Here is a 115,343-nt window from a genome sequence, read left to right as displayed (position 1 = left end):
AGATCATAGATTCCAAAGGTAAAAAAGTTGCTCTACAAACGATAATAGACGGTAAAAAAGTCGTCAAAGCTTTCTACGGTCCTAACATTACTAGAAGTCTACCGCCGATCGGACAAGCGTTAACGCTTGTTGTCCAAGATAAAAGCTTCCTTGGAATCGAAGGTACGGTAACATCCGTAAGCGATAAGGGAATTCTCGTGACGGGCAAGGATCTGTATTCCGACAATGAAAGTTCTGTTTTGCTGCATTTCGCGGAGAAGGCTTCGATCATCGATCAGGAAGGTAAAGCAATCAAAGCAAGCGAGATCCAGCCGGGCATGGGCATTAAAGCCTTCTATGGCCCTGCAGCTACGATGAGCATTCCTCCGCAATCGTCTACGAATTATGTCGTGGTGAATACTGCGGTTAAAGAAACGGAAGAGGCTGCCGGAACGGAAGGAATCATTACCAACGTAACCGACAAGACGATTACCGTGATTGGAGATCCGATGAAACAAGGCGGGACCAATTATGTCATTCTCACCGTTGACGAGGATACGGAAATTGTCGACGAGAACGGGAATCCGCTAACGAAAGATGCTATTAAAGTGGATATCCGCGTCGCTGCTTCGTATGGTCCGGTAATGACCATGATCTATCCGGCTCAAACGCATGCCGATAAAATCGTGATTAAAGCGATTTCGAACGCGGTTAAAGTAGAAGGAACGATCGTTGCATCGGACCGTACGACCAAGGGACAAGTTTACGTGAATGTAGGTTCTGATGCATCTACGGCAAACGACGTGATCCTGAATATTTCAGACTCGACTAAAGTGATCCCCCTTCTAGCAGGTGGCACGGAGTTAAGAGCAGGCACGAAAATCGTAGCTTATCATTCTCCTGAAATGACGGATTCGTTACCCGGTATAACGAACGCCGAGATCGTTCTTGTCATTTCTGAAGAAAATGCGGTTACGCCTAGATAACAACCGTATACTAGCGACTTAAGCGAAAAGCCCATTGTCCCTGTTATTTAAAGCGGGCAGTGGGCTTTTCCGCGCTGATTAGTAACTGGATATTCACCTATTCGACTGAACGGTCATAATTTATCCATGAAGCGGCAACGAAGAAGGAGTGGATAGATTGTACAAATTGACCTTGGATACGGCTAAGAAATTGATGGCCGTTGCGGAACAAAAAGCCCGGCAGATGGGACTTAACAGCGATATCGCTATTGTAGACGAGGGAGGGAATCTGGTCGCTTTCCACCGGATGGATAATGCGCGGATAGCCGGAATCGACATTTCACAAAGCAAAGCTTGGACTAGCGTGGCGATGCAGATGCCTACGGCCAACCTTGCTCAATCCGCGCAACCAGGCGGGCCAACGTTCGGCATTAATACAACGAACCATGGTAAACTCGTTATTCTAGGCGGTGGTATTCCTCTAATGCACGAAGGTAAAATTGTCGGAGGGATCGGCGTGAGCGGAGGGACGAGCGCTCAAGATATCGAAGTTGCGACGGCAGCCGTTCAAGCTTTCGAGAACACGCGAGGTCACGCTTCGTATGCAACTGGGCGTATAGGCTCCATTCCATTATAATATCCCCAAAATAACGCTTAAAAGGAATGCCACAAGTGCATTCCTTTTTTACGCTCCACCCGTATTAATTAATAGTTGGTTCTATCAAGAATGCTGTCAAGATTGTCCGAATTAATAGTTAGAAATCCGAATCCAGTACCATATGGCTTATGTTCCACATAGTCGTAAAAATTTCGCTGATGAGAGAAATAAATTGATTCAATACCTGTAAAATGCGACGGCCTGACGAAAAAGACAGTTACACCAAAATTAGATATTTTTTCATTGATATAAAACTCAGCGATTTTCTTTATTCGTTGTTTCTCCTCTTCTTTATCTGGCTCATTTTCGGTCTCCATGACGATATCCACTCTACAATGGCCAATATTATTTTTGGGATCGATATTAAGCTGATCTCCATCATCGTACAAGCCAATAACACAATTGGAGAAATTTATAATGTTCCCCTCAAAGAATTGGGCATTGTTGTTATCCGACAGCTCTTGAAGCTGTTCGCTCATAATGGTAACTCCGTAATCGTCATGCATCCTGCCATAATCCTTGTCAATTTGTACCTGAAACTTATACTTCGGACGTGATTTAGAGTGTGCCATCACCTTATATCCCGGCACTTCGGATAAAGAATTGTATGAAGATTCGCGGCGATTCATCACGCTATCTACAATAAATTCTTCCTTATATTTATCTTTTAATTGAGCCTCAACTTCCTTTTTAACTGCTCTGCCTGCCAATGTACAACCACCTAACATCAAAGAAGCTATTGCTAGTGTTACTAAAAGAGTTTTAGTTCTCATATGGAATTCTCCTAGAATAGTTGTATACTAGAGACTTTTTATTCCTAATGATATCATAAAATGGTACTAAATGATTGATGTAATAACCGAATTTAATTGCATGAAATATGAATTTCACGCAATTTGCATTGTAAGCCGATTATTCGGTATGATTAATAGTCTGATAGGCACGAAGTCATCTGGGGGAACGCTTGAAAATGAACAAACATGAGGTTGCGGAAAAGTATGAAACGGAATTGCGCATGTTTCTCATCTGGATGAAAAATCGGGGCATGACGCAAGCAACGCAGCGAGCATACATGAATGATACGCGCAATTATCTTCATTCCATCTATCCGATGGAATTGAATCAAGCGGGCAAACTCGAGGTGATGGGTTTTCTATCCACTTCCCGCGAACGGGGAGCAGGAGATGAAGCGAGGAATCGTAAACTATCCTCGTTAAGGGCATTGTACCGGGCATTAATAGAATTAGAGTTGTTAAAGAGTAATCCGGCTGCTGCCGTTGCCAAGTCTAAGCAAGAGAAGAATAGAATTCCCGTCTATCTAGAAGAGGAACAGCTGGAAACGATGTTCGGTGCGATCGAAGGGAAGTACCGGGTTCGCAACGTGACGATCCTGTTTCTCATGGCATACGCCGGGCTAAGGGTTGGAGAGGTGCACCGGCTGAACACGATGGACTTAACGGAAGACGGGCTGATCCATATTCTGGGGAAAGGGCGTAAGTGGCGCGTAATTCCGTTGCCTGAAGCCATTCATGCGTTCATGCGTCTGTCGTTGGAGAAAAGAATCGTTCCGAGGCAAAGCAAGGAAAAGGCGTTCTTCGTCTCCCAATTCGGTCGCAGGTTGTCTATTCGTATGATCCAGACGCTCGCGGACGAGACGCTTGCTAGACTGGCTGCAAGAATGCCCGCCTTAAGGGATAAAAAACTTTCAAGCCACAAGCTTAGGCATTCTTTTGCCACGATGCAAATTCGCAGAGGTACGGATATTCGTACGCTTCAAGAGCTTCTCGGCCATTCTAGCATCGAGACGACGCAAATCTATACGCACGTCGATAACCGCCAATTAAAGCAGGCGATGAGCAATATCGCGGATCGGATTCCCAATTTGCGATTCCAATGACGTCAAAGGGACTGGCACATTGAACCCGTTTCTAATATCATGTACACTTAACTTTAGAAATGAGGTGGGTAGCTATGAAAAGCGAGATCACTCCGGAAACGAGAAGATTAATCGAAACTTTCGAGAGGTTTGCCAAAGCCGATTGGCGCAGGCAATCCATTCAACGTATAAAACCTAGCGAGCTCCGGGTGCTGATGCGGATTAGGGAAATTTCACGCGAGAACGACCAAGGGGTCATGGTTTCCGAAATCAGTAGAAGACTCGCCATTACTTCGCCTACCGTCACGCAGATTATCAAGAGCTTGCATACGAACGGATACATCGAGAAGGCAGTCGATGCAAGGGATCGACGGGTATCCGATATTAGATTGTCGGAAGCCGGCGAGCAAATCGTGGATAAGATGGGCAAGCGAATCGAACAAGCTTTTACAGGACTTATCGAGAAATTAGGGAAAGAACAAAGCGAAACGCTTATCGTTTTGTTGGATCAAGTTTTTGAATACTTCGATAAAGAAGCCAAACATTTGTTTGATTGATCTTATCGATTCGGATAATAGTTCAGTCTGCTACGCTGCCCTAACTAAGGCGGCATGGTAGGCCGGGCTGTTCTTTTTTTCGTTGATAATATCATTTTCGACAATTAAATAGGTTGTAAACCTAATTAAATTATGTTTTAATAAAGCTGTGGAGAAACGGTATAGATACAAGAGAGGGCGGAACGTTAGTGAACCATTTAACGCAGAAACAAAAAGTAACGGTAATGATCGCTTTGATGGCGGCGATGTTCTTTGCAGCCATTAACCAAACGCTCGTCAGCACGGCGATGCCGCGGATCGTGGCCATGCTTGGGGGCATGGAATATTATTCTTGGGTCATCACGGTTTTCATGCTGATGTCAACGATATCGACCGTACTAGTTGGCAAACTGTCCGACATCTATGGGCGTAAACCGTTCTTGCTCGGCGGAATCGTGATCTTCATGATAGGTTCCTTCTTAACCGGATTGTCGGCGGACATTTATCAAATGATCATTTATCGCGCGATTCAAGGCGTTGGAGCCGGAGTTTTGATGTCCACGACGGTCACGGCGGTAGGGGATTTGTTCGCTCCGCGCGAGAGGGCCAAATGGACCGGAATCATGATGGCCATCTTCGGGTTTTCCAGTATCCTTGGTCCAACACTTGGCGGAGTCATGATCGATCATATGGACTGGAAATGGTTGTTCTGGAGCTTTCTCCCTCTAGGAATCGTGGCTTTCGTCATGATCTGGCGAATGTTCCCTAAGACGCCTCGCGTTACTACGGAATCGATCGATTACTGGGGATCGCTTGTGTTGTCGGCATCTATCGTTAGCCTTCTGTTAGGTTTCTCATGGGGAGGCAATAAATACGCTTGGGGCTCTGCCCAAATCGTGGGTCTGATGTCAGCCGCGGTCATCGGTATTATCATCTTAATCTTCATTGAACGGAAAGCCAAAAGCCCTGTTTTGCCGCTTTCTCTATTTAAGAACAGTATCGTTACGATCTCGTTCGTCGTTGGGTTCTTAATGAATGCAGGCATGATGGGGGCAATGATCTATTTGCCGTTCTTCGTGCAAGGCGTGGAAGGCTTGACTCCTACGCAATCGGGATTCGTGAATATTCCAATGTCTCTGACGATGATCATCCTCAGTACGTTAGTCGGACGTTGGATATCCAAGTCGGGGAAATACAAAAGGTTCGGATTAATCGGAATGGTCGTTATGATCGGCAGCATGATCATGCTAGCCAATATGCATAGCGTGGCGATGGCCGTTGCGAGCATGGCTGTCTTCGGTATCGGATTAGGGCTGAGCATGTCGGTATTCACGTTAACCGTACAAAATGCGTTGCCGCCGAATCAGCTTGGCGTAGCGACGGCAACCTCGACTCTGTTCCGTAACTTAGGAGGCACGATTGGGATCGCGATATTCGGCTCCGTCATGAACTCCGTTATGACGCGCAACTTGGATAAGGCCATGGGTTCGGGTTCGGGCGTTGACTTATCCCAAGCGGATCCCGAGACTGCGGCGCAGCTAACGCAGCTTATGGATCCTCGGACGTTGATGAATCAGCCGCTGCTTGAGCAACTGCACGCGAAGCTTCCTGAACAGGTTCAACCTTTATTCACTCAAATGATTGACATGCTGCATTCGGTACTAAACGATTCCTTATCCACGGTATTTTTACTAGGCGCTACACTGGTAGCCGTAGGATTAGTGCTTACTTTCTTCTTGAAGGAAATCCCGTTACGTACATCAAACGATAAGCAACCAAGCTCATCGGAGGATGCGCTCGACAATAAACAAAAACTTCAAAGCGTAGATGTGCATTAATACTGTGAATAAAGGACGCAGCGGATGATAAATCCGTTGCGTCCTTTATTGTAAGGAGAAGACTAATCCAAGAGCTCTTTATTTACTTTATCCAGGTAATCATAAACTTGGTTCAATAAATCTATAAGATGATTGCTCCGGTCTTGTCCTAATTTGGCAATAAGACCTGTAAACAATGCCGCGAATTGCTCGCCGACTCTTTTAGTAATCAATAATCCTTTTTCCGTTAATCTAATGGAAGCAATTCTTCTATCCTGAGAATCAACGGTCTTCTCTATACAGCCCGTATCCTGCAATCGTTTAATGATTTGGGTAACGGTAGGGGAGGTTACTGCCAGCCTGTTGCTGATTTCCGAGACTGTGACTCCGTTGTTTTCTTTTGCGGATAATAGCTGTTTAATCGTAAGCAAAACTTTAATCTCGCTAGGTTTAAGACCAAACATCGTATGTTTGTGCCAATCCAATCTGGCGAATTTCTCGAAGGAATGCATGAGTAACTTTATTTCATCCTGATGTTCATTGCCCATCGTAATCTCCTCATTTCGTCAGAGAAATATTCAACATCATCATCTACTTATAGCACAAATAAAATAGGTTGACAACCTAACTATATGATGATTAAAATGAGATTATTCAGGATGGGAAGAGACGTAGAAAGGACACCTTAGAAATGGGAGAAAGGGTGAACACGGATGGAATATAATCATGATAAACGGAGACACGTTCGTTTCGCTGCATTGCTGATCGTATCTCTGCTTATCCTTAACGAAATCAAAAATTTGCTAATCTGAATCAAATAGATCATCAAATGAAATCCCGCGAATGAAGCGGGATTTTTCTTTATTTTCGAGCTTTAGTGGCATCAGGATTTCCTTAGAAGTTCAACGAATTACAACCGCTAAATACACCATTTGTCGCGCAAAGCCATACCTTATTTGATAGGTGGGCTCTCGTCTACAACGATTAATAACTTCCCGGGATAGGAGAAAGAGGGAGGGAGTGACATTATGATTACCCAATTTAATGATGAAAGGGTTAACGTATTAGCGGTTGGAGCCGGCTCGTTACTGCTTTCATTGGTTACGTGTCTATTCGATTCGGGATTGTCAGATGTCCATGTCATGCTTACCGACTCGGAACCGACAAACAGGCAATCTTTGTTTACGTTAGTTGATAATGCTAAGAAAACAGACCTCAATGCCGTAATCCGTCAAGTGGCCATGCCTTTCAGATCCACGCATGCTTGGAGGGACACGGTTCAGCCTTATGATTGGATATTGTATGCCAGTGATCAGATGTCGGCAGAAGAAATCGATCCAATCCAAGCTGCTTGTCGGGCTGAAAATAAGGCACTTCTCATCGCTACGTGCATAGGACAAACGGGTATTGCGGGGCCGTTAGTGACACCGAATTCTGAGGTTTGTTGGAGCTCTGCAAGGAGGCGTATTCATCAAGCGGTCATTCGTAAGGGTCCATTAACTCCTATAATCCGTCTTACTGCTGGGCCAATCCTTACCCATATTATCGTATCAGAAATGTTTAGATCGTTGACAGAAATAACGGAGTCGGAGTTGATTAATCCCATTTACGTGATGGATCTGTACACGTTGGAAGGAAGTTATCATTCGATCCTACCCCACCCGCTCATAACGCAAGGAATTTCGGCTGAACAGGTTCACTCTTGGGATCATTTATTTGCGCCAGCTGAAGAAGAAGATCGCAATACTGACCCTAACCCTAACGAATTCCTATCGTTTATCAACCAGATTACTTCACCGTATTCAGGGATATTACATCAATGGTCAGAGGGGGATCTAAGCCAGCTTCCGATCTCGCAATGTCTCGTTCAATCGGTTGACCCTCTGTCGGAAGGACCTGCCGAGCTTCTTCCGATTATCATTTGCTCAGGCTTGACGCATGTGGAAGCGCGCAAAGAAGCGGGATTAGCCGGGATAGAAGCTTACGTAACAAGAATGAGCCGTTCATTGGGGAAAAAACTTTATGAAGAGCAACAGGAACAAGTCGAAGTCGGGGCGGGGGAAACGGTCGAGGAAGCCTTGTATAGAGGGCTGCAGAAGTGTTTAACAAAAAAATTAATCAAGCGAACGGCTAACCAAAAGCCCAGAGTCCGTGAGGTAAAGGTTACTGATGTAGAGGATAAGCATTGTCGCTTTTATTTACAAGCATTGGCTACGTTGTACGGGGTACCGACTATTGGATGGGGCGACGACTTGTTCGGTTTTCCGGTCGTATGGCTCAAAGCGGGTGAACATTGGTACGGCTGTGTAAGTTTAAATAGGACATCGACGCTTAGGATGACACTTCAGTCGGCACTTCATAAGGCACAAAATCCTAATGAATATGGTGTTGCGCACGCTGTAGAAATTCCGATGATCGATCTGGATGAAACCCATGTGACAGACGTGGAAATCAAAGCGATTCCATATTCGGCTCAAGCGGGTTCGATACAAGATGCCTATGATGTATTGAAATCCAATTCTTTGCGATTATTGGTGTATAAATTGAAGGTAGAGCCCATCTTGAACGATAATCTGGGAGCACTTTTGGGCGTCAGACTGGGAGAGGAGGATATATTCGAGTGAATGATGTCGTTGCGATCATCGGCGAAGGGACGTTAGCGCAGCTTGTCAGCGATCAGTTATCCAAGCAATATAAAGTCGATCGACTAATTGATTTCCATGCAGGCGTCCCAGCATCGGCGAAATTAGTTATGGTGCTATCCGATGTATGGCGCCCTTCCGATTATGTGTTAGCCGAGCAAGAGCTGCAAAAAGCCGGAATACCTTGGTTAAGAGGCGTAATCTTATATGACGAAGGCATAGTTGGTCCGCTGGTTAAACCGGGTAATGCAGGCTGCACCCAATGCGCTGAGCTAAGGAGTTTTACTGCGGGACAGGACCGAGAGAATAGTTTGGAACTACAAATGACTTTATTGTTACAAGGCGAAATTGTACGTGATCCATCAACATCGCGGTTTGGCGTTTTGCAGACTGGCTACTTGATCGCCGCTGAAGCTCAGAAATTCATTCGCGGAGTACCCGTTCACACGGATAAAGCGGTGTACTTAGTCGATTTAAAGACGATGAAAAGTTCACTTCACTCCTTTTTGCCAAATCCCCTATGTCCATTTTGCGGTAATCTGCCCATCGATGTACCGGATAACGCGAGAATCTCGCTGCAACCAAGCATTAAAATAAATGCTGAAGCTTATCGATGCAAAAGGTTGGATGACCTAGGGAAAGGGTTAGCCGAACAGTATTTGGATGAACGGACGGGCTTGTTTAATAAAAAAACGGTTGATTTGTTATCGCCATTTGCCAATGTTGATGTGAATCTGCCAACTGCGACGGGGAATGAAACTTCGGCTGGTCGCTCTCATACCTATGCACAAAGTGAACAAACGGCAATACTGGAAGGCTTGGAGCGTTATTGCGGAATTACTCCCCGCAGCAATAAAACCGTTGTTCATGACTCTTATCGTAACTTGTCTAACCGGGCGCTCAACCCTGTAGAAGTAGGAATGTACTCGGCAGAGCAATATGCAGAGGTTGATTTTCCATACAAACCCTTTGATCCCGATGTCCCCCTTAATTGGGTATGGGGACATTCGTTTATGAAAGACTGTCCAATTCTCGTTCCTGAAAGCCTCGCTTATTATAGCTTAGGAAAAGACAACAGCTTGGTCATGGAAGGTTCGAACGGATGTGCATTGGGGGGGAGCTTGGAGGAAGCGATCTTTTACGGCATGTTGGAAGTAGTCGAACGGGATTCATTCCTATTGACGTGGTATGCGCGGCTTTCAGTCCCTCAAATTGATCCTCATTCATCCAAGGACCAACAACTGCAACATATGATAGATCGAATTCAGACAATAGCAGGTTATGATTTGTTTTTGTTTAACGTGACCATGGAAAGCGGCATTCCAAGCATATGGGCAATTGCGAGAAACAAGGGGGGAAGAGGCGCTCATCTGATTTGTGCTGGAGGAGCTCACTTGGATCCGATTCGGGCTGCGAAAAGCGCGATTCAAGAAGTCGCGGGACATATTGCATTTCTTGGACTCACGTTGAACGAGAACCGTGGATTGTACAATCAAATGTTGGCTGATCCTTACCTTGTTAAGCGAATGGAGGATCATGCCTTGCTGTACAGCCTTCCTGAAGCGGAAGCGCGATTGCGCTTTTTATTGGATCAGAATCGGCCTCTAAGCACATTCGAGCAAGAGTTTAAACCAAGGGTAGTTCATCCAGATTTGACTGTTGAGCTAAAGGAAATGATTCAACGATTCCAACGAATTGACCTTGACGTAATCGTGATTGACCAGACTGCACCAGAAACGATACAAAACGGATTATATTGCGTTAAAGTGTTGATTCCAGGGATGTTACCTATGTCCTTTGGACAACAATTCGTCCGCGTGACTGGATTAGAGAGAGTGTTGAAAGTCCCGATGAGGCTAGGGTATATGGACAACTTACTGACTTATCAAGAGCTAAATCCTCATCCGCACCCTTTTCTTTAAGCTTTTCTAATCGATAAAAAACCCGCGATGCTTATGTCATCGCGGGCTTATCGATCGTTTATTAGTAACCGGCTCTTAAGATGATAACCAACAGAATGAAGAGAACAAGAACAAACGCAGCAGCTTGCATACCGCCGTAACCTCCACAGCTTCCGCTCAAAGTATTCACCTCCGATTTGTTATTCGTGATAGCTCATCACCCAATCAGCATATGTAAAGATCCCTAGGTGGTACAGTACAAAGACCTAGATTACTTAAATCTCGACTAATGCCTAGTTGAGGTTTTTTTGATCGATCTGTGCGAACGTACTGGCAATATAAATAACCATACATAACCTAACAAGGTAATATAAAATCACTAAAAATCAAACTGGTGAACAGCTACTCCGTATTATTTCGTAAATAAAATGGCGAATCCTGTTTATGTATTCAACCCCGCTGGCTACACGGCTAGTCGGGGTTGCTTTCTTCGCTTCAAAGGGTCCGCGTAATTCGCGGGCTTTTTACTACCATAATTCAAGGAGGTAAAATCGCTTTTCTTGTCGAAATCTAGTCAATGGAACAATTAACCGGCAGAGGAAGAGGTCGTGCAATGAGAAAGTCGCTTCAAATCGTATTAGCCATTGGTTTATTGTTGGGTTTTGACTTGAATGGCGGGCCATTCGTCAAGAAAGCCGCTGCCGCTAATAGCGAGTCTATGATCTCGGATATCGTCGGGCAGCATACATATCTGATGGACAATGGCACGTTGTGGTCGCAAATGGATGGGTATTGGATGATTCGAACGCCGGGTAGCCTCACTTCCATTGCCGGCGATGATTATGGCGGATTAGCCTTATCGAAAGACGGTCAGCTAATGGAATGGGGCATTGGAACCGGACCCCGACCCATTGCCGGCCAGACCGATGTAAAGCAAGTAGTAGACGGATATTGGCTTAAGACGGACAGTACGGTCTGGTTGGGGTCCAAAAAGGTGAAAGGGCTCGACGGCGTCTCGATGATCGGTTATGGAGTTGACGAAAACAGATTTAAAAGCTTAGCGGTCTTGACTCGAACCGGAGATTTGATCTTAGTCGGACATTATTCTGGTAAAGACTTGAAATTAGGAACGATTACCGATGTGAATTCCGTTAAGTCTATGTCAGTGACTTATGGCCGGGTAGCCTTGTTATTCAATAGCGGACAGGTCGTCGTGTATGAAGATGCGAATTTCGACGACAACGGTACAATCATTCCTGTAACAATTGCGCAAGATGCCGATCATATCGCATATACTTCTGGTGATCCTGACTCTACGGACATACTCTTAGTCACTCGTAAAAACGGAACTCTATGGCAGACCGGCAAATATCAGGCGCGTTGGAAGCTGGATCATGAAATATCCGGTCTCGGAACAGTCGTTAAAACTGCGCCTTATACAGATTACAAACATTTCTATGTAAAGCGGAGCGATAATAGCTGGGTACTCTATGACGACGAAGAAATCAAGCCCGTAGACGTTCCGAATGTCCAACAAGTGGACGTGTCCATATCGGAGCTTAAGCCTTTCGTAGGAGAATCCCTTAAACTCAATATTCAGGAGACTTATTCCAATGGAGCCAAGATCAAAGTCGCGCCAACCGCATCTAATGTTTCCGTAGACAAACCTCATTTGCTGGAGCTACAACCGGATGGTCGCTTTAAGGTGCTTGGAGTAGGTCAAATCCAAGTTACTGTAACGACGGGCGGCTATACGAAATCGTTGACGGTATCCGCTAGTCTACAGAACAATCTGACTTTTGCTAAGCTAGTTAACGGCAATATTTTCGTGCCAGCCAAAGCCGTTATTCAAGCGTTAGGTGGGTCTGTTACTCCTTCGAACGGAAATTTCGAAGCGAGAATAGGAGACGCGACATTTTCCTTTAAAGCCGGTAATCCGAGCGCGAAGATAAACGGAGAAACCGTATCTCTTAAAGCTGCTCCACTGACGGAAAAAGGGGAACTTTACATCCCGGGAGAGCTGCTGACCGCAGCCTCAGGTGCCAAAGTACAATGGGACGGTAAATGGCAAACGGCCGAAATTTCTTTCGGCGAAGCGAAGATGACGGTCGTGTCTACCGATACCGCAGCGCTTGTCAAGAAGGCGATGCAAGGCAGTCTTGCCAAGTATATCGGGAGAAGTTATTGGATTAACCATTATGAGGATTGGGAGCGCTTCTCGAAGGTGACGGTTACCGATATCTTGCCTGAAGCTTCGGGAAATTTCGTCGTTGTATTCAAATCAGCAACCGGCAAGACCATTAAAACTTCTCCGACGATTTCATCTTTTGTAAGCGAGCAATTTACGGACGAGTATTATTTGTTCAGTTATGATCCAAAGAAAAAGTATCGCTGGTCCGAATCGACGTGGAATCAGATCAAAGCCGGTAAAGTATCTCTTGGTATGACGAAGGATCAAGTAAAATTGTCATGGGGTTATCCTGCAAGTACGAGCATCACGTCAGCGCGTGGAAATAAAATAGAGACTTGGGTTTACCGCAACTTCGATGCAGTCTCTTTCATTAACGGGAAAGTTGCGTTCATTCTAACTTAATGATTATGCGAGATATTACATTAAAGCCAGGCTATGGAAGCCTGGCTTTTTCATTAGTAATAAGAAAAAGGTTACATAACGAAAGTTATGTATCCTAGTCAGAGGAAATAGATTGCTTATGCTTTGAAAGCACCGAATAAAGGCATAATCGTTTTAACGACTCCCATTCCCATTTTTACCATTGGCATAGCCTTAGTGAAAAAGCCCATGATTCCGGCTAGACCTCCGAAGCCTCCGAATAAACCGCCGCCTCCGTCCTGCGCCGCCGCTGCACCTGCTTCGGCGACTCCCAGACCTCCGGCATTGCCCATTAGTGAACTCACTCCGGAAAATAAGCCCGATACGCGCACTTTACGATTACGCTTCGAGGCAGCCCGCCGTAATTGGCCGCGACCCTTTTTCCCCGATAGAACGAGTTGACCATTGGCGATGCCAACGATTCTCCCGACATAATAGCTCCCATTCATTAATTCAACGCAGACGGGTTGCCCGATCATCCGTTTAGCTTGCTCTCTAATCGCCTTACGATTATTAACCATGGAATGGAGGCTCCTCTCGAATTAATCCTTAGGTAATAATTTATTCCGAGGAGCGAATATGGTTTGTACGTTTGTCCATCTGCTCGTCATTTCCGCTGAAAGAAAAATCCCGGATAGGAGACTACCGACCATTTCTCCTTACGCAGCGCATCGAGCAATTCTGGTCCGACGTGTAAATTGGATTGAACGAGCTCACGCGGCGTGAGAGCCATCCATTGGTTTAACGACATGTCGACAAAGCGGTCACTCTTGAACATCTCTAGAAACCATAAAGTTTGATTGCCGGTATTCTGAATGTAATGTCCGAGAGCGAAGGGGATATACCCCACATCGCCCGCACGATAATCGAATGTGCGAGCCGTACCGTTCCCCGCGAACACCGTCATGCGTCCCTGGCCGGTGAGGTAATATTGCCACTCGTCGTTATTCGGATGCCAGTGAAGTTCCCTCATAGCACCGGGTTTAACCTCGACTAGCGCGGCAGCAATCGTTTTGGATATCGGGAAGTTCGAGGAGTCGACGATTCTCACGCTTCCTCCAGGCGTTTTAATCGGTTTTTGGGCCAACAATTGGTATTTGAAGCTTTGCGGTACCGTCCCGTAAGGAGAATCGATTTCTTGACTCTTAATCGAACCCGGAACTTCATCTTGATAAATATATACTTGCCCGGATGGGATCGATTGAAAGGCGCTTTGTGGCACGCCGAAGTTGGCGGACAGCACTTCTTTGGGAGTATGCGCAAACCAATCGGAGATGGATAACGTATTGAGATCCGAAAAGTTACCATCATCGAACACGAGCAAAAATTCACAGCCTTCCTCAAGGCCTTGTATGGAGTGCGGGATTCCCGGAGGAAAGTACCATAGATCGCCCGGTCCGACGTCGGCAATAAAGTTACGCCCATCCTGGTCGACCGAAGTAATCCTGGCGCTACCTAACAGCATATAAGACCATTCCGCTTGCTGATGCCAATGCAGTTCACGTACTCCGCCGGGCTTTAGGCTCATATTTACGCCTGCTAGCGTTGTCGCAATAGGCATTTCGCGAACGGTGATTTCGCGGGACCATCCGCCGTGATTTAATGTCATGCTCGTATCGGAGAACGAAAACTTTAAGTTGGGCAGCAAACCTGCATCTGTGACAGGAGGAACGAGCATGTCGGGATTCTCGAGATCCCGTATCACATCACGGGGACCCAGATCCACGCCGCCGGCTCCGTCGCTTCGGATAGGCTGCGGAATAGGAGGGGTGGTTCCATGTTGTTTCGGTGCGTTATTCATGAAATATTTCTCCTCTCGATAGAAAAACAAAGTGAAATCTTTTCTAGTATTAAACAGTATATGATGCAAGCTTGTTAGCTATATGTATCGATTTCGACGTGACTGAACCTGGTTAACGGTGTCTGCTGTCGGGTGACAAGAGCATTGTCCGATTGCCAACGAAACAACAGCGATTCGAAAGTCGAGCGCCAGGGGAGACGATCAGATAGACAACTGAAAGTGATTAATCCACGACAGCACCAGTTACTTTGGCAAACAAATATAAGATCAAGAACAAGAGTCCCCTTAGATCGGACAACCTAAGAGAGGGCGTCCATTTTACAAGAACTTTCACGAAGGATTACGGGAAGGTGTGGTGCTGGCGGTAAGGCTGCCGGCGTCACGTCTTTTTTTACTTGAACCATTTAATGAGATAGCTCGTGCTCGGATAGCTGCACATGTAGGCGATCGCGCCAACCGGACGCTCCAGATCGTCCATCAGTTTCTGTTTGGCATGGCATATGCGACATTGAGTGATGAAGTCCATCGGCGACATTTGGGTGGTTTTGCGGATCTGCACAAACTGGTCTCGAAGCTGATTCGATTAGCGTCTTCGGAATTTCTCCACCTTGTAGAAGGCGTCCCAGATCTGCTCCAATTCAAGCTCGGATTCGCTTCACCTTCGTTGAATAAATGGTAAATTTTAAGGGAAATCGACTGGAGTGAAAGTTAATCACACCAGCAAGTAAGTCGAAATTGTGTTGTACTAAGGTCGAATTCGTAGTGGCGACGATGAATGCTTATTATCTAAGATTGATTTGGATTATCACTTTACGATCTGTTAGCAGTATTTAATATTCATTTGTATAATGAGTCATACCGCCGGATAAACGGCAGTCTTTTCGAGAATGGAGTAGATCTCTGGTGAAGTCGCTGCTGTACCCTTGGGAAGGAATAAACTCAATACGCTTCAAACTGGCTTTAGGTGTCTTCTTAATCGCAAGCCCGCTGATCGCGCTGCTTCATTACTATAATTTCTACGCCGTCAGCGTGGTCCACAATCAGGTATCCATATCCAACCGCAATATGATATCGCTATACATGCACCAGATCGATACGGGACTGAATACTGTCGACCAGTATCTTTTGAGCTTGGCCACCTCCAACTACGATGTCCGCATCGTGGACGCTCCTCCATCGGATGACGAATACATGCTGGCCAAAGTTCGACTTAACGGTCAATTAACGACAGACTTGCTCATGTACAAAACCGTGGCGAATTCGATGTTCGTCTATTCCGTCAAACGCGACGATTTTACCGATGCGATCTCGCAAGTAAACGATACGGAGTATACGAAAGTGACCGAATATATGCGTAACGTTCTATTAGCTTATCCTCCTATAACAGAAATTGGCAACGGGTGGTTCGTCAGGGACATTGAAGGCGGCCATTACCTCTTTCGGCTCTTTCGGACGGGAGACGCATGGACCGGAGCTTGGGTAAATCTCAGCACTTTGAAAAATCCGCTTTCATATATCCATTTGGGACCAAACGGCGCGTCCTTATTCCTTGATGACCGGAATAAGCCGCTGACGGAAGAAGCGTATCTGGATGAGAACGACATCGCCTTACGGACGCCAAATCAGGAGACGGAACTGATCGGTCCCGACGAAAATTTCTTGATAGTTAGGGAGCATTCGGCAAAGGGTAACTTCAGTCTTGCCGCGATCATCCCCACCTCAACGGTCGTGCAGAATCTTCCCTATTTGAATCGAATCGTCATTTATATTTCCATCATCGGCATCTTGCTTTTTCCAGTGTTCTTCTTCTTCCTTCGGAGGGTGGTCCTTCTTCCTCTCAACAGGCTCCTGACCGCCATGAAGCGGATCGGGGACGGCTACGTTCAAACCCGCATCGATCCCATCCGGACGTCAAACGAATTCATGCTCGTGCATGCCACGTTCAACCGGATGATGGAGCAGATGGAAGAACTAAAAATTCACGTTTACGAAGAGCAATTAAATAAGCAGAAAGCGGAACTCCAACATCTCCAGCTTCAGATGAATCCGCACTTCTTTATGAATACCTTAAATCTGATCTACAGTTTAGCGCTCGATAAAGATTATGAGCTTATCAAAGAAATGACGCTTCGACTGGTCCGGTATTTCCGTTATATGTTCCGAAGTAATCTGACTTTCGTTCCTCTGAAAGACGAATTGGCGCATGTCCGTAACTATATCGGTATCCATGAACTCCGCTACCAGCGGAAGCTGGTCTGCCAGATTGACGTTCCGGATCGTATGCATCAGGTGCCGGTTCCTCCGCTTATTATCCAATTGTTCGTGGAGAACACCCTGAAACATGCCTACGCGGAGATGGAGGAGGTTCCGGTATTGGAGGTTCAAGTACGGATTGAAGAATCTGCAACCGCTTCTTATATGATTATCACGGTCCGTGACGAAGGGATCGGCTTCCGGGACGATGTGCTGCACTTGCTGAATGCGGGCGAACGCATAGTGGACGAGCAGGGCGAGCACATCGGAGTTTGGAACATCTGGCATCGGCTCCGCCTCTTATACGGGGACAAGGCCAGTATTACCTTCTCCAATACCGTTCCCCGAGGCGCGGTAGTACAGTTGAAGCTTCCGTTACACATGATTGAATAGGTGGAGGGTTATCTCATGAAACAGATTTTGATCGTTGACGACGAACCGCTCGCCATACGGAGCGTAATGAACGCGGTGGATTGGGAAGGTATCGGCATCTCCAAGGTCTTTACCGCGAATAATAGCAAGCAGGCAAGGGAAGTTTTCGCGGATCACTCCATCGATATCATGCTTTGCGACATTGAGATGCCCCATGAAAGCGGCATCGAATTATTGGTTTGGGTTCGAGAACACTCACCCGATACGGAATCCATCTTCCTGACATGCCATGCCGATTTTACTTTCGCCCAGAAAGCGGTACAACTAGGAAGTCTAGATTATCTGCTGAAACCTATTCCACCTGATGAGCTCGAGAGCGCGATCCGAAAAGCAGTCAACCAAATTAACGAGGAGCATGAAATTAAGCAGCACAGTGAGTCCTGGGTGAAGCACCACCCATTGTTTATCGAGCGGTTCTGGACGGATATCGTCAATCGGTCAATCCCGTCCAATCTTTCCGCGATTCGCGCCGCGGCGGAGGAGAGGAATATCTATATCCCGGAAGATCAACATGTCCTTCCCCTACTAATTCATGTGAAGCGTTGGCATAAGCCGTTAAGCTTGCGAGACGAAAAAATCCTGGAATACGCGTTGATAAATACGTTGAAGGAGATGATAGAGGGGCACGGGAGAAACGCTGGGGTCGTTCCGATGGAAAGAGGCCAGCTGTTGGCCGTTCTGTCAGAGTTAACGACAGACACGACTACACTCAAGAAAATGCTCGAATCCTATATTTCCTCATGCCAAAAATTCTTTTATTGCGATATGACGTGCTATATCGGTACGATTGGCGACTTACATGAACTTCCGGAAATCACGAACCGGCTCGTCCAGCTTCAGAAGGACTACGTGACATCCGAAAATCAAGTTCTCCTGCTTCAGGGTAGCAGGACGGATACAGGGACGATTCCGCGTCCGGACATGAAACTTTGGAAGATAATTCTTGAGGAAGGCGCCAAGATCCGAGCGCTTCAAGAGATTCATGAATATTTGGACAAGCTGCGTACTGCGCCGCAAGTGTCTTCAACGTCCCTCAATCAGCTCGTTCAGGATGTTCTCCAGATCGTATATTCCATCCTGCAAGAGAAGGGCATTCAAGCGCGTCAGCTGTTCCAGGACCGGTTCTCGATCGAATTGCTGGAGCGAGCGGCCATATCGGTCACGGACTTGAAGCAATGGGCTGACCATTTAATCGATAAAGCACTCAGTTATGCGGCCGAGTTGGAGGAATCCGGTTCGGTGGTCGACAAAGTCAAAGCTTACATCATCAAGCATATAGAACAAGATCTGAATCGGGAGAACATCGCCGGTTCCTTCTATCTGCATCCGGATTATATTAATCGGCTGTTCAAAAGGGAGACAGGGGCGTCCATGACTGAGTTTTTGCTCCTCGAACGGTTGCAGATGGCTATTGAGCTGCTGGAGAATACTGAGCAACCGATTACCGTAATCGCGGCAAATATCGGCTACACGAACTTGTCCCATTTTGCCAAAATCTTCCGAAAGCATACCGGCTTGAATCCGAACGAGTACCGGCATCTAAAGAGGAAAGTCTCAGATCAGTAAGTCGAAAAAGTGTTGTTCTTAGGTCGAAGTTCGAGCGGTTCCCCTCATGAAAGCGCTATATGATGGAATCAGATTCAAAGAATCCAATTCGTTTATGGGGGTATCTTATTTTATGAGTAAGTGGAAAAAAGCGGCTAGTCTGGCCTTGGTTGCAAGCATGATATGGGTATCCGCCTGCAGTAAGAGCGACAAGAACGATTCTACTGCTACTGGATCGGCGGCGCCAAGCTCGTCCGCGGCGGCGAGCACCGATTCCGGTGAAACGTATGAAGTCGTAATGGGATATCCGTTGCTAGGGCCTGTACCCAAGGATCTCGGAGAAGTGGAAGCCGCCATTAGCAAAATAACCAAAGAAAAGATCAACGTTACGGTCAAGCTGTTGGGCATTCCGTTCGGCCAATGGTTTCAGCAGCAAAACCTGATGCTGACAGGCAACGAGAAACTGGATGTTATGCTTGCGGACTTCAACACATACGGCGGAATGGTGGCTGCTAAACAGCTGGCACCTTTGGATGATCTCCTTAATGAGCAAGGGCAAGGGATTAAGGATGTATTGGGAAGCAAGCTGGACGTTGCGCGCATCGACGGCAAGATTTATGCTACGCCAGTGAATCCATTGCCGCTTGGCGGAACGGCGATAGTCATGGCAAAAGATATCTTGGATCAAGCCGACATCGACATCAGTACAATTAATTCGACGAACGATCTGGATCAAGTCTTTAAATCGGTGAAAGAGAAAAATCCGGCGATCATTCCAATTGCGGCTAATCCTCAAGGATCGATGCCTTTGACCACGTTATTCGATACACTTGGTAAATTCGATTCCTTGTTGGACGGTCTGGGCGTACTCGATTCTTCGGATTCCAGCATGAAAGTAGTAAACTTGTACGAGACTCCGGAATATACGGATGCCTTGAGAAAGCTGAGGAGCTGGTATCAAGCGGGTTATATTTCGAAAGATGCGGCTACAACGAAGGTCACCGGTTCGGATCAGATCAAAGCCGGAAAGGCACTAGCTACTGTCGCCGGTGATCAACCCGGCGTTGAGAAACAGGCAGCGGCAGGCACCGGAAAAGAAATGGTTAAGGTTACCGCTCAAAAGCCGCTTCAGACGACGCAAGGTGTCCTGGGTCTGATATGGGCGATTCCGGCCAACAATTCCAAAAATCAGTCCAAAGCGATGGAATTCTTAAACTTGACGTATACGGATAAAGACATCATCAATCTGATTAACTTCGGCATTGAGGGCAAGCATTACACCAAGAAAAGCGACAATATCATCTCCGTACTCCCGGGTGACGGCTATTCTATGCACCAGAGCTTTATGTTCGGAAACGTACAATTGACCTATTTGACCGATTTGGAAGACCCAACCATTCGCGAACAAGGGAAAGCATTCGAAGAGACGTTTGTAGACTCGAAAGCGCTAGGCTTTACGCCTAATCTAGACGCCGTTAAGACAGAAGTTGCAGCGGTCAAGAACGTAACCGCTCAATTCGTACCAGCACTGGAAACGGGCAGCGTAGATCCGGACAAAATCCTTCCGCAATTCATCGAGAAACTTAAGGCTTCAGGCATTGATAAAATTGTTGCCGAAAAGCAGAAGCAACTCGACGCATGGTTGGCTGCAAGCAACAGCAAATAAAGCACTGATCAAGCAACGATCGCTCACCAACAAATGGGGGGAGCGATCGTTTTTTGTTTTTCAAAAAGTCGAAATTGTGTTGTTGCGAAGTCGAGCGAACGGTAGTGGGGATATACCCATTCTTTTAAGATAGGAAGAGAGATTAAACAAACCGACAAGTACAAAGCTGGAAGGAGTTCCTTATGCAGAACAAGACGTTCAAGAGATACAAGACTTATTTGCCTATTATGGTAATGATGCTACCCGGCATGATCTACCTGCTAATCAACAATTATTTGCCCATGGCGGGACTGGTCATCGCTTTCAAGAGCATCGACTATTCCAAAGGAGTCTTTGGAGGCGATTGGAACGGGTTTACCAACTTCAAGTTCCTGTTCCGGACAACAGATGCTTACATCATCACTCGTAACACTCTTTTGTATAACGCCACTTTTATCGTGTTAGGTACTATTTTATCGTTCGGAGTCGCGCTCCTGCTCAACGAAGTGAAAAACCGTTTCATGTCGAGGTTTTATCAGACCGTCATCCTGTTGCCTTTTCTGATCTCAATGGTCATCGTAAGCTATCTGGTATTTGGATTCCTCGGCGAAGGACAAGGTTATGTGAACAATACATTGCTGCCGATGCTTGGACTTGACCCGATCTCATGGTATATGGAGCCGAAGTATTGGCCCTATATCCTCGTCCTAGTGAATTTGTGGAAAACAATCGGATTTAACTGCATTATCTACCTGGCTGCCATTATCGGCATCGATCAAGAGTATTACGAAGCCGCCACTCTGGATGGAGCGAGCAAATGGCAGCAAATCCGCACCATTACTCTACCGCTTATCGCACCGATTATCGTGATTATGACTTTACTCGCTGTCGGCAAAATCTTCTACTCCGACTTCGGACTGTTCTACCAAGTGCCTCTAAACTCGGGCATCCTGTACGACACGACGAACGTTATCGATACGTACGTGTTCAGGGGACTACTTCAGAGTAATAATATCGGCATGTCAGCAGCGGCAGGGTTCTACCAATCGTTGGTCGGTTTTAGTCTCGTTATTCTGACCAATTATACGGTCCGTAAATTCAGTAAAGATAATGCATTATTTTAAGTCGAGGTGAGAAACGTGAATCAAGCGAACCGAACATGGCAATGGATCTCCCACACTTTCCTAGCCGTCCTGAGCATCCTGTGCATTATTCCATTCGTTCTTCTATTCTCGGCCTCTCTGAGCTCCGAGGACTCCATTCTTCAGAACGGTTACTCCTTTCTACCGAAAGTTTTCAGCTTTGACGCTTATGAATACTTGGCGAGCAGCTTCTCCGTCATCGGTCGGGCATACGGTATCACCGTCATCGTGACAGCGGTCGGAACCACTGTCAGTCTATTGATGACCGCCATGCTCGGGTATGCGTTGTCCAAGAAAGACATGCCAGGTTACCGGGTGTATACGTTCCTCGTATTTTTCACCTTGCTGTTCAACGGGGGACTTGTGCCGACTTATTTGGTTTATACTCAGCTCTTCGATATCAAAAATACGCTCTGGGCTCTTCTCTTACCCGGACTTCTCATGAACGGATTTAATGTCCTGCTTGCCCGCTCGTTCTTCATCAACACGATTCCGGTACCGGTCTTGGAATCGGCTCGGATCGACGGAGCGGGGGAATATCGATTATTTTTCCAAATGGTACTGCCGCTGTCATTGCCCATTATGGCCACCATCGGCTTGTTTACCGGAATCATGTATTGGAATGACTGGAATAATGGACTGATTTACATTACTGACCCACAACTATATAGCGTTCAGAATCTGCTTAACCAGATTATGCAAAATATCGAAGCGCTCAAATCAGCCAACTCTGCCTACGGATCGGCTTCCGCCAACATCAAGGATTTGCCAGGAGAAACCGCGCGTATGGCCATAGCTGTGATCGGTATCCTTCCGATTATGATCGCGTATCCCTTCTTTCAACGTTACTTCGTAAAAGGTATCGCGGGGGGAGCCGTTAAAGGTTAAATCGTTTATTAAAAATCCGGAGGCGTCAAAATGAGCGACAAAAATTTCGATTTCGAACAACACATTGCTATAATTAAACCTTTTCTCGAAAACGTGCAAAAACAACGCTTAGCCACCTTCTTTGGTTTGAATCCCATCGCTAAAAAACACGGGATCGTATTTATCGGAGACTCCATTACGGAAGGATTTTCGATTCATGAAATGCTCGATTGCAAGAAAGCGATGTATAACCGGGGCGTAGGCGGATACAAAACAGAAAACGTATTAGCAAATCTAAAGCACCTTGTCTACGATCTGGAACCGGAAAGAGTATTTTTGCTAATTGGCACCAACGACTTAGGCGAAGGTAATGAACCTGAAGAAATCGTCAGCCGCATTGAAGAAATCATATCGAGCATTCAAACCACGATTCCAGACATTCACATCTTTGTACAGTCTGTTTACCCAGTAAATAATAGCGAGGAAGCGAATACTTTGCCGGTTCCTATGGTAGGGCCGCGTACGAATGAAAACATCATGAATATGAATCAGTCCTTAAGAGACAGCGCTCAAAAGTTGAATTTCAACTATATAGATCTGTATTCCAAATTGCTGGATGAAGATGGTCGGTTAAAAGTCGACTTTACTTTCGATGGTCTTCATTTGAATATTAAAGGTTATGAAATCGTAAGCCAGGAAATCGATAAATTCTTGTAATTTCAACACAGTCGAGGAATCCCCATATTACGGAGGTATTCAATTGGAACGATTAACGTCTCAACTGGAAAAGTATGTAGCGGACAAGGAAATCGCTGGCGCTTCGCTTCTGGTAAGAAAGAATGGAGAAAAGGTCTTTGAAACTTATAGCGGATACGCGAATTTGGAAACTCAGGAGCCGGTGACGGAATCTTCGATTTTCCGTCTCGCGTCGATGACAAAGCCCATAGCCGCGATCGCCGCTATGATTTTGAAGGAACGGGGCCGACTGTGTCTCGGGGATAGCATTGCCAAATACTTGCCCGATTACGAAGATAAAAGGGGAGTTACCGTTCTAGATTTGTTGAATCACAGCAGCGGACTTGGTCATGGGCCGAGTAGTCAGGAATATGTCGAGAAGTGCTTCGATCCGACCGACAAGTTAGCGGAGCGTGTTCATAAATGGGCGGGAATGCCGCGGGATTTCGAACCGGGAACGGGGACCGGCTATAGCGGGATCGTAGGCTTCGACATTTTGGGACGAATCATTGAGGTCGCTTCCGGAAGCGACTTGCAGACCTTCTTCCGAGAGAATATATTCGAACCGCTCGGCTTACGGGATACCACTTATTCGTTAACTTCGGCACAGGCGGAGAGAGTTGTTCGTCTGTATGAAGCGGATAACGGCGAACTTCGCGATGTAACCGAATCGGAATCGATGTGGCCGACGGTCAACGCGATGCTGAACGGGTATTATTCTGCTGGAGCGGGCCTTCTCGGTACATTAAGCGATTACGATAAAATCGTGCAGTTGCTGGCTGGTGAAGGAAGGTACCAAGATCTTCGCCTATTACGGGAGGAAACCGTTCATCGGATGTGCACGGAGAGTTCCAACCATAAGAAGGAGTTTTTCCCGGGTTCGGTTTGGGGATTGGGAATGGTGGTTTACCGGGCTCCCGAGTTGATGGGACTACCTTTCTCTTCGGGAGCATTCGGCTGGAGCGGTGCTTACGGTACTCATTTCTTTATCGACGTCCGGAAAAACATCCAAGCGATCCTCATGGTTAACCGATCTAATATCGGAGGTGCCGGTTCCTACGTTTCCAGACAAATCGAAAAGCTTATCTACGAGATTTACGGCTAGTCATTTTACAATAAGAGGAAGTGAAATCCATTGAAGATTATCCGAATGAAGACCAATCGCATCGTCAATCCATTGGGTTTTGAGCTGGGAAAGCCTCATCTTTCCTATGTGGCATGCGAGACGCCTGCCGCCAAACAAATCGCGGCACGAATCGAAGTATCGCTTAACGCACAATTTGAGCCCGTTTTCTTCGATACTGGCCGATCCGAAGAGATTAATAGTCTCGCTTACGAGATTCCGTTCCCGTTGGAACCGAGAACCCGGTATTATTGGCGGGTCACAGTCTGGGCGGACAACGGCGACGTTGCGACGAGCGAGGCCGCATGGTTCGAGACGGCAAAGCTCCAAGAAAGATGGGAAGCGGATTGGGTCGCGCCGAAAATGGATAACAATATTCATCCTGTAATCGGCGCGGAGTTCGTCTTGTCCAAGGAAGTGAAGAGCGCTCGGGCTTACATTTGCGGTCTGGGTTTATACGAGATGGAACTGAACGGCAAAAAGGTCGGCGAGGAGTACTTGTCCCCCCATTTCAACGCGTACGACAAATGGCTGCAGTATCAAACCTATGACATTACGGAAATGCTTCGGCCGGGAGCCAACAGCGTCGATGTTCTACTTGGTAACGGATTATACAAAGGACGTTTCGGATTTAACGGAGGAGAGAGCGATATCTATGGCGACCGGTTCGCCTTGCTGTGCGAGATCGTTATCACGCATCCGGATGGCACCGCGACTCTCATACGTTCGGATGAGACTTGGCGAGCGAAGATGAGCCGGATCGTGGAAAGCGGCCTCTATGACGGAGAGTTTTACGATGCGACGCTCGCAGATGATGCCCTCTATGGCGTAGAAAAGATTGATATCGGATATGAGCGGCTTCATGCAAGAAAAAGTCTTCCCGTTATTATTCACGAGATTCTTAATCCGATCGAGGTTATTATCACGCCTTCCGGCGAGACTGTATTGGATATGGGTCAAAATATGGTTGGATGGGTGCAGTTCCTCAACCGTGCACCTAAGGGGGCGGAAATCCTCTTGCAGTACGGTGAGCTCCTTCAGGACGGTAATTTTTATCGGGACAATCTCCGTTCGGCTAAAGCGGAATTCCGATACGTTTCAGGTGGCGAAGAAGGTTGGGTAAGGCCTCATTTCACGTTCTACGGATTCCGTTACGTGAAGGTTATTGGCTGGACCGAGGCGCTCGATCCGAAAGACTTTAACGGATGCGTGCTCTACTCCGATATGGAGCAAACCGGTAACATCGAAACAAGCGATCCTCTAGTGAACAGGCTGTTCCTGAATGCCTTATGGGGACAGAAAGGCAATTTCCTCGACGTTCCGACCGATTGTCCGCAGCGCGATGAGCGGATGGGGTGGACTGGGGATGCGCAGGTGTTCGCGGGAACCGCTTCGTTCAATATGGATACGTACGCCTTTTTTGCAAAATACGGTTACGATCTCTGGCAAGAACAAGCCGCGTGGGATGGCCGAGTGCCTTATGTAGTTCCCGATGCAACCGTACATGAGGGTGGCTCGAGCGCGTGGGGGGACGCCGCAACGGTTATTCCTTGGACGGCCTATCTTCACAGCGGGGATCCTGCGATACTTGAACAGCAATTCGAAAGCATGAAAACCTGGGTAGACTATATCAAGCGGATCGACGATGCTTCCGGAGCAAGAAGACTTTGGTCGGAAGGCTTCCATTTCGGCGATTGGCTCGCATTGGACGGCGTAGGTCCGAGTTCTCCTATTGGAGGCACCGAAACGGCATTTATATCATCCGCTTACTATTGTTATTCTTCTATGTTGGTTGCCAAAGCCGCCAAAGTACTTGGAAAGGCAGCCTTGGCCGACTTCTACGAAGAGCTTTCCAATGATGTTAAGGCAGCCATCCAAGCAGAATATTTTACTCCGAACGGTCGTTTGGCGCTAGATACACAGACAGCGTTGGTCGTCGCGCTCTTCATGGATTTGTCTCCGGAGAAGGATCGTGCCAAGATAGCAAACGCACTGAAGGTACGGTTAAAGAAAGATCATAACCACTTGAAAACCGGGTTTGTCGGTACTCCTTATCTGTGCAGAGCGCTTTCGAAATCCGGCTATCCGGACTTGGCATATACGCTACTGTTGAATAAGGATTATCCGAGTTGGCTGTACGCGGTTACGATGGGGGCAACGACCATTTGGGAGCGTTGGAATTCGGTGCTGCCGGACGGCAAAATCAGCGGAACGGATATGAACTCCCTGAACCACTATGCTTACGGTTCTATTGTGGAGTGGATGTACCGTTTCATGGCGGGGATCAATCCAGTAGAAAGCAAGCCCGGGTTCAAGCACGTGCGTCTGTCGCCGCAACCCGACTTCAGGTTGCAATACGTCAAAGCATCCCTTGAATCGGCCGCAGGACTCTATGAGAGCGGTTGGGAATTAAGCGAAGCGGGGAAATTGAGTTTCCGGTTCGTCATCCCGTTCGATGCTACGGCTACGGTCGAGCTGCCGGATGCCAAGCTAGAGAATGTTCGAGTGAACGGCATGCCGCTTCAACATATGGCGATTTCCGCCGAGCAAGACGTTAAAGGGGTCCTTGCCGAGTTGACTAGCGGAACCTGGAAGTTTGCCTATATACCGGAAGTCGAATACATCAAGTACTGCAGCTCGCAAATGACATTGATAGATTTGTTGCGGATCGGAGAAGCCAAGAAAGCGTTATTCGATGTCTTGCCCCATCTGGAACAGTTCCCGCAAGATATGATCTCGAATTTGGGCACCAATTCCCTACGCGACTTATCGACCAAGGCATTTATGAAAATTCCCGCGGAAGCACTGGACGCTTTGGATATCAAGTTGAAATCTATCAAAAATCTCGCTGATTAAATCATCTTGAATAAATAAATTAGATTTTTGAAAGAGGAGACAAAGGCTATGCAACCAAACTATAAATCCATACATCCGGGGCAGGTATGGCTAGATACGGAAGGCAAGCGAATCCAAGCACACGGAGCCTCCATCTTCTACGAAAACGATACATTCTACTGGTACGGCGAAAATAAAGAGAAAACGACTCCTGGAAGCGGAATTTGGCATTGGGGCGTAAGGTGTTATTCTTCTAACGATCTTTATAACTGGAAAGACGAAGGCATTATTATTCCTCCGGTTGAAGACGACATCTCATCTTCTCTTCATCCGACCAGCTGCATGGATCGACCGCATATTATCTTTAACAACAAAACTCAAAAATATGTTTGTTGGATAAAAATTATGGAAAAAGACCATACGCAAACGTTAACGATTATGACGGCAGATCATTTGTTGGGGCCTTATACAATTGTTAAAACAATATATCGCCCTTTGAATGTAAGCGCAGGGGATTTTGATCTGGTTGTGGCACCTGACAATAAAGCCTACTACTATTTCGAACGAGTACACAGCGAATTGATTTGCGCGGATCTCACCGAGGCTTATACGGATGTAACGGGGTATTATTCTACACACTTCCCGAAATTCCATCCTCCATTCGTGAGGGAAGCTCCGGCATATTTTGAACGCAAAGGCATTCATTATCTAGTGACTTCGGGTTCGACCGGCTATCATCCCAATCCCTCGGAAATCGCTTGTGCTCGAACCTATCACGGTCCGTTTGAGATTCTGGGAAATCCTCATGTAGGCGACATGACGAATACCTCTTTCCGTTCCCAGATTTCCTCGATATTCAAACACCCGAGGAAGAAAGATCTTTATATCGCGTTGGCAGATCGTTGGATTACCGATGAAGCCGGCTATCTTCCTTATGAAGAGATAAGGGATATATTCGATTGTATCTTTGATCACGATAAGGAAAATCCCCCCATCCCGGAGAACGGATATAAAGTTGACGAAAACACCTATAAGGCGGATTATGTATGGCTTCCCTTCCGTTTTGACGGAAAGATGGCTTATCTGGATTGGAAAGAAGAATGGCGAATTGAAGATTATGAATAATTCGAGGGGGGATCATATGGAATTCGTCTTTCCGAAACCATTTATCTGGGGCTCGGCGACAGCGGCTTACCAAGTCGAAGGGAATAACGCGAATAGCGATTTCTGGGCGGAGGAACATGCCGAAGGGTCGCCATACGCCGATAAGTCCGGCGATGCGATTGACCATTACCGGTTGTACCGGGAAGATATCGCGTTAATGGCGAGTTTGGGGCTCAAAGCTTACCGGTTTTCGATCGAGTGGGCAAGAGTGGAGCCGGCGCCGGGTCAATTCTCCATGTCGGCTATCGCGCACTACAGGGACGTGCTTCATGCCTGCCGCGAGTTCGGTCTTTTGCCGGTCGTCGCCCTGCACCACTTTTCTTCGCCGCAATGGCTGATGAGACTGGGCGGATGGGCTAGCCCGGAAGTCCCGGAATTGTTCGCCAGATATTGCGAGGTTGTCTTCCGCGAATTGGGAGAACTGATTCCGTACGTGCTGACATTCAATGAAGTCAATTTACCGACCATGCTTCGCGAAATTTTCTCGAAGATCGGCATCGTGCCGCCGGTCGGCATTGACGCTGCGGCTTGGTCGGCACCCAAATGGAGAGAGTCCGCGGCCCGGTTATGCGGAACGACGCCGGATCGGTATGTCACCTTCCATATGATTTCGGACGAGTTCACCATCGGGTTGCTTAAAGAAGCGCACCGCAAAGCCAGGGAAACGATCAAACGCCTGTCTCCCGAAACCCAAGTAGGCTTCTCTATGGCGCTATCTGACATACAATCGATTGCAGGCGGAGAAGCGCTGGCAGAGGCGAAATGGCAGTTGGTCTTCGGACAATTCGCGTCAATGGCAAAGGGAGACGATTTCTTCGGCCTTCAGAATTACACGAGAGAAGTGTATGGACCCGAAGGTCAAAGGGCGCCGGAAGAAGGTGCCGAACGGACTCAAATGAAATACGAATACTACCCGGAAGCGTTGGAACAGGTCGTTCGCAAAGTCGCCCAAACGCTGCCGATCCCGATTTTCGTAACCGAGCATGGCGTAGCGACGGACGACGATGAGCGGCGCGTTGAATTCATTCGGCGGGGATTGCTTGGATTGCAATCCTGCATCAAGGCAGGGATCAACGTAAAAGGATATTTACATTGGTCGACCTTCGACAACTTCGAATGGAACTCCGGTTATGCAATGAAATTCGGGCTGATCGCGGTAGACCGGACTACGCAGGAGCGGAAAGCGAAAGAGAGCGCACGGTATTTGGGTCGGATCGCCCAAAATGGAGGGATAGACCATACGGACCTTGTTTAGAACGCCAACGGAAACAGCGGATTCGTTTATGAAAATCGCTCATGAGACGAATCCGTTTAATGGGAAAAGGCCGGAACGTTTTATTAGGATTATGCAAACCAATACGGGGTTTGTTTCCCCATTAAATCCTTACGGTTTGGATGAGGATGGGTTAGAAAGGAAAAATCCGTTGGTTGTCGCTTTAGGCGATAGCGTTACGGCTGGACATTTTGAATTTACGATTCCGATTGAAGAATTAATGGCCGGGTTTAAGAACAATCCCTTTGATCCATCCAATCCTGTTAAGCCTGATTTGACCCATATCGAGATTGTAGATGCAAGAGAGAGTTATATTGAGTATTTCCGGCTAAAGCTGATTGAAAAATTTGAGAAGACATCATTAAGTATTATCAACAGCGGAATTGCCGGAGACACCATATTTGGCATGCGCGCAAGGTTGAAACGGGATGTGATCCGTTATCAACCGGATTTGGTTTTGATCAATGGCTCTTTGAACTGGAACAATGCATTCGGAAATAAAGGCAAGTATAAGGATGAATTAAGATCGGTTATAAAAGAAGTCAAGAACGATACACTCGCGGATATCATCTTGCTTACGCCAAATATGATGTGCGATAATCCGTTAGCTGGAGGTCAAATAACGATCCTACCGGAATTGGTCGATGCAATTAGAGAACTCGCTACGGAAGAGGATTCGTGCCTTGCGGATACGTATGCAATTTGGGAAGAGTATGTACATAAGGGTTTTCCGTTAAGCGCGGTTTTGGCTAATGGAATTAATCATCCGTCTGTTATCGGTCATGAAGTGTATGCAATTTCATTGATGAAGTTGATCTAGTAAACTATGAGATGCACTTAACTTTTCCCGCAAAAAACGATATTCGATAACGAATGAGAGAAGGGACTATCCATTGGTCATGTAAAATGACTTTTGAACTGCCCTCCGTCAAGTAGACAGTACAAATAATAAAACGTAGTTAGGCGGCCTTAGTCCTGAATTCCATCGGACTTAGGCCGTTTAGTTTTGCCTGAAATCGCTCGTAGCGTAACACGATACACTTAATATTGTAGTGTATAACGCTACATTTACGAGAGGGGTCATTAAAATTAACCAGTAGACAGGATCGACTGGCCATCCTGGTACTTATGTTCGTCAGATTAGCATTCCCTCAGGTATGACCATGAAAGAAGCCGCCAAACGACTTGGAATCGGTAGGCCGGCATTGTCAAATTTTCTGAACGGAAGGTCATCCCAGTCCCCAATAAAGATTGACTTCCCTGGGTGCGACTCTGCGTATCGCAAAGGTAGTCCGTACAAGCGAAAAATTGGCGCGGAAAGAAGTCAAAGAAGAGATAAGATCGTCACCTGGGGTCAGAAAGGTCGGGAGGAGTGACGATCATTTTTTGTGCTGCGAGTATAGCGATTTATGCTTGGTGCCTATAAAATCGTCTGTATTCGGAAGGCGTCACCACATGCCTTTCCTTAAAGTGCTTATAGAATACCGTTATGTTGGAATAACCGGTCTCGTAAGCGATATCTCCAATGGGCATATTCGAATATTTAAGGAGCATGGTCGCTTCTTTGATCTTGAGATCCTGGACCATCTTCGTAAATCCGTATCCGAGATGCGTCTTCAGCAGACCGCTGAGATAGTTGGGGTGAAAGTTGAAGTGATTCGCCAAGGAATCAAGCGTGAGCTCCTTGTAATGGTCGTTGATATACTGGATGATTTTGGTCAGCGGAGATTTCGATGCCGAGCCTTGGCGCCGGAATGCATCGGATTGTTGATATTCTCTCATGAGTTCGGTAAACAGGAGGATGATATGGCAATTGATCGCCTCTTCCGAGCCTAAAGTCCGATCGAAAAACTCGCATAGAGCTTGTTCCATATAGGAGCGGGATTTCCGGTTCGTCGACGAACGAAAAACGATATAGGTGTTGTTCTCTTGGCTTCGATAAATGGAGTTGACCAGAAACTCGGACATCAAGTCATTGCCGGACAACCGCTTGATTAAATCGATATCGAAATATCGCTTGCTCATCAAGAAGTTGATGACGATATCGTTGTCACCCGGTTTCTCGACAGAGTGGACGACGTTGGTATCCATAATGCAGAATTCGCCGGAAGCCAGAAGGACCTGTTCGCCGTTAATCGTCTGACGGCACTCGCCGGAATAAACAAAGATCATCTCCAAGAAGTCGTGCCGATGCTCCGGAACCGCTACATGACGAGGATGCTTCGAAAACGATAAGTGTTCTCCCGGGTGCAAGAATTCCAAGATCGTGCTTATTCCATTGACCTTGGGCAACGTCTCTTCGTAAGCGGAATAGATGTCCATGGGGGAAGCCAATGCGATTCGTTCGATCTCGTTCCAATTCCTCAAATAATCGTCTAGTTCGCTCGTATTCATTCTGAATGTTCCCTCCCAGTCTTCCTTATTCTAACACCTTAAAATACGATAAAGAAGATCTTAGATAGAAGAGTAAGAAATTTATTCGTTGTGAGGTAAAGTAAGTGTGAAGGCGTTTTCAAACCTACATTAAAAAAGAGATATATCCAGAGAAGAGGGATTAACCATGTTAACGACATACCATTTGAGAACGGAATATCTGGACAACCCTATCGGATTGGACGCTAAGTCTCCCCGATTGACATGGAAGATCAATTGCGATGAACGTAATGTGATCCAATCCGCTTATCAAGTTCAAGCTAGCGCTACAAAGGGCTTTGAGCAGGTTGTTTGGGACAGCGGACAGATAGCCGATGGCTCGCAACGAATCTCGTACGGCGGACCTGAACCGAAATCGATGGAGCGAATCTATTGGAGGGTGAAGGTCTGGGACAATGCCGGTAAGGAATCCGACTTCGGCGCACCCTCATTTTTTGAGATGGGATTGCTAGAGCCCTCCGATTGGAGAGCGAGATGGATCGAACCTGAGGATGAGATAGACTTGGATGCCTATAAACCCTCGCCCTTTATCCGCAAGGAATTCCTCGTGAGAAGCGGGCTCGTCTCGGCACGGGCTTATATGACCGCAAGAGGCCTGTATAAATTCTATTTGAACGGCGAGGAGGGAACGGACGACCTGTTTACTCCCGGCTTTACGTCTTATTATTCGCGATTGCAGTATCAGGCTTACGACGTGACGGATTTTCTTGCCGAGGGTTCCAATGCCTGGGGTATCCTCTTAGGCGACGGCTGGTGGAGAGGCTCTACGGGTATATTGGGGTTGAAAAACAACTTCGGCTATAAAATCGCCTTTCTGGGGCAGTTGGTTCTCACTTACGAGGATGGCAGCCAAGAGATCGTAGGGAGCGATGAATCCTTCAGAACCTCTTGCGGCCCCCTGCTTAAATCCGATATGAGAGCCGGAGAGGTTTACGATGCCAGGATCGACATCGGCGGGTGGAACCGAACCGGATTTGAAGATTCCAGCTGGACTCCGGTGCAGGTTAAGGACTATGGAACGGCTTCGCTAATCGCTAGCGGTCTCCCGACGCGGACAAGAGAGACATTCACTCCCGAGCTATTGAACGCTCCGAATGGAGAAACGGTACTTGATTTCGGACAAAACTTAGCCGGTTGGGTAGAGATGAAGGTTCGCGGAGAGGCCGGCACGGAAGTCGTCATGGTGCATGGCGAAGCTTTGGATCGAAATGGGAATTTTACGCTTGCGAATCTGTCTCACGACGGGAACATGAGCGATTTCCAAGAAATTTGCTATATTCTGGCGGGCGATTACGAAGAATCGTATCATCCTCACTTCGCGGTTTTCGGCTTCCGTTACGTCCTGCTGAAGAATTATCCCGGCGAGCCCAAGGCGGAAGATTTTACGGCCGTGGCCATCTACACCGACATGGCGGAGACGGGCGATTTCACGTGCTCGAATCCGTTGATCAATCAACTGGTCTCCAATTCGAAGTGGAGTCAGAAGAGCAACTTCATGGAGGTACCTACCGATTGCCCGACAAGGGAGAGAGCCGGTTGGACCGGAGATGCCCAGCTATTTGCCAGAGCGTCAGCCGATTTCATGAATGTATACCCCTTCTTCGAGAAGTGGATGGCCGACGTGGCCGCCGAACAGTTCCCTACTGGCGCGGTAGGGTGCACGGTTCCGAATGTGATGGGGTTTCACAGCATGGACGAATTCGAACGCATCGTTGCAAATTCCCAGAATCCGATGATGGCCGCTCTTGCCTCGGCGAAGCCGGGACAACCCGGCCATCTGGACGGCTCCACGGGGTGGGGAGACGCGGTGGTGATCATCCCGTGGACGATGTATTTATGCTATGGGGATAAACGGATCCTGGAGAGGCAATATTCCTCCGCCAAAGCGTGGGTGGATTACTTGGATGCCTGCGCCAAAGAAGAAAATGAACATTACCGAGAAGCGCCTCAGTACCATAACAGCACGGAAGGGGAATTGGATGCCGATTATATTTTGGATACCAGATTCCATTGGGGAGAGTGGCAGGAGGCCGACATCCATCTGAGTCCGGAGGAGATGGGAGCGGAGCTTGGACGGAGAATGGTCATGGGGGAACCGATAACCTCGACCGCCTATTATGGATACTCCGCGCGCTTGCTTTCCGAGATGGCTAAGGTTTTGGGCTACCAAGAGGATACTGAGCGATATGCGAACTTATACGAGAAGGTAAAGAGGATATATAACAAATACTTCATCCTAGAGAATGGTCGCATTCAAGAGGATAGACAGGCTCCCAACGTTCGTTCATTGGCCTTCGACTTGGTGCATGAGGAACAGAAGCAAGCCATCGCGGATCGTCTGGCAGAACTCGTCATGGAGAAGGACTATCATCTGAACACCGGTTTCCTATCTACTCCGTTTATTCTCCACGTCTTGGCGGATTACGGCCATGCTGATGTTGCCTTCCGATTGCTTGAGCAGCAGTCCTGCCCATCTTGGCTTTATGCCGTGACCAAAGGCGCGACGACCATATGGGAGAGCTGGGATGGCGTTACGCCCGAGGGCGATTTGTCCAACTCCCTGAATCACTATTCGTACGGGGCGGTATGCAATTTCCTATTCGCTAGAGTGGCAGGGATTCGCCCTGACTTTGAACGGCCGGGATATAAGCATTTCATGATTAAGCCGTTGGTCGGCGGAACGTTAACGCATGCTTCCGCGACGTTTGAGTCGTTATACGGAACCATTCAGTCCGGGTGGGAGAAGACAGGCAGAGGTACGAGCTATCGGTTCTCCGTACCTGCCAACACGACCGCCACCGTCCAGTTATCCGGCAGTCAAGAGGATCTGCATCGAATTTCTACACAGTTCGAGAATGTTCAATATGCGGACGGTTGGGTAAGCTTCGAAGTCGGTAGTGGTGAACACTGTCTAAAGATGGCTTGATGGAGGCTCCAACCTTCTAGAGTTCCTAAGGAAGTTAATGATGGGGAGGATCAATGTGGAAAACGTTGTGCAAACCAATTTGATAACATCTACGGCCAATAATAAAGTGAAGTTGCCTGAGAAATTCGCCTTCTTCGCGGCGAATATCGGCGACATCCCGATCATGACTATTATCGGCGGTTACTTGTTGATATATTATACGAACGTAGTCGGGTTAAACCCAGCCGCCGTAGGCATATTGTTTCTGGTAGCGAGAATATTGGATGCGGTAGCGGATCCGATTGTCGGCTATCTGATCGATCATCTTCCGCGTGTTCGAATGGGCAGATTTCGCCCATGGCTCATTCTTGGAAGTCTGCTTTGCTCCATCAATTTTCTTGCGCTATGGCTTGGTCCGGATCTTGCGAACTCAGGCAAGCTGTTGATTGCGTACATCACGTATTTACTAATTGGCCCCACGTTTGCGTGCATGGACATCTCGCTGAATTCCTTGATTCCCGCGATGACTAGTTCCACGAAGGAGCGAAATACGCTCTCTATTATCAAAGGGGTCGCTTATATCATAGGCGCAACCGTATGCAGCATGATTGTGGTTCCTTTCGTAGCGAGCTTCTCGACGGAAAGAATGGGTTATCATTGGTTGATAATTGCCGTATCCGTTTTCGTCTTTGTCATGTGTACAATCGGAAGTTTAGGAGTGAAGGAGCGGGTTCTTCCTACTCGAACAGATAATTATCCCATCAAGCTGCTATTCAAAATAGTCTTTCAAAGTAAACCTCTCATTGTGTTGTTCGTGGGCTCGCTCTTTGTCATGGTCGGGAATGCGGTACGTCAAGGCTCGCAGATCTATTACCTCACCTACAATGCAGATAATCCAGGATTAATGGTGACGGCGTCGCTCGTCGGTCTCGTTATGATGCTCATAAGCATAGGGTTTATGCCGTTTTTAATAAAGCGATTTGACAAAAAGCACGTACTTATCGCGTCCTTTATTCTAGCAGCCATTGGAGCAATCGCACTATTCCCAGTTCCTTATCATAGCGGAGCCTTAATAGTGACAACGATAGGCGTAAACAGTTTAGGGCTCGGTGCTTTGATGTCGATCAATTATTCGCTGCAAGCCGACACGATCGATTATGTGGAGTGGAAGCACGGATATCGCGCGGAGGGAATTGTGTCTTCTTTGAATTCCTTCGTGGCGAAAGTAGGTCAAGCCCTTGGCGGAGCTATTCCGGCTTTTATGCTCTCGATGACGGGCTTCAATGCTGAGGCTAATGCGCAAAACGGTTCCACTCTATTAGGAATTAACTTATCCATGAGCGTTATCCCTTTTGTTACAATCTTACTGGGGGCCTTGATATACTGTGCTTACCCTCTGACTCGTGATAGGATAGTACGGATAACGTCCGAACTCGACCTTCGAAATAAAGACAAATAACAATATTGGCAGTTTGAACGTTGAAAGTCATCCATAAATTGAAGCCGGAATCCTCGGATTTCGGCATCGCCTATTGCCTGACGGCGCTTATCCCTTGTTATTCTTCCATCTGTTTGGGCCATCTGCTGGAGATTCCAATTCCGACGAGCATGAATACGCGCCGCTGACCACCAGGTCGAACAGAACACTGCTGGATAGAGCATTCGAAGACGGTAAAGTTCTGCAAGCTGTATTGCGTGACCAGGGAAGAAACCATCGCATTCGCAAAGCTGACAACCTTAAGCTAGAAAGCGATCGTACTTTGTAGACGTCTGGTCGCTAAAGTTCCGTAGATGGCATTCCCAGTTTGGCAAAGGAAACGAATGCAACCCCAAAAATGATAGTTCCATGATAAACCAAGCGGATTGGAGGTACACTCCCAGAAACAGTTTGCCTATTCCGATAAGGGCATTGATGACATATGAAGCTCTCGTGATGCAGATTGTTCGTTCGGCCCCAATCCATAACTGATTTTAATTCGAATAGTACCGAGACTGCGTAGAAACAAAACAGCTACCGTGCAATTGCAATGTCGGTGGCTGTTTTGTTTGAAGAACTCTTCTATTACACTTTGATTTTTTTCAGTTCACTATTTCGAAGAGAGAGAAGTTTATTTGTTATTTTATTTACAAGATCTATTTTTTCACTGTTGCCTTTTTTACTAAAAGTACTGTATTGAAACAGTTCATAAATATGAACACCTAGCGCATTCGCGATTTTCTGAAGGTTTAGCAAAGAAATGTTCTTCTCAGCTCGTTCAACGCCACTTGTCAATTATCGAACAATGTTCTTGTCATCCGACAAAACTGCTTGCAGCAAATAATGGTACAATAATTGGAAATTACTGAGTTGTATGTATCATTATGAACGAGGAGGGAGTAAGAGGGATGAGAATGTTCAAGCTTGCGTTAGTAACGCTTGTATTGGTAATTATTGTTGTAGGTTGTAGAGAGCGAGAACATGAGCAGCAAGTACGAGAGGTGCAAAGGGATTGTTTCTCCGCTGCCGAAGTCGATTATATCGATTTCCTAAAATTTAATGACATCAATTATAGTAGTGATTCGATTAATGTCGAATCTATCATAATAAGCGAACTGATTGGCAAGCCATTGGGAGAAGTCAGCTTCATGATGTATGGGCAAGCTTGTCTTGGACACCAAACGGTGAACGGAGATGCCGCGTTCTTAAGGGAAGGAACGAAAATATATGCGATGAAGGGGTACAAACCGGAATTTCGCGTCATCGCGGGAGATCGAATATTCCAGAGTAACGACAACCCGAACGCAAAGACGGTAAGCGATGTGCTTGACATCGCGGGCAAAGTGGAAAAAGTGACCGAGGAGAGCACGGAAGACGGCAGCAGGATTCGGGAACTCGACCCGTTACAAGCAAAAGCGTTCATAGTACAGATATTGTCGCTCGCTTATGTTAAACAGGAAGAACTTGCTAAATTACCTTCCGGGGGCACGATGTTCTTCCGAATTCACTTAACGGACGGCACTTCGTTCCGAATTGCTTTCTCCAAGGAGTCGAAAGCATTAAGCATCGGAGCCATCGGTAATGAGGAGATACAATCGTTACTCGTCGATTAACTGTTATGATTTGCATTATGGATTAATCATGTCTATAATGGATATTAGAGATCTACAATAGACAACAAGAGAATAATCAAAGGAGACGACGCTCATGCAATTTTCCAAAAGCACGGGTTATGCGCTACATGCTTTAATTCATTTAGCTCTGTCCGAGCGCGGACACAATATCGGAATCAAGCCATTAGCAACGTCGCTCGGAGTTTCGGAAAGTTATTTGTCCAAAATCATGTCCAAGCTGCGACAAGATGGGATTGTTCGCGCTGTAACGGGAGCAAGCGGAGGGTATGAGCTAGCTCGGTCCGCCGATCAAATTACGTTCCTAGAGGTTATTCACGTTATCGAGGGCCGACAGCAATTGTTCGAATGCTTGAATGGAAACGCTCATCTTCAGAAAGAGTTCTCTGCTATCGCTGACCTTTCTGGCCGCAAGGAATGTCTCGTACAGAAAGTCATGAACGGCGCGGAGCTACAGATGCAACAATACTTGCAGGCTAATACGATTCAGTCGGTTATAGATTCCGGTTCTATTGAATGAAAGGATGGTTATTATGGATAAAATAATGGATGTGGGTATCATTGGCGGCGGACCCGCTGGAATGAATGCAGCTTTGGTGCTGGGTCGGGCAAGAAAAAGCGTGATCGTGATCGATGAAGGACGTCCGCGCAATCGGGTCACAAAGGAGACGCACGGTTTCCTTACTAGAGATGGCGTTAGTCCGGGCGAATTCCGGCGAGTAGCGAGGGAGCAAATTGATGCTTATCCTTCAGTTCGATTCGAGGAAGATACCGCAGTATCGGTCTCGGGAACCGATGGCGATTTTCTAATCGCGACTGCGCAAGGAACGACTTATCGGTGCCGAAAGTTACTCTTCGCAGTAGGCAAGAGGGATCTCCCGTTGGACATTCATGGGCTTGATGATGTTTACGGGAAAAGCGCCTTTGTCTGCCCCTATTGCGATGGTTGGGAATTAAGAGATCAGATGCTCGTCTTGATTGCAAAAGGGGCGAGAGCCGTGCACATGGCGATGATGTTATCCGGTTGGACGGACAAATATATCATCTGTACCGATGGACCGGATGATATGACCGATGAACAACGCGAGGAGCTTAAACAACACCACATTCCTCTTTACGATACGCGGATTCAGACGATCGAATCTAGCGATGGAATGGTGAAACGAGTCCTATTGGAGGACGGTACACAACTCTCTTGCGCGGGAATTTTCTTTGCTCCGAAGCTTGTCGCCGGATCGGAATTGCCGGAGGCCATCGGCTGCAAAGTGACCGAGGCAGGAAGCGTAGTCGTTGATCTATTCGGTAAAACGAACGTGCCTGGTATTTACAGCGCCGGAGATGCTGCAACAGAGTTTAATCAGGCCATTACGGCGGCTTCCATGGGCTCGCTGGCTGCCGTAGGCATTAACACCGAGTTGCTAACGGAAGCTTGGAATAACACAGCCTCCTAATCATTTCACGTTCAAGCCGCGAATAATCGCGGCTTTTTATTATGGGCTCGGGGCGCAAGCACTAGACAATGCCAACAACTTCTTCATATCTGTTCTAAGTTGAAGAAATAAACGTATTTCCTTTATAGGACAATTAAAGGGATGGTAGTACATAGAATGAATAAACGAGGATGGAGGAGTAAGCGTCGATGGGTACGAAATTCATCAAGCTGCTGGGCCTGATAGTCGGTGTCGCGGTTGTGAACGTGCTGGTGCTCTCGCCCGGATTAATCGGCGTAGCGATCGGCGAGAACGCTCTATCAACGGCTGTCGGAATTACCTTGTTGTTCGCTAGCGCGCTGATCTTGCTTTACGGGAGTTATGTCTTACTTTTTCAGCCGCCCGTTATTCTTCCTATTAAAGAAATCGTCACACATGAGGACTACGTTGTATCTTTGACGCGCTATAGAAGAGTTAAAACGCTGGAACAGGATATTTCCATTGCTTTGGCTCAGTTGGACCGGATGAATAAGAAGCAGTCGACCTTATTTAATGTCATTAATCAAAGGTTCGACCCGTCGGAGCTCAGTTACAAGAAGTTCGCTTCCGTCATTCAGGAGGTAGAGAAGCTGTTTTACCTGAATGTCAGGAGTGTATTGATCAGACTGAATGTCTATGATGGTTCGGAATACTCCAGCGTCGGGAGTTCCGGCTCGGATCGATTTTCTCAAAAACTACTTCAAGAAAAGACGAATATGCACAATGAGCTATTGTCCTTCGTGAAAAGTTCAGTAGATACGAATGAGGAGATATTGCTGAAGCTGGATAAGCTGCTGCTAGAAATATCGAGGTTAGATAGTTACGAACAAGAAGATATCGAAAATATGGCATGCATGCAGGAAATCGACTCGCTCATTAAGCAAACTAAATTTTACAAACAGTAAGAGGTGGTTGGAATGCCAGGGAGAGGCAAGTTTGTCCTGCTGTCGGGAATGATCGTCGTTGTGGTATTCGCCCTAGTATATTTCGGGGTGAACTTGACCTCTAATTTGGGGAAGTCGAAAGCTCAGGTCACTACGGAAGATGCGGCCAAGCGATTAAACAAACTTTACTCCAATATTTCCGTCACTACCGCAACTCCAGTGAAAGGTCAGATCGATCTAGATCCTGTAGACGTTGCCGACTCTTTACCGGATATCTCTAAGTTCCCGATCGCCGTAGACAACACGACGGATCAGTTCGTAGAAATCTTTTCTTCGACGGAGAAGTCGGGGACTGGGGTTGACGGCTGGTTGACCGAAGTCGCTACCGAGTTTAACAATGCCAAAGTGGAAGTAGAGGGTAAGGCGGTTTCCGTGAAAATCCGTAATATCGCTTCCGGTACCGCCGCCGACTATATTAAATCCGGTAAGTATGTGCCGGACGCTTATACGCCATCCAACGAGCTTTGGGGGGAGATGGTAAAGGCAAGCGGCGTGAAAACCCAGCTCGTATCCTCCCGGCTCGTAGGCAACGTTCCAGGCATCGTCATCGCCAAGGCTAAATACGATGCCTTAGTGGACAAATACGGCTCAGTGAACGTCAAAACCGTTACCGAAGCGATAGCCAACAACGAATTTTCGATGGGTTATACGGACCCTTTTGCCAGTTCAACGGGTTTGAATTTCCTTGTGACAGCGCTAAATACTTTCGACAGTACGAACATTCTAGGAGATAAAGCCGTTCAAGGCTTCGAGAAATTCCAAGCTAACGTGCCTTTCATTGCGTCAACAACGATACAGATGCGCGATGCGGCCAAGTCCGGCATGCTCGACGGATTCGTTCTGGAATACCAAACTTATGCCAACGCGGCGGACTTGAAAAGCGGCTACGTATTTACTCCATTCGGTGTAAGGCATGATAGTCCGTTGTATGCGTTAGGCGATCTGCCTCAGGCTAAGTTAGACATCATTAAGAAATTTGCCGATTTCGTTGGGCAAGAGAAATATCAGAAGTTAGCTCGGGAAAATGGCTTTAATCAACTCGAGGACTACAAATCGGAGCTAGCGGTCGTCGATGGCAACCTGATTTCCTCCGCGCAGAAGTTGTGGAAAGAGAAGAAGAACGGGAATAAACCGATTGCTGCCGTATTCGTAGCGGATGTATCCGGAAGCATGGACGGCGAGCCTTTGAACCGTTTGAAAGAGTCCTTGTTGAAGGGACAGAAGTATTTAGGGAAGGACAACAGCATCGGCCTTGTTTCTTATTCAAGTGATGTCACCATTAATTTGCCTATCGCTAAATACGATACGATTCAGCAATCGATGTTCGTTGGCACGGTGAAAAGCCTTCAAACCGGCGGCGGGACGGCTACGTTCGATGGGATTGTCGTCGCGTTAAAGATGCTTCAAGACGAATTAGCGATAAATCCGAATGTTAAGCCGATTATTTTCGTTCTGAGCGACGGGGAGACGAATGAGGGGTATTCGTTGAAAGACATTAAAGCGTTAATCGAGTCCTATAAGGTCCCCATATATACGATTGGATACAATGCGAATATTAAGGCGCTTGAAAGTATTTCGAGTATTAACGAGGCCGCTAGCCTCAATGCGGATACGGACGATGTCGTCTATAAGATCGGGAACTTATTTAACGTTCAGCTGTAACTTCGAACTTGAGGAGGATAACGATGTCTTTTTCGATGGAGATTGCGAAAGAAGATGAAATTAAGGCCGTGATCGAGGAAGAAGTTAAACCGGTACCCGAGGAAGTCGCCAAACTCAAAGAGATCGCGGATTCCAATGTGGCAACGATCTTGGCGATGGATATGGAATCGCTGGAAAAGCGTAAAGAAATATTGCAATCGATCGAAGCTTTCGGCCTGAACACTATGAAATCCTCATCCGACAAAAATACGTTGCTTCAAGTCTCGGTAGGAAATCTCTCGAAAACGGGAGACGAGGGGGGACAAGTGGCGAAAGGCCTTTCCGAGCTGCAAACGCAATTGAAGGATTTGGACCCGAGCCTTGTTGATTTTGCCAAGAGAGGGTTTCTAGGCAAGCTGTTCAATCCACTACGCGCGTACTTCTTGAAATATCAGAAAGCAGACGCTGTCATCGCGGATATCGTCGTCTCCTTAGACAAGGGGAGAACGACGCTGAAGAACGATAATACGACGCTAGAGATTGAGCAACAGACGCTCCGGGAGTTAACCAAGAAGCTGCAGAAGGAAATTCAACTCGGCGTCATGATGGACGAATCCATCGAATTGCAGGTCGAAGCAGCGAAGCTACGGAACGAAGATGCGGATAAAATCCGTTTTATTACCGAAGAAGTGTTGTTCCCTCTACGGCAACGAGTGATGGACTTGCAGCAGATGTTGGTCGTTAATCAACAAGGGATTATGGCTATCGAAGTCGTTATCCGCAACAACAAAGAATTGATACGAGGGGTAGACAGAGCCAAGAACGTGACGATCTCTGCATTGAAGATTTCCGTGACCGTAGCTAGCGCACTATACAATCAGAAGATCGTATTGAAGAAAATCGAGCTGTTGAACCAAACGACGAACGAACTCATTGCAGGCACGTCCAGAATGTTGAAGGAACAAGGGGCGGAAATTCATAAGCAATCCATTGAAACGAGTATCTCGGTAGATACGTTGAAGCAGGCTTTTACGGATGTGCTGGCCGCTCTTGATTCTATAAGCACTTATAAAAAGGAAGCATTGCCAAAAATGCGCGAAACGATCAATCAGTTCCGGGAATTGGCTGACAGTGGCGAGAAACAGATTCAACGTCTGGAGAAGGGAAATAAGCTGGGGCTTTAAATATCGCGTTGTTAATGAAAGGAGCAGGAGCTAGTCCCTGCTCCTTTTCGGCTTTGCTGCGGATTTGGTACAATGAGATCAAGAAGTGTTCATTAATAACATTAATTATTACGGTTTTATATTTGAAAGGGGCAGAACAACCCAGATGAGCGAGAAGATATCACTACTAGACGCCTACAATAACACTGATCATAAAATTCAAGGGAATGGCAAGAGAAACATTCAAGTCCTGAAGGATGCCTTAGATGGAATCGACGGCAATATGGACAGCGATATGTATGGCAAAGGCAATGTCATCGAACGGTTTCAGAATAAGATGGCGGCATATTTGGGTAAATCTTCCGCCGTCTTCTTCCCTAGCGGAACGATGGCGCAGCAGATCGCCTTGAGAATATGGTGCGACGAAAGAGGGATCAAGAAGGTAGCTTACCATCCGTTAAGCCATCTTGAGATTCATGAAGAAGGCGGTTTACAGGAGCTTCACCACATCGAACCCGTGTTGCTAGCCAATAAGGAAAGAACGATTCGGCTCGAGGACGTAGTGGGGATGCAAGACGAGATCGCGAGCCTGTTGCTGGAATTGCCGCAACGCGAGATTGGAGGCCAGCTACCGCCATACGAAGAGCTGGAAGCGATATCCGCACACTGCAGGGCTAAAGGAATCAAGTTACATCTAGACGGCGCCAGGCTGTTCGAGATATTACCCTATTACGATAAAACGGCCGCGGAGGTTTGCGGCCTGTTCGATAGCGTGTACGTATCCTTCTACAAGGGAATAGGAGGCATCGCGGGAGCCGTTCTCGCCGGCGAAGAGTCGTTCACTTCCTTATCGAAAGTGTGGAAGAGAAGGCACGGCGGGGATTTAATAAGCCTGTATCCGTATATCCTCAGCTCGGACTTCTATTTCGAACAAAGAATACCGAAGATGGCGCAATATTATCGGGAGTCCGTTGAACTCGCGGCCTTGTTCAACGAATGCCAAGGCATATCGACGAAACCGTTGCAGCCGGTGTCGAATATGTTCCATGTCCATGCGGACATGTCTAAGGAATCGCTCGAGTCGGTACTTATCGCGATTTACGAACAAACGGGATTAGGAATTGCTCCGTTCGTCCAAGCGACGAGCGAATCGACTTGTTATTACGAAGTGAACATCGGGGATCGGTATGAATCGATTCCAAAAGACCGCTTGAGAGAAGCTTTTCGGTTGCTGGACGAGAAGATGAAGGATTTGAAATAAAATAGGAAATTATCGATACGAACCTTTCTATTTATCTTCCTATTATCCAATCCCATAATGATGATGATGATTATGAAGTTATCGGATTCGATATGGAGGAGGTATTCGTATGGGTTACATCGAGGAACTAAGGGCATTAGTCGGACACAAGCCGATTATCCTTGTAGGGGTAGCGGTTCTTGTCATCAACGATGAGTATGAATTGCTGCTTCAGAGAAAACGAGATGGGACTTGGGCGATTCCGGGCGGTTTTATGGAATTGGGGGAATCGGCCGAGGATACGGGGAGAAGGGAAATAGCCGAAGAAACGGGTCTTCGGCTAGGAAATATGAGGCTTATTGGCGTATTTTCCGGCGAAGAACATTTCGTGAGGCTAGCCAACGGCGATGAATATTATCCGGTGACGATTGCTTTCATAACTAACGAGATAACCGGTGGATGTTTGAAAGCGGACGGGGAAGAAGGAACGGAAGTCCGGTTTTTCAAACCGACGGAATTACCCGCAGACTTTAACCCGAAGATTAAAGAGCTCATACTAAAGAACGTCGAACAAGTCCTGTTTTCGGAAATGTTCTGAAAGTTAATTTTTTGCCGTACGTTCCAGCAACCCAATGAAACCCCAGAATGCAATCGTACTGAGCGTTGCAATTATTGCCGAACCTCCTGCATGGATTACGGCAGCAAGAGCAAAAGCCGTAGCTAATGAGAAATGAATCTTCCGAATATGTTTAATTGACACTCGCCTGATTAGATAACCGTAAATGCCAACGGTCAACAGCAATAAGAATGCTGCAATTCCCGTGTAAGTATCTTTTTTTACGATGGTTTGGGTTAGAAAATAGATTCCGTGGGCGGCAATGAGGAGAAGGGCTGTATAACCAGCATATGGGTGCAGTTTGTCAAAGCCTTTGACGAGCCATTTTACGAACTGGGAGTGGGATCTTCTCTTCTTTTTCATCCGAAGCCATGCATAACTGACTGCCGCGATAAAGACGGATATGGTTCCTAAAGTTTTGAATAGTTCTTCGTTTCCTTGTTCCATTCTTGGACCAGTCCCATGCGTAACCCCAATGAATGAATATAAAATCAGGATTAGGCTTGTTGCCATTACGAATAGAGCAGGCATGAATATAGCTCGATTGAATCTCATCTTTATCACCTCATCTAATGAATACACCAATCATAGATGGCAAAGATGAAATAATTATTAATTCATATCATTCTTGATCAATCGGATTCTGAATTCGATCATTAAGCTCGTCCCAATAGATTGTTCCATCAGAGCTGATTACGGCATAATTAATGTCATTCATTAGAAGTCCTTTCTTTTTGGCTTGTGAACGTAACCAATCTTTAGATAGGTTGTTTTCTTCTAAGTTACTTTCTATTATTTTACCGTCCATGATTAATTCAATGGGAAACGCTTGCTTGGAGCTAGCGTTCAGTTTCATGTCTTTCTTGGTCACGGCCATACTCTCGGGAGTGCGCAAGACGGAAATGTTACCGTTTAATTCGAGTACGGCATATTGGACTTCTTGAATATTGAAGATATCTTTTTCTCTTAACTCCTGATTCAAGGTATCTGGCGTAATTTTGAGTTTTTTCATATTCTTTTCCAATATTTTGCCTTCTTGAATGAGCACGGTCGGTTTTCCCGAGATCCAAGTTCGAAGTTTTCTGTTTTTCATGGCCACGTACATTAGAAAATAAGCGACTGCCGTGAAGGAAATGGCAGACAAAACCAGTTTCCATATGGCTATCTTGTCATTAAAAGCAAGATTAGCGGTAATTGCGCCCAAGGTTACGGATGCTACGAAATCGTGATAGGTCATTTGCGCAACGGTTGGCTTTCCCAGAATACGTGCAATTATCATCATCAACACAAAAGACAATATGGCTCTCAGTATCGTTTCCCAAATTCCCATTGATTAGCCTCGCTCTAGTTTTATTTAAAGCTGTTGCCAAATGGGAGGTATTTCATACTTTATGACACCAGTCTGGGCAACTGCTCATACTCTGGTTGTGATAAGTTGAAAATTAGGGAGGATATTGTATGTACATGATTAACCCTTATTGGTTTAGAACAAGATTTGAGCCGATTTGGACAACATCCTTTCCACAAGCGCTAAAATTAATCGCCGAGGCAGTCCAAGGCGAAAGGAATGACGAGTTATTTTATGATGAATTGATCCGATTAGCTCCCAATTCCGAACAGGCCTCTATCATAGCTTCAATACGTGATGACGAACGTGGACATAATCAAATGTTCCGAGCTATCTACAAGGAAGTTACCGGCCAGGATATTACGGGAATTAGCAATGAACAATTCCAGCGAGTGGGATCCTTCGACGAGGGTATTCAGAAGGCCTTAATGGGGGAGTTGTCCGCAGTTGAAAAATATCGAAAAATTTGGTTTGGATTGCCTCAAGGAATATACAAAGACACTGTTTATGGAATTATCTTGGATGAATTGAAACACGCGAGTAAATACAACTATTTGATAACGGTTAATCGAACTAACCCAAAAGGGTAAGATGCCCACATCTGAATGATTCCTTCACATGGGTAGCCAGAGACGGCTACATGGTATGAATTAGCCGCCTCAAGGCTATTTAAACGATATTCAATTTTATTAATTTAGGATTAGTGGCGCCCGAAATTCTGATGATATCTATGCGCCGGACGGTTTCCGTTTGGATGCTTAACAACCACAGGTTTAGTTAAGCCCTGATCTGGTTTCGTAACGTTAGTCGACGTCGTCGCCTCGTTAGCTTGTCCATTCGATGGGAGTACTCTGCGGGCCGTTACGTAAGTCCGGTCCCAAGCACTGCCAGAGAATTTCGAAATCGTAACGCCTATTCCGACCCTATAAGTGTGCAGGAGTTGGTCGTTGCCGATGTAAATGCTCACGTGATTGATGACTCCGTCTTTATTCGTATCCGTAAATATTAAATCTCCCGGTTGCAACTGGTCTCTCGGAACGAATGTACCTACCTGCGATTGCTGCTTGGACGAGCGGGGCAGGGTAATTCCGTTCTGCTTGTATACATATTGCGTGAATGAAGAACAATCAAATGAGCTGGTAACGTTGGACTTGGCTCCGAATTGATAAGGTACGCCAATAAACTGTTTACCGGTCGTTATTATATTGTCTGCGATTGAATTAGAACTGGAGGCTGCATAAGCCGAATTCGTACTCGCGAACATCGTTCCTGCAGAGAAGACGATCGAAAGGCTTAACGTCGCACCTACAAGAAACTTGCCAAAACGGAATTTCGGATTCGTAATAGTATTCATATGATGTCCTCCTGTGTAGATAAGTTTTTGTAGTGCTGACCTGCCGAAATAACCATATCACAACTTTTTATTGCACTATTTACCAATAAGCGCACGGAACTTGTCTCCCTAATCATAAATGCCGATTATGATAAAACGATGAGAAACTCCACATGAAATTGTTATTGACGTGAAAAGAAACCGCCAAATGAAATTTGGCGGTTTCTTATTGTTCAACGCAATAAATAGGGATTCATATTAGGTTCACGTTGAAGATTTGTCATTAGTGGAGTTTGTTTGATCGTGCTGATCGCTTGACAAAATATTGCCTTTCTCGTTAAGATGTTTATTATCTTGATTATCAAGATACTTTGCAATCAAGATATTGGATAGTTGGGAAAGCGACAAAGTGGAGGGAATTATTAAAGATGGCAAAGGGAAATAATATGGGCGTAATTCTTGGAGCATTGTTATTGGCCATTCTAATGGCTTCAATGGATAACACGATCACGGCAACGGCAATCGGTACGATCGTCGGCGACCTGGGCGGCTTCGACAAACTCATGTGGGTGACTTCTGCCTATATGGTAGCTGAAATGGCCGGTATGCCGATTTTCGGTAAATTATCGGATATGTATGGCCGCAAGCGTTTCTTTATATTCGGTCTTATCGTATTCATGATCGGCTCAGCACTATGCGGTACGGCAGAAAGTATCGTACAGCTGAGTATTTATCGCGCGATTCAAGGGATTGGCGGCGGCGCACTTATGCCTATCGCGTTCACGATCATGTTCGATGTGGTACCTGCGGATAAACGGGGGAAAATGGGCGGTTTGTTTGGAGCCGTATTTGGTCTTTCCAGTATTTTCGGACCTCTACTCGGAGCCTATTTTACAGATTATGTCCACTGGTCTTGGATTTTCTATATTAACTTACCATTAGGCTTCATTGCACTCCTGATGATTATTTTCTTTTACAAAGAGTCCGTCGAACATTCCAAACAGAAGATCGATTATCTAGGCGCATTTACGCTTGTTGCTTCAATCTTGTGCTTGATGTTCGCGATCGAGCTTGGCGGTAAAGAATATGCTTGGGATTCCAGCATGATTATCGGTTTGTTCGCCGCTTTCGCGGTACTTATCCTTGGATTTATATATATCGAGCGTCGTGCTCAAGAACCAATCATCACTTTTGGTATGTTTAAGAACCGTCTTTACTCAACGAGTAATATCATGGCTATCTTTAGCGGTGCTGCATTTATTACTGCCTCGATTTACATTCCAGTGTTCATCCAAGGCGTATTAGGCGGATCGGCGACGAATTCGGGGCTCGTTCTCCTTCCCATGATGCTCGGATCGGTCGTTACTGCCGCGGGTGGCGGTGCATTTCTTGCCAAGTTTAATTATCGCTCCATCATGATCCCGATATTAACGCTGCTTGTTATCGGTATTGCGCTGCTCACCACGTTAACGACCGGTTCTTCGCGCTTCATGGTTACGATCTTCATGATTATGGTCGGTCTCGGAATCGGCTCATCGTTCTCCGTATTAAGCAATGCGGCCATTCATGGTTTCTCTGCCAGGCAGCGCGGATCTGCCAGCTCGACGCTTAATTTCAATCGGGAACTGGGAATGACGCTAGGGATTACGGTGTTCGGGATTATTCAAAGCCATGTGTTTACGAATAAATTGACCTCCATGTTCGGTAGCGGAGGACAAATGCCAGAAGGCGTAGATCTAAGCGATCCGAGTAAAATCTTGACCCCGGATACGAGGGACAACATTCCTGCTCAAGTTCTTGATAAGATTACGGAGGCACTGTCCTCGTCCATCGTTCATACCTTTGCTTGGGCGATTATTCCGGCTGCCGTTGCTCTGCTAGCGGCATTCCTCATGAGTAAAGAGAAATTTGATCCAGCGTCCGAACTTGAACAATATTCGGCTTCTTATTAACAGAATCTTATAGGAATAGTTAAACCCCGCAGCTCGTTGGCGGGGTTTTTTCATGTGAAGTCGACTACTGACTTGACAGGACGGTTCCTATTCGATATGTTTTATTTATTCTGACTGTTCGGTATAAATAAACATATCCGTAAGATATACATCGTTTAATAAGGAGGAACTCAAGAAATGCCTAAAGTAGGAATGGAGCCTAAACGCCGAGCGGATGTCATCAACGCTACTCTAACTTGCATTAGCAGGCATGGGATTGATGGCATGACGTTGGATAAAGTAGCTGAGGTTGCAGGTTGCTCCAAGGGCGTTGTTACTTATTATTTTAAGAATAAGGATAATTTGATGATTGAGTCTTTTAAGGCATTCTTAGCTTACTATGGTTCGAAGATCAATTCAGAAATTCAGAATACGATGCCTGCGGAGGAAATGATCGGGGTCACGCTGAAGAACATCCTTCCTCCTTATAGCAATGATACGCAGGGAGCAATCAATGTATCGGATCTTGAGGGGGTTGAAGAGATGCACATCCCTTATGAAGATCAAGGCAAGCTTTTTCTTCAATTTTTCTCAAAAGCCGTATTGGATCGTAACCTGCAAGAAGTCGTATCGAAGGGCTATATGCAAGACATTCACGGCATTGCGAAAATATTCGACTATGGCAACAAAATGGGGCATATGAAGGTGGAGGATTCGCAAAGCGCAGCTTACGGCCTGTTGGCGATGGTGGTTGGTCTAAGCTTCTTTAGAGTTGCGAATATCCCTCCTTTGAATAAGAAAGATAATCGATATATTTGCGAGGATTATGTCTCAAGGCTTATGAAGGGAGAGTGATCTATGTTGATTAATTATCCAATGGTTCCTATTCCGGCGGGAGAAATCGAATTAAGAGATGACAGAACGAATCGTAAATGGAAGTCCGACATCAAACCGTTCCTGCTCGCCCCACATGCCGTAACTATGGAGCTTTATTGCGCAGTTACAGAGAAATCGCAGATTTCCGTTGAAGACAATCAAAAGCCGGTCGTGAATATCTCATGGAATGAAGCCATTTATATATGTAATCTGCTTTCCCGGCAAGCTGGATTGAAGGAGTGTTATTCCTTCAGCGAGGATAGTGAAGCAGTCATTTGCGATTGGGAATCGGACGGTTATCGCCTTCCGACAGAAGCAGAGTGGCAGTATGCCTGTAAGGCAAACACGACAGGATATAGGTACGGGGATATTGCCAACATTGCTTGGTATAACCAAAATTCGAATGGGCAAGTCCATGAGGTTGGGAAAAAAGAACCGAATGGATGGGGGTTGTTTGACATGCTGGGAAATGTTTGGGAGTGGTGTTGGGATGTATATGATCCGGCAGTGTACGGCACCTATCGAATTTTTCGCGGCGGGAGCTGGGCTGAAGAGGCCAGAGGTTGCGGGGCGACATGCCGACGCCGTAGCCATCCTTCATTTTGCATAGAGGATCTTGGATTCCGCCTTGCTCGGTCTGTATTGAATGGATGATTCGATAAGTTATTAACATAATGCGGAGGAAAAGGAATGAAAAAACCAATCATCGCGGTCGACATGGACGATACGATATGCCATCTCGTCAAGCGCGCTATCTATCATAATAACAATGAATTCCCTACTCATCCGCTCCGTTATGAAGAAATGTTCGATTGGAACTCGGATCACTTGCGTCATCCGGAAAGCACGCATGATGTATTCTTCGGGCGTCCCGGACTTTATGAGGAGCTTGATTTGTTCGATGAGCACGTCATTGAAGAAATGGAAAAACTTCACGACGCCTACGACGTCATAATCGTTACGGCAGCTCAGCCGAAGACGATCTTGGAGAAGTGGAACTGGCTCCAGAAGCATATGCCTTTCATTCCGGTCGACAACTTCTTTGCCTGCAAGCGTAAAAACTTGATCGACTACGATCTCCTGATCGATGATGGCCCTCACAATCTGGTGCCCGCGTTAGAAGCGGGGAAAAAAGTGCTTTGCATTCCCCATCCGTGGAATCTGAAGGCGAGAGAGCAATACGATTTCCCGTTAATGACGGACTGGAACAACGCAAAAGCTCGAATCGATCAACTATTGCAAAATTGAATCCGATAGCCGTCCGGGCCTAATAGGCTTTGGCGGCTTTTTCTCTTTTTTTTCGTTGAGGGAACCTTTTGGAAGCAAGGGTGATCTAATTAGTGTCTACGAAATGAGGAACACATGAAAGCAGCTTCTGAAAGCGAAGATGTAGCCACCGTGAGGGAGATTAGCGAGGATGGACATTCAGGTTGTAATACGTGCTATACAGGGAGACCGAGAGGCATTCACTACGCTAATGCGGCAATTGGAATCCCCGATGTACGCGATAGCCAAGCAGATGCTGCAACGTGATGAGGATTGCGCGGATGCGATGCAGGAAACGATATTGAGCGCCTATAAATCGATTCATTCGCTTCGGGAACCTGCTTTTTTTCGAACCTGGGTGATTCGAATTCTAATAAACAAATGCAATCGTATGTTGAAACAGCGCGATCATTTAGTGTCGTTAACGAATATACCGGACAAGCATTCAGCGGCAGATGATTACGGGGGCATGGAGTTGCGCGAAGCCATCGATAACTTGGAATTGCCGATGAGACTTGTCGTGATACTCCACTATGTGCAGGATTTGCCGATTAAGGAAGTGGCCAGAATGCTGGACATTTCGGTAGGGACGGTCAAGAGCAGGCTCTATCGAGCACGCGAGAAGCTGTTACGGTGGTTAGACTTTTCCGAGGAGGTAGAAGACACATATGAATCAAGATAGATTAACTCATACGCTACATGAGCATAAGGACTCATTAACCGATCCGATACCCGATACCATAAGAGAATCGCTTGATCATACCTATGAACAGCTTGAAGCCGTCGATATTCATTCGATTCGTAGCCGGTATCGGAGCCGTCGGCGATTCAAGAGAGCCGGACTGTCAGCTGCGGCTGTTCTCGCTGCAGTTGGGCTAGTGATCGGCTCCGGCGTTGTCTCGCCCGCCATGGCAAGTACGCTTAAGAAGATCCCATGGATCAATAGCCTCTATGAACAATTCGGAGATGCAGGTCTCGCAGCTGCTTCGCGTAATGGCATGGTAACGGAGGAAACTTACAGCCTGATGAAGGCCGGACGAACCGTTACGATTTCCAATGTGATGTACGACGGGGCACGATTATCCGCCGTCGTTAAGGTTCAGGGCGAGAAGAAATTGCCGGATTACGTTATCGGTACGTTCAGCGTGAAAGCCAAAGTCAATGGAGAGCAGGGACCTTATTCCTTCAGTATGGGAGTACCGAAACGGATCGATGATAAAACGTTGTTGCGGATTATTAATATGGGGCACGCGGGTTACGATGGCAGTACGGAACAAGCTTATGAGTTCCCGGACAAGTTCGAGCTCTCGTTATCCATTGGGATCGCTAAACGCAAGGGCGTCGATAACGGCATATACGATTTCAAGATCCCGATCGAGAAAAACGCTCCGGGAGCGATCGTCCTAACTTCAAGCGAGGTAAAAAAATACGATGAGGTCACTTTGAGTATCGAGAGGCTAGAAATAACCCCCGCGACGATTCATTTGGTAACTCTGTTGGGCAATAGCTCTAAGGGAGATCTGTTTAGCGGCCGAAGGTTTTTGAGGTACGCGCTTTTCGATGAGAGCGGAAATGAATTCAATTACATTTACGGCGGCGGCGCTATTGCAGTGGGAGACAAAGACTTATCTAAAGGGACTCAAGATTACGAAGGGCCTGTAACGATGCCGAAAGCGATTATCATCAAGCCTTATATATGGAATATAGAAGGTAAGGACGGCAAGGAGTCAAGGGATTACATTAAAGAGTTGGAGATTACGATAGCCGTTCCTTAACATACGATAAAGATGAGCCGCCAATCGGGAGGATTTGGCGGCTCATTTTTTTGTTATACCCTTTGACCCTGATACATCATCGGTTGTGCTTGCTGCCCTGAAACCGGCATTTCGGTATAGGTTTTCTGGCACATCATGTTAGAAATTCTAGGGATGTAGATCATTTCGCCTGATTTCAGTTGGTTAGGATTAGAAACCTGGGGATTCGCCTCCTCCAAAATGGCATGAGGGATATTATACTTGTGGCCTACCGCAGCTAACGTGTCACCCGCTTGGGCCGAATGCTGCGCGAAAACCATGTCATCCGATTTCCCGTCCCTGAAGAAAGGGAAAAAGAAAGGGGAAAAGAAGAAGAACGGGAATAAGGAACGGTTTGGAAAAAAGGGATGAGGGAACGGGCGAAAGAAGGGTCGACCGAACCCGCCGCCAAAGCCGCCACCTGGAAAAAAACCACGATCCATACAATAACCTCCGCTTTTTAAGTAGTCATTTGTCTATATAGGTTATTGCCTTAGAAGCGATAGGTTACACATTCATTAAAATATGGGCTTTCATCATTGTGATGTTATAATCAAGGAGTGCAATTGACGAACAAAGCATGATTCAAAGACGGATGGAAACGATATACGTAATAAGCTAAAGCTAGAAAAAAATACACAAGAGCGACTGACCGAAAGGAGAGCCTATGAAAGACAATCAAGCCTTGCCGCAATCAGGTTGGAACTTCGATAATAGTTATGCCCGTCTGCCGCAATCATTGTTTACCCCGCTAATACCGATCCCCGTGAGCTCGCCGAGCTTGGCCGTTCTTAATGAGCCGTTAGCGGCGTCATTGGGGTTGAACGCTCAAGCGCTGCAAAGCCCGGATGGAGTTGCGGTATTTGCCGGGAACCGGATTCCCGAAGGGGCATATCCTCTAGCGCAAGCCTACGCAGGGCACCAATTCGGTTATTTCAACAGGTTAGGCGACGGTCGTGCTTTGCTTCTTGGCGAGCAGATGACTCTTCAAGGCGAGCGCTTTGATATCCAACTTAAGGGTTCAGGCGTAACGCCTTACTCCCGTAACGGCGACGGCAGGGCCGCTCTAGGGCCGATGCTCCGCGAATACATCATTAGCGAAGCGATGCATGGACTCGGAATCCCGACTACCCGCAGCTTAGCGGTAGTGACGACCGGACAGCCGATTCAACGCGAAACCGAACAACCAGGCGCCATACTAACGCGCGTGGCCGCGAGTCATATCCGCGTCGGCACCTTTCAATACATCGCGCAATGGGGAACAATCGAAGAACTCCGGGCATTGTCCGATTACACGATTCAGAGGCATTACGCGGAAATCGACAGTGAAGAGAAGGATAACCGATATTTGCAGCTGCTTCAGGAAGTGACTCAGCGCCAAGCGGCGCTGATCGCGAAGTGGCAGCTCGTCGGTTTTATTCATGGAGTCATGAACACGGACAATATGGCGATTAGCGGAGAAACCATTGATTATGGCCCGTGCGCCTTCATGGATACGTACGATCCGGCAACCGTATTCAGCTCCATCGACAGACAAGGACGCTACGCTTATGGGAACCAGCCGTATATCGGCGGGTGGAATCTTGCGAGATTCGCCGAAGCGTTGTTGCCGTTACTGCATGAGGACGACGCACAAGCCGTTACGCTCGCCGAGGAAGCCTTGTCCGAATATACAGGGTCGTATCAACGTTACTGGCTCGCGGGAATGAGAGCCAAACTGGGCATCTTTAACGAAGAGCAGCAGGATGAAACCCTGATCGAGAGCCTTCTCGAGATGATGAAAAAATACCGTGCGGATTACACCAATACATTCGTCGCTTTAACCTTGGATGCGACTGAATCACAGGAAAACGATATGTTCGGCACAGCGGAATTCGTATCTTGGAACGAGCTCTGGCACGCAAGATTAGTCAGACAACAGGAGTCCAAAGCCGCATCTCATCAATTGATGAGGAATAGCAATCCAGCGGTAATTCCACGCAACCACCGAGTAGAAGAGGCGCTCGACGCCGCGGTGACACAGGGAGATTACAGCGTAATGGAACGGTTGCTCGCGGTTCTTTCGAACCCTTACGAGAATACCCCCGAACAGGAAGAATACTGCGCACTGCCTGCTCAAACCTCTCTACCATACAGGACTTATTGCGGAACTTGAATAAAACTGTAAAGTGAAAAGGCCTTGGCGAACGTCGCCAGGGCCTTTCATGATCAAATAAATCGCAGCGTTTTGACGATTTTCGGGATATCGTCGTTCACCATTCGTTTAAGCAGGCGTATCGGTTTTCCGTACTTTTTGTAATCATAGTCATTGCCCGTTTTATCGAGAAAATCGCTAGGAAGCTCTTCCGGTACCGTATAAGCATAAATTCTTCCGTTGCGCTCGGCTAGGAAGATAACGGGGGAGTCCTCGTATAATTTAAGCCACTGCTTTCGGGTCATCCGGTATACAAGTACGGTTAACGCTTCTTCATACAATTTTCCTTTGTATTTGAATAGGAAGAACGCGCCGTATTCCGCATCTTGCAGTTTGGTTCTTCCGCGAATCACGGTGTAGAACTTCCACAAGCGGGGAAGCCGAAGGCTGAATCCATACTTCTGATCGCGGTATAGGTAAAAGCTCGGTCGTTTCAAGACGGCTGAAGATGAAATTTTATCGGCTATCGGAATTCTTTTTGTAATAGGAGTCACTCCTTTCACCATGAATGTTAAAGAATAATATAATCAATAATATATTCATACAACCAAGCAAGTGATTGCGCAGTTGCCTTCCTGTATGCGGATGAGTGGTCTGAAAAAAAACGAGCAGCTCCATCATTGGAGACCGCTCGTCTGTTATTGACATTAATTTATCCTGTTCCCAACAGGCACCCAATCTTGCACCCCGTTGTCTTCCACAATGCCTAATGTAACGTCCGTAATGTCAGGGTCATTCATTAAGCGGTCACGGATTCTGAACTTGATATCGTCCGCATCGGCTAACGTTAAACCAGGAGACGCCGATTAACCTGACCATGTTGTCATATCCGACATAGCCGCGACTCCTGAAGAAGTATTGCCTTTATTAAGAAGATGTAGAAATCCGTTCTGATGTCCATCTGGGTCCATTCTGCAAGTATCCTAAGTATTGTTACAAGTGCTGATGTTACCGATCTGCCCCATTGAAAAACCACATTTGACGTAAAGTCAAATGTGGTTTTTCTATGTTAATGCTCGCCTTCTTGATTATCGTCGTGCGACGGACGGGTCGCAGTAGGATGTTTTACCGGTTGTTTGCCCGGTTGCGAGTTCGGATTCGAAACTGTACTCGGCGGAGTGACTACGATAGATTGTCCATTGGATGGGAGTACTCTACGCGCTGTCACGTAAGTCCGGTCCCATGTGCTGCCGGCGAATTTCGAGATCGTTACGCCGATGCCGACTCTATACGTGTGCAGGAGCTGTCCGTTACCGATATAGATGCTTACGTGGTTGATAACTCCGTCCCGATTCGTATCCGAGAATATCAAGTCTCCCGGTTGCAATTGATCTCTAGGTACGAATGTACCTACATTGGCTTGCTGTCTGGATGAACGGGGGATGCTAATCCCGTTCTGTTTAAATACGTATTGCGTGAACGAAGAACAGTCGAACGAGCTAGTTTTATTCGATTTGGCTCCGAATTGATAAGGTACTCCTAAAAATTGTTTGCCTGTCGCAATCACGTTGTCTGCGGTAGAAGAAGATGCAGCATAGGCCGAATGCGTATTCGTGAACATTGTCCCTGCAGATAAAGCGATAGAAAGACTTAACGTGGCACCGATTAACCATTTTCCTAAACGGTTTTTAGGATTTGTAGTCATAGTGTCCTCCCTTGAATGCGTTAGTTGTGTAGGGTGTTGATCACCTGAAACAACCTTAACACAACATTTTTTGCCGGGATTTACTAGTTCAATCTGTAACGCTTGTCCCCCAATGCCCTTGCGCCGATTATGATATTAGGATGAGAAACTCATCATGGGACTCTTATTGACGTTACCCTATATTCGGTGTGAATAGAGAATGCATGATCAATGGTATTCTTATTGCGGAGGGGGGGTACAATGGAATTGATCAACTATCTGGTTCAAGGAGTTGCGAATGCACTTGAAAAGCGTTTTTGCCAAATCCTTTCTCATAAGCTTCGTTTGCGCGATCGGATTCGCGATTATCGCCATATTAATTGGCGAGTCTAATATTTCTTCGTTCGATAACAAATGGACTACTCTCATACAAGGAATGGAAAACGCTACTCTAACGACTATAATGAAGTTTTTAACCTTTATAGGACAAGGTCTTTCCATAACGGTCATTTCGATAATGATCATGATCGTGTTATATGCTGTATTACGATATCGCTGGGAATTGTTCTTCTTTATTGGGGTTGTTGTAGGTTCCTCTTTGTTAAATGTAGTATTGAAGACGGTATTTCATCGGTCACGTCCAACTTTGCATCGAATTGTGGATGCGAACGGATATAGTTTTCCGAGCGGTCACTCCATGGCAGCCTTTACCCTCTATGGCGTCTTGTGTTTTCTGTTGTGGAAGCATGCTCGAACTTCGCTTGCGAGAACTCTTCTTATCGTTAGCGGTTCGATTATGATTGCAGCTATCGGTGTAAGCCGTATTTATTTGGGAGTCCATTATCCAAGCGACGTTATAGGAGGGTATTTGGCGAGCGGTACATGGTTAGCCGTGTCTATTGGGATTTACCAACGGATGCTTGAGAAACGAAGTGCCACATCAAGCGACTAAAATTTTAATTTTCATCGAATTCTAATCTTATTCACCTAGTAATCTCAGGGCCCAGATCTACAATGGGGACTGTAATCAAACCAACACTAGGAGGAATTAACGATGAACAAAAAATTAATGGTCGGTGCTCTTGCCGTTGCGCTCGTTGGTGGAGGAATTGCGGGGGCATCGTTACTGCCTTCTACGAATGCAGCTACTCCGGTAATTGCTGACGCGACTGATTCCGTTCAGCAGGATCATGATCAACAAGATAACGACGTCGAAGTGAACGATGACGGAGCGCAAGGCGAACAAGACAATGACCAAGAAATGGACGGCGTCCAAGGCGAACAAGACAACGACCAAGAAGTGAACGATGACGGAGCGCAAGCGCCCGTAATCAGTAAGCAACAGATCATCGATATTGCCGTTAAAAAAACTCCTGGGAACGTGACTAGCGTTCAGCTTGAGACAGAGGATGGCGTAACCGCGTATGCCGTAACGATCAAAGATGCGGCTGGAATCATACATGAGCTTACAATCGACGCGACAACGGGCAAGATCATGCCAGAAAACGACTAACCATCATTTTATTATGGCCTAAGCTTAAGCTTGGGCTTTTTTTGGAATTTAAAATCCAAATATCACAACCGTTTTATTTAAGCTGCCTTAACTCATAATAACCAAGAGAAGGGGGATTTTACCGTTGTCCATCGATGTACTGATTGTAGAGGACGAGAATAAAATTGCTCGGCTGCTCGAATTGGAGCTGACCCATGAAGGGTATTCCGTGTCGCTAGCCGATAATGGGAGAGACGGGCTTGAGAAAGCGCTAAAAGAAGAGTGGGGGCTCATCATATTAGATATCATGCTTCCAGAGTTAAATGGCATTGAAGTATTAAGAAGACTGAGGAAGATCGACACCCAAACTCCGGTTATTGTATTGACGGCGAGAAATACAACTCCAGATAAGATATCGGGGCTCGATCAAGGCGCGAATGATTATATGACTAAGCCATTTGAAATCGAAGAGTTACTGGCCAGAATGAGAGCCGCCTTGCGTAACCGACCTGTTGATTCATCGATCAAGACAGCTTCAAGGGAACTACAAATTAGTAATCTCACCGTAAACAAGGTATCAAGAGAGATAATCAGGGGAGGAAAAAGGATAGTACTCACTCCCAAAGAATATGATCTATTCTTGTTCCTATTGGAGAATCAAAATCAAGTGATGAGCAGGGAACAGATTATCAACCATGTCTGGGGCTTCGATTTTGTTGGTGATACGAATGTAGTCGATGTCTATATCCGGTATATCCGGAAGAAAATCGATCATGATTTCGATGCCCATATCATTCACACGATACGAGGGGTAGGTTACTCCGTAAGGGAGATGGACAGTTGAAGCTACGAACTAAATTCACGATACTGACATCCGCGCTTGTTATTTTAATCTTATTAAGCGTGGATGTTGTCGTTTACATGCTATTTATCCATATCGCAACCCGCAATGAAATCGATTTACTACGGAATAAATCCGAGCAAATCATTGAGAAAATTGGTCCTCGATCCATTTTGTCCACAGGGCAGGAAAATCAACTGCAGAGCTATCTTCCCGAAGATTCGATAATCAGGATTTATAGTCCCGACTTGAAAGTCGTCCAGATTTACCAAGAGGAACAGGATATCGATCTTAACCAGATTCATTTTACGTCCATGAACGGTTCCGAATTGCTCGATATCGAAGGTCAGAAATTATTAGTCGTTAGAGTGCCCATACAAGCGGATGACAAAGTCATCGGCGTATTTGAAATTGTCGAGAAAATGGAATCGCTCAAAACGACAACGGACCTGCTGATCATGATTCTACTCTTCTCAACAGGTGGAGCTGTCATTCTGGTCGTCCTCGGAGCGTCATTACTATCCAGAACCTTGTTAAAACCGATATCGGACAGTATCCTAACGATGCGGGAAATTGAAAGCAGCCTTGTATTCAAAAAAATTCCATTTCGACGTCAATCGAATGATGAGCTCTTCCTTATGACGGAAACCTTTAATCGGATGATGGAACGATTAGAGGAAAGCTTTCTTAAGCAGCAGCAGTTCGTCTCGGATGCCTCTCATGAACTAAATACAACGATAACCATAATTGAAGGATATGCGAATATGCTTCGTCGATGGGGCATTACGGATAAGCAAATCCAGATAGAATCAATCGATGCGATATACGAGGAATCCAAGCAAATGAGGAAAATGACGAGGCAATTGCTCGATCTGGCATCTTCTCAGCAGAACAACAGTCTGAACATTGAGAAATTCGATTTAGTGGCATGTTGTAAGCAGGTCGCTTCGATCGTAAAGAAGCTACACACTCAGAGAATCATCATCCACTCCAAACATAGGGAAATATGGATTAACGCAGATCTAACCAAGATTAAGCAGCTTCTTCTCATACTAATAGATAATGCCTTGAAATACAGTAAGCGTGAAATTGAAATTCATTTGAAAACAGAATCGACGAATGTTGAGATCAGGGTACAAGATTACGGAATCGGTATCGAACTAGAGGAGATCTCGAATGTATTCGAGCGCTTCTATCGCGTGGACTCCTCTAGACATCGCAAGACCGGAGGAACAGGTTTAGGACTACCGATAGCTAAATCGATCGTTAATGAACATAACGGAAAAATCTGGATCGAGAGCGAAGTGGGGATAGGTACTGAAGTCATCGTACAATTAAATAACCAAATATAGCTTGTTTTATTTCTCCAAATGTAATATTCTTGGATTCATATTGATGTTGATAATCATTATCAATATTAAAAGAAGAATCCGTAAAGGATCGACAACGAGGAGAGTAAATCAGTGTTAAGAACTGGCACCCCTAAGTATTCTTTCATTTTTATCGTACTTATTTTTACAATTATTCTCGCAGGCTGCAACTCCAAGACAAACGAAAGCAGCCCGTCCGCAAGCGTATCCGCTAGCTCGAGTGCCTCTGAATCAGCAAATGCAGTAGCCGATAAAACGTTGACGCTCTCCTGGCCCAAAGATATCGGTCCGTTAAACCCGCACCAATATACCCCTAATGAATTTTTCGCCCAAGGGATGTACTATGAGCCGTTAATCGACTACGGTGAAGGCGGAAAACTCATTCCGAAATTAGCCGAGTCTTGGGACATCTCGGAAGACGGCAAAGAATACACATTCCATTTGCGTCAGAACGTGAAGTTCTCGGATGGCTCGGATTTTGATTCCGCGGTCGTGCAGAAAAATTTCGATACGATTCTTGCGAACCGCGACATGCACAGTTGGTTGGGCGTCATAGCCCAAATCGAGAAAACGGAAGCGATAGACGCCCACACTTTCAAAATTACTTTGAAGAACCGTTATTATCCCGCTCTTCAAGAGTTTGCTGTCGTTCGTCCGTTACGCTTCCTAGGTGCCGCGGGCTTCCCGGATGACGGCAACACGGCTAATGAAATCAAAAGTCCCATAACGACCGGGCCTTGGGTTCTCACGGAGTATACGAAAGATCAGCAAGCCGTATTCACTCGTAACGATAACTATTGGGGTACGAAACCGAAGATCAATAAACTTGTTGTTAAAGTCATTCCGGATGCGGAAGCCAGGGTGCTCGCTTTGGAAAAAGGCGATATCGATCTGATCTGGGGCGAAGGGGTAATTAGTCTGGATTCCTTCGTAAGTCTTAAGGATTCCGGTAAATTCGAAACCGCGATTTCCGATCCAGTTGCAAGCCGCGCTCTTATCGTGAACAGCTCCAAAGGACCTTTCGCCGATCTAAACGTTCGCCTCGCTCTGCAACATGCGGTGAACAAGCAAGCATTGGTCGAAGGCGTTACGAATAACGTCGAAAAAATGGCGGATACGATTATTTCGAGCAACTTCCCGTATGCGAATATCGGCCTGAAGCCTTATGATTATAATTTGGAAACCGCAAAATCTTTGCTGGATCAAGCTGGATGGACGCTTCCGGAAGGAAAGTCCGTTCGTGAGAAAGACGGAAAACCGCTTGAAATCGAATTGGTATACATGGGACCGGATCAGATTGAGAAGCCGATGGCAGCCGCCATTCAATCCGATTTGAAACAAATCGGAGTTTCGTTGAAAACGACCGGGGTCGAGAGAGAGCTTCGCAATAAGCGTATGGAAACCGCGGATTTCGATCTCTTGTTCTGGGGAACCTATGGCGCACCTTACGATCCGCATAATTTCGTATCGACCAACTACGAGCCAGGATACGGTATTTATGAATCGCAACAAGGCTTAGCGATGAAGGACGAACTTCATCAACAGATGAAAGATGTGTTATTAACGGTTGACGAGCAAGAGCGCCAGAAGCTGTACACGTCCATCTTTACTATCTTGCATGAGCAAGCCGTGTACCTGCCGATCTCGTATTTGACGAATATCGCGGTTTATCCGAACTATGTGAAAGAATTCAAATTCCCGGCTCACCGCGACGAAACGCCGTTCGACACGATTGACATCCAAAAATAATAAAGGTGTTTTTTCAATGAGATGGCTTGCCTATGTTTTGAATAGACTTGCGATGATGGTCCCCGTAATTGTGGGGGCCTCATTCGTTTGTTTTTTGCTTTTAAGAGCATCGCCCGTAGATCCCGCAAAAGCTTATTTGTCCGTCTCCAATATCGTGCCGACGGAGCAAGCCATTGCGGCGGTTCGAGCGGAACTGGGACTAGATAGGTCCTTTTGGTCGCAATACGGGCATTGGCTTTGGCAATTAATCCACTTTGACTTCGGAATCTCGTTTTTTAGCAAGTTACCTGTGGCGAAGGAACTCGCGGCGAGGCTACCGATTACCGCAACGTTGGCCGTTAGTAGTTTATTCATCGCGTTCGTCATCAGCATTCCCCTCGGGATTGCTTCCGCCTTGCGCAAAAACCGAATCATAGACCATATTTCACGAATTCTCGCTTTTCTCGGGGCATCGATACCTCAATTTTGGCTCGCTTACTTACTCCTATACTTTTTATCGGTTAAGCTCGATTGGTTTCCGTTGCAAGGCGCCGATACATGGATTCATTACGTGCTCCCGTCTTTCACTTTGGCATTCGCTCTCATCGCGACCTACTCTCGATTGCTAAGGGCGGGGCTTCTCGAAAGCATGGAAGAACCTTTCGTGTTGTATGCCCGGGCGAGAGGCTTAAGCACGTATAAAATAATCATCCACCATGTGCTACGTCATGCGATAAAACCAGTCATTACGGCTGCAGGCATGAATTTGGGGAAACTGTTCGCGGGTGCGGTTATCGTGGAGCAAATTTTCTCGATGCCGGGCATGGGCGGATTTTTCCTAGAATCCGTCTATCATCGGGATTATCCCGTCATTCAAAGCTATGTGTTAATTATGGCCATCGCATTCGTCGTCGGGAATTTGGCCGCGGACGTGATTCAAGCTTACTTAGATCCGCGATTAACGCAAAAGACGAATAAGGGGGAATAGCGATTGGAAGGCATAAGACGTATCGGTTGGACCGTTAGCCAGCATAAGGTATTGTCCATTTGCATGGTGTTGATCTCGATCATTGTGTTGTCCGGGCTTCTTGCTCCTTTGATTGCTCCGAATGATCCTAACTTCGTCGATCTCATGCATAAGCTGGAGGGGCCTTCAAAGCAATTTCCGCTAGGGACTGATCAATTGGGACGTTGTTTGCTGTCCCGGTTACTGTACGGAACGCGAGTTTCTTTAAGCTTGGCTTTGTTGATCGTGACTTCGTGTTTAGTTATCGGAACGATTATCGGTTGTTTCGCAGGTTACATAGGCGGAAAAGTAGATGGTCTCGTCATGAGAATATGCGATGCCATACTCGCGATTCCTTCGCTGATCCTGGCCATCAGTCTCATTGCCATCTGGGGTGCCGGATGGAAGCAGATGGCCGTTGCTTTAATTATTGTACAATCCGTGTACTACGCGCGATTTATCCGAGGCTTGGTCAAAAATATTAAACAGCAAACCTATATTACCGCAGCCAAAATTGCCGGAACGTCAACCTTACGGTTAATGACGCGACATATCATTCCCAACTTATTGCCGCCGCTGTTCATCGTAGTTACGCTTGAGATCGGCTGGGTGATCATGGACATCTCGGCTCTATCGTTTATCGGACTTGGCGTACAATCCCCAACGCCGGAGTGGGGAGCCATGATCAATGAAGGCAAATCATTTTTGCGTAGCCATCCTAGGTTGATGATCGTGCCGGGCGTTATGATTTTCTGCATGGTGGCGATTCTTAATTTACTCGGCGAAGCCTTGAGCGAAAGAAAAGGGCTTTCCAGATTGTTGCCGAAATGGGCTAAGGAAGCAAAGGGAAGTTAGGTGAATGCTAATGAACAACCCCGTAGTTCTTCAAGTCAATGAACTCAGCATCCGAGTTCAGGGTGCGGAAGAGGAAAAGACTGAAGTCGTTCAGAACGTTTCGTTTCAGATCCGATCAGGTCAAGTTCTCGGCGTCGTAGGGGAGAGCGGAAGCGGCAAATCGATGACTTGCATGTCTATCTTGGGACTACTTCCTCCAACTGCGAAGATGACGAGAGGGAACATCGTACTCAATGATAGATCGTTAACCGCTCTGACGCCCCGTCAATTAAGAGGAATCCGCGGCCGAGAAATTTCATTGGTGCTGCAAAATCCGATGACGGCTTTCAATCCCGTTGTCACGATCGGCAAGCAGTTCATAGAGACGCTGCGTGCCCATCAGCCGATGGGCATGAAAGTAGCTAAAAGACTAGCGATCGATGCTTTGGGGAAGATGACTCTTCAAGATCCGGAGAAAGTCATGCAACAATATCCGTTCGAACTCAGCGGAGGGATGTTGCAGAGGGTTATGATCGCGCTATCGCTTTCTTTGAACCCGTCTCTTCTAATCGCCGACGAGCCGACGACTGCGCTTGATCCCGTGAACAAAAACAATGTCATCGAGATGATTAGAGCAATTAAGAAACAAGGCAAAACGGCTATCTTGCTCGTTTCCCACGATTTAGACGTGATCGGTGCATTAGCGGATGTAGTGGCGGTAATGAAGGAGGGGCGGATCGTCGAAATCGCTCCAGTAGATGAATTGTTCATTCGACCTAAGCACGAATATACGAAGCTATTATTGGATGCCAGACTGTTCGCTCGCAATTGGAATTAGCAGGCAGCTGAACGAATAGGAGTCGACCTCAAATTGAATACTGCAGTGAAAGAAAATCCTTTTTCGAATAAAGCCGTATGGCTGTACGTCGTTGCCCTTATTTTCTACGGGACGAATCATATGCTCATTATTGCTCTTCCGTTCTTCTCGCAAGCTCTAGGCGCGGGTAAGTCGGAGATCGGTATTATCATGGGTTCTTATATGTTCGTATCTATGTTTCTGCGACCCTTCGCCGGGTCTGTAGTGGACCGTTTCGGACCTAGAAAAATTTTCATGGTAGCTCTGGTCTTAAACGCCATCGTTCTTGCTTCCTATACGATGGAGCATCTATGGGCATTTGCCGTCATGAGGGCCATACAGGGAGCGATTATGGCTTTTTTCTCGATGACCGTTCACTTGCTTATTATGGATCTTCTGTCCGATAAAGCGAGGGGGCAAGGAGTGTCCTTATTATCGCTGGCATCTATGCTGCCTTATACATTCGTTCCGGCATTCGTATTGTACATGAAAGACCAAGTGTCCATGACCCAACTGTTGCTTATGTTCGCGGCTCTAGGAATTTGCAACATTTTATTCGGAAGTCGATTGTACAGTAAAATCAAAGATCATGCGCCGAAAGAGAAAAAAACGCAGCATATTTCCGATCTGGACGGGATTAAGAAGCGTTCTATGAAAGCGATCCTCGTCCCATCTGTCGTGATGCTGCTTGCCTCTATCGTTTTCTGCGTGGCGCCGACTTTCTTGCCGTTGTATCTCGACAGTCTGGGGCATGATTCAGCTCCATTATATTTCCTGACGGAGACGGCCGTCCTAATTTTTATCCGTTTCTTCGGGCGTAAACATATCCCCTCGAGCGGGGCTTTCCCCAAGTGGCTGATCGTCATCCTAATCGGTTGTTTCACGATATCGCCTTTACTTCTTACCCTGTCTCTTACTACGCCGATACTACTCTTATCTGCCGTATTTAATGGGTTGGCGTTATCCCTGTTATATCCGACGTTAACGACCTATGTTTCCTTTGTCGTCCCTGAGAGCGTTAGGGGGTATTCAATAGGCTGGTTCATTGCCGCCGCGGATCTAGGTACCTCGTCGGGCGCTTTCATCATGGGATGGGTTGCGGATACTTATTCCTATTCGGACATGTTAGGCGTAGCTGGCATGATCGGCGCGATTACTTTCTTATTGACCATACTCTATCGCGGTAGAAAGACGGTGGTATCGTGAGTTTGTTAGTCGTGGATCACGTTACTAAAAAGTACGGGACTTCTAGTTGGTTCCACCGTAACAAACCTGCGAAATCGGCGTTGAGCGACGTCTCATTCACCGTTGAGCCAGGCACATGCATGGGAATACTGGGAGAAAGCGGGGCGGGGAAGAGCACATTAGGTAAAATCATTCTTGGACTGCTCCCTCCCGACAGCGGTAGCGTCCGCTTCGAAGGGGTAGACTTGTACCGATCCGACCGTCATACCCGCAAAAAAATTCGCCGTAATCTTCAGGTAGTATTCCAAGATTGTTATTCCGCGGTCAATCCTCGGATGACGGTCAGACAAATTATTGCCGAGCCGCTCAGGAACTTCGAGCGACTGTCCGCGCAACAAGAACGAAGCATTATCGTGGAATTACTCGAAACGGTGGGACTTGCGGCCGAACATTTGGACAAAAATCCGAGGCAGATGAGCGGAGGACAACTTCAACGTGTCAACATCGCCCGGGCGATCGCCCTTAACCCTAAGCTAATCGTGCTCGACGAGCCGCTCAGCAGCCTGGACATGATCGTACAGAAACAAATTCTTCAGCATTTGAATGAACTGAAGGATTCAAAAGGGTTATCCTATTTGTTTATTTCCCATGACGTAATGGCAGTGAATAATCTGTCTGATCGCGTCGCTGTTCTGGATAAAGGGATGATCGTTGAGTCAATGGAGGCGAACGCGATGTTCGAATGTTCTCATCCCTCATCGCAACGTATCATCCATGCGATTCATGAAGCCAATCGATTAGGCCCATGAAGGCAGTCTTTGATGTGAAGTAAAGGTTTATTGAGCCAATTCGATAAACCGGCGAGCCGCGCTAGTAAGCGGCATGTTCCGCATCGTCATTATTCCGACTTGAGAGGGGGGTAGCGGTACGTCTAATTGAATTTCGAATAGCGAACCCTCTTCCAATTCCTTCGATACAAATTCCCTCGTTACGTAAGAGATACCGAGGCCTCTCCGCGCAAATTCGATGAGTAAATCGACGCTGCCTACCTCTATTTCAGGTTTGAGCGTATAGCCGTAGCTTTGGAAGATTTCCGTAATCGCCATTCGCGCGCGACTATTCCGGGAAAACAGGATGACGGGGTATTCCATCAGCATATCGAGCGTTAAAACCATATTCTTAAGCTCTGTATATTGGGCACCCGCCACAAAGCAATCCTGCAGTTGGAAACTTTCTCTCACTTCAAGTTGGGAATCGACGATCGGCATGCGAACAACGCCCAAATCGATTCTGCCTTCTTTTAAGAATGCGATAACTTCAGGTGTCGTTCCGTGATTCAAATGAAGCTTGATAGAAGGATGTTTCTTATGAAAGTCTTCGAGATAAGGAAGCAAATAATGCTTAAACAGCGAATCGCTTCCGCCGATCCGCAATTCGCCGCTATCCAAATTTTTGAGCGCGGCCATTTTCTCTTCGGCCATCGTGATTAAGATTTGAGATTGCTCGATGTAGGAATACAGAATGGTGCCTTCCTGCGTCAGCTCGACGCCCTTGGAATTCCTGTAAAATAAAGTGAGGCCGAAGCTGTCTTCAAGCTGTTTGATGGCATGGCTGACGCTTGGTTGGGTGAGATAGAGCGCCTTGGCAGCTTGGGTCAAGCTTCCCGTTTTCGCTGCCCAGTAGAAAACTTTGTACAATTCGTAGTTGTTGATCATAGACGTGGTCTATAGCTCCTGTTAAATATATTAATTACTTGTATGACTGCTAATCGTATTATAGTGAAATTAAGAAAAAGAAACCAGAGCTTCTATTTCTATAAGCTCATCCGAAAGGAGAAGGAAGATGGAATCCGCTACTATTGTCTTGTTCGGAGCAACTGGGGATTTAGCTAAAAGAAAAATATACCCTGCCTTATATAATTTATTCATCGACGGCAAGCTGCCGCAAGCTTTCTCCTTGATCGGTCTGGGAAGAAGAGAATGGACCGATGAATCCTTTCAGGCTAACGTCGAACAATCTCTCCAGCAGTTTTCCAGACGCGATGCGGAAGATGCCGAGAAGGTTAAACAATTTGTCGGCGCATTCCGGTACAGCGTACTTAATATCGATCGTAAAGACGATTACCTGAAGCTTTTGGATCTAATCCGGAAGCGGGAAGATAAGCTAAACATGACGCCGAATCGGCTGTTCTACTTATCGGTCGGGCCTGAGTACTTCGAGACGATCGCAGCCAACATCCAGGATAGCGGTCTCGGATCAGCGAACGGTTGGAAACGTCTCGTCATCGAGAAACCTTTCGGCCATGATTTGCAATCGGCCCGGGATCTCAATCAGAAGCTAAGCAAAGCCTTTACGGAACAAGAAATTTTCCGTATCGATCACTACCTCGGCAAGCCGATGGTGCAGAGGCTCGAATCGCTGCAACAGGCTAATCCGGTCATTCAGGCTTTATGGACCAACCGTTATATTGCTAACGTGCAGATTACGGCGAATGAATCGGTCGGAGTCGAAGAGAGAGCGGGTTACTACGATCATGTCGGCGCCGTAAGGGACATGTTCCAAAACCATATGCTGCAATTGCTGATGATGGCGGCCATTCACCTTCCGAACGACAGCACCTCCGAGGAAGTGCGCTTCAAGAAGAAAAAGGTGATGGAAGCAGTCGAGCTCTTGCAAAAAGAAGATGTCAGCGCCAGCGTTATCCGCGGACAATACACGGAAGGAAGCATGCAGGGTAAATCTGTCATCGGCTATACTTCCGAACCGGGCATCGCGCCATCTTCGATGAACGACACATTCATTGCCGCCAAATTACTGATCGACAATAACTATTGGCGGGGAGTTCCCTTCTATATTCGGACGGGTAAACGGATGAAAGAGAAATCGACGAGAATCGTAGTCGAGTTCAAAGAACCGCTGAAGCCAGCTTCTCTGCCGAATGAGGAGGGGAGCGCTCCCAATCTTCTCGTCTTCGAGATCAATCCTAACGAGAGCATAACGCTTCAACTGAATGAGAAAGATCCAGGAAATAACGGGGCGTTCAAGCCGATCCATATCGACCTTCACGCCAATCAACAAAATTCTCCCGAAGCTTACGAGAATTTGATTCACGATGCTTTGCATGGCGATCCTACGTTCTTCGCGCATTGGGACGAGGTTGAATTGTCCTGGCAGTGGGTTCAACCGATCTTGGAAGCGTTCGAAGAAAATATAGTTCCTTTACATCCTTATGCGGCGGGGTCTTACGGGCCTGCCGAATCCGACGCGTTACTTGCAAGAGATGGCTACCATTGGTGGTTCGATGACAAGCCTGAGCAAGAAATTCAAAGCAAAGAAGGAGAACAATATGCCTACAACACAAACTAAAACAATTGATCAATTAGCAATCGACACGATCCGAACTTTATCCATTGATGCCATTAACGCTGCCAATTCCGGTCATCCGGGGCTTCCTATGGGAGCCGCACCGATGGCCTATGCCCTATGGTCCGCGCAATTAAACCATAATCCCGGCAACGCCAAATGGTTCAACCGCGATCGCTTCGTACTATCGGCGGGACACGGTTCGGCTTTGCTGTACAGCCTCTTGCATCTGTCCGGTTATCGGGTATCGATCGAGGATTTGAAACAGTTTCGCAAGCTCAATAGCTTAACGCCAGGTCACCCCGAATATGGTCACACGGATGGCGTAGACGCAACAACGGGTCCGCTTGGACAAGGGCTGGCCATGGCAGTCGGAATGGCGATGGCCGAAGCGCATTTGGCCGCGAAATTCAATCAAGACGGCTTCCCAGTCGTCGATCATCATACGTATGCGCTTGTTGGAGATGGCTGTCTGATGGAGGGGATCTCCTACGAAGCGATGTCTATGGCAGGACACATGAAGCTGGGCAAGCTAATCGTATTGTATGATTCCAACGACATCTCATTGGATGGAGCTCTAAACCTGAGCTTCGGCGAAAATATGCAAAAAAGAACGGAATCGGCGAACTGGCAATATTTACGGGTAGAAGACGGCAATGACATTACGAAAATTTCCGAAGCGATCGCGGCCGCCAAGCTGAACGATGCGCAGCCGACGCTTATCGAAATTCGTACGATCATCGGTTTCGGCAGCAAAGCAGCGGGAACGAACAAAGTGCATGGTAACCCGCTTGGTAAAGACGAAGCCAAAGCTACCAAAGAAGTATACGGTTGGCATTACGAGGAAGACTTCACCGTTCCTGAGCAAGTTAAAGCGCATTTCGAGCAACTGAAACTTAAGGGTGCGGCTAAAGAAGAAGAGTGGAACAAATTGTTCGCTTCCTATTCGTCGCAGTATCCAGAGCAAGGGAAACAGCTTGCCCAAGCGATCGACGGCTCCGTAGTTATTGATGCCAGCGAAGTCCTGACGTTCGACGCTTCCAAAACCGTGTCGACTCGCGTAGCGAGCGGCGAGGCGATTAATCATTACGTGAAGACCGTCCCGTCGATTTTCGGTGGCAGCGCCGATTTATCGCATTCGACGATGACGGACATTAAAGGCGAGCAAACGTTTGCCATTGAATCCTACTCCGGCCGTAACATCTATTTCGGCGTCCGCGAGCATGCGATGGGTGCGGCCGGTAACGGCATGGCGCTTCATGGCGGAGTTAAACCTTTCGTTAGCACTTTCTTCGTATTCTGCGATTATTTGCGCCCGTCCATCCGTTTGGCAGCGTTGCAGAAGTTGCCCGTGACTTATGTGTTTACTCATGATTCCATTGCCGTCGGAGAAGATGGCCCTACGCACGAGCCGGTTGAGCACTTGGCCGCGCTCCGCACTATCCCGGGGCTTACGGTCATTAGACCTTCCGACGCCAACGAAACGGCAAGCGCATGGGCTTATGCTTTGGAGCAACAAGAAGGTCCGGTAGCTCTCGTATTGAGCAGACAGAATCTGCCGATCTACGAAGCGACCAAAGCAAACAAGGACGAAGTTGCAAAAGGGGCTTACGTCTTGACGGAAACGAACGCGCAACCGGACGTTATTCTAATCGGTACCGGTTCAGAGGTTTCTCTAGCCGTGAATGCAAAGGCGGAGCTTGAGAAGGATAACGTATCGGTACGCGTCGTCGCAATGCCGAGCAGAGAATTGTTTAATCGCCAATCCGCAGCATATCAACAGAGCGTTCTCCCGGATTCCGTATCGAAACGAATCGCGATAGAAGCCGGAATTTCGTTAGGTTGGGAACGCTATACGGGAGCAGCCGGAAAAGTCCTGTCGATTGATACGTTCGGCGCATCGGGCTCGGGAAATGCCGTTATGGAATACTTCGGATTTTCCGTCGACAACGTCGTTCGTTTAACGAAAGAATTACTGAAGTAACTCATAAATCAACTCAAAATCAACTCATAAATTGGAGGTTTTTCACATGAAATTTTTTATCGATACAGCCAACCTGGTGGACATCAAAAAAGCGTATCAAATCGGAGTATTGTCCGGCGTAACGACGAATCCTTCTTTGGTAGCCAAAGAAGGCGTCAAATTCGAAGATCGTATCGCGGAAATATTGCGTGAAGTGCCGGACGTTGAATCGGTTTCCGCAGAAGTTACACCTGACGCGGTAACAGCGGAAGAGATGATCGCGCAAGCGAATGAACTGATCAAAATCAACAATGGCGATAAAAACATCACGATCAAGCTGCCTATGACATTGGCAGGATTGGAAGCGTGCCGCTACTTGACCAAAAAAGGCGTAAAAACGAACGTAACGTTGATCTTCACAGTGAACCAAGCGTTGTTGGCTGCTCGTGCAGGCGCAACTTATGTATCTCCGTTCCTTGGCCGCTTGGATGACATTTCCGAAGACGGCGTTCTATTGGTAGCCAAAGTGGCTGAATTGTTCCGCATTCACAATCTGGATGCCCAGATCATCGCGGCTTCCGTTCGCCATCCGGACCACGTTACTCGCGTAGCTATGGCCGGCGCGCATATCGCAACGATCCCGTTCTCCGTTATTGAACAAATTTCCAAACATCCGCTTACGGATCAAGGAATGGAGAAATTCGCAGCCGATTGGAAAAAAGCCGTACAATAATATAGAAATATATAGAAGCAAGCGGGAGAGGACAGGGAGGAACCTACTATGAGTAAACAGCAAATCGGCGTCGTCGGCTTAGCCGTTATGGGGAAGAACCTCGCCTTGAATATCGAAAGCAAAGGGTTCTCCGTAGCGGTATATAACCGTTCGCCGGAGAAGACGAACGAACTTCTGGAGGAAGCGAAAGGTAAAAATTTCGTCGGTGCCTATAGCGTCGAACAATTCGTCCAATCGCTCGAAACGCCTCGTAAAATATTGATAATGGTCAAAGCTGGACAACCGACGGATGATACGATTAATCAGTTGGTGCCTCATCTTAGCCAAGGGGATATTCTGATCGACGGCGGTAACGCCTATTTCCCGGATACGCAAAGAAGAAATAAAGATCTACAGGCTCAAGGGTTTCGCTTTATCGGTGCCGGAGTTTCCGGCGGCGAAGAGGGCGCGCTGAACGGTCCTGCGATTATGCCGGGCGGTCAGAAGGACGCGTATGAACTCGTCGAGCCGATCTTGACCGCGATTTCAGCCAAAGTGAACGGCGATGCTTGCTCAACCTACATCGGCGAAGACGGCGCCGGCCATTATGTCAAAATGGTACACAACGGCATTGAATACGGCGATATGCAGCTTATCGGCGAAGCGTATCACTTGTTGAAGGATGTCCTGGGCTTAAATACAAGCGAGCTGCATAACATTTTCACCGAATGGAACAAAGGCGAGCTGGATAGCTATTTGATCGAGATTACGGCAGACATCTTCTCGAAAACCGATCCGGAAACGGGCAAACCGATGGTGGATGTCATCTTGGATTCCGCTGGCCAGAAGGGAACCGGGAAATGGACTAGCCAAAGCGCACTAGACTTGGGAGTTCCACTGTCCATTATTACGGAATCCGTGTTCGCAAGGTTCATCTCCGCCATGAAAGAGGAGCGAGTGGCAGCCAGCAAGAAGCTGGACGGTCCCGCTACGACAAGCTTTGACGGCGACGCTACGGAATTCATCGAAGCCGTTCGCAAAGCTCTGTATGCCAGCAAAATCGCTTCGTATGCGCAAGGCTTCGCACAGATGAGAGCAGCGTCCGAAGCGTATGGTTGGAATCTCAATTATGGCGGCATTGCGATGATCTTCCGCGGGGGATGTATTATCCGCGCAAGATTCCTGCAAAATATTAAAGAGGCTTACGATCGCGATCCGGCACTGAACAACCTATTACTGGACGATTATTTCGGCGGAGTCGTTAGAAATTATCAGGAAGCGTGGAGGAAAGTCATCTCTATAGCCGTAGCCAGAGGGATCCCGGTTCCTGCATTCTCTTCGGCGTTAGCTTACTATGACAGCTATCGCACGGAGCGGCTGCCTGCTAACTTGCTTCAAGCGCAGAGGGATTATTTCGGAGCGCATACGTTCGAGCGGTTGGATCGGAAGGGAAGCTTTCACTTCCAATGGATGGACAATAACGAATAATTCGGTTCGTAAATTTGCAAAAATTATGTTTACCTCCGAATCGTTATTTGTTAAAATTATTGCAATATGAAATGCGATGAAGAGACGAGTAAATAAATGAATTCTTTCACAGAGAGCTCCTGAATGCTGAAAGGGAGTAAAGAATTGTTTATCGAACAAAGACTCTGAGCTGTGCATCGGAACTTCTTCAAGAGGGGATGGTGTGCCAGGAGCTCCTGTTATAGAGCTAGAGTATAAGCATTACCTTGTAATGCCGTACTTGAAGAGGCTAATATGGCGACGTATTAGCGAATCTGGGGTGGTACCGCGAGTATTCAAATCTCGTCCCTAAGACAAATGTCTTGGGGGTGGGATTTTTTTGTTGCCAAGGAAAACTCAGCGCACATATGTATACGGTACTTCAGCTCAAAGTGCTTGATTCGTTAGGTTACCACTCATCATGCCATTATGAAAGGATTTGAATATCAGATGTCAGAGAAATTGAAAGTCGGTATTGTTGGAGGAACGGGCATGGTTGGCCAGCGTTTCGTTCAATTGCTGGATCAGCATCCTTGGTTTGAAGTAACGACTATCGCGGCCAGTGCCGGTTCGGCAGGCAAAACTTACGAGCAATCCGTTCAAGGAAGATGGAAATTGCCTGACCCGATCCCGGAAAACGTAAAAAATATCGTCGTATTGGATGCTTCGAAAGTAGAGGAAGTCGCTTCCCAAGTCGATTTTATTTTTTGCGCGGTAGATATGAAGAAAGAGGAGATCAAAGCGTTGGAAGAGGCGTACGCCAAAACAGGCACACCCGTTGTATCCAACAACTCGGCACATCGCTGGACCCCGGATGTCCCTATGGTCATTCCGGAAATTAACCCGGGGCATCTGGATGTTATTGCCGCGCAGAGAAAACGTCTGGGCACTTCGACCGGTTTCATTGCCGTTAAGCCTAACTGCTCCATCCAAAGCTATGTGCCGATGCTTAACGCTTTGCTCGACTTTAAGCCTACAACCGTTGTCGCATCGACGTATCAAGCGATCTCTGGCGCCGGCAAAAACTTTACGGATTGGCCGGAAATGCTAGACAACGTCATCCCGTACATCGGCGGCGAGGAAGAGAAGAGCGAGCAGGAGCCGTTGCGGATCTGGGGTAGCATCGAGAATGATCAAATTGTGAAAGCAAGCGCACCGCTCATTACGACACAATGTATACGCGTTCCAGTCCTGGACGGACACTTAGCTACGGTTTTCGTATCGTTCGAGAACAAACCTTCGAAAGAAGAAATCCTAGCTCGTTGGAAGCAATTCAAAGGACGTCCGCAAGAGCTGGGCTTGCCAAGCGCGCCTAAGCAGTTCATCACTTATTTCGAAGAAGAGAACAGACCGCAGACGAGACTCGATCGAGACATCGAGCGCGGCATGGGAATTTCGGTCGGAAGATTGCGCGAAGATTCGATCTACGATTTCAAATTCGTTGGACTATCGCATAATACTTTACGCGGAGCTGCAGGCGGTGCCGTTCTGATCGCTGAGCTTTTGAAAGCGGAAGGCTACATCCAGGCCAAATAAAGTACCTACAATGAGTTGCATATACAAACAAGCCAGCCCCTCAAGGGGCTGGCTTGTTTGTCGAATCCTTTTCCGAAGCTGAAACTTTCAACGTTTGTTTTTGGGCGGTTGGGGATGATAAAGGATTGAACATGACTTAGAAGGGAAGCCGCCCTATGGAACTATTTCTAGCCGTTTTCATAATGCTTACGCTCATCGGTGCTTCCAATGTCATCGGTCGTTTCGTTCCGTTCGTTCCGGTGCCGCTCATTCAGATCGGTTTAGGTATTATCGTGGCGCTCGTGCCATCAGGGATACATCTCGAGTTGGAACCTGAGCTCTTCTTCGTCTTGTTCATCGCTCCGTTGCTGTATAACGATGGCAAGCATACCCCTCGCAAAGAGTTGTGGAAGCTGCGCGCCCCGATTATGTTACTGGCGGTCGGACTCGTTTTCATTACCGTATTCTTAGTCGGATATGCGATTCACTGGATGATTCCGTCCATATCTTTACCTGCGGCATTCGGGCTTGCAGCCATATTGTCACCGACGGACGCCGTGGCGGTAAGCGCGTTAGCGGGCAGAATACATATGCCAAAGAGGTTAATGCGATTACTCGAAGGCGAAGCGTTAATGAATGACGCTTCTGGACTCGTGGCATTCAAATTTGCAATTGCCGCCGCCGTAACAGGCGTATTCTCGCTTCCCTACGCTACGGTCAGTTTTCTTATCATCTCTATCGGCGGTCTGCTGACCGGAGCGTTCATCGCTTTTCTGATAATCGGACTTCGGGTCGTTCTTCGACGGGCGGGGATGGAAGACGTAACGATGCATATGCTGATACAAATTTTGACTCCTTTCCTGCTGTACATGATAGCGGAAGAGCTGGGGATGTCCGGAATATTGGCCGCGGTTGCGGGAGGCATCGTGCATGCGATCGAGCGCGACCGCGTGGAGACGTCGATGATGAAGCTGAATGTCGTGTCGAACAATACTTGGTCAGTCCTACTATTTCTACTGAATGGTCTCGTTTTCGTTATTTTGGGCTTGCAAATCCCTCATGTGACGAACATCATTTTCGCCGATCCTGCTTTCAATAATTACAATGTGATCGGTTATGCGGTTCTTATATTCGCAATGCTTATCGTTCTTCGTTTCGCTTGGACGTTCGCATTTACAAGAGGAAGCCGTCTGTTCGGGAGCAAAGAGGAGCAAAGCATGCCAGGGTTCAGAATGCTTGTGCTGACTTCGTTCTCCGGCGTGCGCGGCGCGGTAACGCTGGCTGGTGCATTTTCCATTCCGCTAGTGCTGGATGACGGAAGTCCGTTTCCCGAGAGGAATTTGATCATATTTCTAGCGGCGACGGTCATTTTGCTCTCGTTGATCGCAGCAAGCGCGCTGTTGCCGTTACTTTCTAAGAAGAAGGAAGCGGCCGATACCAGGGAGCAGGAAAAGCATGATCGACAAGTACAAATCAAAGTGATGACGGCAGCAATCCGAGCGGTTCATCAGGAGAGCGATGAAGAAAACGAGGCGGCAGTTACCTCCGTCATTGCTGACTATAAACAATGGATTCAGGAAATCCGGTTGCATGGATTGAGATGGAGGAACGGCCCGAGTTCTCAAGAAAAGGAAACCGAGTTGCGTCGGTTGGCGCTCTCCGAGGAACGCGAATGCATCCTCGATATGTTGGAAAGCCGGCAAATCAGCTATGAGCATGCCCGACAGTTTTTGAAGATGCTTGATCAGGTCGAACTTATATTGGCGAATCGGATTCACTTTTGGAGAATGTTGTTCAAAATGTTGTTCGGTCGATTACAGATTAGCTTTAAACACAAGAATGTCGCGTTTGCCAAGATGTCGGCTTCAGATATGGAGGTTCTGCGCAAATCTAAAATCCGTACGTGCGAAGCCGCGATCAGCGAATTGGAGAAAGTGCGTTGCAAAGAAAACGAGCAAGAGGCCATCCAAGTGATTGCCCACTATAATCTCATGCATGATCGATTGGTCCGTTCTCCGAAGGCAGAAACAATTCAAGACAAGCGATACTATGATCAGAAGAAGGAGCTACACTGGGTGGCCGTTCAAGCTGAACGGAACGAATTACAGGCGCTGTACGAGAAAGGAGAAATTTACCGCGACACCGTTGGCAGAATACGCGGGATCATCCGGGAACGGGAAGCGTCGATGTTCGAGCAAGACGAGATGAGATGAATTCCGAACTAAATTTTTCCATCAATAGACAAAAACCGCGCAGCCTTGATACGACGCGGTTTTTTTCTTTATGCATGCCCATTCTTTCATTATTCTTTTATTGGGCTACGCTAATCTTACAAGAAGACAGATACAATTCCGTCTGCGATATCGAATAAGGGGAGTGGAAGTTCGATTATGTTGATTTCAAGATTAGTAGGTTCGCCACGAGTGTTACTGAAAAGGTTTACGGTTCGATTGTTAGTGGGATTAATGTTATTTACTTTGTTCTCGTCATCGCTAACGTTAGATGTATCAGCAAGCGGGCCTGATGGTAGCGCCGAGTGGACTTATTGCGCGGACGAGAACAGTGTTTGCAGCTTTTCGGGGACGATGGAAGTCCGTTATTGGGGATATGATTCGAATACTTCAGCTACTGTGGGTTTTATAAATAAAATCGCTACTAATAATATATTTTGCGCATCGACTTATTTCGGTGGAGACCCCGCTTACGGAGTGGCGAAGAAATGCTATTACCGTAGCTTGCAACTAGACAGCGGTGCAATAGCGACTACGGTTAGCGGACTTAACAACAATGTATCGGTTACATTTAACGTATATGCCAAGCAAGCGGGCACGACTGCAGATTTGAAAAATAAAATAACGATTAAAAAGACAAGCGGCGGAAACTTCGAGGCTCTTGGAACAAACGATACCGTTATGAACAGTACATCCACGCCTTCGGCTAGTAAGCTTGAAATCAACTTAAATGAAACGTTAGTCGGCTCCGAGAACGTCATTAAGATTGATGGAGGGGCATTCGTAGATAGCGCAGGCACTCCTTATCTACAGCCGATAGTGATAAAGGATATCCGATTCACCCCGCCAACACTAACTGCGGATACTACGGAAAATTACACGGTAAAGGACATTGAACTTACATTCGCCGACGATACCTTGTGGCGTAACGCGATCACCGCAGTATCCGTCGATGGGGATCCGTTAGTCGAAGGAACGGAGTACAGAGTCGATCCGGGGATCATCACTATCTTATCGGGAGTATTAACAAAAGGAATTCATGATATCGTTGTGGAAGCATCCGGTTATTCTGAAGTTCTCGTCAGCCAAGAAATTATTAAGCTGTATACTGGAGCAGGGTCAGGGACGATAATTGACCCTTATCTGATTGCAACTGCAGCCGATCTGAACGATGTTAGAGATCATTTGGAAAGTACTTTTAGGTTGACAGCGAATATCGATCTTAGCGGTTACCCGAACTGGGAACCGATTGGGCATTATTACAATGATCCGTTTCTAGGAAAATTAGACGGTAACGGTTATAAAATAACGAATTTACGGTTGGATAGGAGATCGGGAAGTTTCAATGGGTTATTCGCTTTGATAGGTTCTAGCGGTAAGGTCGAAAATTTATGTATGGAAAACGTAAACATTATCGGCGGGGAAAATACGGGAGCACTGGCAGGATATAATTATGGAACGATTCGGAATAGCTACGCGAAAGGAACCGTGGGTGGTAGTTATAGTGTGGGTGGCTTAATGGGTAATAATAGCGGGAACACGAGTAACAATTACTTTTCAGGAGCAGTAAGCGGATTTATCTCGATAGGCGGCTTAATAGGTCAAAATACATTCGGTTCTCTTAGTAACAGTTACAGTACAGGAACCGTATCGGGTTATAATCAAGTGGCTGGCTTGGTTGGTTCTAGCCTGTACGTAACTAATAATAACAGCTACTCTAGCGGAAAAGTTAACGGTGCGGATAATTCAGGTGGCTTGGCTGGTTATTCTAATGGTTCTTCATTTGTTAGCAGTTACTATGATAGCGAAACTTCGCAACAATCGGATACAGGGAAGGGCGATGGCAAAACGACTGCGGATATGAAAAACAAAGCGACATTCGTCGGTTGGGACTTCATTTCGGAGTGGTATATGCTGCCTGGTCAATATCCTCGATTATGGACGTTTACGGGTTTGCACAAAGGAACGAACTTCGGCACAACGAAGTTGATTCACGTTGCGGACGGAATGGAGTATTCCGTTAACGACGGTTCTTATCTTCCGATTACAAGCTCGGAAGTCGATAATATTAGCGTCATTGCGGGAGATACGATTTCTGTTCGCGTAACGGCAACAGCCACGGAACCGGCATCGGATCCACGAACGTTGACGGTAAGCTCGGATAGAATAAGTTCGTTGAGTACGAATGCGAGTCTAAGTACTCTTACCTTAAGCGGCGTAACGCTCAATCCTGCTTTTAACGGAACGATTTTGGTATATACGGCTAACGTAGCCAACAATGTGACCCACACGATCGTCGCGGCAACGACGTCAGATCCGCAGGCCGTCATAACGGGATCTGATCTCGGTTCCAAACCGCTGGCGGTGGGAGATAACAAGATTACTGTCCATGTCACTGCTCAAGATGGTACGACTACGGACATTTACAATGTAACGGTAACAAGAGCAGCGGCAACGATCCAACCAATCAACACGGGAGGCGGAGGCGGTGGTGGCTCATCTTCGGCGAGCTCCACGGACGGCCGATTAACGCTCCAGTCAGGTAAAGCAGGAGACGTTAGTTTGGGGAACGAAATTAGCCTATCGATCCCCGCTAACGCTACCCTGAAAGAGTTAAAAGTAACGATCGAAAAAGTGACGGACCCGCAAAAGCTTCTTACGAAAGATGATGTGCTAATCAGCACGATCTATGAGCTGCTTAAAAACTTCACGGACAATTTTACTAAACCGGTCATGCTTACCCTCACGTTTGATCCGAGCCAATTGAAGAAGAATCAAACGGCTGTTGTTGTCTACTATGACGAAGGGAAGAAAAGCTGGGTGGAAGTGCCCGGCGGCATAATAAGCGGAAACCAAATAACTGTAATGGTTAATCACTTCACGAAGTTTGCCGTATTCGCAGTGAATCAATCGAAGGAAGTACCGACACCAGACAAGAAACCAACGGTGATCTTAAACGACATTACCGGTCATTGGGCTGAGGCTACGATCAAGCAAGCGCAAGATAGCGGAATCGTGAACGGCTACTCGGATGGATCGTTTAAGCCGAATAACGCGATGACGCGAGCGGAATTTACGGTCATGCTGATGAAGACGTTAAAGGTGCAAGTATCGGGAAAAGCACTCTCCTTCTCGGATGCGGATAAAATCGGGGCATGGGCGAGAGGCGCTGTGGCACAAGCAGTGCAAGCCGGATATATTAAAGGTTATGACGATGGGACGTTCCGCCCGGATGCGGAACTTACTCGCGCCGAGATGGCCATGATGGTTGCCAAAGCATCGGGTCTCGATTTGTTAACGAACACGTCAACCGACTTCAACGATGACAAAGACATTCCGAAATGGGCTAAAGGGGCAGTAGCTGCGATTAAGAAAATGGGCTATATCGAAGGCAAAGGATCCAATCAATTCGATCCGAAAGCCAAGACAACAAGAGCAGAAGCCTTAACCGTTCTTCTGAAAATGATCGCCCAGAAGGACAAATGAATAATTATGGCGCGCGTAATGCAAAATAATAAGGACGGTGTAAGAGAGGTGTGGTTCCATTGGGCCAATTGGTGCAAGGGCTGCAGGAGGAACTGATTTAATCACTTAGCCTAGGAAGCGAGGGGTTGTGCTGCAGAGTATCTCTGAACACAGGAATTACCCAAGTGATCCATTATTGCGAAGTGTGATGACTGAGACTCAACAATCAACCACCGTCGAAAGGGGGAGCCTATTATGGGCTCCTTCTTTTTATTCAAAATCCATTCGTAAGGAGATAAAGCATGAACTTTACCTCACATCATTTGATCAAGCAGGCATATGCTTCTCCTAGTCTTAGACAGAACATTCTAAACAAAGGCATGATTTGTTTATATTGCGATTTCTCAGGCCACGAGAAGCGTGAAGATGGCGGTATTGCTTGCTGTCTGGTGTATAACAGAACCATTCAAGTTTCCGCTGAGAAAATAGTATTCGAGCCTATCGGCGATTCCGTATATGGAGAGTTGCTAGCGATCCGTTACAGTCTCGATATTCTCAGAAGAGCTTTGCCGGAACATCGTCCCCGAATCGCCAATGTACTTACGGATTGTCGTTACATAGCTCGCCTACTCCTAAAGCAAAAATACCCGAAGCCTTATTACGAAGAAATAATAAATCAAATCGCGGCAACCCTTGACGAGCTAAAAATCAACTATCCCGAAATCGCTGTAAGCGTGAGGTATTTGAGCAAGCACAAAAAGAATAACGCTCTGCACAAGATAGCGCATATAGCGGCTAGGAGAGCGATCGGAAAGTAAAGGTAACAATAGTGCTATATAAGTAACAAATGAGATATATAAGCGATTTAATTATTATGCTATGTTGATTTTGAAAATAGTATATTAATGGAAATCAAACGATGAAAGGGGTTTAGATAGTGGAGGAGATTGCGAAAAATGATATGAAAAAACCGGTTGTCTATCATCCTCGCAAAAATAGTTTGAACTGCTACGAATATTTGTTAGCGTCGTTTATCTCCAAATATGATTTTCCCTACCAATGGTTGTTTTCCGACAATTGGGGCTTTTACTATGCTTATGGGAATGAATTTTCGGCTTGGATGGGAGATTGCCCAAGAGATGTTAATCTTACGAAGATTTATGGCGTTACGGACACCTTTGTCCCAGAGTTCAGACATCTTATACAATTCATGTCCAAAGTACAGTGGGATGAAGAGTGCTTTATAATCTCCGCTGATGCCATCGAACTTCCGTGGCATCCCAATTATACGCATACGAGTTCAATCCATATGGTCATTGTAGATGGATACTGCGCGGAGAAAGGCGAAGCCCACGTTGTAGATTGGTTTCCGGAATATTCGGGCTGGATACCGCTCAGAATCCTGGATCTCGCATGGAAAAAAGGCAATAGAATGCACAGTGTCTTTAGTAAACCGATATTTATCGGCACGAATAGCTTACTCGTGGACCAACTGAAATTGTGCAGATCGAATATGGCGGGGGAACAGTATGATCATGGTTTAACTGGGCTTCTCGGAGTAGAGAGACTAAAAATGGATATTATTTCCTATAATGAAAGCGATTTTGATTATGATAAATGGTGGGCGGGTATTTTTCAAGTGATTAGCGCAAGAGATACTTTCTTGGAGTTTATTTACTATGTTCATAACGAAATAGCGGAATCGTCGATTAAAGAGATGTATGCGAATTTCATAGTCGTAATCAATAACACGGTTCAAACGTGGATGACGTTTCGTAACGGAATCATGAGGTCAAAGCTGACAAAGGATTTTCAAATAGATAAAAACGTGGAACGGTTAGAAAAAATAATATTGTTGGAGAAAGAGTGCCTTGAATTTATAGATAACCTATTAAATGCGTATAAAGAAACGGAGCCTGTCTATGGCTAACAAAAAGGTATGCGTCGATCTATCCAAGCTATTCAATAACAAAGGAGTCAGTTGGATTGGGTTAGGTATTGCCGGAAGCTTCGATCATAGCGGAATCAGCGTTCCTGGAGAAATTTTACCGGATGGGATAACCGTTACTTGGTGCGATATTCCGTTCCAATTCCCGAAGACTTCATCGATTGAGAATGATCATATTTGCTGCGAAGAACAAACGATCGAAGTTGATCCCAATAGTTATAGGCAGATCTACGTTGCGGGATTCTCTCTGTATGGCGATTACTCGGATAGGGTTTGGATTCATTACGAGGATGGTTCGAGCGAAGACAAAGAGTTCGGTCTATCCGATTGGTATAGTCGAACGGAGGCTGGAAACGGATTGAAACATTCCGAACAAGTCGCAATGATGATTCCCTACTACTATGAAAATGGAATTAAAATACAAGCCATGCGCGGGATCTGGATTCAGCGTCTTTTAATTGACCCTAACAAAAAGCTGCATTCGATTCGTCTCCCGGATAACCCTTATATGTTTATTTTCGCGATTACAGCTGAAGAATGAGGAGGGAGATAATGAATATTGCTTTTCATAGTATTTGGCCCTATGAGAGCCAATACTTTTTCGTCGAAGAGTCGTCTGAGTTGCATTTCGGCGATAACGTATGGCTTCCCATGGTTCATTTGAAAAATCATGCTAGAGGTTATGGGGTAAAGCTGGGACGGGTCACCGAGTTTGCTATTGGCCAAATAGATGCATTTGTTTTTCATGAAATTCCGGAAGAGGATGATCCTTACTATCAATATGCGATAGAGAATAAGAAGCCAATGTTTCTGTATAATTATGAACCGGTGGTCGTCTATGCGCAATCGCATGACCTGTCCAAACACCAACGGTTTGTAAAGGTTTTTACCCAACATGATTATTATATCGGGCTTAATTCTAACTCATCCCAACGTAAATATATTAAATTTAACCCTTTCTGCTTGAACATTATGCCGCAGATTCGGGACCGACGGAAAATAAACCTATGTACCCTTATTTCAAGCAACAGAACTTCCGAATGCCATCTGGAGCTATATAGCAAACGCAAGGAGGCTATTAAATGGTTTACGGAAAATCAACCGAATGATTTTCATTATTTCGGCCATGGATGGGAATCGGACTTCAACCCTTGTTATAAGGGAGTCGCGATCGATAAAATCGAAACGCTGTCGCGTTATAAGTTCGCGATTTGTTATGAAAATTCTCGAGATATTTCCGGGTATATCACTGAAAAAATATTGGATTGTTTTCGAGCGGGCTGCGTTCCGATTTATTGGGGGGCTAGCAATATTCGAGATTATATCCCGGCAACTTGTTATATACACAGGAACGACTTTAGCAGCTACGAAGAGCTGTATCAGTACATTTCAACGATGGGAAAAAAGCAATACCAAGAAATCATTAAAGAAATAGATCGGTTCATGGCAAGTAACCAAGCTAACCATTTTTCGATAGAAAACTATGTATCAACCGTTTGGGAAGGCCTTATGGAAGGCGTAGCAGAATTCGCGAATAAATTCGGTGATCTAACTTCTTTGCAGACTTAAAAATTAAATAGACTCATCGCATGATAAAACCGCGAAGGCTACTGCTCCGCGGTTTTTGTCTATGTCAAACAAAGAACTAGCAACTTCAAGCATCACTCGCCAGTTTACGACTTTCTTATACAAAAGTCGCTGTTGACCAATTCTAGAATAACTCGTTATGATTAAAACATACATTAATTTCTATTAATGGTAGATTGAGTTGAAAATTGTCGAACGGTGGTGAAACATTGAAAGAGAGATTCATAGGATCAGATCTTCAATAAGGAGATGATGCTTTCGTGTCACCCCGAAATTTAATCGAGCGATCTTTCGAGCGTCTAGCCGATACTTACTGGTCCGGCGTCATGAGGGGGTGGGAAGGCGAACCTCCATTGCAGCCGGACATTTACGGCAAGTCTGGTGAGAAGCGGCAGGTCGAGATTCGCGTTCCGGAGCACCTTGTCGCAATGATGGATAAGATTTGCAACGGACGGGAAGATTTGCGGATGGTTTTTTATCTGGCGACTTGGGCGACGGTGCTGCTGGCTTTTACCCATTCGGCAAGCAAAATTGCAATCGCTTTACCTGCGAGCCTAGTCGGCTCGGTTACTAGCAACGAAAGGATTGATGTCCCCATCGTCTTCGAAACGCTGGATAAGCAGACAAGTTTCAAGGACATGCTTGCTTATCTACTGAAGACGATCAAGGAAAACAATAAACATATTGCCTATTGGATATCTCGAACGGAAGCTTCGGCGTTACCCGTCGGATTTGAACGATTCAGATTTCACTATTTTAACGTAGAAGGGTGGGAATTAAAGACAACGTTCGGGGAGACGAACGATACCTTAATGGAGTGCCGGATCATGGCGAACAACGAAGGGGAACGGAGCCTCGTCATCGACTATGACTCCGGACTATATAGCAGACACCTCGTCGACACGGTCGCCGACAGCTACATCGCCGTACTGGAGCAGGCTGTCGATGAACCTGATCGCAAGCTGGTCGCTTTTGAGCTGCGCTCGCACGCGGAAGTAGCTCGTCAAGCGATCCTAAACGACACCTCATCCGTATTCGCGTCGGAAGAAACGATACACGGCATGTTCGCTTTAGTCGCGACGGACCAACCGGATGCGATTGCCGTCATCTGCGGAAGCGAATCATTAAGTTATGGCGAGCTTAACGCCAGATCGGATGAATTGGCGCTGCGTTTACTTGAATGGGGAGTCCGAAACGGAGATCGCGTAGCCGTCATGTTGGAACGTTCTCCGGCTTGGATCGTCTCGTTGCTCGCCGTACTGAAATCCGGAGCCGTCTATATTCCCATCGACCCGGACTATCCGGCCAAGCGCATCGCTTACATGCTTAAGGACAGCCAAGCGTCGGCATTGATCTTACGGAAAGATAATGAAGCTAGCCATGAGTTCAGCGGCAGAAGGATTCATTACGATGAATCTTTGTTTCTGAGTGGCGATATGGAAAACGTTATCCGTAAAATTCCGCAGTCGCGTCCGGACGATCTGGCTTATCTGCTCTATACATCCGGTTCGACCGGTGTTCCTAAAGGCGTAATGGTCGAGCATCGAGGCATCCTGAATTTACGCCATTACTTTATCTCCGCGTTTCGCGTCGGAGAAGCCGACCGTGTACTGCAATTCGCCAGCGCCTCGTTCGACGCTTCCATCTGGGAAATAGCCATGGCGCTACTTACAGGCGCGCAGTTGCATATTGCTACGGCGGAGATTATCGGCAAGCCTTCGCGCTTCGAGGAATGGGCAGCGAACAGCGGGATTACGGTCGCCACGCTGCCGCCGACGTATGCGGATAAGCTGTCTCCCGAGAACTGGAACAAATTGCGTTTGCTGATTACCGCAGGTTCCGAATCGAGTCGCGACTTATTGACGTTATGGATCGAGCATGTCGACGAATACTTGAACGCCTACGGTCCGACGGAAACAACCGTATGCGCTTCGGCATGGTCCGGGAAGCCGGACGATACCGGATCGACGGCTTCCGTCCCTGTCGGCAAGCCATTGCCTAATACGCAAATCCGAGTCGTCAATGGATGTTATCAGACGCTACCTTCCGGCATCCCCGGCGAGCTGCTCGTCTCCGGAATCGGACTTGCGAGAGGGTACTGGAACAAGGAAGAGATGACCGAGCAGAAGTTCGTGTCTTTGCTGCGCGAAGGTACGCGGGCGTATCGCACGGGCGACTTGGCCAAATGGGGAGAGGACGGCAATCTCATATTCCTTGGCAGAATAGACCGCCAAGTCAAAATCCGCGGGTACCGGATCGAGACGGAGGAAGTACGGCATGTATTGCTAGGACTAGAAGGCGTGAAGGATGCCGTTGTCACGGTGAAGCCTGATCCGCAGGAAGAACCGGCGCTAGTCGCCTATTATACTTCAGACTGCATCGACGAGGACGAATCGGCGCAGCTTCGAGACCGGCTTGCGAATAGCCTTCCGGGTTACATGATACCTGCGTTTCTGATTAAGCTCTCCGTAATTCCGTTGACCTCCAACGGCAAACCTGATTTTGCGGCTTTACCGGAACCGAAGGCCTGGCTTGCGAATCAGACTTTGTTGGACGAGCATGCGTTCCGCGACGAGACCGAGAAGGAACTTGCCGACATTTGGCGGACGGTTCTTGGCTTGGAACGCGTTGGCAGGGAAGACGATTTCTTCATGCTTGGAGGCCATTCCATGAAAGCGGCCAAGCTTGCGGCGGAAATCTACGGAGCATTCGGCGCGAACATGCCGATCGAAATGATATTCCGTCATTCCAAGCTCACGGCAATGACGGAATGGATTAAGGATAACGGTCGTCTAAACCGATTGACCGCTATTCTTCGAGCACCTATGAAAGCCGGCTATCGGCTTTCGCCCGCGCAAAGCCGAGTCTTCATTGCGGAAAGCTCGAGCTCCGACAGTAAGCTCTATGTGCTGCCTTTCTTATTTCAACTGGAGCCGGCACCGGATTTATTAGAGTTGGAGGCGGCATTCCGCAAACTGATCGAACGTCACGAACCGCTGCGCACTTCGTTCGGCTGGGAAGGCAACGAACCGGCTCAGATCGTGACATCGGTGCAGGATTTCCGCATCGTGTGGGTTGCAGGGGATGGGGAAACGCCTGAGCAATTGGCCGAACGGCTAATCAAGCCGTTCGACTTGTCCAAACCCCCGCTGCTCCGGGTCGCTTGGATCGAGGAGAACGACGGTTCCACGCGGTTGTTTCTGCAGCTTCACCACATTATTGCCGACGGACTTTCCCTTGGCGTTCTTCTTCATGACCTGAACGCAATTCTATCGGAGAAGCCGCTTGAACCGCTTTCCTTGCACTATAAAGACTATTGTGAATGGCTGAAAGATAGGGAAGTCAATGAAGATAATGAGCGTTTCTGGTCAAGCCGCTTCTCCGATTACGGAGGCACGGCGGATTTGCCGACCGATTATCCCCGTCCGTCCGTTCGTCGTCCCGATGGCGACACGATAGCGATTCAATGGGATTGCGAGATGGCCGCAAACATTAGAGAACTTTCGAACGCTTGCCAAGCTACGGTGCACATGACGATGCTGACCGCCTATTATACTCTTTTGTCGAAGCTGACCGGCTCCGAGGACGGCGTTGTCGGCTCGCTTCATGCCGGAAGGAACCATCCCGACGCTATGGGGATGGTCGGAATGTTCGTTCATACGCTTGCCCACCGCAATCGCGTTGATGGGACATTGACGTTCCGCGAATTCGCCGATCAGGTGAAGAGAAGAGTGCTGGAGGATTACGAACACTCGGATTACCCGTTCGAATTGCTGGCTCGTAAGCAGAAAGCAAGGAATGCCGCGCGAAACCCGCTGTTCGACACGATGTTCGTGCTGCAAAATCTGGACTCCGTGCCGTCTGTAATCGGAACGTCGCATTGGCTCCCTGTGATTCTTAAAGAAAAACGATCGCGCTTCGATCTTGTCTTCCAAGCTTGGGAGAACGAGGGGGGCATGTTATTGTGGGTCACCTATGCCAGTTCTCTGTTCCGTCCGGAAACGGCGGCAACGATTGCCGAAGACTACCGCAAACTGCTCGCGATGCTTGCCGAACGACCCGACACGCCGCTGTCCGAAATCGGTTTGGCGGTTGATTTCCGCCCGATCACGGCGTCCGGGCTGAAGTTTGATTTTCAATTTTGAGGGAGGAGGAGACTTCATGGCCGCCAGTAGGATTCTTCCGTTAGCCGTACCGGAGATCGTCTCCTATCCGCATATTTCATACGCCATGTCCGTCTTATCGTTGGATCCCGAGGGAGTCGACTGGGTGTTCAGCAATTACGTGCAGCTTTGTATGCTGGATCATGGATCGACGGTCGAAATGCGCTATTTTGTGCCCAACGCCGATCTGTTCCATTTTCCGGGATTGTTCGGCACCCAGCACGTAAGCAGGGACTGGATTCTGCACTATTGTCCGAGCTTTAGCGACTTTGTCCGATTCAGCATCGATCGGGAATTCTACGTGTGGACTTTCGTGGACGAGTATTACATCCCGGGGACGCGGTCTTATCGGAATCAATCGTTCGAGCACGCCATCATGATCTATGGCTACGACGACGAGCACCGCGAGTTCCATATTAGCGGTTACTTGGAGAACCAGCGATATATGCAATCTACGATCGCGTACGACTCGGTCGAGCAAGCGTTCACGGAAATGCGAGTCCCGTCCTTACACTATGCCAACAACACGCATTTGCTCAAGAGAAGTCCCAATGCTTACGAATTCAAGACGCACTGGATCATGGAACAGCTCTCCGATTACGGCGGCGCCAAACCTTCCGACGTCCGATTGGAAGTTTTCGAAGAACGCAAGGATTGTCCTTACTATTGGGGCATCGGCGTGATCGACGGACTGCAAGAGAAATTGAGCCAACAGCTGAGAGGGGAGACGTTCGTCGATCACCGTCCGTTCTTCATCTTGCTCGAGCATAAGAAAACGATGAACAAGCGACTCGCCTATATGACCGACAAGGGGTATTTCCAGTTCTCGGATTCGGTACGGGCCGGATATAAGGATATCGAATCGAAGGCTCAGACGATCCTTAACCTGGAGTTGAAATATTTAATAACCCGGGATAATCGCTTCTTGAATCAGATCGTCGAACGGCTTGACGGTTTAAGGGAAGCGGAATCGAAAACCATCGAACAGATGCTGGCGCAATACGACGAATCAACCGAAGGAGGAAGGAATGATGGCCGTCCGTAGAATTTTGCCGATCGCAGTTCCCGACATCACATCCTACACCCATGTCACCTATGCGCTTTCCGTCATGCATACGGATCGCGATGCGCTACGTTGGGTGTACAGCAACTACGTTCAGCTGTTCACATGGGATTGGGGCCACGCTATCAAAGTTGATCATTATACCCAGACGGCGGAGCATCACCTTGTACCGTGCCTTGGCGGCTCGCAAAGAATTACGCGCAAGATGCTCGGGAAATATCCTGGCGGTTTCGTGAACTTTGCGCGGGAAAACATTGAAGAAGGGTATTACGTATGGGCGTGCGTGGACGAATTTTACATTCCCGGGACGTCGGCTTATCAGAATCGTTCCTACCCTCATGCCGTGTTTATCTATGGTTATGACGATGATCGAAGTACTTTTATGATAACGGGATACTTCCAGAATCAGCGTTATGGGGAAGCCGAAGTCAGCTACGCCGATATGGAGAAGGCCTACTACGGCTTTGAACCGGAAGATGAAATAAATTGGACGAACTTCGTTCGAATGCTGAAGCTGAACAGCCATTATAAAAAGTTCTACGAATTCAAGACGCACTGGGTCATGGAGCAACTGGAGGAATACTGGCTCGCTAAGCCCTCCTCAAGAAGGATGGAAGCCTTCGAGGAGACGTGGACTCACCAGACCATCTGGGGCTCGGATGTATACGACATTCTTCAATTGCAAATTGATCGGCATATCGCCAAACAGGGGATAGTCGATCATCGTCCTTTCTATGTGTTATGGGAGCATAAAAGAATGATGAACCGTCGGATCGCCTATATGGAGGAGAACGGGTTCTACGAAGTTTCGGATCGTTCGAAGGAGGAGTGGCGGAAGATTGAACAATCGGCGTTACAGGCGCGCAACTTGGAGTTGAAATACTTGATGAGCTTTAATAATCGGTTCTTGGAGCAGTTGAAGGAGCGTCTGGCGGCGTTAAAGCAAGAAGAGTCCAACGCAATCGAGCGCATGTTGGAAGATTACGCCCGCAGCGGCGGTAAGAAACACCTTCATATTCTAAAGGAGGAAGCCTAATGAGCTTGGATGCGTTGGATATCCAGAAAATATTGGCCAGCGGAAAATTGGATAAGGAAAAAGGCTTCTGGTCGGCTCTTCTGGAGGGAGACCGCGAATTAACGAGGTTTCCCGAAGACCGTAGACCCACGGATTCGGAGCGGACGCATTACCAAGAATGGCATACCAAATGCGGTGCAAGCTTGTCGAGCAAGATCAAAGCCCTTGCAGGAGGTTCGGATCTGGCGATATATCTGATCTTGCTTAGCGCCGTTCAGATTGTTGCCCAGAAGTACGCGCATACCACGGAGACTCTTGTCGTTACTCCGGTGTTAGACACCCGCGATCAGGAAGAGGGAAACATTAACCGTCTTCTCGTCGTTCCGTTCGAGACGGATTTAACCGCTACCTACCGCCAGCATCTCAATTCGCTCAAAGCGAGAATCGCCGAAATCGCCGAGCATCAGAACTATCCGTTCGCACAACTGGTTCTAGAACGAGGTTGGGGCGGCGGTACGGTCAACTCCGAAAGTTTCGTCATTCCGATCGCGATGGGATGCAGCCGAGTCCATGCGGTTGATTCGTTCAAGGAGACGAACGCCGAGTTTCTGTTCTGGTTCGATGAACGCGAAGGCGAATGGGATTTGCGCCTCCGTTGCAACGCCTCGCGTTATTCAGGTAAATTCGCCCAATCCGTTGCTTCCCACTGGCTGAGCGCGATGGACGGGTTATTGAGCCATCCGGATTCTCCGTTGTCGTCTCTGGAAATCCTCTACCCGTCCGAATGGGAGATGATCGTCCGCAGCTTTAACGCGACGGATGGGCTAATCCCGGCGGATAAGACGCTTCATCGGTTATTCGCGGAACAGGCATCCCGTTCGCCGGAGGCAATCGCCGCGATCTACAAGGACGAAACGATTACGTACCGTGAGTTGGATGAATGTTCCAACCGGCTTGCGAACGCGCTACGCAAGAGCGGGGTCGGACCGGAGGTTCGGGTCGCGCTGCTGTGCAGACGTTCGTTTGATCCGGTCATAGGCGCGATCGGTATTCTGAAGGCGGGAGGAGCCTATGTCCCGATGGATGCTTCTTGGCCGAAACGACGTATTCAGACGGTGCTGGACGAAGTGGGAGCCACCCACATGGTTACGCAGAAGGAGTTGTTCGCTCCGATCGCCGATCTGCTATGGAGATCGGATTCATTGCGTCAGGTCGTGCTGCTGGACGAGGAGGAAGTTGATCCGACCAATTCCCGGTTTGACCGAGAAGCTATGGTGAAAATGTTCGATGACTTGGCTGAAATCGCGACGGACCGAATATCTGCCGGGGGCTTCGTCAGCACCTACACGGGATTGTTCTTCACCGATGCGGAAGTGGACGAATACCGCGACAATGTCGTCGAATTGGTCCGGCAATTCGCTGGCGAAGAAAAATCGGCGCTTGAAATCGGCTGCGGCTCGGGACTTATTCTGTTCGAGCTTGCGAACGAGTTCAGCCAATATACCGGCTTGGATGCATCCCGAATCACTCAAGAGCGAAACCGGCAGCGTATGGAAGAAAACAATCTTCAAGCGAACATCCAGCTGATGACCGGATTCGCCGACGAGATTGCGAGCATGGACGATCATTCGTATGATGTCGTGCTACTGCCGAGCACGATTCAGTTTTTCCCGGACTTTCTATATTTGGACCGCGTGCTGAAAGAGGCGATACGTCTCGTTCGGCCGGGCGGTGCGTTAATCGTAGCAGATATTCCGGACGAAGCAGCAAAGGAGGAGTTCCGCGCATCGCTTGAGGAATTCAAGCGCAACCATGGCGCGTTCTACAAGACGCGTATTCATCTGGATCAACATTTGTATTGCCATGAGGATTATTTCTCCGGTCTAGAGAAACGTTACCCCGGATTAAAGGTCGAGATTCGCAAGCGCACGAAGGGCTTCAAGAACGAATTGCGCTTCCGTTACGACGTCGTCATCTCCAAAATTGTCGAAACGCAAGGGACCGATGAGTTGGCGACCAACAAGCAGATTATGACGCGAGCCCATTTGAGCGCGGAAGACGGCATACGCGAGCCGGATCTCGCGGACGATGCTTCGCGTACAGCTTACGTGCTGTTTACTTCCGGATCGACGGGAACCCCGAAAGGCGTCGTCGTCTCCCATCGCCCCGTCATCAACATCATCGATTGGGTTAACGATCGTTTCGGCGTGAACGATAAGGATCGGCTGTTCTTCATAACGTCATTCAGTTTCGATCTGTCGGTATACGACGTCTTCGGAATGCTGTCCGCGGGAGCCGCGATCGATATTATCTCGGAAGAGGACGTTCACAAGCCGGAGACTTGGCCGCAGCGCATGGCCGACAGCGGGATCACGATCTGGGATTCTGCGCCGGCCGCGCTGGCGCAGAGCATTCCGTTCTTCCAGAAGCATGCAGGTGACCAGAGCCGGGTTCGTTTGTTCTTATTGAGCGGAGATTGGATTCCCGTGTCTCTCCCTGGACAATTACGCCAGCTGTTCCCCGAATGCGCCATCGCCGCGCTCGGGGGTGCGACGGAAGCGTGCATCTGGTCGAATTGCTACGAGGTAGGCGAGACCGATCCCGATTGGCTCAGCATTCCGTACGGCAAGCCCATACGCAACGCCAGGTATTATATTCTGGACCGTGCCATGAAACCTTGCCCGGTCGGCGCCAGAGGCGAGCTGTTCATCGGAGGAGAGTGTCTGGCGAACGGCTATCACATTGAATCGCTGACCCGCGAGAAATTCATTCCCGACCCGTTCCGTTCGGAGCCGTCGGCCCGCATGTACCGGACGGGAGACTTAGCCATGTATGGACCCGACGGCAACATCGAGTTTCTCGGACGCGTCGATCATCAGGTCAAAATCCGCGGCTATCGAATCGAGCTCGGAGAAATTCAGGCGAAGCTGCTGCGTCATCGCGAGATCTCGCAATGCGTCGTTATAGACAACGCGGATGCATCGGGACAGAAATCGTTGTGCGCTTATTACGCGGCGCTGGAAGATCTCTCCGCGCGCTCGCTCAAGGATTTTCTGGCAACGGATTTGCCGGCTTACATGATTCCGTCTCATTTCGTAAGGTTGTCGGCCATCCCGGTGACCTCCAACGGCAAGTTAGACCGCGCAGCTCTTCCGGCGCCGCAATCCCAAATGCGCTCCGATGTTGCCTACGAGCCGCCCGCCAACGATATCGAAGCGGAACTCGTGGAGATCTGGAAGTTATTGCTGGAGGTCGATACCGTTGGCGTCAACGATAATTTCTTCGAGCTGGGAGGTCATTCCTTACTAGCCGTCAAGTTAGAGATCGAGATGGAGGAGCGCGGATTGGTCATCTCGCCGGAGGATTTCCAACAGGGTTACACGATTCGCGATCTTAGCCAATACACGACGCGAGCATGCAATGATGCTTCCTAAGACATTACCGATGACGACCGTTATTTCGGGCTGGCCGATAAGCTGATTAAACTCGAAATGGGGAAAATCGCATGAAACTTTTTTGCTTGCCCTACGCGGGAGCTTCCGCCGCCATATATTTTAGATGGAAGAAGTGTCTTGCGCCGATATTGGAATGCATTCCGCTCGAATTGGCCGGGCGAGGGACTCGTTCGGGAGAACGCTTCTACGAAGGCATGGAGGAAGCTCGCGAGGATGTTCTTCGTTTGCTGGAAGCGCGGATGGATGGGGCGCCTTATGCGCTATTCGGACATTCCATGGGCGGGATGATCTTATATGAAACCGCGAGATTAATACGGGATCGAAATCTACCGGCCCCGGTTAAGCTCCTTTTCTCCGGGCGTCCGGCTCCGGAGACGCCCGCCCCGGAAAGTCCGATCCACGGTTTGCCGGACGGGGAGTTTACCGAGCGAATTCTGCAGATGGGCGCGACCTCTGAGGAACTATTCGCAAGCAAGCCGCTTCGCGATGCGTTCATGCCGATCTTAAGGGCGGATTTTCGTCTTGTGGAAACGTACGAGTACGAAGAGAAGAAGCCTTTGCCTTGGGAGATCGCGGTCATAACGGGAGAGGAAGAGAAGTGGACGACCGCGGAGGTTGAGGGCTGGAAGCGCCATACGTCGGCGCATTGTCGAGTCGTGAACCTGCCCGGAGGCCATTTCTATTGGCAAGACCGCCCCGAATCGCTGCAGGCGTTGCATACGCTGCTACGAGATGAATTGTTGGGTTCGCCATTGATCGAATCGATCTAATCAGAGAAGGAGGCGCGCGATGAAGCCGTTCACCCATTTGGCGGAAATGCTGGAAAGCGCGGCGAGTAGCGGGAAAGGCATCGTGTTTATACATAAGAAATCGGAATCCCGGTTGACCTATCGACAATTGTACGATGAAGGGTTGGCTTTGGCTGCCCGAATGCTCGCTCAAGGATGGCAAGCGAGAGATGAGGTGGTCATTCGGATCGATGATCCGCGCACGTTCGTCGTGGCGTTCTGGGGTTGCTTGCTCGGGGGATGGATTCCTGTTCCCGTGACTGCGGGAGGCAGCGAAGAAAATCGGGCCAAGCTGCTGCAGGTATGGGGAACCTTGAACCAGCCAAGGCTGTTGGCGGACCCGACAGGATTGGCGGAAGCCGAAGAGACGATCGGGGCGAATTTGCCGGACCGCTCCTCCTATTGTCTTGAACTCGAACGATTGCCGCTGGAGTCCGGCGAAGATCGGCCGAACGAACCTCCTTACCGGGCAACGGCTGAAGATATAGCTTTCCTGCAATTTTCCTCTGGTTCGACCGGAGAGCCGAAAGGCGTCATGCTCACGCACGGCAATCTGCTGTCGAACATGAATGCCATCGTCTCCCGCTCGGGAACAACGTCGAATGATTCTTCCTTAAGCTGGATGCCGTTGACCCATGACATGGGTCTGATCGGTTTCCATCTTGCCCCGATCTACGCCGGGATGGAGCAATACCTTATGCAACCGGCCCAGTTCATGCTCGATCCGATGCTATGGCTGTCCAAAGCGAACGAGCATCGGATAACCTCGATCGCATCTCCCAATTTCGGTTACAAGCATTTTCTCGGCTGCTTCAAGCCCAAGGAAGCCGAGGAATGGGACCTTAGCTGCATTCGGTTGATCTTTAACGGCGCGGAGCCGATCTCCGCGGAATGGGCCGACAAATTCGTGACTGCCCTAGCCCCGAGCGGCTTGCGAGCGGAAGCGATGTTTCCGGTATACGGAATGGCGGAAGCGACGTTAGCCGTCACTTTTCCGCCCGTCGGCGAGCCGCTCGTGCCCGTCCGGGTCGATCCGCGTTCGCTTAGCGTTGGCGAGGAAGCGCGACTAGCGGAGCATGGCGATTCGAGCGCAATCGTGTTCGTCGACGTTGGTTACCCGGTCGAGGATTGCGAGATCTCCATTCGCGACGAAGCTGAAGGGGAGTTGGCCGACGGGTTAACGGGTCATATTCTCATTCGGGGTCTGAACGTCACGCACGGGTACTATAACGCACCGCAGCTGACGCTTAAAGCCGTCTCTTCAGGAGGATGGCTGCGAACGGGCGACCTCGGATTCATGCGCGAGGGCAGGCTGGTCATTACTGGAAGACATAAGGACATTATCTTCGTCCGGGGTCAGAATGTTTATCCGCACGACTTGGAGAAGCGCGTCGAGTCGATCGAAGGAATCGGTTACGGCAAAGCGGCCGCCTGCGGCGCCCATCGTCCAGATTCGGGAGAAGAGGAGATCGTCATCTTCGTCCAGCATCGAGGGAAGCTGGAGAAGTTCGCACCACTCGCTGATAAAGTCAAGCGACAGTTGGCTCGGGAAACCGGCTTCAACATCGGCGTCGTGCTGCCGATTCGGACGATTCCCCGAACGACCAGCGGCAAAATCCAACGCTACAAGCTGTCCGATCGGTTACGCTCGGGAGAGTGGGACGAAACGCTTCGCGAGTTATCAGAGATGAGTCGCGGGGACTCCGTCCATGTGGCTGCCGTTGCGCAGCCGGAAAAAGATTCCCCCGAGATGGCGAAGTTAAAACAGATATGGCGGGAAGTTCTAGGAGTTAAGGAAGTGCGATCGGAAGATCATTATCAGGAGCTGGGAGGGAATTCGTTAAAAGCAGCTAGATTGCTGGCGCACATCCAGCAGGAATGGGGGGCGGAGTTGTCGATTCGCGAGCTGTTCGATTGTGCGACGCCAAGCCTGCTACTGGATAAAGTTCTGCAGAACGCGGGAACGGCGCAAGGAGCGATTGCAGAAGCATTGCAGGAATTGTCCGAACCTGAAGGAGCAGTAGTTGGCCGATATCCGGCCTCGTTCGCCCAAATTAGGATGGTTTTCGTCGAGCAGGCCGAAGAGATCGGGTGCGCTTATCATATTCCCATTGCGTTATCGATCGAAGGCGCGTTAGACCCGAATGCTGTCCAATCCGCGATCGTGCAGCTTATTCAGAGACATGCCACGCTTCGCACCTCTTATCACTGGGAGGAGGATGAGCTCGTTCAGCAGGTGTATCCCGGCGAATCGGTTCGTTTAGAGCTGAGCGTATATCCGGTACAAACGGAGCTTCTGGCCGACGCGGCTTCGTTCGCCAATGAATATACCAAGGCGATGCTGGCTCCTTTTGACCTCGGCCGTCCGTGTCCGCTAAGAGGAGGGATGTGGACGGACGGGGCGAACCGGCATTTGTTGCTCTTAAACGTTCACCACATCGCTTCCGACGGGATCGGGATGAACGTGCTGATGCAAGAGTTCTCCGCCCTCTTGAACGGAGAGACGCTACCTTCTCCAGGTAAGCCATTTGCCGCATTCTCCGAATGGGAACGGAAAAGCAGCCACGCGAAGCCGGATAGCGAGGCATATTGGTTCAAGGAACTGGAGCTTCCGGCTCCACCGCTCGAATGGCCGGACGTAGCGGTCAGACCGGACAAGCGAAGCTTCCGTGGCGGAACGGTTAGGAAGGAGCTTCCGTCCGAATTGATGCGCAAGTGGCAGAAGCGGCTACAGCAGAACAATAGTACGGTTGCTTCCCTGTTACTGACTCTTCATTCCGCGATTGTAAGTCGGTTCAGCGGGTCTCAAGACTTCTCCGTCGGGATTTTGCTGGCAGGAAGAACACATCCCGAGACGCAGAACATGGTCGGTATGTTCAACAATTACGTTCCCGTCCGGGTGGCTGTCGACGGTACTTTGAAGTTTCATGAGCTGTGGCGCAATACAGGCGATAAACTATGGGACGCGCTTAAACATTCGGATGTTCCCTACGAGAAAATAATAGAATTGTCGGGCCGGGGCGTCGATCGTTCCCGTAACCCGTTGTTCGACACGATGCTCGTCTACCATAACCAATCTAAGGAAGCCAGCGCGCGTTTCGAAGCGGCGGGCTGCCGATTCGAACAGGTTCCGCTAGAGACGGGAACGGCGAAGCTCGACTTAAAGTTGGACGTCTACCCGGAGTCGTCTGGGGCGCTTTCCTGCATTTGGGAGTATAATGACAAGCTTTTCCGCCGCGAGACGGTGGAACGGATGGCTCGTCATTTCATGCGTTTGGCGGAACAAGTATTAAGCGGACCGGAACGTGCGCTGAACGAGATCAACCTGCTGACCGAGGAAGAGCGGCGGGAAGTAGTGGAGACGTTCAACGCGACGGAAACTCCGTTCCCAGCGGACCTAACGCTGCCGGAGTTGTGCCGGCAGCAGGCGGAGAAGACACCGGATCGCGTCGCCGCCGTATTCGGCGCGGAGCGCATCACATACCGCGAACTGGAAACGCTCTCGAATCGCGTTGCGTGTCGGCTGCTCGCCAAGGACCTTCGGTCCGGAGAGCCGGTCGGAATCATGACCGAGCGTTCCGCGTCGATGATGGCCGGGGTTCTCGGCATTCTGAAGGCAGGAGGCGCTTACGTACCGCTGCCGCCGGACTTCCCGGCTGAGCGGCTGCGCTTTATGGCCGACAATGCGGGCATTCGCCTAGTCTGCGCGCAATCGAGTTGGATGGGAGTTGCGGCGGAAGCTTGCCCGGGGGCCGAGCTTATCGATCTGGATCGCGAGCTTGAAGGAGACGGTGAAGAAGGGATCGCGGAAGCGCCCGCTATGGCCGTTTCACCTGAGCAGAACGCCTATATTTTGTACACGTCCGGCTCGACGGGCAGACCGAAAGGCGTTATGATCCGTCACCGTTCCGTCATCAACCGGATTCACTGGATGCAACAGGCATATCCGCTCGGCGAGCGGGACGTCATCTTGCAGAAAACGCCGTACAGCTTCGACGTGTCCGTATGGGAATTGTTCTGGTGGATGCTGTCCGGTTCAAGCGTGGCATTCCTCGCGCAGGGCGCGGAGAAAGATCCGGGACAACTGTTGGAAGCGATTCAAGCGAACCGCATCACGACGATGCATTTCGTACCGTCGATGTTGGCAGCGTTCTTGGAAGCGATGCAAGCCGAGAAGCCGGAGCGGCTGAGGGAGAAGTTGGGGACGCTTCGGCTGGTATTCGCCAGCGGAGAAGCACTGCATAAGGTGCACGTCGATAAGTTGTATAGGCTGCTTCGACAAGCCGGGCTGACCGACACGAAGTTGATCAACCTGTATGGTCCGACGGAAGCGACGGTAGACGTAACGGCTTACGACTGCGAGCCGGACAGCGAACTGGATTTCGTGCCGATCGGCAAGCCGATCGACAATACGGCGATCTATATCGTCGGCGAAGGTGATCAGGCACAGCCGATCGGGGTGCCCGGAGAGCTATGCATCGCGGGCGTACAGCTGGCGGTGGGATATGCGAACCAGCCGGAGTTGACGGCGGAGAAGTTCGTGGCGAACCCGTTCGAGACGGGAACGCGCATGTACCGGACGGGCGACTTGGCCCGCTGGACGGCGGACGGACAGATTCAATACTTGGGCCGAATCGATGACCAAGTGAAAATCCGGGGGTACCGGATCGAGTTGGGCGAGATCGAACGAACGCTTTTGACGAACGAAGCGGTGTCGGAGGCGGCGGTCGTAACGGCGAATGACGGAATGGGCGGCATAAGCCTAGTCGCGTACATCGTGGCTGATCGTGCCTGTACGTCGGGCGAGTTGCGCCGGCATTGCGGGGAGAGGCTGCCGGACTATATGATCCCGGAACTGTTCGTGCAGTTGGAGCGGATGCCGCTGACGGCAAGCGGGAAGGCGGACCGGAAGGCGATGCCGGCGCCGGAAAAGGAAATGGCCACGGGCGTAGCGTACGCCGCGCCGACCACGGAGATGGAGCAGCAACTAGCCGCGGTATGGGAGGAGCTCTTGCAACGGGACAAAGTCGGCATCGACGACGATTTCTTCGCCATCGGCGGTCACTCGCTGAAGGCGGCGATGTTGGTGGCGCGCTTGCATAAGAAATTTCATCTTCGTCTGGATATGAAAGATATTTTCCGTTATCCAACTCTACGAGCGATGGCGCATATGTTGGAACAATCCGTTACGGCGGGAGGCGATGACCGATACGAACGGATTCCGAAGGTTGCAGTTCAAGCGTACTATCCGTTGTCCTCGGCGCAAAACCGTTTGTTCGTGCTGCAGGCGATGGACGCGCGGAGCACGGCTTACCACTTGCCGACGGCGATCCGCATTGACGGACCGCTGGACAGGGAGAAGCTGCTCTCTGCCGTAAGAAAGCTATCGGAGCGTCACGAAACGCTTCGTACGTCAATCGAATGGGCAGATGGAACGCCGATGCAACGTATCTGGAGCGAGCCGGTCTCGCAAATCGAGTACGAAATCGAACACGATGCGGAACCGGCAGTTTGCTTGCGCGAATTCGTCAGACCGTTCGACCTGGGCGAATCGCAGCTGTTTCGAGTGAAGCTCGTACGCAGATCGTCGCATGATCACTTGTTGCTGTGGGATATGCATCATCTGATCGCAGACGGCGTGTCGACAGCCGTGCTCGCGGAGCAATTCGTTCGACTGTATGAGGGAGATCGGTTGGAAGAGCTCCCGGTTCAATATAAAGATTATGCAGCATGGCAGACCGATTGGCTCAGATCGGATAAGAGACGTGCGCAAGAGCGTTACTGGCTTGAACAACTGTCGGGAGCAGTCCCGACGCTTGATTTGCCGACGGATTACGTGCGTCCCGCCCGTATGGATTACGAAGGGGATTCGGTTACCGTTTCGCTTGGCGCGGAGTTGACTCGAGAGCTAAAGGAGTTAGGCTCGCGAACCGGTACGACGTTATATATGGCTTTGCTTGGGCTTTTCTCGATTCTGCTGCATCGGTATTCCCGTCAGACGGAAATCTGGATCGGTTCCCCGGTAGCCGGAAGGCCGCATGCCGATCTTGCCGATCTCGTCGGAATGTTCGTCAATACGGTCGTTCTGCGCAACCGTATCGAGGACTCGCGGACGTTCGTTGAAATGTTGGAGGACGTGAAGGAAACCGTCATCAACGCTTTGGACCACGATCGCTATCCGTTCGAGGAGTTGGTGGACAAGCTGGGCGTGCGCCGAGATATGAGCCGCAACCCTTTGTTCGACGCGATGTTCGTCCTTCAGAACACGGGAGCCGGCGAGGTCGGCACGAGCCGGACGCGCTTCGAACCGCTCGACAATCGCAGAACGACGGCGAAGTTCGATTTGACGCTGGAAGTCGTTGAGAGGAACGGCGAATTGCGTTGCCACTTCGAGTATCGGACATCGTTATTCCGCCGGGAGACGGTGGATCGGATGGCTCGCCATTTCATTCGTTTGGCGGAACAAGTGTTAAGCGGTCCAGAACGTGCGTTGAACGAGATCAGCATGCAAACCTTGGAAGAGCGGCGGCAAGTCGTGGAGACGTTCAACGCGACGGAAACGCCGTTCCCGGCGGACTTGACGCTGCCGGAGTTGTTCCGGCAGCAGGCGGAGAAGACGCCGGATCGCGTCGCCGCCGTATTCGGTACGGAGCACATCACGTACCGCGAACTGGAAATGCTCTCGAATCGCGTTGCCCGTCGGCTGATCGTGCAAGGCCTTCGGTCGGGAGAATCGGTTGGGCTAATGGCCGAGCGTTCTCCGTCGATGTTAGCCGGGTTGCTCGGCATTATGAAGGCGGGCGGCGCGTACGTGCCTCTGCCGCCGGATTTCCCTACGGATCGACTGCGCTATATGGCCGACAATGCGGGCATTCGCTTCATCTGCGCGCAAGCGAGCTGGATGGGCATCGCGGTGGAAGCTTGCCCCGGTGCCGTGCTTATCGATCTGGAGCGCGTGCTTGAGGGGGACGACGAAGGGATTGCGGAATCGCTTGCCGTTGCCGTTTCCCCTGAACAAAACGCCTATATTCTCTATACGTCCGGTTCGACGGGAAGGCCGAAGGGCGTCATGATTCGGCATCGCTCAGTCATGAACCGGATTCACTGGATGCAACAAGCGTATTCGCTCGGAGAGCGGGACGTCATCTTGCAGAAAACGCCGTACAGCTTCGACGTTTCGGTGTGGGAGCTGTTTTGGTGGATGCTATCGGGGTCAAGCGTGGCGTTTCTTGCGCCGGGCGCAGAGAAAAATCCGGGACAACTGCTGGATGCGATTCAAGCGAACGGAATCACGACGATGCATTTCGTGCCGTCGATGCTGGCAGCGTTCCTAGAAGCGGCGCAAGCCGAGAAGCCGGAGCGGCTGAAGATGAAGCTAGAGACGCTTCGGCACGTGTTCGCCAGCGGCGAAGCGCTGCACAAGGCGCACGTCGATAAGTTTTATAGGCTGCTTCGACAAGCCGGGCTGACCGACACGAAGTTGATCAACCTGTATGGTCCGACGGAAGCGACGGTAGACGTAACGGCTTACGACTGCGAGCCGGACAGCGAACTGGATTTCGTGCCGATCGGTAAGCCGATCGACAATACGGCGATCTATATCGTCGGCGAAGGTGATCAGGCACAGCCGATCGGTGTGCCCGGAGAGCTATGCATCGCGGGCGTACAGCTGGCGGTGGGATATGCGAACCAGCCGGAGCTGACGGCGGAGAAGTTCGTGGCGAACCCGTTCGTGTCGGGAACGCGCATGTACCGGACGGGAGACTTGGCCCGCTGGACGGCGGACGGACAGATTCAATACTTGGGCCGAATCGACGATCAAGTGAAAATCCGGGGGTGCCGGATCGAGCTGGGCGAAATCGAGCGAACGCTGTTGTCGTACGAAGAGGTGTCTGAAGCTGTAGTTGTAGCGGCGGATGACGGATTGGGCGGCAAACGACTGGTTGCGTACATCGTGGCGGACTGTGCCTGCACGTCGGGCGAGCTGCGACGGCATTGCGGGGAGCGATTACCGGACTATATGATTCCGGCGCTGTTCGCGCAACTGGAGCGGATGCCGCTGACGGCGAGCGGAAAGGCGGACCGAAAGGCACTTCCGGCGCCGGAAGCGCAAATGGCCACGGGCGTGGCGTACGCCGCGCCGGTCACGGAGATGGAGCAACGACTGGCCGAATTGTGGGGGAATCTGCTGCAACGGGAGAAAGTCGGAATCGACGACAATTTCTTCGATCTTGGCGGCAATTCGCTGTTGTTGCTCCGCATGCATAAGGAACTTGAGACCCAAAATTTCGGTTTGTTAACGGTTGCCGACTTGTTCGCCTATCCAACCGTATCTAAGCTGGCCGGCAGACTCGCTGAAGAGACAACGGCTCAGGTCCATGCACCTGTCGTTCTAATTCAGGTCCCGGCGCAAGAAAGACCGCTAGACCGATATGCGGGACAGGGAGATTTACTAAGGCTTCCGCTGACTAGCCAGACCGTTCAGCAACTGGAACGGATCAGCGAGCTTGAGGGAGTTGATATGGAGTTTGCCGCCATCGGGATCTGGATCGTCATGCTCGCGCAAGCGTTTCGGCAGCCCCGGTTCGACTTACTGCTATGCGGCTTAAGCGACGGCGCGGGAATTGCCTCGGTTGATCTGAACGCGGTGAATGGATACCCGGAGCTGCTGAGGTCCATTCGTGAAACGAAGCGGCATCCGGCGCCTCCATATCCCGCGCTTTCCAAGCCGGAAGGAGAAAGCTCGGAGACGGCGATCTTGCCGTTATTTCGCGGAAGCTTTTCACCCGCCATGCCGGATCAGTGGCTGTCCGCCGCGGATTTGACGGTAGGGTTAAGCGGACCCGGTAAGGAGAAGACGCTGCAAGCTGAATATGATGCCGGCAAGATCGGCAAGGACAAAGTGAAAGAACTGCTGCAATCGTTTCCGTTGTGGTGTCGGCGGATGGCCGTCGAAGGCCAGGCTAAGGAGCAGACCGCCGCGGCGGTCTCGAAAGAAAGGAGTGAACGGGAATGAAGAAGGTCGGTTTGCTGTTTCCCGGACAAGGCTCTCAGTACGTTGGCATGGCCAAAGCGCTGACGGAGCGGCACGTCACGGCAAGAAAGACGTTCGAGGAAGCCTCGGACTGTCTAGGCTGGGACGTTCTGCGGCTTAGCCTGAATGGCGACATGGCGGCGCTAACATCGACCGCCAACGCCCAACCGGCAATTCTGACCCACAGCGTCGCCGCTTACCGGGTTTGGATGGAGAGGGAAGAAGCGCTGCCTGTCGTCGGTGGGGGGCATAGCTTAGGAGAGTTTTCCGCGCTTGCGTGCAGCGGCGTCATTCCTTTCGCGGACGCCGTCCGTCTGGTCCGGCATAGGGGGGAATTGATGCAGGCAGCAGCCGGAACGGTCGATGGAGGTATGGTCGCGATCAGCGGAATGGATGACGAACAGCTGGAACGGCTGTTGCAGGAAATTCGGAGCGAGGGCACTGTACTCGTTGTCGCGGGCATCAATTCCGCCCATCAACGGGTTGTCTCCGGGCATCGGAAGGCGCTGGACGAATTGGCCCGGCGGATCGACGGGCTTACGGCAAAGTATTCACCGCTTAACGTCGGTGCAGCTTTTCATAGCCCATGTATGACGGACGCCGCGTCACAATTGAAGTTCATATTGGAATCCATAGACTATAAGGCTCCGAGTTGGCCGGTCCTGTCCAACGTAACCGGAAGACAGCACGCCGGCTTGGGGGATACAGCCTCCATGATCGAGCTGCTAACGCTTCAGATGACCCGTCCCGTGCAATGGGTCGCTTGCATGGAGACGATGCAAGCTTTTGGGGTAAAGCAAACCGTAGAGTTGGGTCCCGGATCGGTGTTGACCCGATTATGGAAGTCGTTTCAGCCGGAAACCGATTCGGATTATTCCGATGACCCTCGTTTGTTCGCGAAGGAGGTCGAAATCGTTCTTCCCGGAACAGCGAAAGCGCAACGCGATGGCGCGAAGATCGCCGATTTTCTTCCCCGCTGTCTCGGAATCGCCGTGTCTACCCGCAACAACCGCTTCGATTCCGAGGCTTACCGGACAGGGGTTCTTGATCCTTATCGCGCAATTGAACTTTTAGTAGCGGCAAGCCGGGAGAGTGGACAATTACCTTCGGATGACCAACTGCGCCAAGGCTGGGACATGCTCCACAGCGTGTTCGAAACGAAAGGCACGACAACTTCCGAAAGAATGATAAGATTAACGGCATTAATTAATGAAACGGGCACGGAGCACCTGTTTGCAGTGCCGAATCCAAACGATGGAGGGGTTGCGATATGAAAGCCAATTGGTTAACCTTCGCGCGTTCGATCGCGCACATCACTGTTTATTTGTTCGCATTCTGGCTTGTCACGTTATTGCATGAAACGCTGGTATTGCAAAATTTCCCGGATTACCGCGCATTCATGGAGCGTAACATTCCGATTTTCCTCTGCACCGTGTTCGGCATCGCATTCTTGTTGTTTCTGCTGATATCCAAGTTTCAGAAAGGGATATCCAAAGGGAAAATACCCGGAATTATCCGTACGGCCAAGTTCGCCCCGCTATCGATGAACGATTGGTACAAGCTATCGATGATGGCCTTTGGGGGGGCGCTGCTGTTCATCGCGGTGATGAACCTGTCCGGGGTACGCAACAATACGACGCAATTCGAGGAATATATCAACGTATTCGGTACGTCGGAGTCTTTCGTCTACGTCATTCTGGGAGTTGGTTTTCTGGCGGTGGCGTTCGAGGAATTGCTGTTTCGGGGCATCGTCTTCAACGCATTCCGCAAAGGGATGCCCGTTTGGATGGCGGTGCCGGTCACCTCATTGATATACAGCTATTTTCAGCCTTCGTTCTGGATCAGCGTCACTTCATTTTTTTTGAGTGTGCTGTATTGTCTTGTCTATATGCGTTTGGGTTCAATTTGGGGCTCAATCGGCATCGGTGCCATAGTGAACTGCTTGATAATGATCGCGGACAAGCTGGGTTGGGTGGACGCGTTAGCGAAGCTGTCGGACGTGCTGCTGCTCATGCTCGCAACTGTGGGACTGCTGATCATCGTCGGTACTCTGCTCTGGATGTGGAAGGGCGCCGCGGAGATGAAAAAGTACGGTGTCATGGCCGGAAATTTGACCGTATACGTCGGTATTTATTACGCGCTGCTGCAGGTATTGGTCATCATCTGGGAGCAGGCGGTGTTGCCGAAATATCCAAGCTTGGCTTCTCACGGCATTATCGGGTTGTATTCGAACGCGATTCTGGCGATGCCGCTCTACTATTTCGTGCTGAAGCGTTTCTATAAGAAAGATTTAATCGCCATTGCTCAATTCCGCAAAGTTAACGCCAAGGTCCATGCGCTGAATCTGCTGTTGGCCGTTTCAATGGCCGTATGGGTGATGACGCTATTCAGCATCCCCGAAGTCATCGAGATCGCGCCCGGTTTCGAAAATATCGTCGGCTTTTTCCTCGCGCATAACGCTTGGGTGTTCTTCTCCTTCTTCGTCATTAATTCGGTCTACAAGGAAATCCTCTTCCGGGCCTTGATCTTCAACGAGTTAAAAAGAGCGTTGCCGCTAACGGCGGCGATGATCGTTACGGGCATTCTGTACGGCATTCTGTTCTTCTCGGGCGATATTCCGCTGATGCTGTACGGCACGGCCGGAGCCGTCATTTTCGGTCTCATCTACGTCTGGTTCAAGTCTATCTTTCTTACGATCATCAATGAATTCGTCTTGTTCTCCGCGTATTACATCATCCGCCATAGCGGCGGAATTCCAGAAGGCGGGATTCAATATGCCTTGCTGGGCGTTAGCTCGGTCGCCATTCTCGCACTATTGTACGGCCTATGGAAGAGTAAATCTTCTCCATCCGTCGTTCGCCGCCCGCAGGAATCGGCCAGAGCGGAAGCCTTGTAAACAGGGGATAGACTGGGGACGGAAACGAATGCAAAGGAGAGAGCAGCATGGAGAATGAAAGAGCATGGTGGGAATCGGGGGAGGTAGAGGATCAGCCGTTCGAGGTGGAGGAAACCTCCAATCGCGATATCGCCATTATCGGAATGGCAGTCCGGCTTCCGGATGTCGAAGACGTCACCGCCCTCTGGGACAAAATCATCGGGCGGCATGACGCCGTAGGTCCGTTCCCCGAACAGCGCAGGAAGGACGTGGAGTCTCTGCTGTCCGGCACAAAGCTCCCGGGCGGTCAAATCTCGTATTACGACGGGGCGTATCTTAGCGAGATCGATCGGTTCGATTACCGGTTTTTCCGGTTGTCGCCGAAGGAAGCGGCGCTCATGAGCCCTAACCAGCGTCTATGGCTGGAAACCGCCTGGAATGCGGTCGAGGACGCAGGTTATGGCGGACGCAAGCTTGCGGGCAGTTCGACGGGCGTGTACCTCGGTTACAACGGAGACGCGTTCCACGACTATAAACGGTTAATCGCCGAACGGGAACCCGAGTCCCTATCCCTTGCGATTCCCGGAAACCTGTCTTCTATAGCGGCTAGCCGGATTTCGTATTTACTAGATTTTAAAGGCCCGAGCCTGACCGTCGATACGGCCTGCTCTTCCTCGCTAGTTGCGCTGCATCTAGCGGTACAGGCGCTTCGGGCGGGGGAGTGCGAGCAAGCACTCGTCGGGGGGGTCAAAACCTATTTGCTGCCCGTCGATCTCGGGATCAAAATCGGGATCGAATCGCCGGATTTCCGCGCGCGTACGTTCGATGACGGCTCCGCGGGAACCGGGGGCGGGGAAGGCGCCGCCGCCGTGCTGCTTAAGCCGCTTGGCAAGGCACTTCGCGACAAGGACGCCGTCTATGCTGTGATTAAAGGGAGCGCGATTAATCAGGACGGCGCTTCAATCGGCATTACCGCGCCGAACGGACGGGCGCAGGAAGAAGTAATCGTGAAGGCCTGGCAGGATGCCGGGGTCGATCCTACCACGATCGGATATATCGAAGCGCACGGAACCGGAACGAAGCTTGGCGATCCGATCGAGATCGGAGGAATTACGCAAGCGTTCAGACGATATACCGATCGCCGCCAGTTTTGCGCGATCGGCTCGATCAAAACGAACTATGGGCATTTGGATACGGCTGCGGGCATTATCGGTTTAATCAAGGCGGCGCTGGCTCTTCGCCATCGGCAACTGCCGCCGATGCTGCACTTCCGCGAACCGAACCGGGAAATCCCATTTGCGGATTGTCCGGTGTACGTTAGCGACGTGTTGCGTTCATGGCCGGAGGAAGCCGGAGAGCCGCGACGGGCCGGAGTCAGTTCGTTCGGCATGAGCGGCACGAACGCCCATGCCGTGCTGGAGGAAGCACCCCGGTCGGCGGCTTCCGCGAGAACAGGGAACGGCATGGCGCAGCCGCTGGCGCTGTCGGCGAAGAGCCCGACGGCGCTGCTGGCGATTGCCGCGAGTTATCACGAATACGCCGAGCGATGGGCGGACGACGAGGGGGATGCGAGCAATTTCTGTTATACGGCGAATACGGGGAGGGGACATTACGAATTCAGAGCGGCATTAACGGTTCGATCTCTACTAGAATTGCGAGTCAAGCTGCATCGGCTTAAGAGCGAACTGGCTAAGGCCGCGGGAGAGAACGGCAACGCGCGTTGGGAGAAAGTCACGGCGTTGCTGGACGGTGAAGGGCTTGAGACGGGGATATGGTTAGGTAAAGCCGATTTATCGGCAAGTACCTTTGGCGGACAGTCATCGGGGCCGGCGATTGCAGAGATTGACGCGATTTGTCTGGAATACGCGAAGGGAGGGAATCGGGATTGGGAAGCATATTATCGCGATCGGGATGTCCGGAAAATTCACATTCCCGCTTACCGGTTCGACAGGACGCGTTGCTGGGTGGAAGAGACGGGGGCATCGCATTCGATCTACGCTTATCCGTTCGGAATCGTTCCAGGCACGGATACCGGACGGGATCATACGGAAATGAAAGGCGTTGTCCTGACGGGACGGGACAACGGCATTTACACGGAGATGGAGCATACGGTCGCCGATGCTTGGGGACGCGGATTGGGCTTCTCCTCCCTAAGCGTTAACGAGCACTATTACGAACTTGGAGGCGATTCGATTCTCGCCTTAACGATCGTCGAAGATTTGGGCAGGCGAATCGGTCGCGAGATCAGCGTGGTCGATTTGCTAGGATATCCGACCGTACAGGCGTTGGCCGCGCGCTTGGAACTGAGCGGACTTCTATCGTCCGAAAGCATTACGGAGACGCGTGAGGCACTGCCGAAGGAGGCACGCGATTATCCGTTGTCGAGGGCACAATTACGTATTTTCCTTGGAGCGCAGCTTCCCGGCGCGGAGAGGCATCATCATATGCCGATGGCTTATGTTGTGGAAGGAAAGCTGGAAGCCGCTCGGCTGGAAGAAGCGTTCCGGAAGCTGGCCGAGCGTCATGAAAGCTTGCGCACGACGTTCGATTGGTCGGACAAAGGTGAGCCTCGTCAAAGGGTACATCCCGCGGCAGTGATGCGCGTTGAGGCGGAGATTTTGAGCGGAGAGGACGAATGGCCTGCATATGCCGCGTCGTTCGTTCGTCCGTTCGAGTTGTCCCGCTTGCCGCTGTTGAGAGTCGGTTTGGCGAGCGTTTCCGCCGATCGTCATTTGCTGATGTTGGATTCTCATCATCTGATTGCCGACGGCTCGTCGCTCGCCCTGCTGCTTCAGGAGATGCAGGTGTTATACGAGGGCGCGTCATTGCCGCCGAAAGCGGGAGACTATCGGAATTATGTCGCTTGGCAGCAGGAGCAGATCGGCGGCCCGAGTTGGCAAACGCAGCGCGCCTATTGGCTGGACAACGTGTTGGGGCGACCGGTAGAGCCATTGCGGCTGCCGCTTGACGAGGCACGGCCGAGAACGCGAGCCGGGGAAGGGCGGACTTATCGGTTCGCGGTACCTCGGGGGTTGACGATGGAGTTACAACGACTGGCCAAGGAACGGCAAGTGTCGCTGCACACCGTTCTATACGCGATCTATGCCGTTTTAATGCAGCGTTATACCGGACAGGAAGATTTCGTTGTCGGCTCGCTCGTGAACGGCAGAGACCGCTCCGACTTCCGGCGAACGGTCGGTGTCATGATCAATTTTCTTCCCGTACGGGTCAACGTTCGCGCCGATATGTCCCTGGCAACCTTGCTCGGTCAAGTAGAAAGGATCACTCGGGACGCCTACGCGAACGGACAGTTTCCTTTCGACGAGATGGTCGAAGCGGTCGCGTCGCGAGGAGACCGCTCCCGGAATCCGCTCTATGACACGATGCTCGTCTTTCATAACCACGCAAGCGGAAGCGATCGGCTGGAAGCCGGCAATCTCGTCTTTCGCGAGTATGAGTTGGAGAAGTTCACCTCGGCGCTGGACGTAAAGCTGGATTTGTTCCCCGGATCAACGGGCGAATTAACCGGAGTATTCGAATACGACTCCAATCTGTTTCGGGATAAGACGATTGCCCGTATGGCCGAGCATTTCGTCGAAATAGCCGAATGGACCGCGAACGGGAACGACGGTACGATCGGTGCGCTGATGCTGTTCGAACCTGCGGAAGAGCCGGAACTGAAGCGTCGGAGGGCGCTTAATGACTGTTCTCCGACTCTTGCCCTAGGGCGGCCGATTGAAGTCCGGGTCGCTTCGACATTCACTTCCGAGCCGATTGCGGGTTCTATCGTCCGCTGGCTGGAAGCCTTCGGCTTCTTGGCGAACCTCTCGTTCGCCCCCTACAATCAAATTTTTCAATACGTAATGGAAGAGCGTCAGGGATCGCCAGACAAAGCCAGCGCTACCGTGCTGTTGATTCGTCCCGAAGATTGGCTTTCCCCGGGAGTGGCGGCTGTGGAAGACCGCTTGTCCGCTTTGGAGTCGGAATTGGAAAGGCTGTTGCTTCTTCTCGAAGCGAGGGAAGGCAACGAAGCCTTTTTCATCGGATTGCTGCCTTTCTCCGCGGACGGACCGCTGCGTGGCTTGTCTGAGTTGGCGGGGCGGGGATTCCGCGAGCGCTGGTCTGCGCGGGTTGCGATCGCGGCCGTTCATATCGCGTCTATGGACTTCTTGCCGGTTGGCGAGCGGTATCGGGTCTGGGAGATCGAGGACAAAGTAGCGAACGAAGAAGGACAAATTCCATATACGTCTGAGTATTTCGCTGCTCTCGGCACGGAAACGGCACGGGCATTGGTGGGATGGCTGCAAAGCCCGTTTAAGGTAATCGTCGTCGATGCCGACTATACGCTCTGGCGCGGCATCGTCGGCGAAGACGGAGCGACGGGCGTGCAGGTTACGAAGGCATTCGCGGCTTGGCAGCGACTACTGCTTCGCAAGCGGAACGATGGCATGCTTCTGGCGATCTGCAGCAAGAACGATGAATCCGATCTGTGGGATGTATTCGAGCGGAACGGAGACATGCTTCTGCGCAAGGAGCATTTCGCCGCATGGAGAATCAATTGGCAGGCAAAGTCCGACAATCTGCGAGAGCTGGCGGAAGAGTTGAACTTGGGGATGGACAGCTTGATCTTCGTCGACGACAACGCGGCCGAATGCCTAGAAGTCATGTCTCGCTTGCCCGAAGTGCTGACGCTAAGATTGCCCAAGGAACAGGAGATGACAGCCTTCTTGCAACACGTGTGGGCTTGGGATCGGCTGCGCGTCACGGAAGAGGACCGTAAACGGGCAAGCAGCTACGATGCCGAGCGGCAGCGCAAGGAAGCGGCCGTCCTGCCGGGCGAATCGCTGGAGGACTACTTGCGCGGACTCCGCATGAAAGTCAGTTTTCGACCGTTATCTCCCGAGGAAGCGGAGAGGGCGGCTCAGCTTTCGGCCAGGACGAATCAGTTCAATCTGAACGGGATTCGAAGATCGGCCGCCGAAATCCGAAGCGGACTGACGTTGCCTTCGGAGTGGCATTGGATCGTGGAAGCCGCCGATCGCTTCGGGGATTACGGACGAATCGGTTATGTGTCCGGTATTGTCCGCGAGGAAACGCTGGAGATTCATTCGTTCCTTCTCAGTTGCCGGGTGCTTGGCCGCGGCGTCGAGCATACCGTATGCGCCGGACTGAAGCGTATAGCGTCGGTTCAGGGCTGCAAGGAACTACTAGCCAAATTTCGTCGGACGGCAAAAAATCGTCCGTTCGAACAATTTCTAAAGCAGGCCGGTTGGCTTGGCGCCGAGGAAGACCATCGGGACGAGGTCGACTGCGCACTCTCCGTGAATCAGATATCCGAGGCTCCTTCCCATGTGACCTTCTATGATGGCGAGCCTTACGAACCCGAGGAAGCGAGCGAGCTTACGGCGGCTTCCGTTGAAGCGCCGAAGGCGGAGCAGCACCCGTCGGCGTTCTTGTCGCACGTTCTAGCGGAGACAGCGGATCGCAGCGAATGGTTGCTCCCGTACGAATGCGAAGAAACGCTGCGGCATCGGTCTTACTTGCTGCCGTTGCGTTATTCGGACGCCTCCTGCATTGTTGCTATGCAAATAGAAAAGATGCCTGGGGCCGGATCGACCGACAGAAGCGTTCTACCTTACGCTCCTCCGGCCGGGGAAATCGAATCGGCTGTCGCGGGATTATGGGATAAACTGCTCGGAGGCGGACCCTATGGCCGCGAGGATCACTTCTTCGATGCCGGCGGAGATTCCCTCCAGGCCGCATCGCTAGTGTCGCTATTCGTTCGGTCGTTCGGCGTTCGCGTGACGCTTGTCGATTTATTCGATCATCCGCGGCTTAGGCAGATGGCTTCCCTCGTCGGCGAAACTGTCGGGCATACGTCGTCGTCGATTACGTCTATCGATATCCCGCTTGCGGAGTACGCCGAGCTGTATCCGGTATCTCCCGCGCAGAGAAGGATGTATTTCCTGCAGCTTTTCGAACCGGACGGTACCGCATACCAGATTCCGTCGGCGCTTCAGTTGACCGGGAAGCTTAATCGGGCGAGGCTGAAGCAAGCGCTCGCGAGCTTGACGGAGCGACACGAGGCGCTCAGAACCTCGTTCGAACTGGCGGAGGGGGAGCCATTTCAAAGGATACTCCGGGAGATAACGTGCGTCATGGAAGAACGCGAAGCTCCCCACGACGAGGCGCTCGAGAAGGAGTTGCGCGCTTTCGTTCGGCCGTTTGACCTAAGCCGCGCGCCGCTGTACCGGGTAGGCTTGTTCCGGTTGGCCGATGATCGGCATGTGCTGGCATTCGATATTCATCATATCGTTGCCGATGGCGTATCGGTAAACGTGCTTATGGACGATTTAATGGCATTGTACGAAGGCCAGGAACTTCCGGCTCAACCTATCCAGTACAAGGATTACGCTTTATGGCAGAGGACGGAGGTTGAAACCGATAGGCTTGCGAAGCAGTTGGATCAGTGGGTCGACCATATCGAGACTCCGGTTCCGAAGCTGGAGCTGCCCTCGGATTTCGCCCGTCCTGCCGTCAAGAGCACGCATGGGGCTCAGACGGTCGTACATCTGAACGCGTTGCGGACCGAAGGCTTGAAACGTCTGGCTCAAAGAACGGATTCGACGATGTTCATGGTACTGATGTCCGCTTATGCGTTATGGCTTTCCAAGCTGTCGGGACAAACGAGCCTTATCGTGGGCACGCCGGTTGCGGGAAGAAATCATCCCGATGCCGAGCGGCTGGTCGGCGTGTTCGTTAATCCGCTGCCTGTCCGCATCGCTCTCGATTCACAACGGATGTTCGAGGAACTGCTGGCAGACGTCAAGGAAGAAGTGCTGAGCACGCTGGATCGGCAGGAAGCTCCGTTCGAGGAAATCGTGGAACGGTTGCAGCCGGATCGGGATCTTGGCCGCAATCCGTTGTTCGACGCCATGTTCTCGATGTTGAACATGGCGCATGCCGACCTGACGGCGTCCGATCTGAAAGTGGAGCCGCTCATGGTCGATTTCGGGACTTCCCAATTCGATGTCGGTCTTTACGCCATGGAGGAAGACGGAGGCGTGACCTTCATCGTCCAATACGCGACGGGGCTGTTCCGCGATGAGACGATGAGGAGGTGGGTTAATGGCTTCGTCACGTTGTTGGAACGAATCGCGGAAGCGCCGCAAGCCGAGTTGTCTCGTATAAGTCTGCTTACCGAAGAAGATCGCCGGCAAGTGGTAGAAACGTTTAACGCCACGGGTACGTCGTTCCCAGCGAACTTGACGCTGCCGGAGCTGTTCCGGCGTCAGGTGGAGAAGACGCCGGATTGCGTTGCCGCCGTATTCGGCGCGGAGCGGCTCACGTATCGCGAGCTGGAAACGCGCGCGAATCGTATTGCCTATCGCTTGCTCGCGATAGGCCTTCGATCGGGAGAACCGGTCGGGTTAATGGCCGAGCGTTCTCCGTCGATGTTGACCGGGGTGCTCGGCATTGTGAAAGCGGGCGGCGCGTACGTGCCTCTGCCGCCGGATTTCCCTGCGGATCGACTACGCTATATGTCCGACAATGCGGGCATTCGGTTGGTTTGCGCGCAAACAGGTTGGTCGGGAGTTGCGGCGGAAGCTTGCCCCGGTGCCGAGCTTATCGATCTGGATCGCGAGCTTGAAGGAGACGGTGAA

General features: G+C 49.0%; 83 protein-coding genes, 1 pseudogene and 1 other annotated feature (1 of these 85 running past the window's edge). Of the genes and pseudogenes, 70 read left to right on the top strand and 14 right to left on the bottom strand.

From position 1 onward, the window contains the following. Both L3D05_RS13440 and L3D05_RS13435 read left to right on the top strand, forming a co-directional pair. Positions 1 to 965: the 3' portion of a peptidase gene (locus tag L3D05_RS13440; RefSeq protein ID WP_239616569.1), read on the top strand. The gene continues 268 nt to the left of window position 1, outside the view; only the last 965 of its 1,233 coding nucleotides appear in the window; the start codon falls outside the window, past its left edge; its stop codon occupies positions 963 to 965. A 157-nt stretch (positions 966 to 1,122) separates the two neighbouring features. Then, entirely contained in the window at positions 1,123 to 1,581 is a 459-nt protein-coding gene (locus tag L3D05_RS13435; protein WP_239616568.1) for a GlcG/HbpS family heme-binding protein, read from the top strand. Positions 1,582 to 1,649: 68 nt separating this feature from the next. Here the strand turns inward: L3D05_RS13435 and L3D05_RS13430 are convergent, their stop codons facing one another. Then, complete coding sequence (locus tag L3D05_RS13430) at positions 1,650 to 2,375, bottom strand: hypothetical protein (RefSeq protein ID WP_239616567.1); 726 nt, start codon at positions 2,373 to 2,375, stop codon at positions 1,650 to 1,652. A gap of 197 nt (positions 2,376 to 2,572) precedes the next feature. On the opposite strand from L3D05_RS13430, the gene L3D05_RS13425 reads away from it, so the two are divergent. From L3D05_RS13425 to L3D05_RS13415, 3 genes are all read left to right on the top strand, one after another. Continuing rightward, on the top strand, positions 2,573 to 3,499 hold the full coding sequence (locus L3D05_RS13425; protein ID WP_239616566.1) for a tyrosine-type recombinase/integrase: 927 nt from the start codon (positions 2,573 to 2,575) through the stop codon (positions 3,497 to 3,499). 74 nt (positions 3,500 to 3,573) lie between these two features. Further along, positions 3,574 to 4,035: a MarR family winged helix-turn-helix transcriptional regulator gene (locus L3D05_RS13420; protein ID WP_239616565.1), complete on the top strand. Its 462-nt coding sequence runs from the start codon at positions 3,574 to 3,576 to the stop codon at positions 4,033 to 4,035. A 188-nt stretch (positions 4,036 to 4,223) separates the two neighbouring features. Continuing rightward, positions 4,224 to 5,852 (top strand): MDR family MFS transporter, encoded by a 1,629-nt coding sequence (locus tag L3D05_RS13415; RefSeq protein ID WP_239616564.1) that lies wholly within the window; start codon positions 4,224 to 4,226, stop codon positions 5,850 to 5,852. Positions 5,853 to 5,914: 62 nt separating this feature from the next. Here the strand turns inward: L3D05_RS13415 and L3D05_RS13410 are convergent, their stop codons facing one another. Beyond that, positions 5,915 to 6,379 carry a MarR family winged helix-turn-helix transcriptional regulator gene (locus L3D05_RS13410; RefSeq protein ID WP_239616563.1) on the bottom strand — a complete coding sequence of 155 codons (465 nt, stop codon included), beginning with the start codon at positions 6,377 to 6,379 and terminating at the stop codon, positions 5,915 to 5,917. A 480-nt stretch (positions 6,380 to 6,859) separates the two neighbouring features. Here L3D05_RS13410 and L3D05_RS13405 point away from each other — a divergent pair, with 480 nt between their 5' ends. Both L3D05_RS13405 and L3D05_RS13400 read left to right on the top strand, forming a co-directional pair. Beyond that, positions 6,860 to 8,455 carry a bacteriocin maturation protein gene (locus L3D05_RS13405; RefSeq protein ID WP_239616562.1) on the top strand — a complete coding sequence of 532 codons (1,596 nt, stop codon included), beginning with the start codon at positions 6,860 to 6,862 and terminating at the stop codon, positions 8,453 to 8,455. After that, positions 8,452 to 10,395: a TOMM precursor leader peptide-binding protein gene (locus L3D05_RS13400; RefSeq protein WP_239616561.1), complete on the top strand. Its 1,944-nt coding sequence runs from the start codon at positions 8,452 to 8,454 to the stop codon at positions 10,393 to 10,395. Before L3D05_RS13405 ends, L3D05_RS13400 begins: the two co-directional genes overlap by 4 nt. Positions 10,396 to 10,456: 61 nt before the next feature. Here the strand turns inward: L3D05_RS13400 and yjcZ are convergent, their stop codons facing one another. Then, complete coding sequence (yjcZ, locus tag L3D05_RS13395) at positions 10,457 to 10,555, bottom strand: sporulation protein YjcZ (RefSeq protein WP_439647949.1); 99 nt, start codon at positions 10,553 to 10,555, stop codon at positions 10,457 to 10,459. A 432-nt stretch (positions 10,556 to 10,987) separates the two neighbouring features. On the opposite strand from yjcZ, the gene L3D05_RS13390 reads away from it, so the two are divergent. Continuing rightward, positions 10,988 to 12,967, top strand: a complete 1,980-nt coding sequence (locus tag L3D05_RS13390) for a stalk domain-containing protein (protein WP_239616560.1) — start codon at positions 10,988 to 10,990, stop codon at positions 12,965 to 12,967. 116 nt (positions 12,968 to 13,083) lie between these two features. Here the strand turns inward: L3D05_RS13390 and L3D05_RS13385 are convergent, their stop codons facing one another. Then, on the bottom strand, positions 13,084 to 13,506 hold the full coding sequence (locus L3D05_RS13385; protein WP_239616559.1) for a hypothetical protein: 423 nt from the start codon (positions 13,504 to 13,506) through the stop codon (positions 13,084 to 13,086). 86 nt (positions 13,507 to 13,592) lie between these two features. Then, complete coding sequence (locus L3D05_RS13380; protein ID WP_239616558.1) at positions 13,593 to 14,786, bottom strand: oxalate decarboxylase family bicupin; 1,194 nt, start codon at positions 14,784 to 14,786, stop codon at positions 13,593 to 13,595. 352 nt (positions 14,787 to 15,138) lie between these two features. On the opposite strand from L3D05_RS13380, the gene L3D05_RS26890 reads away from it, so the two are divergent. The 13 genes from L3D05_RS26890 (at position 15,139) to L3D05_RS26740 (ending at position 31,176) form a co-directional block, all read left to right on the top strand. Beyond that, positions 15,139 to 15,465 (top strand): hypothetical protein, encoded by a 327-nt coding sequence (locus tag L3D05_RS26890; RefSeq protein ID WP_239616557.1) that lies wholly within the window; start codon positions 15,139 to 15,141, stop codon positions 15,463 to 15,465. 224 nt (positions 15,466 to 15,689) lie between these two features. Further along, complete coding sequence (locus L3D05_RS13370; RefSeq protein WP_239616556.1) at positions 15,690 to 17,432, top strand: sensor histidine kinase; 1,743 nt, start codon at positions 15,690 to 15,692, stop codon at positions 17,430 to 17,432. A gap of 15 nt (positions 17,433 to 17,447) precedes the next feature. Next, entirely contained in the window at positions 17,448 to 19,037 is a 1,590-nt protein-coding gene (locus L3D05_RS13365; RefSeq protein WP_239616555.1) for a response regulator transcription factor, read from the top strand. A 112-nt stretch (positions 19,038 to 19,149) separates the two neighbouring features. After that, positions 19,150 to 20,682, top strand: a complete 1,533-nt coding sequence (locus L3D05_RS13360; protein WP_239616554.1) for an ABC transporter substrate-binding protein — start codon at positions 19,150 to 19,152, stop codon at positions 20,680 to 20,682. A 182-nt stretch (positions 20,683 to 20,864) separates the two neighbouring features. Further along, positions 20,865 to 21,785, top strand: coding sequence for an ABC transporter permease (locus L3D05_RS13355; protein ID WP_239616553.1), 921 nt, complete (start codon positions 20,865 to 20,867; stop codon positions 21,783 to 21,785). 15 nt (positions 21,786 to 21,800) lie between these two features. After that, on the top strand, positions 21,801 to 22,691 hold the full coding sequence (locus tag L3D05_RS13350; protein WP_239616552.1) for a carbohydrate ABC transporter permease: 891 nt from the start codon (positions 21,801 to 21,803) through the stop codon (positions 22,689 to 22,691). A 30-nt stretch (positions 22,692 to 22,721) separates the two neighbouring features. After that, the gene (locus L3D05_RS13345) at positions 22,722 to 23,387 is read left to right on the top strand and encodes a GDSL-type esterase/lipase family protein (RefSeq protein ID WP_239616551.1); all 666 of its coding nucleotides are present in this window, start codon (positions 22,722 to 22,724) and stop codon (positions 23,385 to 23,387) included. 43 nt (positions 23,388 to 23,430) lie between these two features. After that, positions 23,431 to 24,510 (top strand): serine hydrolase domain-containing protein, encoded by a 1,080-nt coding sequence (locus tag L3D05_RS13340; protein WP_239616550.1) that lies wholly within the window; start codon positions 23,431 to 23,433, stop codon positions 24,508 to 24,510. Between the two features lie 45 nt (positions 24,511 to 24,555). Further along, on the top strand, positions 24,556 to 27,384 hold the full coding sequence (locus L3D05_RS13335; protein ID WP_239616549.1) for an alpha-L-rhamnosidase: 2,829 nt from the start codon (positions 24,556 to 24,558) through the stop codon (positions 27,382 to 27,384). Positions 27,385 to 27,411: 27 nt separating this feature from the next. Next, positions 27,412 to 28,488, top strand: coding sequence for a family 43 glycosylhydrolase (locus L3D05_RS13330; protein ID WP_239616548.1), 1,077 nt, complete (start codon positions 27,412 to 27,414; stop codon positions 28,486 to 28,488). A gap of 16 nt (positions 28,489 to 28,504) precedes the next feature. Beyond that, complete coding sequence (locus tag L3D05_RS13325; protein WP_239616547.1) at positions 28,505 to 29,782, top strand: glycoside hydrolase family 1 protein; 1,278 nt, start codon at positions 28,505 to 28,507, stop codon at positions 29,780 to 29,782. Positions 29,783 to 29,873: 91 nt separating this feature from the next. Continuing rightward, the gene (locus L3D05_RS13320) at positions 29,874 to 30,620 is read left to right on the top strand and encodes an SGNH/GDSL hydrolase family protein (protein WP_239616546.1); all 747 of its coding nucleotides are present in this window, start codon (positions 29,874 to 29,876) and stop codon (positions 30,618 to 30,620) included. A 337-nt stretch (positions 30,621 to 30,957) separates the two neighbouring features. Next, positions 30,958 to 31,176, top strand: a complete 219-nt coding sequence (locus L3D05_RS26740; RefSeq protein ID WP_369417975.1) for a helix-turn-helix domain-containing protein — start codon at positions 30,958 to 30,960, stop codon at positions 31,174 to 31,176. Between the two features lie 31 nt (positions 31,177 to 31,207). Here the strand turns inward: L3D05_RS26740 and L3D05_RS13315 are convergent, their stop codons facing one another. After that, positions 31,208 to 32,194 carry an AraC family transcriptional regulator gene (locus tag L3D05_RS13315; protein WP_239616545.1) on the bottom strand — a complete coding sequence of 329 codons (987 nt, stop codon included), beginning with the start codon at positions 32,192 to 32,194 and terminating at the stop codon, positions 31,208 to 31,210. Between the two features lie 166 nt (positions 32,195 to 32,360). On the opposite strand from L3D05_RS13315, the gene L3D05_RS13310 reads away from it, so the two are divergent. The 11 genes from L3D05_RS13310 (at position 32,361) to L3D05_RS13260 (ending at position 45,301) form a co-directional block, all read left to right on the top strand. Next, positions 32,361 to 35,159 carry a family 78 glycoside hydrolase catalytic domain gene (locus tag L3D05_RS13310; RefSeq protein WP_239616544.1) on the top strand — a complete coding sequence of 933 codons (2,799 nt, stop codon included), beginning with the start codon at positions 32,361 to 32,363 and terminating at the stop codon, positions 35,157 to 35,159. A 55-nt stretch (positions 35,160 to 35,214) separates the two neighbouring features. After that, the gene (locus L3D05_RS13305; protein WP_239616543.1) at positions 35,215 to 36,597 is read left to right on the top strand and encodes an MFS transporter; all 1,383 of its coding nucleotides are present in this window, start codon (positions 35,215 to 35,217) and stop codon (positions 36,595 to 36,597) included. A gap of 20 nt (positions 36,598 to 36,617) precedes the next feature. Further along, complete coding sequence (locus L3D05_RS13300; RefSeq protein ID WP_239616542.1) at positions 36,618 to 36,764, top strand: hypothetical protein; 147 nt, start codon at positions 36,618 to 36,620, stop codon at positions 36,762 to 36,764. 759 nt (positions 36,765 to 37,523) lie between these two features. Beyond that, positions 37,524 to 38,228 carry a hypothetical protein gene (locus L3D05_RS13295; RefSeq protein WP_239616541.1) on the top strand — a complete coding sequence of 235 codons (705 nt, stop codon included), beginning with the start codon at positions 37,524 to 37,526 and terminating at the stop codon, positions 38,226 to 38,228. A 94-nt stretch (positions 38,229 to 38,322) separates the two neighbouring features. Continuing rightward, positions 38,323 to 38,766, top strand: coding sequence for an RrF2 family transcriptional regulator (locus tag L3D05_RS13290; protein WP_239616540.1), 444 nt, complete (start codon positions 38,323 to 38,325; stop codon positions 38,764 to 38,766). Positions 38,767 to 38,779: 13 nt separating this feature from the next. Further along, positions 38,780 to 39,697, top strand: a complete 918-nt coding sequence (locus tag L3D05_RS13285; RefSeq protein ID WP_239616539.1) for an NAD(P)/FAD-dependent oxidoreductase — start codon at positions 38,780 to 38,782, stop codon at positions 39,695 to 39,697. A gap of 188 nt (positions 39,698 to 39,885) precedes the next feature. Further along, positions 39,886 to 40,620, top strand: a complete 735-nt coding sequence (locus L3D05_RS13280; protein WP_239616538.1) for a hypothetical protein — start codon at positions 39,886 to 39,888, stop codon at positions 40,618 to 40,620. 12 nt (positions 40,621 to 40,632) lie between these two features. Then, a complete protein-coding gene (locus L3D05_RS13275) occupies positions 40,633 to 42,321 on the top strand; it encodes a vWA domain-containing protein (RefSeq protein WP_239616537.1) in 1,689 nt (562 codons plus the stop codon). Positions 42,322 to 42,344: 23 nt separating this feature from the next. After that, a complete protein-coding gene (locus tag L3D05_RS13270; RefSeq protein WP_239616536.1) occupies positions 42,345 to 43,484 on the top strand; it encodes a toxic anion resistance protein in 1,140 nt (379 codons plus the stop codon). A 145-nt stretch (positions 43,485 to 43,629) separates the two neighbouring features. Next, a complete protein-coding gene (locus L3D05_RS13265; RefSeq protein WP_239616535.1) occupies positions 43,630 to 44,724 on the top strand; it encodes a threonine aldolase family protein in 1,095 nt (364 codons plus the stop codon). Positions 44,725 to 44,833: 109 nt separating this feature from the next. Further along, positions 44,834 to 45,301: an NUDIX hydrolase gene (locus tag L3D05_RS13260; RefSeq protein WP_239616534.1), complete on the top strand. Its 468-nt coding sequence runs from the start codon at positions 44,834 to 44,836 to the stop codon at positions 45,299 to 45,301. A 3-nt stretch (positions 45,302 to 45,304) separates the two neighbouring features. Here the strand turns inward: L3D05_RS13260 and L3D05_RS13255 are convergent, their stop codons facing one another. Both L3D05_RS13255 and L3D05_RS13250 read right to left on the bottom strand, forming a co-directional pair. Continuing rightward, positions 45,305 to 45,766: a hypothetical protein gene (locus L3D05_RS13255; RefSeq protein ID WP_239616533.1), complete on the bottom strand. Its 462-nt coding sequence runs from the start codon at positions 45,764 to 45,766 to the stop codon at positions 45,305 to 45,307. A 175-nt stretch (positions 45,767 to 45,941) separates the two neighbouring features. Beyond that, positions 45,942 to 46,649 (bottom strand): DUF421 domain-containing protein, encoded by a 708-nt coding sequence (locus L3D05_RS13250; RefSeq protein WP_239616532.1) that lies wholly within the window; start codon positions 46,647 to 46,649, stop codon positions 45,942 to 45,944. A 128-nt stretch (positions 46,650 to 46,777) separates the two neighbouring features. On the opposite strand from L3D05_RS13250, the gene L3D05_RS13245 reads away from it, so the two are divergent. Then, positions 46,778 to 47,257, top strand: coding sequence for a ferritin-like domain-containing protein (locus L3D05_RS13245; RefSeq protein ID WP_239616531.1), 480 nt, complete (start codon positions 46,778 to 46,780; stop codon positions 47,255 to 47,257). Between the two features lie 110 nt (positions 47,258 to 47,367). Here L3D05_RS13245 and L3D05_RS13240 read toward each other — a convergent pair whose 3' ends face one another. Next, positions 47,368 to 48,021 (bottom strand): C40 family peptidase, encoded by a 654-nt coding sequence (locus L3D05_RS13240; protein ID WP_369417974.1) that lies wholly within the window; start codon positions 48,019 to 48,021, stop codon positions 47,368 to 47,370. Positions 48,022 to 48,428: 407 nt separating this feature from the next. On the opposite strand from L3D05_RS13240, the gene L3D05_RS13235 reads away from it, so the two are divergent. From L3D05_RS13235 to L3D05_RS13210, 6 genes are all read left to right on the top strand, one after another. Further along, positions 48,429 to 49,952, top strand: coding sequence for an MDR family MFS transporter (locus L3D05_RS13235; protein WP_239616530.1), 1,524 nt, complete (start codon positions 48,429 to 48,431; stop codon positions 49,950 to 49,952). Between the two features lie 177 nt (positions 49,953 to 50,129). Then, on the top strand, positions 50,130 to 50,786 hold the full coding sequence (locus L3D05_RS13230; protein ID WP_239616529.1) for a TetR/AcrR family transcriptional regulator: 657 nt from the start codon (positions 50,130 to 50,132) through the stop codon (positions 50,784 to 50,786). 3 nt (positions 50,787 to 50,789) lie between these two features. Continuing rightward, complete coding sequence (locus tag L3D05_RS13225) at positions 50,790 to 51,461, top strand: formylglycine-generating enzyme family protein (RefSeq protein ID WP_239616528.1); 672 nt, start codon at positions 50,790 to 50,792, stop codon at positions 51,459 to 51,461. 36 nt (positions 51,462 to 51,497) lie between these two features. Further along, positions 51,498 to 52,055, top strand: a complete 558-nt coding sequence (locus tag L3D05_RS13220; RefSeq protein WP_239616527.1) for a 5' nucleotidase, NT5C type — start codon at positions 51,498 to 51,500, stop codon at positions 52,053 to 52,055. Positions 52,056 to 52,224: 169 nt separating this feature from the next. Further along, positions 52,225 to 52,755 (top strand): RNA polymerase sigma factor, encoded by a 531-nt coding sequence (locus L3D05_RS13215; RefSeq protein WP_239616526.1) that lies wholly within the window; start codon positions 52,225 to 52,227, stop codon positions 52,753 to 52,755. Next, positions 52,742 to 53,848, top strand: coding sequence for a DUF4179 domain-containing protein (locus L3D05_RS13210; protein WP_239616525.1), 1,107 nt, complete (start codon positions 52,742 to 52,744; stop codon positions 53,846 to 53,848). Before L3D05_RS13215 ends, L3D05_RS13210 begins: the two co-directional genes overlap by 14 nt. A 53-nt stretch (positions 53,849 to 53,901) precedes the next feature. Here the strand turns inward: L3D05_RS13210 and L3D05_RS13205 are convergent, their stop codons facing one another. Further along, complete coding sequence (locus L3D05_RS13205) at positions 53,902 to 54,309, bottom strand: LysM peptidoglycan-binding domain-containing protein (RefSeq protein WP_239616524.1); 408 nt, start codon at positions 54,307 to 54,309, stop codon at positions 53,902 to 53,904. Between the two features lie 224 nt (positions 54,310 to 54,533). Between L3D05_RS13205 and L3D05_RS13200 the strand changes: the two genes are divergently transcribed. After that, a complete protein-coding gene (locus L3D05_RS13200; protein WP_239616523.1) occupies positions 54,534 to 56,021 on the top strand; it encodes a protein adenylyltransferase SelO in 1,488 nt (495 codons plus the stop codon). 53 nt (positions 56,022 to 56,074) lie between these two features. Here the strand turns inward: L3D05_RS13200 and L3D05_RS13195 are convergent, their stop codons facing one another. The 3 genes and pseudogenes from L3D05_RS13195 to L3D05_RS13185 form a co-directional block, all read right to left on the bottom strand. Further along, a complete protein-coding gene (locus L3D05_RS13195; RefSeq protein WP_239616522.1) occupies positions 56,075 to 56,413 on the bottom strand; it encodes a hypothetical protein in 339 nt (112 codons plus the stop codon). A gap of 294 nt (positions 56,414 to 56,707) precedes the next feature. After that, positions 56,708 to 56,854, bottom strand: a pseudogene (locus tag L3D05_RS13190) (cation diffusion facilitator family transporter); the annotation flags it as partial. 215 nt (positions 56,855 to 57,069) lie between these two features. Beyond that, positions 57,070 to 57,705 carry a C40 family peptidase gene (locus L3D05_RS13185; RefSeq protein ID WP_239616521.1) on the bottom strand — a complete coding sequence of 212 codons (636 nt, stop codon included), beginning with the start codon at positions 57,703 to 57,705 and terminating at the stop codon, positions 57,070 to 57,072. A gap of 277 nt (positions 57,706 to 57,982) precedes the next feature. Between L3D05_RS13185 and L3D05_RS13180 the strand changes: the two genes are divergently transcribed. The 10 genes from L3D05_RS13180 to L3D05_RS13135 all read left to right on the top strand — a co-directional run bounded on the left by L3D05_RS13180 (position 57,983) and on the right by L3D05_RS13135 (position 67,805). Next, complete coding sequence (locus L3D05_RS13180; protein WP_239616520.1) at positions 57,983 to 58,636, top strand: phosphatase PAP2 family protein; 654 nt, start codon at positions 57,983 to 57,985, stop codon at positions 58,634 to 58,636. A gap of 102 nt (positions 58,637 to 58,738) precedes the next feature. After that, the gene (locus L3D05_RS13175) at positions 58,739 to 59,197 is read left to right on the top strand and encodes a PepSY domain-containing protein (protein ID WP_239616519.1); all 459 of its coding nucleotides are present in this window, start codon (positions 58,739 to 58,741) and stop codon (positions 59,195 to 59,197) included. Positions 59,198 to 59,321: 124 nt separating this feature from the next. Then, on the top strand, positions 59,322 to 60,020 hold the full coding sequence (locus L3D05_RS13170) for a response regulator transcription factor (RefSeq protein ID WP_239616518.1): 699 nt from the start codon (positions 59,322 to 59,324) through the stop codon (positions 60,018 to 60,020). Beyond that, positions 60,017 to 61,369: a sensor histidine kinase gene (locus tag L3D05_RS13165; protein ID WP_239616517.1), complete on the top strand. Its 1,353-nt coding sequence runs from the start codon at positions 60,017 to 60,019 to the stop codon at positions 61,367 to 61,369. Before L3D05_RS13170 ends, L3D05_RS13165 begins: the two co-directional genes overlap by 4 nt. A 111-nt stretch (positions 61,370 to 61,480) precedes the next feature. Beyond that, on the top strand, positions 61,481 to 63,136 hold the full coding sequence (gene nikA / locus L3D05_RS13160; RefSeq protein ID WP_239616516.1) for a nickel ABC transporter substrate-binding protein: 1,656 nt from the start codon (positions 61,481 to 61,483) through the stop codon (positions 63,134 to 63,136). A gap of 16 nt (positions 63,137 to 63,152) precedes the next feature. Then, positions 63,153 to 64,103, top strand: a complete 951-nt coding sequence (gene nikB / locus L3D05_RS13155) for a nickel ABC transporter permease (protein ID WP_239616515.1) — start codon at positions 63,153 to 63,155, stop codon at positions 64,101 to 64,103. Positions 64,104 to 64,106: 3 nt separating this feature from the next. Next, the gene (locus L3D05_RS13150; RefSeq protein WP_369417973.1) at positions 64,107 to 64,976 is read left to right on the top strand and encodes an ABC transporter permease; all 870 of its coding nucleotides are present in this window, start codon (positions 64,107 to 64,109) and stop codon (positions 64,974 to 64,976) included. 10 nt (positions 64,977 to 64,986) lie between these two features. Beyond that, complete coding sequence (locus tag L3D05_RS13145; protein WP_239616514.1) at positions 64,987 to 65,793, top strand: ABC transporter ATP-binding protein; 807 nt, start codon at positions 64,987 to 64,989, stop codon at positions 65,791 to 65,793. Positions 65,794 to 65,826: 33 nt separating this feature from the next. Then, entirely contained in the window at positions 65,827 to 67,017 is a 1,191-nt protein-coding gene (gene cntE, locus L3D05_RS13140) for a staphylopine family metallophore export MFS transporter CntE (RefSeq protein WP_239616513.1), read from the top strand. Further along, positions 67,014 to 67,805, top strand: a complete 792-nt coding sequence (locus L3D05_RS13135; RefSeq protein WP_239616512.1) for an ABC transporter ATP-binding protein — start codon at positions 67,014 to 67,016, stop codon at positions 67,803 to 67,805. The genes cntE and L3D05_RS13135 overlap by 4 nt, the downstream gene beginning before the upstream one ends. Positions 67,806 to 67,832: 27 nt before the next feature. Here the strand turns inward: L3D05_RS13135 and L3D05_RS13130 are convergent, their stop codons facing one another. After that, on the bottom strand, positions 67,833 to 68,711 hold the full coding sequence (locus tag L3D05_RS13130) for a LysR family transcriptional regulator (RefSeq protein WP_239616511.1): 879 nt from the start codon (positions 68,709 to 68,711) through the stop codon (positions 67,833 to 67,835). 127 nt (positions 68,712 to 68,838) lie between these two features. Between L3D05_RS13130 and zwf the strand changes: the two genes are divergently transcribed. The 20 genes from zwf to L3D05_RS13030 all read left to right on the top strand — a co-directional run. Further along, positions 68,839 to 70,362, top strand: coding sequence for a glucose-6-phosphate dehydrogenase (gene zwf / locus L3D05_RS13125; protein WP_239616510.1), 1,524 nt, complete (start codon positions 68,839 to 68,841; stop codon positions 70,360 to 70,362). After that, positions 70,343 to 72,343: a transketolase gene (gene tkt, locus L3D05_RS13120; protein WP_239616509.1), complete on the top strand. Its 2,001-nt coding sequence runs from the start codon at positions 70,343 to 70,345 to the stop codon at positions 72,341 to 72,343. Before zwf ends, tkt begins: the two co-directional genes overlap by 20 nt. A gap of 46 nt (positions 72,344 to 72,389) precedes the next feature. Continuing rightward, a complete protein-coding gene (fsa, locus tag L3D05_RS13115) occupies positions 72,390 to 73,055 on the top strand; it encodes a fructose-6-phosphate aldolase (protein ID WP_239616508.1) in 666 nt (221 codons plus the stop codon). Between the two features lie 48 nt (positions 73,056 to 73,103). Next, positions 73,104 to 74,522: an NADP-dependent phosphogluconate dehydrogenase gene (gnd, locus tag L3D05_RS13110; RefSeq protein WP_239616507.1), complete on the top strand. Its 1,419-nt coding sequence runs from the start codon at positions 73,104 to 73,106 to the stop codon at positions 74,520 to 74,522. A gap of 67 nt (positions 74,523 to 74,589) precedes the next feature. Continuing rightward, positions 74,590 to 74,854: a binding site (T-box leader), on the top strand. A gap of 136 nt (positions 74,855 to 74,990) precedes the next feature. After that, positions 74,991 to 76,076, top strand: coding sequence for an aspartate-semialdehyde dehydrogenase (gene asd / locus L3D05_RS13105; RefSeq protein WP_239616506.1), 1,086 nt, complete (start codon positions 74,991 to 74,993; stop codon positions 76,074 to 76,076). Between the two features lie 155 nt (positions 76,077 to 76,231). Beyond that, complete coding sequence (locus L3D05_RS13100; RefSeq protein ID WP_239616505.1) at positions 76,232 to 78,268, top strand: Na+/H+ antiporter; 2,037 nt, start codon at positions 76,232 to 76,234, stop codon at positions 78,266 to 78,268. 177 nt (positions 78,269 to 78,445) lie between these two features. After that, positions 78,446 to 81,772 carry an S-layer homology domain-containing protein gene (locus tag L3D05_RS13095; protein WP_239616504.1) on the top strand — a complete coding sequence of 1,109 codons (3,327 nt, stop codon included), beginning with the start codon at positions 78,446 to 78,448 and terminating at the stop codon, positions 81,770 to 81,772. 281 nt (positions 81,773 to 82,053) lie between these two features. After that, the gene (locus L3D05_RS13090; protein WP_239616503.1) at positions 82,054 to 82,569 is read left to right on the top strand and encodes a hypothetical protein; all 516 of its coding nucleotides are present in this window, start codon (positions 82,054 to 82,056) and stop codon (positions 82,567 to 82,569) included. A gap of 143 nt (positions 82,570 to 82,712) precedes the next feature. After that, positions 82,713 to 83,681 carry a hypothetical protein gene (locus L3D05_RS13085; protein WP_239616502.1) on the top strand — a complete coding sequence of 323 codons (969 nt, stop codon included), beginning with the start codon at positions 82,713 to 82,715 and terminating at the stop codon, positions 83,679 to 83,681. Further along, positions 83,674 to 84,240 (top strand): beta-sandwich domain-containing protein, encoded by a 567-nt coding sequence (locus L3D05_RS13080; RefSeq protein WP_239616501.1) that lies wholly within the window; start codon positions 83,674 to 83,676, stop codon positions 84,238 to 84,240. Before L3D05_RS13085 ends, L3D05_RS13080 begins: the two co-directional genes overlap by 8 nt. 11 nt (positions 84,241 to 84,251) lie before the next feature. Next, positions 84,252 to 85,268: a glycosyltransferase family 10 domain-containing protein gene (locus tag L3D05_RS13075; RefSeq protein ID WP_239616500.1), complete on the top strand. Its 1,017-nt coding sequence runs from the start codon at positions 84,252 to 84,254 to the stop codon at positions 85,266 to 85,268. A gap of 278 nt (positions 85,269 to 85,546) precedes the next feature. Further along, positions 85,547 to 89,431, top strand: coding sequence for a non-ribosomal peptide synthetase (locus L3D05_RS13070; RefSeq protein WP_239616499.1), 3,885 nt, complete (start codon positions 85,547 to 85,549; stop codon positions 89,429 to 89,431). Positions 89,432 to 89,447: 16 nt separating this feature from the next. Next, positions 89,448 to 90,494 (top strand): hypothetical protein, encoded by a 1,047-nt coding sequence (locus L3D05_RS13065; RefSeq protein WP_239616498.1) that lies wholly within the window; start codon positions 89,448 to 89,450, stop codon positions 90,492 to 90,494. Continuing rightward, positions 90,481 to 91,548 (top strand): hypothetical protein, encoded by a 1,068-nt coding sequence (locus L3D05_RS13060; protein ID WP_239616497.1) that lies wholly within the window; start codon positions 90,481 to 90,483, stop codon positions 91,546 to 91,548. The genes L3D05_RS13065 and L3D05_RS13060 overlap by 14 nt, the downstream gene beginning before the upstream one ends. Further along, a complete protein-coding gene (locus L3D05_RS13055) occupies positions 91,548 to 94,961 on the top strand; it encodes an AMP-binding protein (RefSeq protein WP_239616496.1) in 3,414 nt (1,137 codons plus the stop codon). Before L3D05_RS13060 ends, L3D05_RS13055 begins: the two co-directional genes overlap by 1 nt. Before the next feature lie 71 nt (positions 94,962 to 95,032). Then, on the top strand, positions 95,033 to 95,752 hold the full coding sequence (locus L3D05_RS13050; protein WP_239616495.1) for a thioesterase II family protein: 720 nt from the start codon (positions 95,033 to 95,035) through the stop codon (positions 95,750 to 95,752). 19 nt (positions 95,753 to 95,771) lie between these two features. Next, on the top strand, positions 95,772 to 104,786 hold the full coding sequence (locus tag L3D05_RS13045) for a non-ribosomal peptide synthetase (RefSeq protein WP_239616494.1): 9,015 nt from the start codon (positions 95,772 to 95,774) through the stop codon (positions 104,784 to 104,786). After that, the gene (gene fabD, locus L3D05_RS13040; RefSeq protein WP_239616493.1) at positions 104,783 to 106,078 is read left to right on the top strand and encodes an ACP S-malonyltransferase; all 1,296 of its coding nucleotides are present in this window, start codon (positions 104,783 to 104,785) and stop codon (positions 106,076 to 106,078) included. The genes L3D05_RS13045 and fabD overlap by 4 nt, the downstream gene beginning before the upstream one ends. Next, positions 106,075 to 107,700 carry a type II CAAX endopeptidase family protein gene (locus L3D05_RS13035; protein ID WP_239616492.1) on the top strand — a complete coding sequence of 542 codons (1,626 nt, stop codon included), beginning with the start codon at positions 106,075 to 106,077 and terminating at the stop codon, positions 107,698 to 107,700. The genes fabD and L3D05_RS13035 overlap by 4 nt, the downstream gene beginning before the upstream one ends. 47 nt (positions 107,701 to 107,747) lie before the next feature. After that, positions 107,748 to 115,343 (top strand): HAD-IIIC family phosphatase (locus L3D05_RS13030; protein ID WP_239616491.1); only part of this gene is annotated, 7,596 nt, incomplete at its 3' end.

The sequence above is a fragment of the Cohnella mopanensis genome, from assembly GCF_022352055.1.
Taxonomy (GTDB): Bacteria; Bacillota; Bacilli; order Paenibacillales; family Paenibacillaceae; genus Cohnella; species Cohnella mopanensis.
Note: the sequence above shows the minus strand (reverse complement) of the source record. Positions and strands in the feature narration are given on the sequence as shown.

Bases quoted from the DNA above. Each gene is read 5' to 3' on its own strand.
- L3D05_RS13380 (WP_239616558.1), bottom strand. From the start codon at position 14,786: ATGAATAACGCACCGAAACAACATGGAACCACCCCTCCTATTCCGCAG.
- L3D05_RS13335 (WP_239616549.1), top strand. From the start codon at position 24,556: ATGAAGACCAATCGCATCGTCAATCCATTGGGTTTTGAGCTGGGAAAG.
- L3D05_RS13065 (WP_239616498.1), top strand. From the start codon at position 89,448: ATGGCCGCCAGTAGGATTCTTCCGTTAGCCGTACCGGAGATCGTCTCC.
- L3D05_RS13255 (WP_239616533.1), bottom strand. From the start codon at position 45,766: ATGGAACAAGGAAACGAAGAACTATTCAAAACTTTAGGAACCATATCC.
- L3D05_RS13310 (WP_239616544.1), top strand. From the start codon at position 32,361: ATGTTAACGACATACCATTTGAGAACGGAATATCTGGACAACCCTATC.
- L3D05_RS13240 (WP_369417974.1), bottom strand. From the start codon at position 48,021: ATGAATACTATTACGAATCCGAAATTCCGTTTTGGCAAGTTTCTTGTA.
- zwf (WP_239616510.1), top strand. From the start codon at position 68,839: ATGGAATCCGCTACTATTGTCTTGTTCGGAGCAACTGGGGATTTAGCT.
- L3D05_RS13290 (WP_239616540.1), top strand. From the start codon at position 38,323: ATGCAATTTTCCAAAAGCACGGGTTATGCGCTACATGCTTTAATTCAT.
- L3D05_RS13250 (WP_239616532.1), bottom strand. From the start codon at position 46,649: ATGGGAATTTGGGAAACGATACTGAGAGCCATATTGTCTTTTGTGTTG.
- L3D05_RS26740 (WP_369417975.1), top strand. From the start codon at position 30,958: ATGACCATGAAAGAAGCCGCCAAACGACTTGGAATCGGTAGGCCGGCA.
- L3D05_RS13035 (WP_239616492.1), top strand. From the start codon at position 106,075: ATGAAAGCCAATTGGTTAACCTTCGCGCGTTCGATCGCGCACATCACT.
- L3D05_RS13410 (WP_239616563.1), bottom strand. From the start codon at position 6,379: ATGGGCAATGAACATCAGGATGAAATAAAGTTACTCATGCATTCCTTC.
- L3D05_RS13185 (WP_239616521.1), bottom strand. From the start codon at position 57,705: ATGACTACAAATCCTAAAAACCGTTTAGGAAAATGGTTAATCGGTGCC.
- L3D05_RS13200 (WP_239616523.1), top strand. From the start codon at position 54,534: ATGAAAGACAATCAAGCCTTGCCGCAATCAGGTTGGAACTTCGATAAT.
- L3D05_RS13345 (WP_239616551.1), top strand. From the start codon at position 22,722: ATGAGCGACAAAAATTTCGATTTCGAACAACACATTGCTATAATTAAA.
- L3D05_RS13425 (WP_239616566.1), top strand. From the start codon at position 2,573: ATGAACAAACATGAGGTTGCGGAAAAGTATGAAACGGAATTGCGCATG.
- L3D05_RS13210 (WP_239616525.1), top strand. From the start codon at position 52,742: ATGAATCAAGATAGATTAACTCATACGCTACATGAGCATAAGGACTCA.
- L3D05_RS13055 (WP_239616496.1), top strand. From the start codon at position 91,548: ATGAGCTTGGATGCGTTGGATATCCAGAAAATATTGGCCAGCGGAAAA.
- L3D05_RS13205 (WP_239616524.1), bottom strand. From the start codon at position 54,309: ATGGATCGTGGTTTTTTTCCAGGTGGCGGCTTTGGCGGCGGGTTCGGT.
- L3D05_RS13180 (WP_239616520.1), top strand. From the start codon at position 57,983: ATGCACTTGAAAAGCGTTTTTGCCAAATCCTTTCTCATAAGCTTCGTT.
- L3D05_RS13385 (WP_239616559.1), bottom strand. From the start codon at position 13,506: ATGGTTAATAATCGTAAGGCGATTAGAGAGCAAGCTAAACGGATGATC.
- L3D05_RS13215 (WP_239616526.1), top strand. From the start codon at position 52,225: ATGGACATTCAGGTTGTAATACGTGCTATACAGGGAGACCGAGAGGCA.
- L3D05_RS13365 (WP_239616555.1), top strand. From the start codon at position 17,448: ATGAAACAGATTTTGATCGTTGACGACGAACCGCTCGCCATACGGAGC.
- L3D05_RS13045 (WP_239616494.1), top strand. From the start codon at position 95,772: ATGAAGCCGTTCACCCATTTGGCGGAAATGCTGGAAAGCGCGGCGAGT.
- asd (WP_239616506.1), top strand. From the start codon at position 74,991: ATGTCAGAGAAATTGAAAGTCGGTATTGTTGGAGGAACGGGCATGGTT.
- nikB (WP_239616515.1), top strand. From the start codon at position 63,153: ATGAGATGGCTTGCCTATGTTTTGAATAGACTTGCGATGATGGTCCCC.
- L3D05_RS13235 (WP_239616530.1), top strand. From the start codon at position 48,429: ATGGCAAAGGGAAATAATATGGGCGTAATTCTTGGAGCATTGTTATTG.
- L3D05_RS13270 (WP_239616536.1), top strand. From the start codon at position 42,345: ATGTCTTTTTCGATGGAGATTGCGAAAGAAGATGAAATTAAGGCCGTG.
- fsa (WP_239616508.1), top strand. From the start codon at position 72,390: ATGAAATTTTTTATCGATACAGCCAACCTGGTGGACATCAAAAAAGCG.
- L3D05_RS13050 (WP_239616495.1), top strand. From the start codon at position 95,033: ATGAAACTTTTTTGCTTGCCCTACGCGGGAGCTTCCGCCGCCATATAT.
- fabD (WP_239616493.1), top strand. From the start codon at position 104,783: ATGAAGAAGGTCGGTTTGCTGTTTCCCGGACAAGGCTCTCAGTACGTT.
- L3D05_RS13420 (WP_239616565.1), top strand. From the start codon at position 3,574: ATGAAAAGCGAGATCACTCCGGAAACGAGAAGATTAATCGAAACTTTC.
- L3D05_RS13320 (WP_239616546.1), top strand. From the start codon at position 29,874: ATGCAAACCAATACGGGGTTTGTTTCCCCATTAAATCCTTACGGTTTG.
- L3D05_RS13145 (WP_239616514.1), top strand. From the start codon at position 64,987: ATGAACAACCCCGTAGTTCTTCAAGTCAATGAACTCAGCATCCGAGTT.
- L3D05_RS13280 (WP_239616538.1), top strand. From the start codon at position 39,886: ATGGGTACGAAATTCATCAAGCTGCTGGGCCTGATAGTCGGTGTCGCG.
- L3D05_RS13430 (WP_239616567.1), bottom strand. From the start codon at position 2,375: ATGAGAACTAAAACTCTTTTAGTAACACTAGCAATAGCTTCTTTGATG.
- L3D05_RS13100 (WP_239616505.1), top strand. From the start codon at position 76,232: ATGGAACTATTTCTAGCCGTTTTCATAATGCTTACGCTCATCGGTGCT.
- L3D05_RS13220 (WP_239616527.1), top strand. From the start codon at position 51,498: ATGAAAAAACCAATCATCGCGGTCGACATGGACGATACGATATGCCAT.
- L3D05_RS13265 (WP_239616535.1), top strand. From the start codon at position 43,630: ATGAGCGAGAAGATATCACTACTAGACGCCTACAATAACACTGATCAT.
- L3D05_RS13295 (WP_239616541.1), top strand. From the start codon at position 37,524: ATGAGAATGTTCAAGCTTGCGTTAGTAACGCTTGTATTGGTAATTATT.
- tkt (WP_239616509.1), top strand. From the start codon at position 70,343: ATGCCTACAACACAAACTAAAACAATTGATCAATTAGCAATCGACACG.
- L3D05_RS13175 (WP_239616519.1), top strand. From the start codon at position 58,739: ATGAACAAAAAATTAATGGTCGGTGCTCTTGCCGTTGCGCTCGTTGGT.
- L3D05_RS13405 (WP_239616562.1), top strand. From the start codon at position 6,860: ATGATTACCCAATTTAATGATGAAAGGGTTAACGTATTAGCGGTTGGA.
- L3D05_RS13085 (WP_239616502.1), top strand. From the start codon at position 82,713: ATGAAAAAACCGGTTGTCTATCATCCTCGCAAAAATAGTTTGAACTGC.
- L3D05_RS13325 (WP_239616547.1), top strand. From the start codon at position 28,505: ATGGAATTCGTCTTTCCGAAACCATTTATCTGGGGCTCGGCGACAGCG.
- L3D05_RS13315 (WP_239616545.1), bottom strand. From the start codon at position 32,194: ATGAATACGAGCGAACTAGACGATTATTTGAGGAATTGGAACGAGATC.
- L3D05_RS13090 (WP_239616503.1), top strand. From the start codon at position 82,054: ATGAACTTTACCTCACATCATTTGATCAAGCAGGCATATGCTTCTCCT.
- L3D05_RS13355 (WP_239616553.1), top strand. From the start codon at position 20,865: ATGCAGAACAAGACGTTCAAGAGATACAAGACTTATTTGCCTATTATG.
- L3D05_RS13230 (WP_239616529.1), top strand. From the start codon at position 50,130: ATGCCTAAAGTAGGAATGGAGCCTAAACGCCGAGCGGATGTCATCAAC.
- L3D05_RS13275 (WP_239616537.1), top strand. From the start codon at position 40,633: ATGCCAGGGAGAGGCAAGTTTGTCCTGCTGTCGGGAATGATCGTCGTT.
- L3D05_RS13225 (WP_239616528.1), top strand. From the start codon at position 50,790: ATGTTGATTAATTATCCAATGGTTCCTATTCCGGCGGGAGAAATCGAA.
- gnd (WP_239616507.1), top strand. From the start codon at position 73,104: ATGAGTAAACAGCAAATCGGCGTCGTCGGCTTAGCCGTTATGGGGAAG.
- L3D05_RS13095 (WP_239616504.1), top strand. From the start codon at position 78,446: ATGTTGATTTCAAGATTAGTAGGTTCGCCACGAGTGTTACTGAAAAGG.
- L3D05_RS13060 (WP_239616497.1), top strand. From the start codon at position 90,481: ATGGCCGTCCGTAGAATTTTGCCGATCGCAGTTCCCGACATCACATCC.
- L3D05_RS13360 (WP_239616554.1), top strand. From the start codon at position 19,150: ATGAGTAAGTGGAAAAAAGCGGCTAGTCTGGCCTTGGTTGCAAGCATG.
- L3D05_RS13285 (WP_239616539.1), top strand. From the start codon at position 38,780: ATGGATAAAATAATGGATGTGGGTATCATTGGCGGCGGACCCGCTGGA.
- L3D05_RS13130 (WP_239616511.1), bottom strand. From the start codon at position 68,711: ATGATCAACAACTACGAATTGTACAAAGTTTTCTACTGGGCAGCGAAA.
- L3D05_RS13390 (WP_239616560.1), top strand. From the start codon at position 10,988: ATGAGAAAGTCGCTTCAAATCGTATTAGCCATTGGTTTATTGTTGGGT.
- L3D05_RS13080 (WP_239616501.1), top strand. From the start codon at position 83,674: ATGGCTAACAAAAAGGTATGCGTCGATCTATCCAAGCTATTCAATAAC.
- L3D05_RS13260 (WP_239616534.1), top strand. From the start codon at position 44,834: ATGGGTTACATCGAGGAACTAAGGGCATTAGTCGGACACAAGCCGATT.
- L3D05_RS13075 (WP_239616500.1), top strand. From the start codon at position 84,252: ATGAATATTGCTTTTCATAGTATTTGGCCCTATGAGAGCCAATACTTT.
- L3D05_RS13245 (WP_239616531.1), top strand. From the start codon at position 46,778: ATGTACATGATTAACCCTTATTGGTTTAGAACAAGATTTGAGCCGATT.